Consider the following 100,850-nt stretch of genomic DNA (forward strand, 5'->3'; position numbering starts at 1 on the left):
TCACGATGACTCTTTAATATTATTTCCTGTTTTGTATACATACTTATCATTTTCCGAACGTCTCTGATTGGACGTTCAAGTTGGTAATAAGTGGTATACTTTTAAATTGAAATGTGGGGTAGTTTTATATTAATATATACAATCGGTGCAAAAGCACCGTCTGCTCCAAAAAGGCTCTTGCCAGACATGAACTGGTCAAGTACTTTTTTCTCGAATTCTTGTTGTTCTTTTGTTGTCATAATTCTATCTGAATTAAATTAATAAATAATTCTATTCAGACAGAGTTTATTTTACACCCTCTAATTACCCAATCTATTCTTTTATTTTTTTGAATATTCACCTCGGTCTAATCATTTGAATTTTCTTACATTTAGACTCAATACTCCCCCCTGAAATTTTATTTGTTCTAATCAAGTGTAAGCTCTCCTTAAAACCGAACTGTTTAAAAATATAACAACAAAAACCCGAAAGGCCGCAACCTACCTTTTGGATTTCAATAGCCCATGTCCTCACCCGTGCCCCTGGCCCGATTGATACCCTTTCCAAGTGCCTTGATGATTTTGACGGCCATTTGTACTTTATTGGTCGGGATACTAGGAGCCTTTACCCCCATTGTTTTAAGTAATTTAAAGGCCATGTCCTTTTCCTTGGTGGGAAGTCCCATCACCTTGGCAAAGAACTTCCCCGGTTCTTTTGCATGTGCCTTTCTCCCAATATAGGATTCCACATAGTTCCGCCTGAAGCCCGTTGTCCTGTCAAAGGTCTTCTCTGCTGCTTGGTAAAAACTGTCCCGATCAAACCCTCTCTTGACCGTCTTTCCGTTCAGTTCCACTTCGGATGCCTTGTGCTTTGCCATCGGTGAAAGGGTATAGGTGTTCGTTACGTCCCTTCTGCTTACTATGATATGGATATGGGTCTGTGGTCCTTCCTTTTTCATCCCTGCGGCCACCAATTGCCCGTTCTGTTTGTGTGGGGCCAATCTTTCCTGCTCTTTGATCCTTTTTTCAAGCTCTTTGACGTTCCCGATGGATTCGCCACGCTCCACTTTCCTAATTTCGTTCCTGAGCCTTGCTATTTCCCCTCTGTAAGGTGCATTCTCCTGAACCTGCCTGTCAAAGCCCCGATAGGTGCGTTGATGCTCTATCTTGGCATAGTATTTCAGGTTCTCGGCCTTGACCTCTTGGTTACGATGGAAACTCTTGGCATAGTCCTCCATGAGTTTCCTTGTATATTCCCTTAGGATGTTTGGATCATTTCCAATGGCCTTCAACTCCCTTTGGTTGGGACTGACCACTATGGAGTAGAATTTCGGGTCTTTCTGTCTCAGTTTGGCTGTATTGGCATCTATTTCATCAATGACCTTTTCAGGGCTTACGCTGTCGTTCTCTTGGTCAAAGAATTCCTCCCTTAGTTCGGGCAATCTGTCCTCGTTTTCCTTTTCCAGATAGTCCACATAGTTCCCCACACTGGAGTTGTAGGTACTGCCCATTTTCTGTGCTGAGATTGTAAGATACATGAGTGTTATTTTAATTGGTATTTCAGGCTTTCAAAATCCCCGATGCCCATATTGATTTTCAGATACGGCTTTCCCATCATCGGCTCCACCTTCTCAACGTTATGGAGGATTTCATTGCAGCGTTTTTTATATTCTTTGAATTCTTGTAGTATCCTGTCATGTTCAACTTTCGGAACGGTATTCCTAGGCTCCAAAAAATCCATTCGCTCTTCCTGCAATTGGACTGGTTCAGATTTCGGTTTCCTCCCATCCTTTACATAGGCCTCGTAAAGTATCAACATCATTTCATAGGTGGGCCGGATACTGGTCTTTTCCATGTTCTTGATAATGGCGATGAGCCTATCGAATTTCTTCATCATCTGACGCTCCAACTTTTTGATACTGTCAAGGATGATCTTTGTTCCCTCCCCAAAAGGGTCAAGGCTGTTCTCCTTGAAGTATTGTATCATGCCATCAATCACCTCACTATGTGATTTGTTGAATCTTTTGGAATAATTGCGAAAGCGTATGGCCGTTTCCTTCTTTACGGTAATATTGGAATAACCACCGGTTCCTTTCTTTGTTCTGCCATTTGTAGATTGCTTTTCCATAGGTGCGATTTTGTTTTTTAGTGAAATTGCGTCAATTTTTGCGTCAAAAATTTCCAGTGTTTATTGGGTCTCCGAGGGCATTTACTGTAGATTTCGGAAAAGTCTACTGTAGCCCCTGATTTTGTACAGTATTCCAAAATCTATTCAATTAACTGGTTTTCAACTTGTTGAATACCCGAAAACAACCGTGATGGCGCAATTTGCGCATCACCCTCTTGCTATTCCTTTTTTCACGCAAGCGTGAAAACCGAAATACTTTTCTTTGGAGTAAAGGGCTTCAATAAATTCAGTGGTTTTTGTTCCTTTGAAGCTGTTGACTGAACTTCTCTTCCAGAAATTCATCGGATAGGTTTGGATCGCCCATAAGCCATTTGTCGATGGTATCCTTGTCAAAAAATATTTGCCGGATATGCTTATTGTTGCTCATAGGAATAAGCTTTAACGAGGTAAGCTTGTAAATCTTGCTTTTGGAAAGTCCCGTATAAGCTGCAAGGTCTTCCACATTCATAACCTTTTTTTGATGACCAAGGATAGTTTTGATTTCTTTGAGTATTGTCAACACATTCTGTTGCTCTTCCATAGCTTTTTATTTTTGGAATTAAAGAATATGTAAACGGCCGCTCACTTTTTTTGTACACGACAAACATATATCACCTGATGCAAGTGAAAAATAGGGAAATGAAGATTGCGCTATAATTGTCTTTTGTTTTCGGGTTTGGGCAAATAATCATCAATAATTAAGAAATTCCAAGTGCTTTGGCTATTGCTTTTCGTATATCGTCATAGTCCCCTTCTTTAGTCTTCTGTGACCATTTGGAGTAACTGGATGCAAATGTGTTCTCGTTTATTTCGGAACCATCGAAGGAAAATCTTTTTTGAACAAATCTGGAAAGTGATTCCCTTGATTCCTTTCCCAATCCTTGAATACCACCTTCAATTATATGGTCCAAAAAGGAAAAAAGAAACCTAAGATTACCAGATTGCTTGTTCTTTGGAACTTCCCTAATGACTATCTTTTCTTTAGAAGGAAAAAGGTTGGTTAAAAGCTCTAGATTGTCCATATCGGAGTCATCAAATCCAAAAAATTCCTTGTCTATCTTCTTAAATGATAGCTTTACAAATGAAAACCCTTCTACATTTGCATTTGCCATTTCTTTAGACTTAAACCAGCCAATTACAAACACAAGGGCTATTAACAATAGTAGTAACTGAAAAATATAGTAGGCAGATATCTGTAGCCAAGTATAATTCTTTCCACTAATGAAAAAAAGAAGGGTTAAGGGTATAAAACTTATAATGATAATTAAAGCGGAAAGTCCATTTAGGGAAAGATGCCTAGCTTTGGATTCCATTTTTCTAGACAGCGTTCTTTGTCTGTGAATCCAGCCAGCCAGTATGTTGCCCAATTTTTCCATATCCCAAGATAAGGATAAAACGATTCAGTAAGAAAAATCAACAAAAAGCTGTAAATTGGGGGGTCTTTCAAAGATGGTTTGTTGATAGTTACAAAGTGATAAATGCGGTTGAACATTCAGAGAGTCACATATTACAAGTATTTACGACATAGTGACTTTCGGGAAGGTTGAAATCAGATAAAAGATGAATCAATTCATCGAAATAATCTCATTTAGGTATGTATAGACATAATTTATGCTTAGTTAAACAAGTTTTTCCTCATTAACTGAAACTTTCATAGATGAAAATATTCTCCATTTTTTCACTCATATTTTTATCAGCAACAACATCACTGTCCGCACAGACCTTCGAGATTGGAAAAAAGGATTCCATTGATTCCAAAATATTGGTTGAAACAAGGAATTTTAGAATAGTCCTGCCATCAACCTATGAACAATACTCAAAGATAAAATATCCCGTGCTATACATTTTGGATGGGGATTTCCTGCTTCAATCAACATCTGGAATTGTAGAATACATGTCAAAAACCGGACAGATTCCTGAAATGATTCAAGTTTACATTTCGAATACCGATAGGACGAGAGATTTTACGCCCACCCGTACCAACAAAAACTATGAAGGGGAAAAAGACCCATCATTAGAAAAAAGCGGTGGCGGGAAGAACTTTCTGGATTTTCTCAACAACGAACTGATTCAATACATCGACAAAAATTATCGGACAAATTCATTCAACATACTTATTGGACGGTCTTTCGCAGGACTGATAGGTGGATTCGACTATTTACAGGAAAAAACAGAGTTGGACAGTTATTTATTGATCGACCCTAGTTTTTGGTGGAACGAACAATATACTGTTAAACTAGCCGAGAACGTTTTATACAAAGTGATAGAAAATAAGAGAATGTATATCTCTAGTTCAGATAATTTTGAGTTTTCAAACTATATTGAGAAAATGCGAAATAGTCAAGTTTCCTTTTTTGAGAAAATCAAAAATAAAAACATTGACCACACAAAAATCAAAATAGAAATTTTTGAACAATACACCCACGGAACGGTGACCATACCAAGCCTATACAACGGATTGGCCTTTCTGTTCGAAGATTACTTTTTAACAGGTATGAAATATAGAAGCGCGGACGAAATCATAAGTCATTTTGACCAATTTTCTGAGAATAATGGTTCGGAGTTTACACCGCTTGAAGGCATGATAAACTGGTTGGGATCTGTCCAAAATGAAAAGGACAGCTCAGAGGCTTTAAAACTATATGAATTGAATGTGTATAATTATCCAAAATCAATCAATGCTCTTCTGACTTTGGCCGAACAATATGAAAAGCAGAATATGACGGAGAAAGCATTGGAAAGATATATGGACATCTTAAAAATCGACGGAGTAAATAAAAAAGCCATCGAAAGGATTGAACAACTTAAAAATTGAAAGGTGGCATAACATTGCTATAAAATCATAAACGCCGATCAGCAGACTACGCTTGATATACTAAACGCTAAATTTCAAATAAACGACAACCTGTTTTATTTCCAGTTAAAGTCAAACTAAAGTAAAAAACGTAAAAATAAGCGAATCATGGTTGGTGAGCACAAACTGAACATCATGAAATTGACAATTCTTCAGATTTTAATATTTTTCTCTGTTAACCTTATCGCTGCACAAACCTCGCTCGAGGAAATTGACCTTGAAAATGGAAGATACAAGGTTGGATTTCGGCATTATACAGCCACTGACAGCACACGGACCTACAGCAGAATTTTTGACTACACCAACAAAAAGGTGCCAAGACCAATTCCCGTAAGTATATGGTATCCTTCAAAACAAAACGAGATAAACAGAGAGCCTCTGACAGTTTTAGATTACCTCGAAATTCTAAAAGAAGAAGAGGAGTGGGAACACCTACCCAATGAGCAAATACTGAATTGGTTTTATTATGCCAACACCCCCGCCAACCAAAAACACCTGTTGGAAACCACGACAGCATATGGTGGTGCGAGATTTGCAGAAGAAAAATTTCCGGTAATCATTTATGCACCCAGTTTCCAAGCTTCCTCAATTGAAAACTTTGCGCTCTGTGAATACTTGGCCAGTCATGGTTTTGTGGTGATGTCCAGTCCAAGCAGGGGTACTGAAACCCGTTGGTTCAGCAATAACAATGGGAAAGAAATGGAGACCCAAGCTAGAGATGTGGAGTATTTGATAAAGGAGATAGGTAAGTATCCTATTGCGGGTGATGATATTGCTATTATGGGTTTTAGCTTTGGTGGTCTGTCCAATATCCTGGTGCAGAACCGTAATGATAAGGTAAAGGCCGTTGTCAGTTTGGACGGCACTGAAAGATACCAGTATGGCCTACTTACCCAATCACCGTTTTTCAATGCCTTTAAACTGGATGTACCCTATATTCATATGGCTCAAAAGGACATTCCTGAAAGTGTCCTGAAAGAAGACAAGATTGACACTGCACTGAACACCGAATTCAAATTGTACGATAGTTTAACAAAAAGCAAAGTATATCGGTTAAAGTTCCACAACCTGACCCATATCCATTTTAGCGCGTTGGGCGTTCTTTTTGCCGAGAGGGACAGGAGGCAGGATAAAAGCGACCCAGAAATAATGGAATCTTACAAATGGGTCGCTAGTTACACTCTGCAATTCTTGGAAGCTACTTTAAATGGGGATAAAAATGCCTTAAAGTACATCGAAAACGATCCGCAGGAAAATGGAGCTGCGGATGACTTGATAACACTGCAAATCAAGCGGCCAGAAAAAGAGGGGTACACCTTTCAGGATTTTAATGAGCTGGCCTCAAAAAGGAATTACAAAAGCTTGGTTCAACTCCACGACTCTATCCTAAAAAAGCATCCTTTGTTCAAAATTCCCGAAGGTCATTTGAACACGCTCGGCCTACAACTTGTTTTCAATCCAAAAACATCCGATCAAGGGATAAAGGTTTTTCTATTGGGAACAAAACGCTATCCCAACTCCGCCAATCTTTATGATAGTTTGGCGGAGGGTTATCTATTTATGGGAAATGGCGAAAAGGCAATTGAAAGCTTTGAAAGGTCTTTGGAGTTGAATCCACAAAATCAGAATGCCATCAACCGATTGGAGCAGTTAAAGAAATAATGCCAATTGATTGAAGGGCAAATAATTTTTTGGATCACCACGGCTAATCAAAATCACCACACAGATTGCTAAAATTCAAAATAACCGATTTCTTAACTCTTGTTTTAATTCAATTGTTTAATACTGCGTATATTGAAAACATGATTGAATATGAAATAGTTTTTAAAATCGGGAGTTCGAGGCGTCTTATAATGACCATTATATCACTTTTTCTTTCAACCAACATTTTTTTTGCGCAGGTTGAAGATGAAAAACTTCTTGATATCATCGATTATCTTAAAGAGTTATCCTATCCTGAATTTTCTGGCGTGGTCTTACTTGCAAAGGGCGATAACGTTCTATTTGAAAAAGCTTATGGGTATTCTAGTATTGAATATGAAGTTAAAAACACTGTCAATACATTATTTAATACTGCCTCAATAACAAAAACAATGACAGCTGTGGCGGCCCTTCAATTGGTTGATAAAGGTTTATTGGATTTAGATACTCCAGTAGGTGAGTATTTACCAGATTATCCTAATCATAGAGTTAGAGATTCTGTGACTGCATATCAGCTTTTGACACATACATCAGGGCTGAACAATTTTTTTGTAGATGAGTCCAAAAACATTGGGAAATTGGATATAAAAGAAGTGAAGGACTACCTGCCCTTTTTTGCATCTAAACCTCTATTATTTTCTCCCGGATCAAAATATGCCTACAGCGCAGGTGGGTATATCGTTTTAGGTCTCTTAATAGAAAACCTTAGTGGAAAGGACTACCATGAATATATGGACAACCATGTTTTCAAAACGGCTGGCATGGAAAACACGGTGGCCGTACCTCTTGATTCAATTATGAAGAATAAAGCTAGTGGATACACCAGTCATTTTGGGCAATCTGACAATCTTAGCAAGAACGATACTTTTCTTGAATTTGCCAATCCTGCCGGTTTCTATTATTCGACTACTAAAGACATATTAAGGTTTTTTGAGGCCCTGAAAGACTATCGATTGATTTCTGAGAAATTGACCAAAAAAATGATGTCACCACTGGTAAAGGGATATTACACTAATTATGGGTTTGGGATTTCGGTTGATGAACGATGGGAACAAACCATTGTTGGCCATACTGGGGGTTGGTATGGTGTTCAATGTGAGTTAATGTATTTCAAGAAAGATGGAATTACCGCCATAATACTTTCTAACATCGATACTGCCGAAGGAAAAGGAATGAACAAAATATCGAATTACATTAAACATGTTTTGGCCAATAAAACAATTCCAAAGTCTAAATAAACGATGAGGGTGTTCTTTCTGAACTAAGATTAAAAAATGTATATTATGATAGAAAATAATAATCAATATGAAAGAGAAGAAAAGTAAATTAGGACGTTTTTTATCCAATCCAAATAGAGTCCATTCTTTTTGGATAATTGTTTCAGCCGCAGTTTCTGCAATTGTTGTCATTTTACTACTTCTGAAACCTGAGTAAAGTTCAAATAAACGATGCTTGTTTTTTGTAAACTATCACATTATAAACAATAAAAGCTTATGAATGGTTTTTTGGTGTTTTTGAAATGTTGTACCTATGTTGTACCCGTATAAAAAAGAAAAACCTCCCAATTGCTTGAAAGGTTTATCTTTGTTGAGGTGGTCCCACATGGGCTCGAACCATGGACCCCCTGATTATGAGTCAGGTGCTCTAACCAGCTGAGCTATAGGACCCGCATTTTGCGGATGCAATATTAGTGTTTATTTTTCTTCAGCGCAAGGTTTTAACGCCCCTTCCCTTCTTTTATTTCTTGGCAAAGCTCCACCAGCACGCCATTGGTACCCTTTGGGTGTAAAAATGCCACCAGTTTGTTGTCCGCCCCTTTTTTTGGCGTTTCGTTCAAAACAACAAAGCCTTCGTCTTTTAATCGTTTTATTTCCGAAACAATATTCTCCACCGCAAAAGCAACGTGATGGATGCCCTCCCCCTTCCTTTCCAAAAATTTGGCAATGGGACCATCCGGATTTGTCGGCTCCAACAATTCAATTTTATTGGGGCCCGATTTAAAGAATGAGGTCTTTACCCCTTCCGAGGCCACTTCCTCGACTTTATAGTGCGGCACGCCCAACAGCTTTTCAAACAAAGCATTGGACGCCTCCAAATTTTTTACCGCGATTCCAATGTGTTCAATTTTATCCATAGGAGATGTAATATGCGTTAAATGTTCACCTTTTTTCAAAATTACACACTGTAAATGGTTAATAGTGTGAGGTTAGTCATTAATTCACTTATTTTTGCAGTATGGAGGAAACACAAAGACAGAAAAAAATAGCTGGAATCATTCAAAAAGACCTGGCCGATATCTTACAACGTGCCGCTACCGATGGAGGCCTTAAGGGAACTTTGATCTCTGTGTCCAAAGTTTCCGTAACCGTTGATCTGTCCTTGGCCAAGGTGTATGTGAGCATTTTTCCGAACAAAGGAGCCAAAGAACTGTTGGAAGGCATCAAGGAAAACCAAGTTGCCATTCGGTATGAATTGGCCCAACGCACCAAACACCAATTAAGGCGAGTGCCGGAGCTTAATTTTTATTTGGATGATTCCTTGGAATACATCGAAGGGATTGAAAAATCATTGAAAAGAGAGGAAAACCCTATTGAGAACAGGGACCTGCTCGACAAACGTAAGAAATCCTGATTTTGAACTTTCCGCTTTATATCGCAAAACGTTACTTACGGTCCAAAAGCAGCCAAAATGCGGTAAATATTATCAATTTCATTACTTTTTTGGTGATTGTGATAGGTTCTGCTGCGCTTTTTATCGTACTTTCTGCTTTTGCAGGTCTAAAAACGTTCAGCCTTTCTTTTTCCAATACGTTTGACCCCGATTTGAAGGCTTCGCCCACCATTGGGAAGCATTTTACCATTTCTCCGGATGAAGAATCAGCGCTTGGCAACATAGAGGGGCTGGCCAATTTTTCCAAAGAATTGGAAGAGCGGGCCTACCTTACCTATAAAGAAAAAAGCACCATTGCCTATATAAAAGGGGTGGATGAAAACTACCGGGCTGTTACGGGAGTGGACAGCACGCTAATTTTTGGCAATTGGGGATCTGATCAATACAATGGGGTCATCGGCATCGGCATATACAATTTGCTTGGTGTGCCCATGAACAATAGAACGGCCATGGAGGTTTTGGTGCCCAAACCTGGCGAAGGTTCTTTTTCGCAACAAGGAGGATTTAATCCCAAACCCTATGATGAACTCGCTTTGGTCGTAAGCGGCGTTTATGCGGTTGAAGAAAGTTTGGATAAAAAATACGTGTTTGCCCGGCTTCCTTTGGTACAAGAATTGTTGCAGAAAGATAGTACCGAAGTCTCTGGCATCAATTTTAAGTTGACCGAAAACGCCTCTCCCGATCAGGTTAGCAGCTCCATCGCAAATGTTTTGGGCGATAAAGTGTCGGTTTTGACGCGTCGTGAGCAAAACACCTCGCTCTACCGTATGCTAAACACGGAAAATTTGGCGACCTATTTGATTTTCACCTTGGTGTTGATCATTGCCCTGTTTAATGTGGTTGGGGCCATTATTATGATGATTTTGGACAAGCAGCAGAACTCCAAAACGCTGTACAGTTTGGGCACGACCATCAAAGAATTGCGCCATATTTACTTTATACAAGGTATATTGGTCACTTCTTTTGGTGGGTTGATTGGTGTATTGATCGGTTCCTTGTTGATTGGCTCCCAATTAGCGTTTGGTTGGTTGAAGATAACACCATCACTGGCCTACCCCGTGGAATTCAATGTCATCAATTTGCTGATTGTGATTGGAACGATTGTGGTTTTGGGCTTTATTTCTTCAAAAATTGCAAGTAGCCGTATCTCCCAAAAATTGATTTCCGCCTAAGCGAACTGGTAATCCCCGAATTTTTCCTCTACCTCATCAAAAGCGGCAAAAACATCCGCAGCATCATCGCTGGTGACCATTTTCATACGGTATTCCTTAAAGTGCGGAATGCCCTTAAAGTAATTGGTGTAATGTCTCCGGGTTTCAAAAACGCCCAGTTTTTCACCTTTCCAATCAATGGCCATTTGCAAATGCCTACGGGCGGCCTCCACGCGTTCTTGCATGGTGGGAGGTGCCAAATGCTCCCCTGTTTTAAAATAGTGTTTTACTTCCTTAAAAAACCAAGGGTAACCAATGCTTGCCCTTCCGATCATGGCTCCGTCCAATCCGTATTCGTCACGCATTTTTACAGCAGCTTCGGGCGTGTCCACATCGCCGTTCCCAAATACGGGAATATGCATCCGCTGATTGTTCTTTACCTCGGCAATGGGTTTCCAGTCAGCTTCGCCTTTGTACATCTGTACACGGGTGCGGCCATGTATGGAAATGGCCTCAATCCCAACATCCTGTAATCGCTCTGCCACCTCGACTATCTTAATGGAATTGTTGTCCCAGCCCAAACGCGTTTTAACGGTAACGGGTAATTTGGTGCGTTTTACGATTTCTTCGGTAAGCTTTACCATCAACGGAATATCCCGCAAAATACCTGCCCCTGCATTTTTGCAGACCACCTTTTTAACGGGACAGCCAAAATTGATGTCGATGATATCAGGATTCGATTTCTCCACTATATCCACCGCCTGAAGCATAGAATCCAGTTCGGCACCAAAAATCTGGATGCCCACGGGACGTTCCTTCTCATAAATATCCAGTTTGATGACACTTTTGGCGGCATCCCTAATCAATCCTTCGGAAGAAATAAACTCGGTATACACCACATCGGCGCCCTGCTCCTTGCACAATTTGCGGAAAGGAGGGTCGCTCACATCTTCCATTGGAGCTAGAAGAAGCGGAAAATCAGGGAGTTCTATGTTTCCAATTTTTGGCAAATCCTATAGTTTTTTGGATTGCAAAAGTACAAAATAGGCGACAACCTAAAAGCTAGTTTTGCGATTGAAGTCGATCACGCTCATTTTTATCGATTCCTCGCTCATTGTCTTCCAATCGGAAATTCCCAAAATTATAGGTGAAACCAAAGCGGATAAACTGTGTTTCGGGACGTCTGCGATAAAAGTTATCTTGGTTAAGGTACTGCGAACGGTAGGTGGGCACATATTGCTCCAAGATATCCTCCGCTGCAAGCGATAGGGTTATTTTATTATCAAAAAGGGTTTTTCGGAGCCCGATCGTTAAATTAAACTGCTCGTCGGACACATACGATCCAAAAAGAAATTTGGAAATATAAGTTCCTGCAACCTCTCCAGTAAAGGTTCCGTCACTGGACAAGGTCAAATAATTGCCCACATAGGCATATACCCCGTTCACTTCGTTGGTAAAAGGTACATTGCCGCTTTCCTCGGCCAAAAAAGTCTCTTCTTCGTGAAAAACAGATGTGTAAGCGTACAAGTACCACGGGGGCAAAATGGATTTGCTCAAGGTAAAGTCCAAGCCGTAGGATTTACTCTCCAACACATTCTGTTTAAGCTCCACCAAGGTTTGATTGTCATTGTCCTGAAAGACCAGGTACGCAATGTTGCTGCCGTTGTCCCGATAGTAAACGTCGAAGAAATATTCGCTGTTATGGGTATAATTAAAGTTAAGGTTATTGCTAAAGCTTGGTCGTAACCCTGGATTTCCTTCCTCATAATCATTTTCATTATAGAAAAACCGGAATGGGTTCAAATCATTGTATTTGGGACGATTGATGTTCCTTCCATAATCAAAGGAAAAGCTATGCTTGTCCGATGGTGAATAGAGCAAATAAAACGATGGGAACGGTTCAAAAAAGTCCTGCGTATTGGTCTGGTTCAAGGTCAATGACCTTCCCTCGGCCTCCGTAAGCTCACCACGAACTCCTAACTTCATGGACCATTTCTCCCAATTCTTCACAAAGCTCATATAAGCTGCATACACATTTTCATCATAGGTGTACAAATCCGATAAGGAAGAATCAACCGTATTGCTAGAACCATTAAAGTTGAAAAAGTTCACCTTGTTTTCAGAAGTGATCGACGAGATCTTTGCTCCCGTTTCAAAAGATGCATTGCCAATTGGTGTGGAATAATCCAACTGCCCTGTAAAAATTCCAATTTCTTGATCGGTATCGGAATCAAACCCAAAGTCCCGTAAAAAAGTGCCGTCCGCATCAAAATAATCGGATGCAAGGCGTTGGAACGTCTTGCCGTTAAAATAGGTGTAATGCCCATTGGCTCGTATCTGTGCCCCTTCCTTTTTCAGCTTGTGAACATAGGTGAGGTCAAACGCCAAGTTGGTGTTGTCCATATTGGCGTTGTTCTCGGTGGTAAATGTGGAGTCCAATTGGGCTTGGGCATTCCTCATTTCGTTGCTGAGTAATGTTTGCTGCTCTTGATCTACATTAAAAAGCAGGTTGGAGGTCACATTCAAACTGTTTTTGTCATCAAAATCATAATCCAGAATAAAACTTGCATTTTGCGACTGTGACCTATCCGTTTGATTATAATCCGTATCCCAAACGGAAAAAACATCATTGGTATCATCCATAAAATTGATGCCTTTTTTCGTTTTGTTCACGTCCTTCTTTGGATTGATGGTATAGTTGGCAAACAGGTTGAGTTTGTCCGTTTTATAATAATGACTGGTACCCATACTGAATTTTGGAAAAACAGCTTGGGTAAATGTCCCATTGATGCTTCCCTTATATCCCGGAACAATGTTTTTGCTGGTGACGATGTTCAAAATAGGGCCTCCTTCGGCATCATAACTTGCGGGAGGATTTGCAATCACTTCAACAGATTTAATATTGGTGCCCGAAAGTCCCTGCAACAAATCCCGAACTTCTTGTCCGGACAATTGGACCTTTCGATCATTAAGGTAAACTGTGGCGTTTTGGCCACGAATCAATAAATCATCTTGGTTTACGATTACACCGGGGGTGCTTTTTAGAATATCCCATGAGGTTCCTTGGGAAACCACTGTGTTTGCTACGGAAAAGACCAGTCTGTCTGGTAATCTTTCCAATTTAGGACGTTGAGCCGATACCACTACCTCATCCAGTTCGTTGTTTTCCAAGGGAATAATCAAAGCGCCCAAGGAAACATCCTTGGCAATATCCAAAGGTCTGGGTTCGGAGCCCCTGCCCACATAGCTTGCCTGTAACAAATAGAGGTCCGGTTTCACTTCGGACAGGACAAAAAGGCCTTTTTCGTCGGCAGATGCCCCTTGAACAAAAGTGGAATCGGTAGCCTGAAGCAGCAAAATGTTGGCGTAGGGAATAACCTGATTCTGTTCGTCCACCACCTTGCCAGAAATTGTAAAGGTTTGGCCGTATGCGCCGCATATTGCAAAAAACACCAATAAAAAAGTAGCGGAGAGGTTCTTCATTAGAGGTTAGGGTTGATTGTCAAATCTATGAAATAATTTTTGAGCGGGATGGGCGGTGATTTTCTTATTGAGAAAAAACCATTTGCGGGTATTTAAAACAATTATATTTGCAGTTGATTATGTCCCTTTTTAAGGGTATGTTATAGTTGATATGGAGAAGATCAGGAATTTTTGCATTATTGCACATATAGACCACGGTAAAAGCACTTTGGCAGACCGTTTGTTGGATTTTACCGGTTCGGTTACCGAGCGCGAAAAGCAGGATCAGTTGCTGGACAATATGGACTTGGAGCGTGAACGGGGCATTACCATTAAGAGCCATGCCATTCAAATGGACTACGTTCACAAGGGCGAAAAGTATGTGCTCAACCTGATCGATACTCCCGGACATGTTGATTTTTCATACGAAGTATCGCGTTCCATTGCTGCTTGTGAGGGTGCCCTTTTGGTAGTGGATGCAGCACAGAGCATTCAGGCGCAGACCATATCCAACTTGTATCTGGCATTGGAAAACGATTTGGAAATTATTCCCGTGCTCAACAAAGTGGACCTTCCGAGTGCAAACCCAGAAGAGGTTACCGACGATATTGTGGACCTATTGGGCTGTAAACCGGAAGAGGTAATCCCGGCAAGTGCTAAAACGGGAATTGGTATCGAAGAGATCCTTACTGCGATTATTGAGCGCATACCTCCCCCTAAAGGGAATCCCGATGAGCCTCTCCAAGCCCTTGTTTTTGATTCGGTATATAATCCATTTAGAGGTGTTGAAACCTATTTTAGGGTGGTAAACGGAGAAATCAAAAAAGGGCAAAAAATAAAATTCGTGGCCACCGGAAAGTCTTACTATGCCGATGAAATTGGTACCTTAAAATTGACCCAGTTCCCTAAAAACAAGATTTCTACGGGCGATGTGGGCTATTTGATCACCGGAATAAAAGATGCCCGTGAGGTAAAAGTAGGGGATACCATCACAGATTCTGCAAACCCGACCAAAAACCCCATTGGCGGTTTCGAGGATGTAAAACCTATGGTTTTTGCAGGTATTTACCCTGTTGACACGGAAGATTTTGAGGATTTACGTTCTTCGATGGAAAAATTGCAACTCAACGATGCTTCCTTGGTATTTACACCAGAAAGCAGTGCTGCATTGGGCTTTGGGTTTCGATGTGGTTTTTTGGGAATGTTGCATATGGAAATCATCCAAGAACGTTTGGAGCGTGAGTTTGACATGACCGTGATCACCACGGTGCCCAACGTGAGTTACCACGCATATACTACCAAAGGCGACCCAGACCCTATAATTGTCAATAACCCAACGGATTTACCAGATCCTTCCACTATAGATCGGGTTGAGGAACCTTATATTAAGGCGACGATCATCACAAAAGCAGATTTTGTGGGCAACGTAATGTCGCTCTGTATTGAAAAGCGTGGGCAAATCGTAAACCAGACGTATTTGACCACGGAGCGGGTGGAGCTGGTTTTTGATATGCCTTTGGCGGAAATTGTTTTTGACTTTTACGATCGTTTAAAAACCGTTTCCAAAGGATACGCCTCTTTTGATTATTCCCCAATAGGAATGCGCACCTCAAAACTGGTTCGTGTGGACATCCTTTTAAATGCCCAGCCTGTTGATGCACTTTCTGCCCTGGTACACTTTGACAATGCTTACCATATCGGTAAAAAAATGTGTGAAAAGCTAAAAGAGCTTATCCCAAGACAGCAGTTCGATATTCCGATCCAGGCCGCTATTGGTTCCAAAATTATTTCCAGGGAAACCATAAAAGCGCTTCGGAAAGACGTTACCGCCAAATGTTATGGTGGGGATATTTCACGTAAGCGTAAATTGTTGGAAAAGCAGAAAAAGGGTAAAAAGCGGATGCGCCAAGTGGGGAATGTGGAAATTCCGCAGCAAGCCTTTATGGCCGTGCTCAAGTTGAATGACTAAAAAAGCCAAGAAAATAGTTTTCTCTGCCTTTTGCGGATTATAATGATGCATCTCCAGCTGCACATAATGATTCTGCAAATTGTTTAGGCATTAAATCCTCTCCGCCAAAAAACTTTGCATCCATAGTTTTTATAGACCCGGCAGTTGATACTGTCCAAGTACCATCTCCGTTATCACAAACTTCCACTTTTCCTCCCTCAAGGGTACAGGATTCACATTGATTGGTCGGTCCGTCATCTTTGGAACAGGCGTTCATTAATGTGGCAGCAACAACTACCGTAGGCAAAAGTTTTTTCATCAAAATGATTTATTTGGTTAATAAATACCAAAGTACTTGTACTCCTTCATTTATTTGCTCTTCAATTGACGGATGCGAGAAAAAGCGTGTCCTTCTTAATTATTTAAACGGAAAAAAGTAAGGGATTACAAAAGTGGCGGCAATCCAAATAACGATATTAAGCGGTGTACCTACCTTTAAAAAATCGTTGAACCTGTAGTTTCCCGGCGCATAGACCATGGTATTGGTGGGATAGCTTACGGGCGTCATAAAAGTAAGGGAGCAGGCGAACATCACCGCTACCAAAAAAGGCCGTTCACTCACCTCCATTGCCGAGGCAAGACTGATTACTATCGGGGTCATAAGGGCCGCTGTGGCCTTGCTGGAGAGTACGTTGGTGCTCAAAAAAGTGACCAAGTACAAAATGCTCAGGGTAACTTGGGCATCATAACTTCCCAGGGTCTGCTCTATAAAAAGGGCTATTTTTTCGGCCCCTCCGGTTTTTTCAAGGGCCGTTCCCATGGAAAGCACGCCTGCCATCATAAAAATAACCTTCCATTCCACTGCTTCGTAAGCTTCTTTTGGTTTTAAGGTAGAAGTGGCCACCAATAACAGAGCGCCAACCATACTGCTGATCAAAATAGAGGTGAGGTTAAGTGATGCCGCAAGCACTACTCCCACGGCAATAACAAGGGCAGGAATGGCTTTTTTTAAATTGACTTTCCCGTGCTTGTGCTCGGAAAGGGCCACCACCAAGTTCTGGGCAACCAATGCATCCACATCGGCCTCGGTGCCCAAAATCAGTAACATGTCTCCTTCGGTCAGCTTTACATCGGCGAGCTTTTCATACAAAATCTCCCCACGTTGCCTTATGGCCAAGACCGAGCCATTGTATTGTCTCCTAAAGTTAAGGGAGCGAAGGGAGCCCTCCGTCAGTTTGGAGCCAAAGGGAACAATAACCTCATAAATGTGTTTCTCAAGTTCTGCTTCGTCCAACTTTTTGTCCCCCGTGATCTTATATCCTTTTAGGCTTCGGATGCCGTTGAGTGCTTTCGGGGGAATCATAACTTTCATTACATCCCCTTCCAATATAAATGTTTCAGGGCCAATACTTTGCTTGTGCGACCCCTCCCTCAATATGGTCAATACCTGCACATTGTGATCATTGACCAATTTGGACATGTGCAACGGTTTTTTGCTGTCGGGGCAATCCATTTCCACCAGTAATTCGGTAATGTACTTTTCCGCTTCTTTGGTAAGTGGGTTCTGCTCCTTTTCTGCCTTGGGCAACAGAAGGGGTGCCACAAAAAAGATGTAGACAAAACCAATTACGGCCAAACAAAGTGCCGCCCAACTAAATTCGAACATCCCAAAACCCTCCACTCCATATTCTTCGGCATAACTACTCACTAAAATATTAGTGGAAGTCCCGATCAAGGTACAGGTACCGCCAAAAAGTGCCGAAAACGATATTGGGATCAACAACATGCCCGGGGTTATTTTGGTTTCCCTACAAACGGTAAGGGCAATGGGCAAAAGCAGGGCCACTACTGCGGAATCGTTCACAAAAGCGGAAAACATACCCGCAATAAGGCAAAATGTGATCAGGGCAATACTGTAATGTATTTTGGCCAGCTTTATGATCCTATGGCTAAGACCATCCAAGATTCCTGAATTGAACACCCCTGCACTTACCACGAACATGCACCCAAGTGTTAAGGTGGCCGGGTGGTTAAAGCCCGAAAAACCTTCTTTGGGACTAAGGACGCCCGCCACTATGAACAGGGCCATAATGATAATGGAAGTGGTGTCTATAGAAAAATAGTCCTTTACAAAAAGGACAATCCCTATGCAGATGATTACAATGGTAATGATCAGATCGCTGTCCATGGTGTCCCTAATTTACAATTCTCTTCGTTGTTCGGCCACCCTTTTTCTGTTCCGATTCGGTCAATGATGAGTAAAACCGTGAACTAAACCAATTTCGCCTCTTCTACAGAAAACTATCTTAATCCGTTTTGGGATTTTCTTCCTTTTTTGCCACTTCTATCTCTTTGCCTAAATAAACTAGCTTGTAGCCTTCACCCTTTGGAGTAAAGTCCTTGCTGTTCGCCGGAATGATCTCAATGCTTCCATCGGGCGATTTGGTGAACAATGGAACAATGTCGCGTTCTTCGTAGGTAATATCGATCAACTTGTCGTAGTGCTCCTTATCCTCCAATTCAATTTCGTGGATGACCGGATGTTTTCGTACAGTGTCCATCAGTTGGATAAAATCATCCGTATGGGAAAAGAGCCCTTCCTTTGGGTTGTTCTCTGGATCATTTACCTCTTCGGTATTTACCAAACGGAAGGCTCCGTTTTCACCAAATTGTTTTTGGAATTTGTTGATCGCAAACTTGTTAATATCAGAGTTTCCTGTAAGCGCCATTAAATACCCCATGTCGTTCAACTCAATATTGTCTGCAAGCGTATCGGAAAAAATATTGGCCGAAATAGCCTCCAAACCTAGCTTTTTTGCTTTATCAACATTGTTTTGGTTGTTGTCTATGAGCACTACGTGCCTATTGTTTTTCCTCAAATAATTACCGATGAGTCGGGATAGTTTGGATGCGCCAATAATTAAAATGCCTTCGGATTTTTTTAAGAACACACCAACTAGCTTGGCAAACAAACGTGCCGTGGTAGCATTTAATAGTACCGTGCCCAAAACAATCATAAAAACCAAAGGGGTAATGTATTCGGCCCCCGGCTCTCCCCTTAACATCAATTTAGAGCCAAAAAGCGAAGCAATACCCGCAGCAACGATCCCTCGTGGACCGACCCAGCCAATAAAAAGTTTCTCGTTGAGTTTTAAGTTGGATCCCTGCGAACTTAAAAACACCCCCAAGGGCCGTATTATAAATACGATCACTGCAAAAAGAGCGACCGTGTTCCAGTTGTAGATCAGCTCCATGTCGCTAATATTGATGTTGGCCGCCAATAGGATAAATAGAATCGAAATCAACAACACACTAAGGGATTCCTTAAAATAAAGCAGTTCTTTAAGATTGGGAAGGTTCATATTTCCCATGACCATACCCATGACCACCACGGCCAACAGACCGGATTCGTGGGCAAACAGGTCCGACTCCACATAAACAAGGAGTACGGTAGACAAGGAAACCACGTTCAACAAATAATGTGGAATAAAATTCTTTTTTATGGCAAAAGCCAGGGCGTGGGCGAACGTAAACCCAAAAGTGGTCCCGAACAGAATAATTTTACCAAACTCGATGAGCGCTGTTTGCGTAAACGCCTGTCCTTCACCAACACTGATGAATTCAAAAACCAATACGGCAACCAGTGCTCCGATGGGATCGATCAGGATTCCCTCCCATTTTAGCACGGCCGACACGTCTTTTTTAAGGGGAATGTTTCTTAAAATAGGTGTAATAACCGTAGGTCCGGTAACAATGATCAGCCCAGAGAACAAAAATGAAATTTGCCACGACAGCCCAAAAATATAGTGTGCCGCAACACCGGCCCCAAAAAATGTGACTATGGTTCCAATGGTGATCAATTTGGTGATTACGGGCCCTACGTTGGATATTTCTGCCCGTTTAAGGGTAAGGCCGCCCTCAAAAAGAATAACGCTAATGGCCAAGGACACAAAATAATAAAGCCCTTCTCCCGGGAACAGCCCTTTTTCGCCGTTCCAGATGGGCTCTATTAATTTTGACCCATCTTCTGTGTATAAGGTTGCGATGGGGCCCACCAACAATCCTATCAAAATCAAAGGCAAAATTGCGGGTAATTTAAACCGCCAAGCCACCCATTGGGCAATAATACCTAGAATTATAATTCCGGCGAGTTCGACCATGTTCCAAGTTTTGTGGAAATTTAATGTTTTTCTTTTAGATAATCGTTCTTCTCCGGGGTCACCAACCAGATTGGAGAAGCCTTAAGGGTGGAAACCTTGCCATATTTAACAGTACTCATCCCATTTTTGTTAAAATACGGCCAATATGTCCTTATTTTTTCCGCATTTGGACTGTGCTTTTGTTATTTTGCAGGCCATTTTATTTTCTAAATGACAATTTATCCCATAGAGACCGGTAATTTTAAGTTGGATGGAGGCGCCATGTTCGGCGTGGTTCCCAAGTCTATTTGGAACAGAACCAATCCTGCAGATGGCAATAACATGATCGATCTTGCAGCCCGTTGCCTTTTGATCGAAGATGGGGACAGGCTTATTTTGATTGATAATGGTCTGGGCAACAAACAATCCGAAAGGTTTTTTAGCTATTACTACCTCTGGGGCGATCACTCCTTGGACAAATCCTTAAAAAACCTCGGATTTCATCGTGATGATGTTACCGATGTGTTTTTGACCCATCTGCACTTTGATCATTGTGGAGGCAGTATCCAGTGGAACAAAGACCGCACCGGGTATGAGCCGGCCTTTAAAAATGCCCGTTTTTGGACCAACAAAGACCACTGGGAATGGGCCACCAAACCCAATGCCCGGGAAAAAGCTTCATTTTTAAAAGAGAACCTATTGCCCATGCAGGAAAGCGGACAGCTTCATTTTGTGGACAGAAAAGAAGGTTCCTTTGTGGAAAAGTCCGAACTCGGTTTCGGTATCCACTTCGTGGATGGTCATACCGATAAGCAAATGCTCCCTCACCTAAACTATAAGGGCAAATCCTTGGTTTTTGTGGCCGACCTAATTCCGACCGTGGGCCATATCCCCCTGCCCTATGTGATGGGGTACGATACCCGCCCTTTACTGACCTTAAAAGAAAAATCTGATTTTTTAAATGCTGCCGTGGAAAACGATTGGCTCTTGCTCTTTGAGCACGATGCCCACAACCAAATATGTACTCTTAAACAAACCGAAAAAGGAGCTCGTTTGGATCAGCTGTTTTCCTATGACGAACTATTCAAAATGCAATAACCTTTCACTTTTTACAAATACATTCTATGAATCGCACATATAACAAACTATCATTCTTATCCCTATCTGCCGCCCTATTTTTAATGGGTTGCGGATCTACCGCATTGGTCTCTACCCCTGTGGAGAACATTGATGCCGTTCCCTTAAAAATTTCTGAGCTTACCGAAGCGGAGAAAAAAAATTGGGGCCACCTCGACCTTATTGCGGACACCATTCCCGGCATGAGCGTGGACAAAGCCTATAACGAAATCATAAAGAACAAAAAGGGGAAAACCGTTGTAGTGGCCGTTTTGGATTCGGGCATGGATTTGGAGCACGAAGATCTAAAGAGTGTTCTTTGGACAAACACCGATGAAATCCCCAACAACAACAAGGATGATGATGGCAATGGTTATGTGGACGATATACACGGCTATAACTTTTTAGGAGAGTCCTATAATGAACAATTGGAATACGTCCGCATGCTTCGATTGAACATTGGTGATGCATCCGAAAGAGCGGAGGCCAGGCTTTTATTGGACAAGGAATATCCCGAAGCGGTTCAGAACAAACAACAGTACGAACAAATATTTCAGGTGGTAAAAGGTGCGGACGAACTTGTAAGGAGCGAACTTGGGAAAGAAACCTACACGAAGGAAGACTTGATTTCCATTGAGCCCAAAACCACGCAAATGGAACAGAGTGTTTCGGTGTTGACCCAAATGTTCACCTATGGCGATAGTATTCCTGAAGTATTGGACGAACTCCAAGAAGGCATTAAATACTTTTCCGAACAAGCCAATTACAACCTCAACAAAGATTTCAATGGTAGAACCCCTGTGGGCGATGATCCTTATGATATTACGGACGTTCCCTACGGTAATGGCAACCCAAAAAACATAGTGGATACCGAAAGCCACGGAACCCACGTAGCTGGAATTATCGCTGCCAAGCGTAACAACGGAATTGGTGTCGACGGAGTGGCCCAGAATGTGGAGATTATGAGTATTAGGGCCGTTCCCAATGGTGATGAATACGATAAGGACATTGCCCTCGGCATTCGCTATGCTGTGGACAATGGTGCGTCCATCATCAACTGTAGCTTTGGAAAGTCCTTTTCCCCTAAAGCGGAATGGGTTTACGATGCCATAAAATATGCAGCTTCCAAAGATGTTCTTATTGTTCACGCCGCAGGTAACGACGGTGAAGACTTGGAAAGCCCTGAAAACAGAAATTATCCAAACGATGATATGGATGAAAGTCAGGAGTTTGTGGACAATATGATTACTGTTGGGGCACTTTCCAGCAGCTATGGGTCTGAGATGGTGGCCTCTTTTTCCAATTATGGAAACCAGCGTGTTGATGTATTCGCTCCTGGTGCCGAGATTTACTCTACCATGCCCAATAGTGAATATGAGTTTCAAGGCGGAACTTCAATGGCTGCCCCGGCAGTTGCCGGTGTTGCAGCGCTGATCCGTTCTTTTCACCCAGATTTGTCCGCATCACAGGTAAAAAACATCATCATGCAGTCTGGTCTTAGAACAAAAAGACCGGTTATTGTAGCGGGTGACGAGACCAAAACCACCACTTTCGATAAAATTTCTAAATCCGGCAAAATGGTCAATGCCTATAATGCCTTAATTTTGGCAAACAACATCTCAAAAGGTAAAATGACCTTGGAAAGTAATTCAAAATAATATATGAAGCGTTTACAATCCCTCTTTTTTACAGCCTTTTTCGGGGCCACTCTTTTTTTAAGTGCACAAAATTCGCGCAGTTGGCAACAGCATGTGGATTATACCATGGACGTACAAATGGATGTGAAAACATACCAGTACACCGGTACCCAAAAATTGGTTTACACCAATAACTCTCCGGATGAATTGAGCCGTGTTTTTTATCATTTGTACTACAATGCCTTTCAGCCCGGCAGTGAAATGGATATCAGGCTCCAAAACATCAAAGACCCGGATAAAAGGATGATGGAAGACGGGAAAAGCAGGATCGCATCGCTTTCTGAAGATGAAATGGGGTATTTGCATGCCAAATCCCTAGCACAGGACGGTCAACCCGTTACTTTTACCGAAGAAGGAACCATTCTTGTGGTGGATTTGGCGAAACCTATTCCCCCAGGAGGAAAAACGACCTTGGAAATGTCCTTTGAAGGTCAAGTTCCCCTTCAAATAAGGCGTTCGGGAAGAAACAGTAAAGAAGGTGTTGCGCTTTCCATGAGCCAATGGTACCCCAAACTTTCGGAATACGATTTTGAAGGATGGCACCCAAACCCTTATATAGCCCGTGAATTCCATGGCGTGTGGGGCGATTTTGATGTAAAAATCACTTTGGACAAAGATTACACGGTCGGAGGCTCTGGATATCTTCAAAACCCACAAGAAATTGGACATGGTTATGAAACGCCCGGTACCAAAGTAAAAACCAAAGGCAAAACATTGACCTGGCACTTTAAAGCACCCAAAGTACACGATTTTATGTGGGCGGCCGACCCGGAATATATCCACGATGTTTATAAAATGGAAGACGGCCCAACCCTTCATTTCTTGTACAAAGACAACCCAGAATTCAATGAAAACTGGGAAAAACTTCAGCCTAAAACGGCGGAAGCCATGACGTTTTTTAGTAAAAATATTGGCAAATACCCTTACGAACAATATTCCGTGGTTCAAGGCGGTGATGGTGGAATGGAGTATGCCATGAGCACTTTGATTACCGGCGAACGCGAATTTGGCAGTTTGGTCGGGGTAATGGTGCACGAAATGGCACATTCTTGGTTCCAACATGTACTGGCGACCAACGAATCCAAACACGAGTGGATGGACGAGGGCTTCACTTCCTTTATCAGTAGCCTGTGCATGAACCAAATTATGGAACAGAACAAGCAAAACCCTTTCGAGGGGTCGTATAGGGGCTATTATGCCTTGGTCAACTCCGGTTTGGAAATGCCACAGTCCACCCATGCCGATAGATACACTACGAATTTTGCTTATGGCGTTTCAGCTTACAGCAAAGGATCCATATTCCTTTCTCAACTGGGGTACATAATTGGTCAAGATAAACTAATGGAGACCATTCAAAAATATTTCGAAGACTTTAAGTTTAAGCACCCTGTGCCCAACGACATTAAAAGAACAGCAGAAAAAGTATCGGGAATGGAACTTGATTGGTACTTGACCGATTGGACACAGACAACCAATACCATTGATTACGGTATTAAAAGTGTTGAGGCCGATGGGGACAAGACCAAGGTAACCATGGAGCGCATCGGTGAAATGCCCATGCCTTTGGATATTTTGGTCGTGGGCGCCGATGGAACACAAGAAACTTACTATGTGCCATTGCGCATGACGTATGGGGAAAAAGATAACCCTTACCCCAACCTAAATCGCACTGTTTTGGAGGATTGGCCCTGGGCTTACCCAACTTACGAGTTTACGTTGGATATGCCTTTGGACGATGTTCAGGCCATTATGATAGACCCATCGCAATTGATGGCCGATGTGGATGGGGAAAACAACGTATATCAGGCAGAGGAATAAGCCCCTCTTTCATATTAACCATAATCAAGGGTGGCCGATTGTGCCGCCCTTTTTGGTTCACATCAAAAATCTATTTTCTTTTTATGATTGACCTTAGGGGTGTTCTCCGCCAAATATTCTTGATATATTTAGGTCCTCAATCGCTTTGAAAAACAAGATTATTCCAGATAACCCCAAGTTGAAAGCGTTTGCAAAACAACTACGTAAACACAGCACACTTTCTGAAGTCCTGCTATGGCAAAAAATAAAGCAGCGAGCTTTGGGTGTACAATTCCATCGGCAAGTTCCATTGCTTGAGTATATTGTGGATTTTTATTGCCACGAATTGCTGCTCGCTATTGAAATTGATGGAGTTTCCCATGAATTTAAGTATGATAAGGATGTACAAAGAGGGCAACAACCAGAAAAAGTAGGCGTACATTTGGTTCGCTTACAGGATAGTGAGGTTAAAAACAATATGTTTGGTGTTTTGATGACCTTACAAGAAGTCGTATCTGATATGCAAAGTGAAAAACCTTATTCAAAAAAAGAAAAAACTCCCCTAAGGTCCCCTCAAGGGGACACTTCCTTTCCCAAAAAAGAAAAGCTCACCAACAAAAAAATGTTCGAAGCGCTTTTTACGGAAGGTAAAAATCTGCGTGAATTCCCTTTAAAGTTGATTTACCTCAACACCCATGTTAAAGATGAGGTGCCTGTAAAAGTTGCTGTGGTCGCCCCCAAAAGGCAATTCAAATCCGCAGTGGACCGCAACCGCATCAAGCGGCTTTTAAGGGAGGCTTACCGGCGCAACAAGCCCCTCATTTTTAACAACATTGAGGGAAATTATGCGTTCATATTTTTATACCTTGGCAAGAAGACCCCAAGTTTTAATGAAGTTGATGCAGCCATGAAAAAGCTGTTAGAGGCCTTTATAAAAAAAGAATTCCATGAAAAGATTGATTAAAAAACAGGTTTTGATTCCCGTTTTGGCACTTGCCGTTTTGGTTGGTGCCAGCAGTTTTAAAAGTGACTTTTTTGAGATTGCCAAACAAATAGAAATCTTTACTACGCTCTTTAAGGAACTCAACATGAACTATGTAGATGAGACCAACCCCGCAGAGCTGATGGATTCCGCTATAAAAAACATGTTGAATGAACTGGATCCCTATACCCAGTTTTTGAACGAGCAGGATGTTGAATCCTACAAAATCAACAATTCGGGAGAGTATTCGGGCATTGGTGCCCTTGTTCGATCTTACGAAAACAAATTGGTGGTGGTTGAGCCCTATCAAGGGTATGCCGCCGATAAGGCCGGCCTAAAGGCCGGGGATGAAATTATTAAAATTGGGGAGACCTTGGTTGCCGATTTTGATGATAATGCCGGAGAGCTCCTAAAAGGGGCCAACAACTCTTCGGTTGATGTCACCTTTTTAAGACAAGGGGAAACCAAGACCGCAACCATTACCCGCGAAGGTGTAGAGGTAGATGCCGTTCCCTTTTACGATATGATCGATGACAAAACGGGGTATATCGTATTGTCGCGCTTTAACAGGAAAGCTTCCAAACAAACCCAATTGGCCATACAGGACCTAAAAGGCCGGGGTGCAGAAAAATTGGTGTTGGACCTTAGGGGAAACCCCGGAGGACTATTATCCGAAGCCATCAATGTAACCAACCTTTTTGTGCCCAAGGGAGAGTTGATCGTGACCACGAAATCCAAGGTAAAAAAGTTCAATCAGGAATACAGAACCAAAAACAAGCCAGAAGATGAAGAGATTCCCCTTGTTGTCCTGATAGATGGAAAAAGTGCTTCGGCCAGTGAAATTGTTTCGGGCGGACTTCAGGATTTGGACCGTGCCGTAATTGTTGGGGCCCGAAGTTTTGGAAAAGGTTTGGTGCAACGCCCCTTAAAACTTACTTACGGGACACAATTAAAAGTAACCATATCAAGATATTACACCCCTTCCGGCAGATGTATCCAGTCGTTGGACTATTGGAACCGTGATGCACAGGGCAATGCAGTTCGAAACACCAATTTTAAAGAATTCACCACCAGAAACGGGCGAAAAGTATGGGATGGTGGAGGAGTAATGCCAGACATTACCATTGAATCCTTAAAAACCAACTCCCTTATTGATGCGTTGGAGGAAAACAATATCGTTTTTGATTTTGCCACGGATTATTTCTACGACCACAATTTTGATTCGGTGGATGATTTTAATTTTTCCGATGGTGATTATAATGCATTTAAAACCTATGCCCAAGAAAAGAACTTCTCCTATCAGACCAAAACGGAAAAGCTTTTGGAAGAATCCATTAATGGTGACAACATCTTATTGGGGGGCGATGTCCAAGAAAAGTACAAAGACCTTCTTTTGGCCGTAAATAAAGGTAAAATAACCGCTTTGGACACCTTTAAAAAGGAAATCCAAAAGAAGTTGGAAGATGAGATCATAACCCGATACTTTTACCGGGATGGGCTTTACAAATACTATTTGGATCATGACGATGCCATATTGACCGCAAAAGAATTGTTGTCCAATAATTCCAAATACGCTGCAATTTTAAAGTAGGGTGTTGTTTCTTCGGTTCGTCTATCAATCCATATACCGCATTCATCAAACCAAATACGGCAATTATCAAATGACTTGACATTAATCGTCCGGTATTCACTAATTTTCCTTTGGATAGTTGTTACAGCTCTTTTTAGCAAATAATGCTTATGGCAAAAATTGATCGGGAAGAAATACAGACCATAAGCCAGCTAAGTAATTGGTCAAAAAGCGGGATTTCAAAGGCCTTGCTCCACCATATTCATGCCGATAAGACCGCTTGTAAGCGTTTTTTATCGCGCTGTTCCTGGGTCTGGGCCTTATCGAGGCGCTTATTGTTTTGTTTTTTGGTCTTGTTGCCATTGGCAAAAACGGGCTTGTTCCCATATCCAAAAAAATGGTGGGGCATACGTATTGGTGCAGCATCCTGTTTTTTTCAAGAAGGGGAAGCGGAAAAGTGTGAAAACGCCAAATACGGCGGCCTAAAGATAGATGCAGAAGGAAACAGCATCTTGATAGGTTTATATGACGATACCCTAAAAAAGATAGAATAAATCCTATTTTTGGGCATGCAAAAACTCAAAGTGTGTGAACTTTTTGCCGGAGTTGGCGGTTTTCGGTTGGGATTGGAAAATACAGGACACTATTCCGTTGTGTGGAGCAATCAATGGGAGCCCTCTACCAAAATACAGCATGCTTCTTTGGTTTATGAGGCACGGTTTGGAACAGAAAATCACTCCAACACCAATATTGAAAATGTGGAAACCTCCGAAATTCCCGACCACGACATGCTTGTTGGCGGGTTTCCCTGTCAAGATTATTCCGTGGCCACATCTTTGAAAAACTCCAAGGGCCTTATTGGTAAAAAGGGTGTGCTGTGGTGGTCCATCCATCGAATTCTTTCCGAGAAAACGAACAAACCAAAATATCTTTTTTTGGAAAATGTGGATCGCCTGTTAAAATCCCCTTCTTCCCAAAGAGGCCGGGATTTTGCCGTGATGCTCCGCAGTTTATCGGATTTGGGCTATGCTGTGGAATGGCGCGTAATAAATGCGGCCGAATATGGAATGCCACAGCGCCGAAGGCGCGTTTTTTTTATGGCGTATTTTAAGGGAACCCCTATTTTTAAAAAACTCCTAAAGTCCCGCCCAAAAGACTGGATTTTGAAAGAAGGAACTATTTCTGCTGCTTTTCCGGTCGACCAAACAGCACAAAATTTGGTTTCCTTTGATTTGGAGGAAGATGTAGTGGCTTTGTCCCATAACTTCAACCCAGAAAAAGGCCTTTCCCCATTTTTAAACTCTGGGGTTTGTGTTAATGGAAAAGTATCTACCCTAAAAACGGCTCCTTCTTACGATGGAAAAAGAACGGTACTCTCCGAAATTTTGGAAAAGGGCTCCATTCATCCAGAATATTATATTGATGCTGCCGATTTGCCCAAATGGGAATATTTAAAGGGCGGCAAAAAAGAAATACGCAAGACCAAAGCAGGTTTTGCGTACAATTACAGCGAGGGAAGCATGGTTTTTCCCGATGCGCTGGATCAACCTTCCAGAACCATAATAACCGGCGAGGGCGGTAAATCCCCATCCCGGTTTAAGCACGTGGTCCAAACCTCCAAGGGACTGCGAAGACTTTTACCTGTTGAATTGGAACGGTTGAACATGTTTCCGGATAATCACACCCAAGTAGATGGCATTTCGGATGCCAAACGTGCCTTTTTTATGGGCAACGCTCTTGTGGTGGGCATTGTGGAACAACTCGGTGCTTCACTGTTCCGGAAAATTTCTGAATTTGAAAAGCAAGTTCAAAGCTGATCTATCCAAAGAAAACAATTGGCCCCTTTACTGGATGCTTATTACCAAAAACACACAGTTTTACGCTTTGGTCACCAGCATGTATTCGGATGAGGATGGTGTATATACCTCTTGCAACATCACTTTTGTGAATCGCAAAAAGCAAGGCAAAATAAATGTGAATCAACTAGATGCCAAAACTGAAGGATATCTGTTGTTTTCCACAAAAAACAAATCGGAAAAGCCTGTAAACCTTATTCTTAAGTTGGATTATTTGGAACAGATCGGTGTGGCGAAGAGGTTGGGTTTGAATAAGATGACTGCAAACATTTGTCATTCCCTCAACATTCTCCTATGCGGAATACCGTCTTCCAAATATTCTTCGCCAAAGGCATTAAAACCTAGTTCCGTGTAGAACTTTAATAGATAGGATTGTGCGGAAATTTCGATGGCTTTGTGCGGAAATCTTTGATCAATAGCGGCCAAGGAGGTTTGCATTATCTGCTTGCCCAATCCGAATTTGCGTTGATTTTTGCTCACAACTACCCGGCCTATGCTTACATTATCAAAATAATCCCCAGGTTTAAAAATCCTTGTGTAAGCCACTACTCCATCATTTTTGATACCTATTACATGTAGGGCTTTTTGATCTTTGTTGTCCACATCTTGGTACACACAGTCCTGTTCCACCACAAAAACCTCGCTGCGAAGGCGTAGAATTTGATAGAGTTCTTTGGTGGAGAGCTCTTCAAAGGTTTTTACCAATACTTCCATTAATCCTGAACTATTACATTTTTGGAATCGCACTTATCAAATTCGGGTTGAATATTTACATGGTTGATACCGTGTTTGTGATAGACGTGCTCCTCTATTTTTTCTAAAATCGCATCGAACTCGGAAAGGCGAATATCATTTTTAAAGTCGATGTGGGCCTCCATGTGGACTTCGTCTTCATTGAGCTGCCAAATGTGCACATGGTGTACGTTTTTTACCGGTTCTATGGTACAAATGGATTCTACAATATCTTGTATGACCACTGATTTTGGGGTAAAAAGCATCAATACCTTGGTCGATTCCTTCAAAAGGTCATATCCCATATAAATTAAGTAAACGCCGATAATCATGGTCAATAGGGCATCTACCCAAAAAATCTGAAAATATTTCATCAAAATACCGCCAATCAATACCGCTACGGACGCCATCATATCCGTAAGTAAATGCAAATAGGCGGATTTCATGTTCATGTTGTGCTCGGAATCCTTTTTCAATAACAACACGCTAAAGCCGTTACCCAAAATGGCAATCAAAGCCAGCCAAATTACCAGATTGGATTCAATTACTTGGGGCTCTAACAGTCGTTCTATGGCTTCTTTCATTAAAATAATGGCCACGATCACTAGGGTTGCCGCATTAATGAAGGCCGCCAAAATCTCGGCTCGTTTATACCCAAAGGTTTTGTGGCTGGATGCCTTCCGTTGTCCCAATCTCCTGGCACCATAACTAATCATTAAAGAGAGTACATCGCTAAAGTTGTGAAGTGCATCGGACAAGAGTGCCAAACTACCCGAGAGCAATCCCCCAATGATTTGGGCCAATGTAATGCCTATGTTAAGAACGATGGATATGAGCAAGTTTCCCCCTTTAAGGTCGGGATGCGCATGCGAATGTCCATGATTGTGATGATGGTGGTTACCCATAGGGTTTATCTACAAGGAATTTTTTCGATCCTACGTTCGTGCCTTCCGCCCTGAAACTTTGTGCTTAAAAAGGTTTCTACCATATCCAAAGCTTGGGGAAGCGATATAAATCGCGCTGGCAAGCTCAAAATATTGGCGTCGTTATGTTCTCTGGCCAATTGGGTTATTTCCTTGTTCCAGCAAAGTGCGCCACGAATATTTTTGTGTTTGTTAATGGTCATAGTGGCACCATTGCCACTACCACAAAGCACTATGCCAAAATCTACTTTTCCTTCGGCCACGTCGGTGGCTACGGGATGTGTGAAATCTGGATAATCCACACTATCGGTGCCGTCAGTGCCGTAATTTATAATTTCAATTCCTTTGGATTTCAAAAGACCTATAATAGCAAGTTTATAATCGGTTCCAGCGTGGTCGTTTCCTATGGCAATTTTCATGGTATTTGTATTAAAATGGGTACGTAACAAAGGTACAATATCTTTTAATGTTGTGCTGTTCATAAAATTGAGGAGATATTTTCATTGGGTTCACATACAATCAATTAACAATAACCCCGTTTTGTTAACTATTTGCATAAAACTATTGGTAACGAAATTTTGTTTTTCAATAAAATAGATCAGTAGGAATAATTATTTAATGTTCAGGTAATATTCCATTAAAAATTAATCAACCGTTATAAACCTTTTTTTGTGGGTAATTAACATTAAGGACACATTAACTTTTCAATAAATCGATGTTGATAAGGGTTGTTAAAAGCCGTGGATAAAAAATATAAATGGTTGATTCTTAATTTTCTTGTATTCTGACAAATTGTGAACAACATATTTTGATCGTTCAAAGCAACTTTTTCCCTAATATTTTATTCCACATTTCAACGATCAATCATAATCATCATTTTAATTAAATTTAAAAAAGAAGAAAAAATATAATATTGATAATTGTTGATAAAGTTGACATTGTTTTGGATTACTCTTCCTTTCCTTGTTGCTCAAGGATTATAATTCGTATTTTTCAAAAAAAATAAGGACGTTAATGTCAAAGAAAAAGAAGAGAGCTGGGAGTCAGCGAAAGAATGAAATTACGAAGGGCATTTTTACCGTACTTGAAAAAGAGCCATCAAAAACCTTCAATTACAAGCAAATAGCTTCAAAATTAGGTATTTCCGATACCCAAGATAGAAACCTTTTGATCAAGCGTTTGGGGCAGTTAAAGGCCAGCGAACGAATTGTTGAGCCCGAAAGGGGCAAGTATCAAAAAAAACCATCGCTCCATACGTATTTTACAGGAAGGGTAGATCTTACCACAAGTGGCAATGCCTATATTGTGGTGGATGAGCTGGAGGATGACATCTTTGTTCAGAACAATAATTTGAACAGGGCCTTCCATGGTGATACGGTCGAAGTATTTCTCAAACCAAGGCGTAAGAGCAAGAAAATGGAGGGCGAGGTTTCCAAAGTACTTGAAAGAAAAAAAACATCTTATGTTGGCATTGTGGACAAGCAAGCTCGGTTTGCATTTGTTCGGCCTACGGATTCCAGAATGTACACCGATATTTTTGTGCCCTTGGAAAAGCTTAAAAAAGCGAATAATGGTGATAAGGTATTGGTTAGCCTTGGAGATTGGCCGGGTGATGCCGATTCCCCTTATGGTGAAGTGATCGAGGTACTGGGGAGACCAGGTGAACACCATACCGAAATACACGCCATATTGGCCGAATACGGATTGCCGAATGAGTTCCCCTATGAAGTGGAACAGTTTGCCAAAACCTTGGATACCAGTATAAAGGAATCTGAAATTGCGAAGCGCAGGGATATGCGCGATGTACTCACTTTTACCATAGACCCAAAAGATGCCAAGGATTTTGATGATGCGCTTTCCTTTCAAAAATTGGAAAATGGCAACTATGAAATAGGTATTCATATAGCGGATGTTTCGCATTATGTGCAACCCGATAGCATTCTGGAAGAAGAAGCCTATAATAGGGCCACTTCGGTATATTTGGTGGACCGTGTGGTTCCCATGTTGCCTGAAGTACTATCCAATAAAGCGTGTTCACTGCGCCCAAATGAAGAAAAATATACCTTTTCCGCCGTTTTTGAAATGGATCATAACGGCCGATTGGTAAAGCAGTGGTTCGGTAGGACAGCCATTAATTCCAACGAGCGATTTGCCTACGAAGAGGCACAGCATATTATCGAGACCCAGCAAAACAAGATTCCCAAGGAAATATCCATCAGGGATAAAGCCTATTCCGTTTCGGATGATGTGGTCGAAGCCGTACTCACTTTTGATAGATTGGCCAAGATTATGCGACAGGCCCGTATGGATGCCGGTGCCATCTCATTTGATAAAATTGAGGTGAAGTTCCACCTGTCCGAAAACAACGAACCCGTTGGCGTTTATTTTAAAGAAGCCAAGGAAGCCAATAAGCTGATCGAGGAGTTTATGCTCTTGGCCAATAGAAAAGTGGCAGAGTTTATCGGAAAGCAAAAGAAAACCTTTGTGTACCGAGTGCACGACAAGCCCGATGAGGATAAATTGATGGCCTTGAACGGCGTTATTTCCAGATTTGGACATAGTATCAATCTTAAGGATCCAAAGTCCATCAATCAGTCCCTAAACAAGTTGTTGGAAGATGTAAAGGGCAAAAAAGAGCAGAATTTGGTGGATACCCTGGCCATACGAAGTATGAGCAAGGCGATTTATACCACGGAGAACATTGGTCACTATGGATTGGGATTTGAATATTACACACATTTTACCTCTCCCATACGCCGTTATCCCGATGTGATGGTGCACCGATTGCTGCAGCATTATTTGGATAAGGAAAAAACACCAAAGGCCACCATGTACGAAGAAAAGTGCAAACATTCCTCGGATATGGAGCTATTGGCGGCCAATGCAGAACGGGATTCCATTAAATACATGCAGATAAAATTTATGGAAGACCACAAGGACCAAGAGTTCTTGGGCGTGATTTCCGGGGTTACCGAATGGGGCATTTATGTAGAGATTATCGAGAACAAATGCGAGGGTATGATCCGTATCCGCGATATTAAGGATGATTACTATGTGTTTGATGAACGCCAGTATGCCATTGTAGGGGAAAGAACAAAACGGATGTACCAATTGGGCGATGAAGTTTGTGTAATGGTTAAGAGTACTGATTTGATCAAACGCCATTTGGACTTTTCGTTGATCGGTAAAAAGGAATAATACTATTTTGGAATAAAATTTGTTATCCTATTGAGAACCAAATTTTTATAACATGAAAGTAATTACGATTGTTCTTATGTTCCTATCGCTTCAATTACTTGAGGCCCAGGATGCAACCGTAACCCAAGACCTACAAAAGTTTTCCGAAGTAAAGGGATTTGATGGTATTGCCATCAATCTTATCAAATCCAACGAAAACAAAGCGGTGATCACCGGGGAAAATACCACAAATGTTGCCATTGTCAATAATAATGGGGTATTGAAAATCCGGATGGAAATCGTCAAAATATTCAGTGGCTACAGAACGTATGTAGATTTATATCACTCCGAAAAGTTAGTGGTTATAGATGTTAATGAGGATGCCCGAATATCATCCGATGATATCTATGTACAAGATATTTTGGAACTTAAGGCACAGGAAGGTGGTGAACTGGAGATAAATTGCGAAGTGGACCAGTTGTTGATAAAGGCGGTTTCCGGAGGAAAGATCTTTGCAGGTGGATTTTCCAATACCCAGGATGTGATTATAAATACGGGAGGGGCATATAACGGAAGAACCTTTAAAACAAAATTTACAACCATAAGTGTAAACGCAGGGGGAAATGCCGAAATACATGCAACGGACTACGTTAAGGCCAATGTGAAGGCCGGAGGCGAGGTCTTGGTATATGGAGACCCTAAAACAATGGACGAACACACCCTTTTCGGTGGAAAAATAAAAAGAGCAAACTAAAAAATGATTGACGATATCCAAGCTGCCATCCCTTTGGGATTTTTATTGAGCTTTATGATCGGACCTGTTTTCTTTGTTTTGTTGGAAACAAGTGCTACCAAAGGCTTTAGGGCTGGAGTAAGTTTGGATATTGGAGTGATTTTCGCCGACATAGTTTTTTTGTTGATTGCCTATTTCAGTAGTTTTCAGTTGTTGGAGAACCTGAGCAACGAACCAGGTCTTTTTGTATTCGGAGGAATGATTTTGTTGGTTTACGGGATATTTCTATTTGTGAAGAAGGCAAAGAAAAAATCCAACGTTAAGGCCTCCAAGGGAACTTATCTGGGATTATTGGTAAAAGGCTTTCTTTTAAACTTCATAAACATAGGCGTACTCGCTTTTTGGTTGGGGCTTATTATTGTAGTAGGACCCAGTTTGGAAAACAATCCCAATAGGATGATGGTTTTTTTTAGTACCGTGTTGCTTGTTTACTTTATAACGGATTTAATCAAAATACTTTTAGCGAAACAACTGAAACGCTATTTGACCCAAGAGCGTATTGTGCTCATAAAAAAAGGATTGGGGATTATTTTGATTATCTGTGGCGTTGTGTTGATTACCAAAGGTTTTTTGCCCAAGGATAAGTTTGATATCCAAGATAAAATAGAGAAACTTGAAGATTTGTAAACAAAAAACCCAGCACAAAGTACTGGGTTTTGAGGCATCGAGCGGATTCGAACCGCTGTACAAGCTTTTGCAGAGCTCTGCCTAGCCACTCGGCCACGATGCCAATTGGATCGCAAAGCTAAAAATATTTTGCGAATTTTTATCCTGTAATCTTTTAAATAACTTATCGCTTGGATGTAAGTATCACCGAAACACTCTCTACATCGCCACCAATGGGCGGGTTTATTTTGGAAACTTCGACTTCCACCCCGGTTACTTCTTTAATTTCTCCGAATATACGATCAATAATCCTTTTGGCCACATGTTCCAATAAATTGGAACGTACCGTCATTTCTTCCTTTATGATGTTGTTGAGATGGACATAGTCCACCGTTTCGGTAAGTTGATCGGAAGCCGCGGGTTGGGAAAGGTCGGCCGTGATTTCAAGGTCAACCCTGTAATCGCTGCCAATGAGCATTTCTTCCCTTAAACATCCATGATTGGAATGTATTCTAACGTTTTTTAACCTGATTTTTCCCAAAGCCTTATATTACGAAAGGGCAAAAATAAGGCAAAACGTATAAAATCAATACATACATCGACAGTTACTTATACCCTGAAAGAGATCCATTCCCACGGTAAGCACATGTGTTCCTGTGCTGTATCCCAAAATTTCGTTGGTAATTACCTGATAGGAATACCCAAAATAAAAATTACTCTTTTTAAAACCTGCAATAGGGGCTATGTATAGAGGTTCTCCCAATTGGTCGTTCAAAAAACGATAGGTAAGGCCTACGTAATAGTAATCTTCAAAGTCGCGAAAACGGAACTTGGTGTTCAGATCGGTAACGGAACGGCCATCGCTCTCGAACCATTGAAAGAAAACGGAAGGTTCTATTTCCAATTTACTGTTTTTGCTCTTGGAAAAACTGTAGCCCGCATAAGCATAATAGTTTCTTAGTTTGTTGGGTTCAATACGGATGATATCGGTATTAAAATTGGATAGGTCCTTGTTAAGGACATTACCTGCGTTCAAACTAAAAAAGAACTTGTCGTACCTGTAAAGTACGCCCAGATCAAAGTTATGGTTGGTAGTGGCTTTATCATCCGCTGGCAATTGACCGTTGTTTTCTTCAAACTGTTCTACATCTATCCGAAATTGGTTAAAGTTGTAAGAGATACCGAAGGAAAGGAATATATCGTCATATCTGTCCAATGTTAAATGGTGGGCAAAGGCAACCTTGGCTCCTCTTTGCCTTGTATAACCGTTACTATCGTTATAAAGAAGCATACCTATCCCGGACCTGTTCCCAATTCTGGCGTCAGCGGCCAAGGTCTGGGTATCCGGGGCGTCTTCGATGCCCACCCATTGTGTTAAGCCGTTTAAACGCACTTTTATATGATCTCCTATACCTGCATATGTCGGGGACATTAAAAAGGGATTGTCCGCGATATACTGGGATAATTGTGGTAAGGTCAACTCTTGTCCCTTGGCACAAAGTGCCAAGGAAACAAATAATATAGTTGAGCATACTTTTTTTAGCATGGGGTCTAAGTAATAGGTTATGTTATTCCCTATATAATGTAAAGTGGCCCACAAACTCTCTGAAGTCTTGTTCTCCTTCAAGTTTAACAACATACCAGTAATCTCCGGTCGGCAATGGTTTTCCATCGTAATTACCGTCCCAACCTTTAACGTTTCGGGTCATCTCTTCCACTACTCTACCATAACGATCATAAATCTTAATTAGTACATCTGGGAAACCTTCAATGTTGTCAGGTATCCAAATATCATTACGGCCATCGCCATCCGGGGTAAAGAAGTTGGGGAACTCGATATCTATGAATTCCATAAAAATCTCAGCCGTGGCCTCACAACCGTTTTGATCTACCACGGTAACGGTATAGGTACCGGTCCTGTTGATATAGAACGTATTATCGGTTCCGTTATCAATGCCGTTGAAGTAGAAGGTATAATCCTCCACACCACCTTCTGCAATTGCTGTAATTTGGTTAATGGTGTTGTTCTCCAAGCTTAGGACAAGTGGTTCGAATGTTTCAATGGTAAAGTCATAAGTGGTCATACATCCATTGGCATGTGCAATGGTGATGTAATGGTCGCCCGGTGCCATGTTGGTAAAATCAGCGGATAGTTGCATATCTGCTGGATCTGTCGAATCCAGGGCATACATTAGGTCTCCTGCAATGGATTCATCTTCCAGTAAGATGTCCAAGTAATTATCAGGAATATTTTCGGTACACTCGTAAACGGGCGTTACGGTAGCTGCCAAGTTTACTCCTGGATCAATTTCCACAATTACGTTGGTTTCGCAACCTTGGGCATCCCTTACAAATACTACATGCGTTCCTGCGGGCAGATCTTGGAACAAGACCTGATCTTGAACAAAGTTTCCATCGGCACTGGAATTCAGGCTTGTTTGATACGGGGCAGTACCTCCGGATATTTGAATTTCGAACGAACCATCCCCACTTTCAAAACATACCTCATCCATAACGTTTATGGCTTCGGCCACGACAGGTTCCGGTTGTGTAATCTCAAACTGGAAGGTAATGAAACATCCATTCGCATCCTGAGCGATTACATCATAGATGCCGGGTTCTAGATCAGTAAATGTGTTCGTCGTATCAAACTGATCTAGATTAGGTGAAATGGCGTATTGGATTTCACCTGTTCCCCCCGACACTTCAACAGTAATTGTACCGTCGTTCATTCCCGAACATGTAATATTGGTAAATTCTTCTCTATCTACCTGTAGTGGTGCTGGATCAACTATAGTAATTACAGGAGATACCTCAACACAGTCCTCACTGGTTACCCTTATGTAGTATTCACCAGCTGTCAATTCGTTGAATGTTCCATTGGTTTGCGGGCCATCTACCAAGTTGGTCAAGGCTGCATCGGTGAACAACTCATATCTGTAATTGCCCAAACCACCAGTTGCTTGTGCAATAATGGTAGCGGATGCCTCCCCCATACAGTTGATAATGGCCGCGGACTCGTCGATTTCCAGCATCAATTCCGGAACTTCCTCAACAGTTATTTGGTTTGATATCATGGCATCACAACCATTGGCATCACGCACATAATATTGATAAGTACCTGCACCAACATTGAATGTATGGGTGTCCCCACCGCTCATTGGGTTAAACGTAACACCATCGGTACTATAAAAATAAGGTGCAGTACCTCCTGATGCCGTTAATTCCAGTTGAGCATCATCGTTGCAGGTCATTCCGCTCAATTGTACCAAAGAAGCCATTACTTCGGATGGTTCAGTTATGGTTACTGGATCTGTTGTAAAACTACAGTTCCAACCATCGGTAATGGTGATGCTGTAGGTTCCGGCACCCAGATTATTGAATCTTGGGCTTCCTTGTTCACCAGAAGTAAACACAATGTTTGTTCCGGTTTCATCATAATAGTTCAACAGGTAGTTGTAAGAACCTTCACCTCCAACAACATTGTACGCCCATACGGATGCACTTTCATCCCCAAAGCACAATAGGTCAATTGGAGCAGCATCAATGTCTGCAGTAATTGGATCTACAGGATCTAAGGTTAAAGAAGTATTATCGATAATTTCACAACCTTCACTATCGGTTACCCTTACTTCATAAGAACCAGCGGAAAGACCAGTGAACACATAACTATGTACATCGTTCATAGTGTAGGATTGTGTGGTGGTAATATTGGTCAATACTATATCGTAAGGAGCATAACCACCTGTCGGAGCAATGAGTACTTCACCCATATCATCTGTACAGGTAACGCTGGCCACCTGCTCTGGGACAACCGCCAATTCACTGCTTGGTGATATAATGGTCACCGAACCAGATCTAGCATCACAGAATGGCGCTTCGGTAGCTTCTACTTCAACATAATAGTTACCACCTACCAAATCAGGATGGGTTATTGCCAATGATCCTGTTGACGTGTTTGCATTACCTGATACAATTAGGGTGCCATCATTTCTGAACACTTCATAATTGTAAGCTCCTGTATAGCCCGTTACATCAATTGTCAATTCTCCCGCATCATCAAAACAAACTGCCGGTGATGTGGCGGTGGCCGTTACATCTATAAGGTCATAAGGTTCGACGGTATGGGTGATAAACTCGTAGCATCCAGTACCATTATCCGTTACCTGAATGGTATAGTTTCCATGGTTAGGAAGCGTAAATGTATATCTATCAGTTGAAACTGTTTGTATATCCCCGGTTTCCAAAACCTCAAAGGTCAGATTATAGGGAGATGATTGTCCGCTCGCAATTACCGTGATTTCTTCTCCACTATTTGCACAAGTTATATCAACCACATTGGTTATGTTCAAATCCATTTGAGGTAATGGATCTATTGTTTGAGTAGGCAATGCATAGGTACATCCATTGCTGTCCCTTATAACTATATCATAATCATCGGCCACGGAAGTGTAATAAGTGAAGACATTTCCGCCGGTTGGCATAAAGGCACCACCATTTACACTGTAGAAGTAGTTTGGCGTACCACTAGTTGGGTCAATGGTTACTTCTATTTCGGCCTGTTGCGTTCCATTTGTAGCATTACAGGTTAATTGAGAAACATCGGTAACTCCAGCGCTAAGCTGTGTGGGTTCGTCCACACGGGCATCAATTGTATCCTCACAACCCCTTTCGGAAACCACACGTACTTGGTAATCTCCTGCAGGAAGACCTTGAAACAAGGGCTCTTCCTGTAAGGATCTAATTACAGTACCTGCTTCAATTAATTCATATTGGTATGGCGGATTGTCATCCGTTGTGGGGTCAAGATTGGCGGAGATACTGCCATCACTTCCTCCAAAACAGCTTACATCGACAATGGTTGCAGGTAATAGCTCTGGATCTACCGGGGCATCCAGCTCTTGGGTAACAATGATTTCACAATTGGAGGATGTAGTATTGTTATCCGTGATTGTGAAAGTATATGTTCCTACTTGATCAAGCCCAGTAAACACCCCATTTGGACTGGTGGCTGTACTATTATCGGGGAACAACACTTCATAGGAATAATCTGAGGAACCCCCTGAGACGGTCAGTCTGACCTCACCTCCTGGATTGCTCGGATCACAGGTTATAGGCTTGACCACCGTAGTATTGGTAAGGGTCATTACATCATATAGTTCCATGGGACCAACGGTTTCAGAACAGCCCCATTGATCAATAATCAGAACTTCGTAAGAACCAGCACCCAATCCACGGAAAATGTTACTTGATTGGGGAGACCCAAAGTTGCTTTCATCCTTGATCAATTGATAGCTATAGTTACTACCTTGGCCTCCCGTAACAGGATTAGTGGCAGGTATGCCAACAACTTCTATTTCCCCTTCAAAGGCAGCACAATTGTCGTTATTGATTCTCAAATCTGCCACGATAGGGTCTGGAACGCTCAATACAACATAGGGTAATTGTAAAGCACATCCTTCTTGATCTATGATCCAAACCTCATAAGTACCTGCCGTAAGGTTTTCGAACCTAGGCGTGGAAACATAGTTGGACGAATCGTTTGGATCGGGGTTTGGTGTTGTGTCTACGTAGTAGGAATATCCTCCCCATCCACCAGAAGCTGTTATTTCAATAATACCATCGTTTCCAGGATTACAGGTTATCGGAGTTACAACCCTATTTCCTGTAATTGCCGCATTAGGTCCTGCAATGTTGAAGGCTTCCTCATTGGTACATTCCGGGAATGCACCTTGGGAAATCTCAACGGTATAGCTTCCAGTTGGCAATGAAATAGGGGCAGTTGGCCCTTTAGTGGCTGAAATACCACTATCCACTGGATTTCCACCGTCATCGTAAACAGTCCAATTAAATCCTCCTGTATATGTGGCATCCACAAGTTCAAAGGTTACTTCGCCTGTAGCTGATCCATAACAAATTACATTGTTTACCACATCCACATCAATATCGAATGTGTTGGGGTCGGTAATGGTTTCTGAAGTTGAAACCATACAACCTGTATCCTTATGGCGTACCAAGAAATTGTGGGTACCCGCATCCAAACCACCGAACACATTGGAATCTTTCCAAGTACTACCGTTGTCGTCACTGTATTGAAAACGGGATGAATCGCCTAAAGTCGATGTTACCGTAATGGTAATTTCCCCATCCATGCCTGGAGTACAGCTTAATGGGTTTGTAATGGCAGCTGGGGCATTGGTTATTTGATCATAAGGAGCAATAACCGCTGTTGTTGTCCCCAGACAACCATTGTCATCATATACATTAATGGTATAGTTTCCTCCAGCTGTATCGGTTTCAATGTAAGTAGGATTACTACCGGATTGAACAACGGTTGGCACTTCAACTGCTGCGGTGTTTGGATCATCCTCTTCAATAAACTCATAAGTTACATAGTTGCCGCTACCTCCCGTTATTGTATTTACAGTAATACTGGCGTTGTCTGTGTTGTTACCTACGGCACAGGCAAACTCGACCACATTGGTAGTCAAAGCAATGGGGTCTGGTTCGGTAATGGTTATCGTTTGAGTATCGGTACAATTATTTGACGCGCTAACCTGAATGTCATAGGTAATACCTGTTGCGGAACCTTCAAGGTTGGTAAAAGTAGCCGTGGTAGCCGTTGAGATTGAAGGAGCAATTGGTGTACTGATGGAACCATCGGATGCCGCAATGATCTCAAAGGTATAGGGACCTATCCCATTGTCCACAGCTTGTACGGAAATGGTGCCATCGGCGGCCTCATAACAAGTAACATCTGTATAAGTGTAAGTAAATGATGGATAGGGAGCTTCGGGCACATCTATGGTAACTGTTTTTGGACAGTTTGGCGGTGCTGTGCCCATATCAAAGACGATAACGTCATATCTTCCAGCAGCTCCTGCACCGTCCCAAACAAACTTGTTGGAAGCGTCAAGGGTCAAGGTGCTTTGGGGCATATCGTATGCCGTTCCCGGTCCATTTATGATAAATTCATAATTTCCTGATCCAGAAATCACTTCGATTTCCAATTCTGCATAAGCATTGGTGCCAGACTCGCAATCCAAAGCCACGGTTTGAATTACGTTGAATTCAAGTGGTGGGTGTATATCGAATGTTTCGGAATCAATACAACCGTTTAAGTCTCTTACCTCAACAGTTTGACCCAATCCTGAACTCAATCCGGAAATCAGATACTGGTTGCTTCCATCAAATGTAAAGTTTTGGAACGCTGCTCCGTTTACACTGATTTGGAAAGGCGTCATGGTTACAGATGGATTATCCAAAGTGACCATTACCTCGAACAAGCCTTCATCCACACATTCATTTACAACGGCAATGGATATTTCTGGACTAGGGTCGAGAAGTACGGTTACAGGGTCACTTTGAATACAGTTGTTGGCATCTTTCACATATACAATGTAATCGCCCGCCTCAACATTTACGCTTGTATTGCTGGTCCAGCCACTGTCGGCAGCTGTTGGTACAAACCCCGAAGAAGCCAAAATATATTGGAATTCGTAGGGAGCGGTACCAAATTGAGCATTTGCTGTTATTACCCCAGCATTTGGGTTGCAATTGTCATTGGTTGGGGAATCAGCGATTACCTCAAGCAATGTTGGTGATTGTTGTATTACAAAGGAATCAGATGCCGAAACACAACCATTTTCTTCTTCATAAAGAATATAATATTCTCCAGGACTTAGCCCAGTTGCTGTGCCTGTTTCAGGGCCGCCAACTGCACCAGATATTGTTCCGGTTATTCCAGTTGTGTTATTGGTTATATAGGTAAAGATCTCAAAATTAACATTGGTTCCTCCGTATCCCCAAATCGTAAAATCGACACTACCATCTGTAGCTCCCGTACAGGTAATATCGGTGACTGTGTCAATGGATGACGACAAGGTAGAAGTTGTGGATACAGGAACAGTGGCCTCCTGAATATATTCACATCTGGTATCCTCATCATAGACTATAAAGGTATAAGTAACACCCGGTGTCAAGCCTGTGAACAAGTGTGAATTGTCAGGGGCTGGAGTTGGATCCTCTGGAAACCAAGCAGGGTCGGACGCATTAAATGTAGGAGCTGGATATAGGGCAAAATAAAAAACTCCTGTTCCCAATGTCCCATTCTGAGCGTCTGCCTCCACTAACATTTCACCACTGCCAGGAGCACAACCTGCAGTTGCTTGTGTAGTTATCAACACATCGGGCCCTGTGGTTATGGTCACCGTTGATATATTTTGACATCCATTGGAATCAGTGACTACAACAGTATAATCACCAAAATCCAATCCAGTGAATGTGTGGTCATTGGTTCCTGCAGATGTATCATAGGTTAAGTTTACACTATGATCATTATTAAATACCTCGTATATATAAGTTGGTGTTCCTCCCGAGGCATCTACCGTAATGGTTCCTAATTCTGTACCACTTGCCGCACAGGTTAAATTTGTATGTGTTGTGTTTGGAACGATTGCTGTCGGCTCGGAAATAACTACTGGGAATGGATCTGATACACAACCTTTGTCATCGGTTACAGTTACTTCGTAAGAACCGGCAGGTAATCCTGTGGTTTGTGTTAAATAGTCTGTACCAGTAATTGTTTCGTATACATTTATGGTATAAGGCGGAACCCCCACGGAAGTGTCAATAACAACATCCAAAGCACCGGTGCTTTCCCCATTACACAATATGTCGGTTGGTGTAACACTGCTTATCACGGGTTGTGTGGCAGGCGTTACTATAATACTGTTGGTCGTTGTTGTACAACCAGCAGAATCGGTTACAAGGAAGGTATAGGTTCCATCTGTGTTTGTATTGAACACGTTGCCAGTAAATCCAGATGAATTATAAGTAGTTCCGCCATCGTTGGACCATTGATAGGAGTAAGGAGATGCACCTCCATTTGCAGTTATGGTAATACTTGCATCGTCCAAACAAGTCAAATCGCTATCGAGGAAGGCCGAAGCAGTCAAAGCAGGATTGATAATGGCAGTATCCGTAGCAGAACAACCATAATTATCCCTTACATCAATGGTGTAAGTTCCTGCTGTTAAGTTTTCAAAAGTATAGGTTGTATCAGTTGGGATAGAAGGTGTCATCCAAGCGCCACCATTTATACTAAACTGATAGTTTCCGTTCCCGCTGGTTACATCTACTTGGATGCTCCCATCGTTGTTGCCACTATAACATAAGGTTGGTGTTACATTAAACACAATATCGGCAGGGGGTACTACGGTTATGGTTCCGGTTACATCCTCACACATATTGGCATCCTGTACCCTTACCACATAATCGCCTGCGGCAAGTCCAGGGAACTCATTGGAAGATTGGTAGGTAACAATGGGCGTACCACTTGTATCTTCCAATTGATATTGATAAGCCGGTGTACCTCCCGTAGCAGTGGCGGTAATGGTTGCCCCACCATTGGTACAGGTTAACTCTGTAGTAACGGAAGCAGAAACATCAACCACATCGGGTTGTGTTAAGGTTTGGCTCAACATTTCGGAGCATGCAGGGTCTCTTAAATCTCTTATGTTGATGGTATGTGTTCCTGCTGCTAATCCAGTAATGGTTATTGGACTTGTTGTAGAAGTGGTAAACACACCACTATTGTTAATTTCATATTCAAAACCAATACTTGAATCAAAGTTTTCGGCTTCAAAAGTGATGGTACCATCGGCATCGCCGTTACAAGTAATGTCCGTGTGGGCGGTAATGGCTCCATCAAAAGCATATCCCGGTTCTACATTTACAGAGGTTGTAACTGTACATTCACTTCCGTAATCTACCTCAATAGTATGTGTTCCTGAAGCAACTCCACTGAAAACATTGTTCCCTATTTGTGGTGTTCCGCCATTTAAACTATAGGTATAAGATGCATCCAAAGGTAGCACGGTTACATCAGCAGTACCATCACAATTATAGGTAACGGTTGTACTCAGGGTTGGTTCAACAGGAAGAGGTGCAATTATGATTTCTGGTAAAGTGATGAAACAATCTATTTCATTGGCATCACGCACACGAATACTATAGGAACCATCTTCCAATCCTGCAAAAACGGTGGAAGTGGTCCAAGTTCCGCCATTCAAACTGTATTCAAAGCTCCCTGAGCCTCCAGAGGTAGGTGTAATACTGCCCACGGTGATTTCGCCCAGTTGCGTACAGGTGTATTCTTGTGTGATTTCAGCTTCAGCAACAATTGGGTCGGGCTCTGTAATAGTTACCTGAGTTGTAACAGGACAGTTGTTGGCGTCTGTTACACTTATATCGTATGTTCCGGCCGGTAGGTTTACAAAGGTGTTTGATGTTTGATAGGTTGCCCCATTGTCTATACTGTACATATAGGGAGGTTCTCCACCAGTTACATTTAAAACAATGCTTCCATCGGAACCCCCATTACAATTAACATTAGTAATATTTGGGGTAATGGCCAATGGATCGTCTTGTGTAATAGTGATATCATAAGTGGCCTGGCAATATCCTGAAGCTCCGCCATTATCTCTAACATATACATCGTAATCTCCTGCACTTGTTACCGTAATTGGGTTTGTTGGTGAAAAATCAACTGCAGATGGAGTTGCTCCATCGCCAACCACGGCATACACATAATTTCCATCTCCACCGGCTGCGGTAATGGTTATATCTGTATCCGTTCCACAAGCAGTAATGTTTGGAGCTGAAGCTACAACACTAAGTTCCGGATCTACGGTTATGGAAGCGGTATCGGTACAATCGTTACCGTCCCTAACCTCAATCGTGTAATTTCCTGGTGCAAGCCCGGTAAACACATGGTTTGTTCCAAAGGGACCTCCGTTTAAGCTATACTGATAATTTCCGTCGCCACCATCAGTGACATTGGCAGTCAGAGTCAAACCTGTGGCATCATCATAACAAATATCGTTGGGGACAATTTCTAGAACGGGTGCAACAGCCTCATTAATGGTGAAGATATCCGTGAATTCACAACCGTTCGCATCCGTAACTTTGAAGGTATAGTCGCCCCCAATGGTCAAATTGCCGAACAAGCCGTTGGATTGTGGTGCTGGAGGAGTATAACCGGTGGGGCCGGAAATAATTTCGTAAGTATAGCTTCCCCATCCGCCCGTGGCCGTAATATTCACCGACCCATCTACTATACATGTAGGCTGTTCAATTGTTGGTGTTGCATCAATGGGTGAAGGTGGAGCGTCAATAGTTACGGTTGCCGTATCGGTACAATTGGTTTCATTGTCTGTTACTGCAATGTTGTAAGTGCCGGCCTCCAAATTACTTATTGAAACGGAAGCATTGGTTTGGGCAGTTCCTGTATTGGAATATGCCGAAGGCCCGGTTATGGTGTAATCGTATGAGGTATTAAATCCGGAAACCGTGAAAAGGGCTTCACCATCTTCAGCATCAATACAGCTTATATTGGCCATTACTTGGCCCACAACACCTATTGGCGTTGTTGGGGCAATGGTATAGCTTTCCGTGTAAACACATCCAGTGGCATCGGTAACCCTGAAGGTATAAGTGTCCGGGTCTAGATCATTAAAAGTGGCTGTATCTCCGGAAGTGGTATTTGGCGCTACGGGAGAGGGGGCAATAATTTCGTAAACAAAGGCAGCTGTTCCCCCAGAAACGGTTACTGTTACATCCGAAGTTTGATCGGGACATCCTGGAACCGTGGAATTGAAGACCAAGTCTGTTGGTGGGTCCAATGGGGCTATTGTAATAGCATCGGAAAATATACAACCATTGGCGTCCCTTACAGTTATGGTATAGGTACCATCTGTTAGATTGGAGAAAGTAGGAGAACTGTCAAAAGTCACCCCGTCTATGCTGTATTGGTAGGGTGTGGTACCACCTGTTACATTTTGGGCTTCGATAATGCCGTCTTGCAAACAACTGTACTCTTGTACTATGACGGCATCCAAATCCAGGGCAGCAGTTGGTGCGTCGATGCTGTGATACTCATAATAATCACAAGCGGCACTACCTTTTCGTTGGTTGATGACCACTACGTAATCGCCACTGGACAAACCAGGGAAGTTTCCTGATGAGTTGGTGGCCAAGGCATTGGCAAAGTCGTAGTTTTCTTCGTCAAAGCCAGTTGCATCAAACAAATAGTAAGTAAGTTGGTACCCATTATCGTCTACCAAATTAAAGGAAATTGTACCTGTGGACTCTCCGTAACACGATACATCCGTTACGGATGTTGCATTATACTCTGCAGCGGGCCTAAACTCAATGGTAACGGGATTGGAAATATCGTAGCAGTTGTTCCTGTCCAGGACCACGTAGGTATATGTGCCGGCTCCCGCAGCGCCAACTACGTCAAAAATTTGTTCTGTCTGGAATTCCGAGGCAGGTATATCCGCAACCGAGGGGTATGAAATTTGTGTGACCCCGTTTCTGTCTACAAAGGACCAGATAGCATACACATGAGGAGTTTTGCCTCCTTTGGAATCCATTAAAATGTTTCCCTCCTTACAGGTAATGTGCTGTGAAATCCTTGCGGTCAGTTCCAGGTTTGATTCATCAAGAATGGTGACCTGTTCCGTATAGGCACATCCATCGTCAGTGGAAACAGCAACATCGTAAACCCCACCATTTAGGTTTTCAAAGGTATAATTATTGTCTGTGGTCGGACCATGGGTATCCACCTCTACGCCGCCTTGGGAAATGGTGTAATAGTATTGTGGTTCCACATCCAAAACGGAAATGGAAATTGCACCCAAATCATTACAACTTGTATTTTGGGCGGTAATGTCCACTTGAAAATCCCTTTCGAGAATACCAATATTGTCGAGTACAAATACGCAACCATCGGTTACGCCCTCTTGTCTCATTTCTACCATATAAGCTCCATTTGTGGTAATATCGAAACTTGGGCTTGGTCCGTAGGGAACCAATACATTGCCCGTGGTTTGGTCTACAAGTTGGTACTCGTAGCTCAAAGGCATATTGGTTACCGTAATGTTTCCGGGAGTATCACAGATAATATCCCTGGAAGTGTATTGTGGGTCTAGTGGGTTTTTGTAGATATTGAAATAGAACCGACTAAAACATCCGTTTTGATAGTTGATGACCAATCGGTACTGGCCGGAATCCGAGGCTAAAAAGTCATTGCCCGTATCAACCGTGTTCCAAGTACAACTGGCATTGGTGTTGGCACATCCATCGGTAGCTTCCGTACAGCTAGCTTCATCCAACTTTTCCCAAACGATGCTCTGGGCATCTGGAATATTGATTTGAATGAGTTCGGTGTCATTTAGTCCACACAAGAAAATTTCCGGCAGTTCGCTACCATCGTTGGGACATACTAGAATATCCCCGTCTATGGTATTGGAGGTATCGTTGATCAAAGCCGTAATGGGGTTGCTCTGTGTTTCACCAAAAAGCTCCACAACGATTATTTCGGCAAAATCCTTACAGGGGTCGGCAACTTGCTTATCCACCATGTAAGTTCCGGTTTGATCTACCAATATGGTGCTTGGGTCGTTGTCGGAATCACTGTCCGTGATTACCGTATCGGTACCAATGTCGATAGTGTTGTTCCCATTTTCGTCGCGATACCAGGTATAGTTGTCGAAATTGTCACCTGCATCTAAAAGCACGTTTTCGCCGCAGAGCTGAACGGTTCGAGTAAAGTTACAGGCACTAAGGTCGTCCAAAAGGAAATTGGTAGCCCCGGGATAGGGAAAACCACAGCCGTCAAAATCGTAGACACTGGGGTCGTCGGTTATGGGAGCCGTATTTATTGCGCCACTATAAGTAGAGTAAGCAAGGTTTTCAATGATATCGGTACAGGCGTCGATAAAGTCAAAACAGTTTTCGGCCACTTGTACCCGCATGCGTATGGTCGCTGCCGGATCTCCCTCTTCCACTATACTGTCGGGAATAGTAAAAACAATGGTTCGGGTTGCCGGGTCAAAAGTATAGGTTGTGCCTGTTGGCATGGTTATACTGGACTCGTCGAGGGTTACATTGATGGGCAGTACGTCCCTGATGGTATAGCCCACCGCATCATCGTTGCCCACATTTTCAAACGCAAGCACATAATCCAAATATTGTCCAAGGTTCACTCCTTGTCCGGTAATATCGTTGCCCGCAATATCCTCAACTGTTTTGGCCAAGTTTATCTTGGGTTCTATGATCTCCACATCTATTGAGGCAAAGAAAATGTCATATTTGTCTTGCGTGGACGAAGCCCTAAATGTGGCTCCCGTTTCATCATTGGGAATAACGGAATTGCTCGGGTTGGGAATGGTAAACAGATCCACATCCCATCCTAAAGTGTTTTCACTATTGGGATTTCGGGTGGCAACAATACTTCCTTCGTTGGTAATATTACTGTTGAAAAAGTTATTGGAGGGGTTTACAGTGTTCGACAGTGTTGTAAAAGAACCATTGCTATCCGCCTTGAAGGCGAGTTGATCCCCGGTAATTCTATTGTCGCCCTCCAAGGTCGCCACGCCCAATTTGGCCCGCACAGGAAAAGGAGGGGGCAATGTGGTAAACCCACTAAAGGGAATGTCCACGGTTTCTCCGGACTTAACACCCGCATAACCATCAAAGGTAGTGATGAATTTTCCTGGATAGGTCGGGTTTTCATAGACGACGACCATGGTCCATCCTCCAGAAACACCACCTTGGATTGTGCTACCGGAACTGGCCCTTACGTTGCCCACAAAATAATCACCTTGTGGATTGGTGAGTCCAGTAACAATGGAAGTCACATCCTTATAACAGGCGTAAGGGGCATAGTACCCAAAATCGCCATCATTATAACCATCAAATAGGATTTCGTCCGCGGTCAAATCAACATAGGAACCACCGGGAACCCTAAATTTTACTTGGTTGAAATCACTTCGGTCACTATCTGTATATACGGCGGACCAATACAGCCCGGCATACCTGATTTGTGAACAGCTGGGGTCTGGAACGGCCAATGTTGCACTACTGGAGCTGAATGTTGAAGGATCACCATCAATATCAATGTACTGCATGTTCAGCCTATCGTTGTACTCGGAATCAGACCCGGTAAGGTTATAGGGGTCTTCAGGGCTTTCTGATGAAGTTTCCCTGTTGACGATATTGTTCGCGATAAACGTTATGTCACCTTTGAGCCTGTTTTCATAACGAACATCAAAGGTGTCTTTAATTTGTGAAATACCTGTATACGAAAACAAGAGTATACAGATTAATGTGCCCCACCTGAGTAGTGATTTTTTCATAGTATGGTGGTTTTTAAATGGTTGTGTTTAACTTGATTCGCATAATCCACATATCGTCGTTATACGAAGCGTTTAGTTTGGTATAGTAAGATGTTAAGGCGTTATTCCAAGTTTCGTGCTTTTTCAAATACACGTACCTGTGCTTGTCCTCTGGGTTTATAAAATAACTTGCATGCAATCCTCTGGAATTCAGTTCCTTTACAAACTCTTTGGCGCTTGATGAACTTTCAAAAACATTGGCAATGATGTAAAAGCCCTCTGGCAGTCCGTCAACGGATTGGGATCTGATCACAACATTGCGCTTTCCATTGGAACTGTTGGCCACATTTTTGGACAATAGATTGTTTCCGTATTTGGAGCTGCGTTTGTTGACCTCTCCAGAATACCCCGCTATTTGAGAGTTACCATTGTTCACGTTCATTACCCAGGCATCACCTTGGTATGTGCCGTTCATTTTGCTGTGGTAAGCTTCTAAAACATCTTTTTTATTGCCAAAGTCCCCAATGTAAACGTAGTTGAGACCGTTCTTTGGGTTTTGGAAATAGTCGGCATCAATTCCCTGAGCCCTTAGTTTTTCAATAAAAGCATTTAGGTTGTCGGGATCTCTAAAAACATTGGCAATCAAATAATGACCGCTTTCCACATTGGGTACCGCATGGGACTTGAAACCAGTTTTTTTGCTTTTTGAAGGCCTATAGGTATTATCTTTTTTTGCACTTGAATTTGATGCGTAAGTTGCCCGGGCATTGCCTTTTGTTCCGTTGATCTTGATGACCTTTTTGGTCGAGGTGTTGTTGGATAGTCCGTGGTTGGCCAAAGGTTGTTTTCTTTGGGTCACGATATCGGCGCTGTCCATATTGGCAAAGTATACTTCCTTGGCTTTTTGCTCCAAGGCGGGGTTTTGACCCCGGGTTTCGCGTTGGACCATTTTCATTACGGTCTCAAAACGTCTCTCCAAGTCTTGTTTGCGCGTTGATTCTATGGAATCTTGACGCATCAACAACTCATCCAGTATGGCGTCGTTTTCGGCCAGTTTGTCTTTTAGTTGGGCAATTTCAAGATCCTTATCGGTAATATTAAGACTGTCCTGTGGTACTTCTTCATCATTGGAAACCAACTCTTCCCCCTCTGTTTCGAGCATTACACGATCTTCGGTAAGGTTGGGCGTAAAGGAGTATGCCAATGATATTTCGTGGGTAACACCAAAATTTTCAAATTCGTTGGAGAGGCCTTTTTCTACGGTATAACCCAGAGATATGTTTTTGGTAAGATTAAAACCAAGTCCTGCCGATGCCCCATAAAAGTCGTCGTACCCTGCTTGCACCCAGCCTAATTTAGGCAGGTCAAGAATTAAGCTCCCACCTAATGTGATGTTTTCTTCACCTACTTTGCGCACTCTGGCCAAGGGCATTAAACGGGCACTTTCCATAATACCCCTTCCGCTTTCAAACTGATGGGTATATTGTAGATGCCCAGAATATGTTTTCTCATTGAAATCGGTTACCGACTCACTTGTTTTCAAGTTGTAGTCAAATAGGTTTTCTGCAAAACCACCAATGTCAAAACGGCCCAGGGAAAAATTAAAGCCGGGTTGAAAGCTTACCAGGGAACTGCTCTCCAAAGTATTCAAAAACGGGTCTACCTCTACGGAATTTACCCTGTCCTGATTAAATGAGCTTTGATAGTAGCTAACATTGGCACCAAAGGTGAATGTGCTTTTGGGGCTCAATCGCACACCATAGGCATAATTGGCGTGTACACCAAAGTTGTTAAAAAGGCCTTCGCGGTTGGTAAACAAGCTAAGACCGACACCACTTCTATCGCTCACCCTACCACTATAGCTCAAGAAGTACACTTGATTGTTATCATCAAAAGATACCGATTGGTTTCTGTGAAAAAGGTTGATGTACGATTTGTCCTCCCTAACCGTGGAAAAAGTTGGGTTCAATAAGAACCGGTTGAACTTTAAAAGGTTTTGGGAAGGGACGTTATAGGGCACATAGTTGCCTTCTTCCTGTCCTCTCATTCCAGAGAGGGCAAGTAGCAAGAAGGCAAGTAATAGTAGAGGTTTCTTGGTTTGCATTGCTGCTTATTTAATAACAGTGATAGTTCCTTGTTTCAGGCTTTTGCCACCACGTGTAATCTTGTAATAGAAAATCATGCTTTGTTTGTTGAACGATGTGGTGGATTGTGGCCAATTGTTTTCATAGCCGGATTGGCTAAACACCTGTTCTCCCCGCTTATTAAAAATGGTGACAAGAACGTTGGGGTCTCTGGAATATGAGTTGGGCAATACCCATAAATCGTTAATACCATCGCCATTGGTGGTAATAACATTGGGTATGGCAAACACATCCCTGTAGGTCACAGTAATCACTTTGCTTAGGGTACATGTCCCGAAGGAGGCAATCAACAGGTACTGCCCTTCTTCGGTAAAGTCATGATAACTGCTCGAAGAAATTAGGTTGTTACCGGCATCATACCATTCATAGGAATCTGCACCGCTAGCGGTAAGGGTTTGGGTCTCTCCCTCAACAATGATGAGGTCTTTGGATTTATCGAGCACCAATAGTGATTCATCAAATGCACTAATGGTTACTTCGTTGGATATCAATGCACATTCGTTGGAAGTAATAACAAGTTGGTAAACACCTGTTTCCGTGACGGTCAAACTCTGGGAAGATGAATCAACGGTATTACCATCTTTCTTCCATTTAAAAGATTCATTGGATAGGTCTGCACTGCTCTCAAGTACTATGGCTTCGCCTCCCTCACACAGCACAGTGCCATTGGCCGTTATTTGGAGTGTTTCGTTGGATGCCAGTTTTACCTGCAGGCTGTTGGACGATGCCTCAAAAGCATCAATAGAACCAAACAGTGTGTATTCCCCGTTGTCCTCTTGATCGGATATTGTGATGGTCTTGGACGTCTCTCCTGAAACTTCGGCACCATTCAATTTCCACTGATAATCAAAAGCGTTTTGTAAATCTGAGGTCACGTTGGTAGTGGCACCATTATCACTTACGGCATTAATAGTGGTAAGACTTAAAGTAGCATCGGTATTTTCGCAAGAGGAATATGTTCCGATATAGTCTACCACAAATTCGAATGCATCGGGGGATACAATGGTAATTTTTGCTGAAGCTACCGGGGCAGGGCTACAAGAACCGCCATTTTCCGTAACCTCTACGTAGTATTCCCCTATCTCATCAATGGTCAATGCGTTGCTCGTTGCCTCCGGGATGGCAGTACCGTTCTTGAACCATTGGTATGTTGCACTTGATGCAGTAGTTCCAACGGACAATGTTTTGGTCTGCGAAGGAAGCAGCACAATGTTTTCTTCATTGTTCAGTGTAATATCAAAAGAGCCTGTGCCCGAAACAGTTACAGGCTCGGATAGTTCGGTACAAATCCCATAACCGGATACTTCCACCTCATAGGAACCTTCAAAACCGCTAATTCCTGCATCAACGGTAAATGTGCTGGCATCTACGGTCGGTCCGCCGACAATGCTTCCGTCTTTGTACCAAGTATAGGTAAGCCCTTGTCCACTGATGCTGGACTCCAGTACATGTGTTTCCCCAGGACATATTTGCACATTGCTTTCACCATTTATGGCCAAACCGGAACTTGTTCCTGTAGAAATTTCAATGGTGTTGGATAAGGTGTTGGACGTGCCCGAGCACTCACCATAATCCAGTTCCACATAATATATGCCCGGTTCAGAAACGGTGATGCTTTCTGATTTTTCCGCAAGCAACGTACCACTGCGGTACCAATTGTAAATGTAGTTTGCAGCATCGGGGATATTGTGTGGTTTTAAGGTTACGGAACCACCGCCGCATAATTGAATAAGGCCTCCTGAAGGAATGTTTCCACTTCCATTTTGACTGATCAATAACGGTGAATTGTAGTCGATATAGTACATGGAAAAGGCCTCAGAAGCCGGGCTGGTTTTTGCGGGAGAGGTACTCCGCACTCTCATTTTAAAGTTATCCCCCCTCATATCAGTAGGAAGGGCAAACATGAATTCAAAGTCGAAAATTGTGTTCTTGTCGCCAACTCGGGCCAGTTCAATGGGAGAAGAGAAATATCCCTCGGCATCCGATAGCTCCAGCACAAACTCGTTGTTGCTATCTACCATGGGAGGGTCCCAATTGAAGCTTACATAATATTCATTGAAACCATTGGAAGCGCAAACAGCTGTCCATGCTGTGTTTCCCCCAAGGTTGGGGTTGGTTGCCGGCTCGGGTTTGTAGAGTATCTGAGCTTGCGCACCAAAAGCACCAAGTAGCATAAAAGCCAAGGCCAGAACAAGAATGCTATACGTTGAACTACTTTTTTTCATCACCGTTGGTATTTAAGAGGTTATGGGCCATAAGCCCTGTTAGTTTGTGCCCCTTAATTGGAATTCGTTCAAAAAGACGTTGTTCAGGCGTCTCTTTTTCATATAGTATTCAATAACAAATATGTCTCTAATTTCGATGAATGGAAAGATATTGTTGTAGGCTATACCCAAAGTGTTGTGAAATCGCCTATTTTGTATACACAGATGAACGAATAATAGCTATCAACACGGGATTTTACTACATTTGCGCATCAAATTATTGGTATGGCAGAAGAAGCTCGATCGCTCAATTTTATAGAACACATTGTTGAGGAAGACCTTACAAAGGGTTACAAACAGGAAGACCTGAGGTTTCGTTTTCCTCCCGAACCCAATGGATATTTGCACATTGGGCACGCAAGTTCCATTTGCCTCAATTTTGGCCTGGGATTGCGCTATAATGCACCTGTAAACCTACGTTTCGATGATACCAACCCGGCAAAGGAGGAGAAGGAGTATGTGGAGGCCATTAAAGAGGACGTAAGTTGGCTGGGCTTTGAATGGGCCACGGAATGCTATGCCTCCGATTATTTTCAGCAGTTGTACGATTGGGCCGTAAAGTTGATCAAGGATGGCAAGGCCTACGTTGATAGCCAATCTTCGGAGGAAATTGCCAGCCAAAAAGGGACACCGACCGAACCGGGAAAGGAAAGCCCTTATAGAAATCGTTCTGTTGAAGAGAACTTAAAGCTCTTCAAGGGGATGAAAGAAGGGGAGTTCAAGGACGGCGCGCATGTGCTACGCGCCAAAATCGATATGGCCTCTTCCAATATGTTGATGCGTGATCCCGTAATGTACCGAATCTTGCATAAGGCGCACCACCGAACAAATACCGATTGGTGTATTTACCCGATGTACGACTGGACGCACGGTGAGAGTGATTACATTGAACAGGTATCGCACTCCTTGTGCACACTGGAGTTTTTACCTCACAGAGAGCTTTACGATTGGTTTTTGGACCAAGTGGTATCTTCTGATAGATTGCGACCCAAGCAACGGGAGTTTGCCCGTAGGAACCTGAGCCATACCGTGGTGAGCAAGCGTAAATTACTGCAATTGGTGGAAAAGGGCGTTGTATCAGGTTGGGATGATCCCAGAATGCCCACAATTTCCGGTTTGCGAAGAAGGGGTTTTACTCCGGAGTCCATTATAAATTTTGCGGATACCATTGGCATTGCCAAGCGGGACAATGTTGTCGATGTTGCCCTGCTCGATTTTCATGTAAGGGAGCATCTCAATAAAATAGCTCCTCGTGTAATGGGGGTACTTAACCCATTAAAAGTGGTACTTACCAATTATAGGGAAGGAGAAGAGGAATGGTTGGAGGCGGAAAACAATCCCGAAGACCCATCGGCTGGCAGTAGAAAAGTGCCATTTTCAAGGGAATTGTATATAGAAAAAGAAGACTTTAGGGAAGAAGCAAACCGTAAGTTTTTTAGACTAAAGCTTGGGGGTGAGGTCCGTTTAAAAAATGGATACATCATCAAAGCTGAAAGCTGTACCAAGGATGACGATGGCAACATTATAGAAGTGCAGTGTACTTACGACCCCAAAAGTAAAAGTGGTTCTGGAACCGAGGAGAGTTTGCGAAAAGTTAAAGGAACCTTGCATTGGGTTTCCATACCACATGCCATAACCGCCGAAGTTAGGTTGTACGATCGTTTGTTCTCCGACCCAACACCCGATAGCCATAAGGATAAGGATTTTATGGATTTTGTGAATCCGGATTCCTTAAAGAAGGTAACCGCCTATTTGGAGCCAAGCCTGAAGAATTTAAAAATCGGAGACCAAGTACAATTTCAGCGATTGGGTTATTTCAATGTGGACAAAGATTCCATTCCAGATAATTTGGTCTTTAACAGAACGGCAACCTTAAGGGATACCTGGGCCAAATTGGAGCAAAAAAGCTAGCATAATTTTTCCTTATTTGAATCAACCCGTCCATCGAGGATTCTTATTAAAAACAGCTTCTTCAGGAAAGCTATGTCCGCACTTTTTAATTGTTGAGACCAATTGCTTGGACGGGGCCGTAATCTGCGCATAGAAGGCCTTATTCTCATTTTATCTTCAAAATTTAGCTAACGCGTCAAGGTTTGCAGCGATTGAATCAATTTTTGTTCAGTACCTATATTAATTTTAGGGTAAATCGATTGGGTCAGGAGGTTTTTCACCTTTTAAACGGGACTTGATGATTTTTCACTGATGTTTAATTAAAAAGCTACAATAGTATGTCAAATAACACTGGAAACGTATTAACCGCATTATTAACTGGAGCCGTTGTTGGAGCGGGAATAGGAATCTTGTATGCACCGGACAAAGGAAAAAAGACCAGAAAAAAAATTAAGAAAAGTGCAGTAAAGGCAAAAGACGATATTGCCCAAAGTATAACACATGCCAAAGAGGAGTTCAGCAAGACAGCCGATGCCAAAAAGGAAGAGTTTGAGGAAAAGCTAGAGGACACACTTTCCAACATGAGCTATAAAGCGGATGATATTCTCGTAGCGTTGGAGAATAAATTGGAAGACCTAAAAAAGAAGAACGCCCAATTACAGAAGTAATATATGGCATTCGAGGATATTAAAGAACAGATAGATGATGTAGAGGATGGCGTTAGGTCTTACGTAAAGAACAGTCTGGATTTTTATCGACTCCAAAGTTTTCGGTCCATGATGAAGGGCATTACGATGGCGACCAAACTGCTGTTAATCGGCGGAATAGCCTCTATTGCCCTACTGTTTCTTTCATTGAGTGCTGCGTTTTGGTTAGGCAGTATGCTTGGCAATACAGCAGAGGGCTTTTTGGTAGTGGGTGGATTTTATGTACTGACAGGTATAACTATGTTCCTGTTGAGAAGCAAAATCGAAAAGCCGCTTTTAAAAGAGTTTTCTAAATTTTATTTTGATGAATTATGATTCAGACACAATACACATCATTCAAAGAAATTGATCGCGACCTTAAAATCTTACAGTTACAAAGACAGATTGAGGAGGAAAAAGTAAAGCTTGCGGTTCAAAACACCAAAAAAGAACTTTACCCAACCAATATTCTTGGCGGAATGGCACCCTTACTACAAAAAATTGCGATATCCTTTATTGCAAAAAAACTGCTTAAAAAATTGGATTAGTATATCGCCCTCAAACTTTATATGGAAGAAGAGGTTGAATTCTAAAAAGCATAAATTTTTGACTTTGTCAGGTTAAGCGCAGTCGAAACCCATTGATTATCAACATAATTTAGGTTCATGCCTGCGCTCGAACTGACAGATAGCGAGCTTTTTAGGCTGCCTCTTCTTTTTTATTAAAATAACATTTAAGAGTCAGAAGAAGAATCTTTTTCGATTTGTTTGCGCTTCATGGCCTCGCCAATTTGATTACTTGCCGTAAAGGAAGCCACCATGTTGTTCAGCATATCGCTACCTGCCTGTGGGGAATTCGGCAACAAAATTAAATTGGTATCCGTTTCTTCACCAATGGCCTGTAGGGTATCGTAATGTTGGGTTACCACAATAAGGGCAGATGCCTCCTGCGAATTGATGCCCACTTTGTTCAGAACCTCCACGGATTCTTCGAGTCCACGGGCAATTTCCCTACGTTGATCGGCAATACCTTGTCCCTGTAACCTTTTGCTTTCTGCCTCGGCTTTCGCTTTTTCAACAATAAGAATACGTTGGGCATCACCCTCGAATTGGGCCGCTATTTTTTCACGTTCCGATGCGTTGATGCGGTTCATGGCCGATTTTACCTGGGCATCAGGGTCAATGTCGGTAACCAAGGTCTTAATGATATCAAAACCATAATCGAACATGGCATCTTGCAATTCGGATTTAACGGCGTTTGCGATATCATCTTTTTTTACAAAGACATCATCCAGTTTCATTTTTGGAACTTCGGCACGAACTACATCAAAAACGTAAGATGTAATTTGATCATGTGGATATTCCAATTGGTAAAATGCTTCATAAACCTTATCGCGGATAACCACGTATTGAACGGAAACCTTCAACTTTACAAAAACATCGTCCAATGTTTTGGTCTCGACGATGACATCGAGCTGTTGAATTTTCAAACTTAAACGACCGGCGATACGGTCAATAACAGGAATTTTCAATTGCAGTCCGGAATTTCGTATGCTATGGAATTTTCCAAAACGTTCCACGGCCACGGCCGTTTGTTGTTTTACAATAAAGAAGAACTTGAACAGAATGACAAGCGCTACAAAAGCAATAGGTATAAAAAGATAGTTGCCCATAGTGTTTATGATTTTATGTTAGAAATGGAAATTACGAAACTTGGCCATAGTATTAGTAGCCATTCGTCAATTAATGTTACAGATCCATCAATGCTATAGCTGGGCGATGGCGGTTTTTATACGGTTAATACACTCCTCTTTGCCAATAAGTTCCATGATATCGAACAAATGAGGGCCTTTCATGTCCCCAACGATGATCAAGCGGAGGGGAGGCATCACTTTTCCAAAGGAAAGTTCGTTGTCGGATATCCACTCTTTCACTTTTTCTTCTATGGTTGAAGACTCAAACTTTTGAACGTTGTTCAGGACCAATGCCAGCTGTTCCATGATTTCCGGAGTACCTTCTTTCCATTGCTTTTTGACGGCCTTCTCATTGTATGAAGACGGTGCCTCAAAAAAATAGTCTCCCAGTTCCCAAAAATCCTTTACAAAATTTGCGCGCTCCTTTATCAAGGACACTACTTTTTGAACGTAATCCTGTTCCGACGAAATTTGTTTTTTTGCCAGTTCGGCAGCGAACCATTCGGATAGTTCTTTATCGGACTTTCTTTGTAACCACTGCTGATTATACCAATTGTTTTTTTCTGGGTCGAACCGAGCGCCCGATTTGTTTACACGTTCCAAGGTAAAGGCGCTGACAAGTTCTTCCAAACTAAAAATTTCTTGCTCGGTGCCGGGATTCCAGCCCAACAGGGCCAAGAAGTTGACCACCGCTTCGGGGAAAAAGCCTGCCTCGCGGTATCCTTCTGATTGGTTCCACGTGAGCGGAAAAATGGGGAAGCCCCCTTTTTCGCCATCCCGTTTGCTCAATTTGCCTTTTCCGACTGGTTTCATGATCAAGGGTAGGTGTGCAAATTTTGGGGTTTTCCATCCAAAGGCATCGTACAAAAGTGTATGGAGGGCCAAGGAAGGCAACCATTCTTCTCCACGGATTACATGGCTGATCTGCATTAAATGGTCATCCACAATGTTGGCCAAATGGTAGGTGGGCATACCATCGCTTTTGAACAACACCTTATCATCTAAAATGCTGGTCTCAATTTTAATCTCACCTCGGATGATATCGTTCAAATACAACGCTTCATGCTCTGGAGATTTAAAGCGGATGACATAATCCTCATTGGCCTCCAATTTAGCTTTCACTTCTTCCTCGGATAGCGAAAGTGAGTTTGTCAATTTTAAACGGTTGTGCCAATTGTATATAAATGTCTTCCCTTTCGCTTCATGGTCCCTTCTATGGTGGTCCAAAGTTTCAGCAGTATCAAAAGCGTAATAGGCCTTACCTTTTTCAATAAGTTCCAAAGCGTAGGCTTTGTACAGGCCCTTCCGCTCACTTTGTCGATATGGGCCAAAACCACCTTCTTTGCCCGGACCTTCATCAAAAGGAATTCCACACCAGTTCAAGGCCTCGATAATATATTCCTCCGCGCCCTCAACAAACCGGTTTTGGTCCGTATCTTCAATACGTAGCACAAAATCGCCACCATGTTTTTTGGCAAATAAATAATTGAATAAGGCGGTGCGCAGACCACCAATATGTAATGGCCCGGTAGGGCTGGGCGCAAATCGAACACGTATGTTTTGACTCATAATTGGGTATGATTGTACCACAAAGATACATTCCCGACAATGAATGGGAAAGGGAATTTATTTCGTCTTTTTCTGACTCTGCCGGTCTTGTAATATAAAGGTTTAACAAATTTTTTCTTTTGATTTACCAAGGATCGGGTAATTTGGTTGTAATTAGTGTCGATTTTGAACGCATATCAAGACATTCTCGTTAAGCTGCAAGACTTTATCAAACGGTTTTATACCAAACAATTGATAAAGGGAGTCTTCTTGTTTTTAACTTTAGGAACCCTGTTCTGGATGGCCATTACGTACTTTGAATACCTTTTGTGGCTGAACGGGTCGTGGAGGCTCACTCTGTTCCTTCTTTTTGTCGTAGTGGAATTTTACCTGTTGTACAGATACATTGCGTTGCCTTTGTTATATCTTTTTAGGATTAAAAAGGGTGTTGGCAATAAGGAGGCCTCTTTATTGATTGGCAAACATTTTCCCCATGTGGATGACAAGCTGCTAAACCTGCTCGAATTATCCGAGAACCAACACAAGTCAGATCTTTTGCTGGCGAGCATTGAGCAAAGGGCCAAAAATTTAGGTCCGGTTCCTTTTGCCGAAGCGGTCAGTTTTAAGGACAGTTATAAGTACGCCAAGTATATTTTCATTCCTTTGGCCCTGTTCTGTTTTATCTGGATTACGGGTGATATCGTTTCTTTCTTTAATTCGCACCAAAGGGTAATGCATTACGATATGGCCTACCAAAGGCCGGCACCATTTTCATTCCAACTTATGAATGATAAGTTGGAGGTGTTGGACAATCAAACCTTGACCATACAAGTTAAAACAGTTGGGGAAATACGTCCCGATAATGTTCAAATGGTTGTAAATGGTGAGCAGTTGCTCATGCAGAAAAACGCGGAGTTTTTTGAGTATACATTTCAATCGCCGGTTCCCGAAACAAACTTTTACCTGACGGCGAACGGATGGGATTCCAGAAGTTATTCCATGAAAAGTCACCGTACTCCGGCCTTGGTCGATTTTGCCATGGAATTGGACTATCCCGATTATCTCAACTTGCCTTCCGAACTGATTACGGGCACGGGAAATGCTGAAGTTCCCGAAGGAACCAAAGTCACTTGGAAGATACAGGGAAACTATGTGGATGATATACAAATGATGACAAAGGACACCACTGTTTCCTTTGAAAAATCCAACAACTTATTTTCAAACACAAGGCGTATGTTCAATGATCTGGATTATGAGCTGAGCACATCAAATGAACGGGTCAAGGATTTTGAAATATTGGCTTATCGGTTGAATGTCATCAAAGATGAAAAGGCAACCGTTCAGGTGAATCAAGTGCTGGATTCTTTGCATCCAAATCAATCTTATTATATAGGGCAGGCTGCCGATGATCATGGTTTAAAGGAAATCCGTTTGGTATGTTATCCTTCGGACGATATGAAGAATATCCAGCGGGTTTCGCTCGAATCCCCCAAGACCAATGTCTACCAGTTTTACTATACGTTTCCTTCGGGATTGTCCCTTCAGCCTGGAAAAAAGTATAAGTTATATTTTGAAGTAGTTGATAATGATGGTGTTAGGGGTGGAAAAGTCACAAAAAGCACTGTTTTCAACGCATCTCTTTACGATGTTAATGAATTGAATAACAGAGAGTTGGAATTTCAAAACTCTACTTTAAGCAAAATGGGGGAAGCTTTGCAACATTTAAAGCAACAGGAAGGGAAACTCTCGGAAATAAACAAGCTACAAAAGGAGGAAAAGTCGCTAAGCTTTGAAGAGAAGAGTCAGATAAAGAACTTTTTGCAGCAACAGCAATTGCAAGAAGAACTGATGCAGAAGTTTAGTCAGGATTTAAATAAAAGTATTGATAAGAATTCCGAAAATTCAGAGATGAAGAAGATGCTTCAAGAGCGTTTGGAACGTCAAGAAGCAGAAGCGAAAAAGAATGCTGAATTGCTTGAGGAGCTTAACAAGGTTGCGGATAAAATTGATAAGGAAGACCTTCAAAAGCGATTGGAAGAATTAGGAAAGAACCAGGGGAAGAACACTAGGAACCTTGAACAGATTTTGGAATTGACCAAACGTTATTATGTTACGGAAAAGGCTTCCCAAATTTCAAAGGAGTTGGAGGAGTTGGCCACAAAACAAGAGACGCTGTCCGAGTTGAAATTTGGGAAGGGTTTTAGTGGCAAGGAGCAACAGCAATTGAATGAAGAATTCAACGCGTTGGAAAGGGATATTCGTGAATTGGAAAAAGATAATGAGAAGCTCCAAAAGCCATTGGAACTTGACACTGATAAGAAGAAGACGGATGGGGTAAAGCAGGATCAAAAAGATGCTCTTGAAGAAATTAAAAAACACCAGGGTCTTGAAGAATCTTCCCAAGCCAAGCAAAAGCAAGAAGCAGGCAATAACGCTTCCAAAAAACAAAAGTCAGCTGCACAAAAAATGCGGCAAATAAGCCAATCCATGAAATCCAGTTCCATGGGAGGCGGTTCTTCCGATGCGGAGGACGCCGAAATGTTACGCCAGATTTTGGATAATTTGATCACTTTTTCCTTTAAGCAAGAAAATTTGTTCAATAACATACAGCGAGCGGATGTTGATATGTCCCAGTTTTCCAAAACCGTCAAGGACCAACAAAGCCTTAAAAGATTGTTCGAGCATGTGGACGATAGCCTGTTCGCACTTTCTTTACGAAGAGCGGAACTATCTGAATTTGTGAACGAGCAGATAACCGAAGTATACTATAACATTGATAAATCTTTGGAAAGCATTGCCGACAATCAAATTTACCAGGGAGCATCGTATCAGCAATACGTAATAAATGCTACGAATGCCTTGGCCGATTTCTTGGCCAAAATTTTGGACAACATGCAGCAGAACATGATGCCCGGTCAAGGTAAAGAAGAGGGGCAAGATTTTCAATTGCCCGACATTATCAAAGGACAACAGGGCATCCAAGAGAAAATGAACGGTTCTGGGAAAGAGGGCAAAGAAGCTGAAGGTAAAGGTGAACAGCAAGGTGATAACGAGGGAGGACAACAACAAGGCGATAAGGGCAGTCAAAAACAGGGAAAGGAAGGACAAGATGGTGAGCAAGGAGAAGGAGGCAACAAAGGTTCCAAGCAAGGAAATGGCTCGCCATCCAATGGAAATGGTTTAGGGGAAATGGATCTTGAGGAAGTATACCAGATCTATAAGGAGCAGCAATTTTTACGGCAAAACCTAGAAAGACAATTGGAGGATATGATGCGTGAGTCTGACAAGAATCTGGCAAAAAAATTGATTCAACAAATGGAGGACTTTGAGAATGATTTGTTGGAGAACGGAATCACCCAACGCACCCGAAGTAAGGCCAACAACATTCAACACCAATTGATGAAGTTGGAAAACGCATCCATGGAGCAAGGGGAAAAGAAGGAGCGCGAAAGCAAAACAAATGTGAATCAATTTACCAATCCAGTTACTACCAAGCCTGAACTGCTTCAAGAATACCAGAATAGCATTGAAATATTAAATAGACAAGCGTTACCTTTGCGGCAAAATTTTGAAAAGAAGGTAAAGGTTTATTTCGATAATGATTGAGTTTCATTTTAAAAGTGAGTTTGTAATCCACAACAAATCCGAGTATGCCGATTGGATAAATAGGATTATAGTTTCCGAAGGTTTTGTTGCTGGTCAAATTGATTATATATTTTGCACAGACGATTATCTTTTACAACTCAACAAAGCGTATTTAAACCACGACACTTTTACCGATATTATTACATTCGATTATAAGGATGGGAAAACGCTTTCGGGAGATATTTTTATATCCACCGACAGGGTACGAGAGAATGCCGCAAAGTTTGATGTTGGGTTTTTAAACGAGATTCGCAGGGTTATGAGTCATGGCATTCTTCACTTGGCCGGTTTTGGGGACAAGACCAAAGAGGAGAAGCTGATCATGCGTGAAAAGGAAGAAGAAAAAATAAAAATGTTCCACGTGGAACCATAGGTATGTTTGAAAAGGAATATGATGTTATTGTTGTAGGAGGGGGACATGCTGGGGCAGAGGCTACGGCCGCTGCCGCCAACATGGGCTCAAGCACTTTGTTGGTGACCATGAACCTTCAAACCATTGGTCAGATGTCCTGCAATCCCGCAATGGGAGGAATAGCCAAAGGACAAATTGTACGGGAAATAGATGCTCTTGGAGGGTATAGCGGAATCGTAACCGACAAGTCTGCCATACAGTTTAAGATGCTCAATAAATCCAAAGGGCCAGCTATGTGGAGCCCGCGAGCGCAGAACGACCGTATGCGATTTGCAGAGGAGTGGCGGATGGCTTTGGAGAATACCCCAAATGCAGATTTCTATCAAGAAATGGTCAATGGTTTATTGATCGAGGGAGGCAAGGTTGTGGGGGTAAGAACAAGTCTTGGCTTAGAGATTAGGGCAAAATCCGTAGTGCTTACCAATGGTACTTTTTTGAATGGTCTAATCCATATTGGAGAGAAACAATTAGGAGGGGGTAGAGCTGGGGAAAAAGCTGCAACCGGAATTACAGAACAACTGGTCGAACTCGGTTTTGATAGTGGCAGGATGAAAACCGGAACACCTCCACGAGTGGATGGAAGGTCCTTGGATTATTCTAAAATGATCGTGCAACCGGGAGACGATGTACCTGAGAAATTCTCTTATTTAAACACCCCAATCCTTAAGACGCAACGTGATTGCCACATGACACATACCAGTACATTGGTGCACGACTTGCTTCGGGAGGGTTTTGAAAGATCTCCGATGTTCAATGGTCGGATCAAAAGTGTCGGGCCGCGGTATTGCCCTTCCATTGAGGATAAGATCAATCGTTTTGCGGACAAGGATTCCCACCAAATATTTGTGGAGCCAGAAGGTTGGAATACCGTAGAGGTTTATGTAAATGGCTTCTCAACTTCGTTGCCAGAGGATGTTCAGTACAAAGCGCTCAAATCCGTAAAAGGCTTTGAAAACGTCAAATTTTTTAGGCCAGGCTACGCTATTGAATACGACTATTTTCCCCCAACGCAATTAAGGCATACGCTCGAGACCAAGTTGGTGAAGAATTTATATTTTGCTGGACAGATCAACGGAACCACGGGGTATGAGGAGGCAGCATCCCAAGGTTTAATGGCTGGCATAAATGCGCACCTTAAAATCAATGGGAAGGAGCCGTTTATTCTTAAAAGAGACGAAGCTTATATCGGGGTATTGGTGGATGATCTGATCACCAAAGGCACCGAGGAACCCTATCGAATGTTTACTTCAAGAGCAGAATATCGAACCTTGTTGCGTCAAGACAATGCCGATTTAAGACTTACGCCCAAGGGGTATGAAATCGGTTTGGCCAAAGAAGAACGGCTCAAAAGAATGGAGGAGAAGATGAACAAGTCCGAAAACTTTGTGGATTTCTTTAAAAAGACAAGCTTCACTACGGAAGAAATAAATCCGATTTTAGCGTCTTTGGATTCGGCTTTGGTGAAGCAATCGGATAAACTTTTCAAGGTGTTTTCCAGACCAAAGGTAACTATGGACCACATGCTCCAATTGGATGCTGTTTCCGAATTTGTAAAACAAAATGAATTGGATTCCGAGGTGTTGGAACAAGCCGAAATACAGGTTAAATATTCAGGATACATAGCAAAGGAAAAAACCAATGCGGATAAATTGCAGCGATTGGAAAACGTTCGAATTCCTGACAATTTCGATTATTCCAAATTAAAATCCCTGTCCTACGAAGCACGCGAGAAACTTGAATCGATCCAGCCCGTAACCATTTCCCAGGCTTCACGGATCAGTGGCGTATCACCGGCCGATATTAGTGTGCTGTTGGTATATTTGGGCAGATAACCCACAACACTGTTCCACGTGGAACAGTGTTTTTTGTTTCAAGAAATTCGTAAAGGGTTTATTTTTGTTTTCAGATTGCTATAACGTCAAAGCAAATAACACAAACCTTACCGTCTTTTCTGTTTCTATGAAATGACCCCCAAACAAGGCTGAGTGGAATACCTTTGAGCCTAATGTGGTTTACGCTGAAAATTGTCATCCCTGTGAAAACAGGAATCCAAACAAAAGTGTTTTAATATGGGATTATACATTTTAAAATCAAGAAACCTGTACTCGATGTTCTCGCAACAGTGGACAGGCCTTTTCCAAAAAAAACCCAAACTAATGTTTTTTTACTGTTGATTGGGATTTTAATAATGATCCACAGGTATTGTAAAGTTCGGTTTAAAGGGATGCGGTTTTATACTATCTTCGGAACTTTAAAAGCGAATGCTTGGATATAGATAATTACAATGAAGTTGTTTTTAAAAACTAAGGACTTTTCCGTTTCGGGCGAATCATTTGAATTGCATTGGGACAAGGATCTGGATATGCTGGTGACCCGGCCTCAACCCAAAAACCTAGCTCCGTATTACGAAAGTGAGGACTATATTTCCCACACGGACTCCAAATCTTCGTTCACGGATAGGCTATACCAGTTGGTTAAGGGTAAAAACCTCAATTATAAAGTTCAAGTTGTTGAAAATCAGATATATAAACCTAAAACGCTGCTAGACTTAGGTGCTGGGACTGGCGATTTTTTGATTAGAGCCCAAAAATCAGGGTTTAAGGCCGTTGGAGTTGAGCCAAATGAAAAAGCTAGTCAGTTGGCCAAGGAAAAGGGAATTGAACTTCATCAAAGATTGGAACATCTGTCGGGGCAAAAATTTCAAGTCATTACGCTGTGGCATGTTTTGGAGCACCTGCCCAATTTGGAAGAGCAGATAAAGACATTGGTAGATCTTTTGAAAGATGACGGAGTTTTGGTTATTGCAGTTCCCAATTTTAAATCATTTGATGCCAAACATTACAAATCATACTGGGCAGCTTATGATGTGCCAAGACACCTTTGGCATTTTTCAAAAAAATCCATTTCCAAACTTTTTGCCCCTCACAAACTGGAAGTCATCAAAATGAAACCCATGTGGTTTGATGCTTTTTATGTTTCCATGCTTTCTGAAAAATATCGAGGCAATAGATGGTATTTGGTCAGCGCATTTTTTGTTGGGTTGTGGTCCAATCTTGCCGCCATCTTCACCAAAGAGCATTCTTCGTTGATTTACATCCTTAAAAAGGAGAAATAAGCCATTTTAAAGGCCCCTGCTGCCCAAAACACGAGCTGGATGTGGAATTGTATTCAACAGAAAAGAAGCGCTTAAACCGACTTGTTTCTAAAGGCCGTCAAAATAAAGGACATCAATGGATTGCACGAGTTTCCATAAAAATTTCTTATATAGTGTTTCGAGCCAAACAAGCGATTAAAAAAACTTAATGACCAGCATTCCAAAAGCTTTTCTATTTTTGCGCATCGATAAAAAGTAAATGATGAAAAAATTAGTAGTGCTTGCTATTGCCATTTCAGCCATGGCATGTCAGCAAAACAAAATTGCCTATGTGGACAGTGTAAGGATCATGGACGATTATCAAGAGAAAGTTGATGTCGATGCCAGATTCCAAACAAAGGCCGAGGCATTGACCAAAAAAAGGGACAGTATTTCCCAAGCGTTCCAAATGGAACTGCAACAATTTCAGAGCAAGGCACAGAGCATGTCCCAGAAAAATGCGCAAGAGGAATATTCACAATTGCAGCAAAGAGGTCAGCAAATAGGTCAGCAGTTGCAACAAGAAGAGCAACAGTTGCAACAAAAAAGCCAGGCCGAAATGGACAGCTTGGTGAAAAAGGTAAAAAAAGAGATCAGGGCATACGGCAAGGCCAACGGATACACCTACATTTTGGGTGGTGGCGACGGAGGCTCGGTAATTTACGGCGATCAAGCCAAAGATGTAACGGATGCCATTCTCTCCATTTTGAACGACAAGTACAAGAACTAAACGCAATAAAAATAGGTTAAGAAGACCCACTCATTTGGAGTGGGTTTTTTATTTTATCGGATGGATGTAAAATAAACCCAGAGGATAAAAAACAACTGTAGTGGAATTCGAAACCAAAGGTAAGCTGTTCCCGGGCCGTTCAATTGCCCTGTTTGATAATTGATTTGATGTAATGAGGCCTTTACGTTCGCGGGTAAAATCAAAATAAAAAAAGCAATAAGGAGCCAACCCACTTGAACCTGATACTGGGGAAACAGAAGGGCAACGGCAAAGATGATTTCAATAACACCCGTTACCAATACCAACTCCTTTTTAAACGGTATAAATGAGGGAACAATCTCGGCCATGCCCGTTATAAAAACAAAGTGTCCAATGGCAGTGAACACTAACATAGCGGCCATGGCAATGCTACCGGCAAGTTGATAATCCCATTGTCCGCGTGTAAATTTTAAGATTGATGCAGAAATAACAAAGGTGGCAATAAGCACAAGGAGTGGTTTCATGGTTTTTTTTGTCAAAATTCCATCATTACCGCTTCAATGGCAATGAACCCAGGTTAAGAAATACGCTTTCGGATGCGGCTCAACGCTTGCGGGGTAATACCGATGTAGGAAGCAATATACTTTAAGGGTATTCGACGTATCAACTCTGGGCGTTCTTCAAAAATAGTTAGATACCGTTGTTCTGCGCTCTCCCGTAGCAGGGAAAGTTCTCTTTTCGATTTTTTCAAGAAAAGCTCCTCGCTGGCCCTTCTCCCGATTAAGTTTCCGACTGCGGAAGCAGCATAAACCTCTTGTAGGTCTTTGTGGTTAAGTCGCCACAACACGGTATCCGTAATTGTTTCCACCACATATTCGGATGGTTTTTGGGTTAGGAAAGAGTCATAAGCGCTTACAAATGCATCCTTGAAGACAAAACCAAAAGTGAGTTCCCCATCTTCATTGGGAATATAGAGGCGGACAATTCCTTTTTCAATGAACGACAAGTGGTTTTCCACATCCCCCAATCGAAGCAGTGTGCTTTTTTTTGGGAATTCATGTCGTTCCAATTTGGAAGAAAAAATCTCCCAATCAGTTGGGGAAATCCCAAATTCTGATTCAAAATAGCGCTTGATCTGTTCCAAAAGGGAGTGTTTTTGTTCTACGGTTTTTTCCTTTTTTTAATTTCAAACAGGATTGTAGGAATCACTTTTATTGCATCAAATACACCAAAAACAGGGTTGGAATCAAGTACACCACAATGGTTTGGGCCCCAACATAGTCTTTGGCGACCCGTTGGCCCAACAAAAGCATCAATAAAGTCGCGGCAGAAATAGTGGCTCCGTAGAAAGCAAAAGCACTTTCTCCATCTATGGCAAATTGAAAGATACTTATGCCACAAAGTATACCGGAAAGCAACTCAAGCACCAAAACAATGCTGAGAAGCACGGGGACCGTTCCCTTAAAAATGGATTTGGAGAAATGTTCCGTCAACCAACCCAGATTGCCCTTCCAATCTAAAAGCTTGTCGATTCCACTCTGTAAAAAAGTAATGGTCAAAAATATCAGCAGCAGTACTTCCGTGGCATTGAAGAGTAAATTATCCATGATTAGTTTTATTTAGGCGGCCTTTACATGCAAAAGCCGCGTAAGTTTAATGGAGAGATCTGTGAAAATCAACTTGGAATTTCCGTTGCGTTCCACGTGAAAAATCGCCAGCTCCAACTCCTTTACAATATCCAAAATATTGTTCTCATGAACAAAAGGGGCAAATTTTTCCAGGTCAAAGCCCTCCAAGTGTACTTTGGCGTGTACAAGCTCATTGGCTTTGTAATTGAGCAAAAGTGCCTGGCGCATCGTGGTAAGGCAATAGTTCAGGAATTTTTTTTGGACCTCGCGCCCTGTCTTGGCGACCTCCTCGCTCCATAAAATCAGTTCTTGTACGGCACCTTTGTTGCCCCTGGCCTTAAAAGCGCTCCTAACCCATTGCACAAACCAACGTTCGAACACCAAATCTTCAGAGTCTTTGTTCAAAAGATCAAGTGCCTTGTTAAAATTGCCGTTCGCTTCCAACGCAATGGTAAGCGCTTCGGTCTGTGCCACTCCCCGCTGTATAAGTTCATCGGTAATCACTTGTTCGGCCAAGGGAGGAAAATTTAAAATTTGGCAACGGGAACGAATGGTGTTGATAATTTGCTCTTCATCTTCGGCCAAAAGGAGCAATAGGGTTTTGTTCGGAGGTTCCTCGATCAACTTTAACAACTTGTTGGCGGCAGAGGTGTTCATTTTTTCGGCCATCCAAACAATCAGGATTTTATAGCCTCCTTCATAAGGTTTCAAGGATAGTTTTTTAACCATATCCTGAGCTTCATCCACCCCGATTTGGCCCTGCTTTTTTTCAATGCCGATGTGCCGGTACCAATCGAACAGGTTGCCATAGGGCTGATCTTTTACAAACTGTCGCCATTCCTCCAAATAATGATCGCTCACTGCATGCGACTTCACTTTGTCCGAATTGGAAACGGGAAATGCAAAGTGAAGGTCCGGGTGCGTCAAGGAGTTGCATTTTGTATTGCACACCGTGTTTTCCCCGTCATTTTCCCCACCCATATTGCCACATAGCAAATATTGGGCGTATGCCAGCGCCATGGGCAGCACTCCGGAACCCTCGGGGCCCACAAACAATTGTGCGTGGGCCACGCGACCCGTTTCTGCCGTGGTCACCAAATGGTTTTTGATGTGCTCGAGCCCTAAAACATTTTTAAAAAGCATGTCCCAAAGATACATTTTTAAGCATTGGGGCCGTTATGTGCTTGATTTAAAACAAGGGCGGGGATTGCTGCTCACCGGCAATTTGTGATAAACAAGAACAATGACCCATCACGTATTTGCCACACCCACTAAGGAACATGGAATGTCGTGGCAAAAAAGGCTCCAAGGGCTGTCAACTGATTTCTGGCCTCCTTTTTAAATTTGTGGGCAATTTGGGTCGGGCAGGGAAATGGAACGGGTTTAATCCGTAATGGAATTGTGGCCCGCCCCTTATATGATACAATTATTGTTACAATTGACGTTATAATACCATGGAACTGTTTAAAAGGGATTTTTGTATGAAACAATTGGGTATATTGCTTCTGACATTATGTTTATTGGGATGCTCATCTGATAGTGGCCCCAATGTAAACGATGACGGAAAAGAAGCGTCCGACAACATAACGGAAAACCGGAAATCCGTAGGGGAGTCCGCAAGCGATTTATTGGACGATGTCAATTATGACGAGCTGCACATTGAGATCCAATATGTGCAGGGATTGGAACCAAGCGTATCCACCTTGGACCATTTCGAAAACTTTTTGGTCGAACGGCTCCGCAAATCCGGCGGCATTACCATCGAGCTGGTTGAAATCCCATCCCCGGGACAGGACACATATTCCATAGCCGATGTCCGTAACCTTGAGGATGACATGCGCACCGCCTACAATCAGGGCTCTACGCTCAAAGTGTTCGGATTGTTCCTGGATGGGGCGTATTCGGAAAATTCGGAGAACGGTTCTGTCCTAGGGATAGCCTACCGGAACACCTCCTTCGTAATATTTGCCGAGACCATTAGGGAATTCAGTGGACAGCCTTTGGCCCCGAGTACCACGGTGTTGGAAAGCACCGTACTTGACCATGAGTTTGGCCATTTGTTGGGCTTGGTCAATGCAGGCACCCCATTACAAAGTGCGCATCAGGATACGGAACATGGCAGACATTGTACGGCCGAGGACTGTTTGATGTTCTGGACCGCGGAGACCGGTGAAGGCCTGGTCAACATGATCAGTGGCGGCGATATCCCTGAACTGGACGCTGCTTGCTTGGCGGACTTACAGGCCAATGGAGGCAGGTAAAGTGAATAAAAAAAGCCCCGGTCGGGGGCTTTTTCACTACAGATCGATCTAGTGTTTAAGAGGATGTGGCTCCGATCACTGTTACATTGGCGCTTAACTGTAAAGCGGAGGTAACCTGCAAAGCAGATAGGTCGAGACCAGTGGTCGATTCCACCTCTAATGTAGAGTTAAAGTAAAATTGATTGCCATCCTGTGTGTAGGATACAAAAACCAATTCGTACTCCCCGGCCGAAAGAAAATTAAGACTGAAGGAATTGTTAAGTCCACTGGCCTCGGCACTTGTAATGGCATTGGCAAAGCGCACATTGCTTTCTCCTTGCCCCTGAGTTTCAACTTCTGCATTATAGGTGCCTTTTTCATAGGCATAGACCACAATTTTGTCCGAAGTGTTTTCTGCATCGTTTACGGTCCCTTCGATCTCTCCAGTAGTTTCTTTGTTTACGGCCCGTATTCCTGCGGACAGCTCGGACGTCGTCACAAAATCAAAATCCGTTTCCAACGTACCTTGATTTTCCTTTATGGTCTTTCGCAAATCAAAATCGATAACGACCTCATTGGTGTTCGAGGCAAATACCTCAAAAGTATCCACAATGTCGATGTTGCCCGCAGAGGATGCTATCTTGTCCTTGGAACCATCTGCCATTTCTACGTAACAGCCCGGGGAATTTCCGTCCATATCGGTTTCATAGTCCAGTACCAGTTCAAGATCGGAATAAGCGCCAGCCTCCAATTGCAGGTTGCCCAAGGTTTTCGTCTGACCATTGACAAGGGCGGCCAAATCAAAAGTAGTCTTGTTGAAGCCCTCCAGCGATGTGCCATTGACCCTTACATCGGAGACCGTAACAAAAACGGATTCAATTTCGGCGTTGTCCACTGGGGCGTCTGTGATTTTAAAGGTCGTGTTATACGATTCTTTCTCTACATTGTCATTACCATTGTCATCGCTACAAGAAAAAGCCAACACAGCTATTCCAATGGCAAGTCCTACATTTTTCAAAAAGAGTTGCATAAAATTTGAGGTTTTGGGGTTAATAATCATTTTACCATATAACAATTGAAAATGGTTTGACCCTACTTTTGATTGGAAAGCTTCCAAGGGATGCATGTCAAATACGACTTCACTCTTATAAAACGGAATTGGTTTATGTTTTGATTCTTCCATGGGGTTCCATTGTCCATATCCTTGGCTTTGTAAATTGGCTTTTAAGGCCACACTTGGACCGAAAACCCTTCTATGGTTATCGGCCAAAACGAACAACAAGGGGTCCCGCCAGGAACCCTTTCGCAAGCAGGAGCCAGCGTAACATATCAAATTAAAATGGTTAAAAATTGAGAAACTTTAAAATTATGGGGCCGGTCTGTCCATTGAAAAAGCAGGAAATCTTTACATTTGGGACTCTCAAAAAAGACCACACTACATGAAGACGATAGACGATTTTAATTTCAAGGGAAAAAAAGTATTGATCAGGGTAGATTTCAACGTGCCGTTGGATGGCGATTTCAATGTAACCGACACCAGCCGTATCGATGCTGCCAAACCTACCATTCTTAAAGTTTTGGAAGATGGTGGATCTCCAATTTTGATGAGCCACTTGGGAAGACCCAAAGGAAAAGCAAACCCGGACATGTCACTTTCCCACATCACCGAAACCGTTTCCGATATTATCGGGGTACAGGTAAAATTTGCAGAAGACTGTGTTGGAAAAAAAGCGGATGAAGCCGTTGCTGGATTGCAAAGCGGGGAGGTACTTTTGTTGGAAAACCTTCGTTTTCATGCCGAAGAAGAGGCGGGGGACGAGGCTTTTGCAAAGGAATTGTCCAAACATGGGGATGTCTATGTGAACGATGCTTTCGGAACAGCCCATCGCGCGCATGCATCAACAACCATTGTAGCGAAATTCTTCCCCGGGAACAAATGCTTCGGATATCTGCTGGCGAAGGAAATAAAAGCGATAGATAAAGTGATGGAAACTGGGGAAAGACCGGTTACCGCCATTTTGGGCGGAGCGAAAGTATCCTCCAAGATCACGATTATCGAAAACATATTGGACAAGGTCGACAACCTTATCATAGGCGGCGGTATGACCTACACTTTTGTGAAGGCAAAGGGCGGCAAGGTAGGGGATTCCATCTGCGAAGATGATAAAATGGAATTGGCTTTGGAGATTCTTAAACAAGCCGAGGCCAAAAACGTGAAAGTGTACCTGCCCGTAGACGTTTTGGCTGCCGATGACTTTGACAATGGCGCCAACACCCAATTTGTGGATGTGGACAAAATCCCAGATGGATGGCAAGGATTGGACGCTGGTCCAAAAACCTTGGAGATCTTCAAGCAAGTGATCTTGGCCTCCAAAACAATCTTATGGAACGGACCCGTAGGTGTTTTTGAAATGGAAAACTTTGCCAAGGGAACCATTGCCGTGGGCAACTATATTGATCAGGCCACGCAAAGCGGAGCCTTTTCCCTTGTTGGTGGCGGTGATTCGGTTGCCGCGGTGAAGCAATTCGGTTTCGAGGACAAAGTTAGCTACGTATCCACAGGGGGCGGGGCCATGCTGGAAAGTCTGGAAGGGAAAACGCTACCTGGCATCGCTGCAATATTGGACTAAGTTTCACGTTGTGAGTTATTGGGGGAAACGTTAAAATGAGGGATATTTTTGTTCTTGGGTTTTATTGTTTCACAAAAAAACGCCATTTTCGTTTGCCCCAAAAATCAAACCTTGTCCAAATGAGCCAAAAATTGAAAATAGCTGTTCTGGCGGCCGTACTGTCCGCGGCCCCCTATGTCAGTGCGCAACAAGAAATCGACACTATAAAAACGGAGTTGGATTCCACAGCACTTCAAAAGGATCAAAATCCGGCTGTTCAAGTATCCCACATTAAGATTGATGGCCAACTCATGGCCTTGGAAACCCACGAAGACGGGAAATTTAAGCTGCGCGATTTGGAAGAAGCTTGGCGATATGACAGCCTTTGGTTGAACGAGTTGCACAGCAATGCGGATCTCTTCAGCGATATGTTGTTGGAAATTCAGAAAGGTCCTGAACACGATTCCATTGTTGTGGTGGATTTGCCAACGGATACCTTAAAGGCCCGATTGGCCCGATTGGATGCAAAAACACCGTTCAAGATTACCTATAATCCATCCTTGGAGAGTGTGATCAAATCCTTTTTAACACGAAGAAGGGATTTGATGCAGCGCATGATTACGGCCTCCCAATTTTACTTTCCCCTGTTCGAACAAGAGCTCGACAACCAGAACATCCCCTTGGAAATTAAATATTTGGCAATCGTGGAATCCGCCCTTAATCCAAAGGCAAGATCCAGAGTGGGCGCCAAGGGGCTTTGGCAGTTTATGTACAGTACGGGCAAAATGTACGGACTGGACGTAAGCAGCTATGTGGACGAAAGGCACGACCCTATAAAGGCCACCAAGGCCGCGAGCAAATACCTTTCCAGGCTCTATGGTATTTTTGGGGACTGGGATTTGGCATTGGCAGCATACAACTCGGGCCCGGGAAATGTAAACAAGGCCATACGCCGTTCCGGTGGATATGAGAACTATTGGAACATCAGACGGTTTCTTCCACGTGAAACGGCAGGGTATCTCCCAGCTTTCTTGGCCACCATGTACATTTTTGAATATGCCGAGGAGCATGGGCTGCAATACAAAAAAGCGGAGCGCCCCTATTTTGAAACGGATACCGTTCATGTAAAAAACTTGATCACCTTTGATCAAATCTCCAAGCTGGTGGACATTAGCACGGAGGAACTGGAAATGTTGAATCCTGCATATAAACTCAACATCATACCAAAAGTTGAGGGAAAGGATTATGCGTTGCGCTTGCCAAAATCCAAAATCGGCAAGTTTGTATCCAATGAAAAAGAAATCTATGCCTATGTCAAGAAGGAACTGGACTCCCAGGAAAAGCCATTGCCGAATATGGTTACGGCCAAAGACCAGATTCGTTATCGGGTGAAGAGCGGAGATTATTTGGGCAAGATAGCGGAGCGTTATGGCGTCGGGGTCAGTCAAATTAAAAGATGGAACGGATTGCGAAGCAACAATCTTCGCATTGGCCAACGTTTGACCATTTATCCAAGAAAGCCGTACATCGCCAAAAATGATTCAAAGAGCAATGGCCCGAAGCCTTCGGGAACTGTTGTAAGCGGGTCAAAAATCCATACGGTACGCTCGGGGGATTCCCTTTGGACGATTTCCAAAAAATATCCTGGAGTTTCCATAGAGAATTTGCGAGAATGGAACGGTATTAGTGGGAATAACCTAAAACCGGGCACAAAACTTAAATTGTGTGATTGTTCTTCGTAAATTTAACACAAGATGAAAAAATTAGGAACACTATTGATTGCCACAGCTTTGTTGGCATTGGGATCCTGTAAAGACTCAGGTTCAAAGAAAAAATTTCTTCCACCCTCCACAGGGGGCATCAACTCCTTGATGGTCATTATGGACACCGAGCTTTGGAGAGGGCCCGTAGGAGAAAAAATAAGGGACGAATTTGCCGCGCAGATTATTGGCTTGCCACAGATAGAGCCCAAATTTACCCTTACCCAGGTGCCTCCGAAAGTTTTTAAGGGCACGACCACCCATTCCAGGTCCATCCTATATGTAGAGCAAGATTCAACTTCTTTGGCGCACATAAAGGACAATGCATACGCAAAACCGCAGAAAGTAGCCGTGGTTACCGGACCAACCGAGGAGGTGATGATCCAAAACTTGGATTCCTTGGCCGATAGGGCCATAAAAGCATTCAAGGCAAATGAGATTGCCGAAGCGCAAAGGCGTTTTGAACGCTCCTTGAGCAAGGACAGGGCATTGGAAGAAGCGTTTGGTATTCGTTTAAAGGTGCCATCCTTGTACAAGGTCGGGAAGAGAGAGGACAATTTTGTTTGGATGGACATTCAGATTCCGAAAGGCACCATGAACATCATTGCCTATGAAATGCCCTGGGATTACTTTAGCAACGATTCCACTTTTGTTGAGGACATTGTGAAGATGAGGGATTCCATAGGTAAAAAGTACATTCCCGGGCCTTATGAGAACACCTACATGATCACGGAGAAAGCTTTTGCGCCCTATGTGTTTCCAGCTGAGATTGGAGGCAAAAAGGCCGCTGAGGTAAAAGGAGTCTGGGAAATCCACGGATATCCGATGGCAGGCCCATTTTTAACCTATATCATCAACGATAAGGAAAACAATCGCAAAATGATTATCGAGGGGTTCACCTTTGCCCCTTCAGAAGCCAAAAGGGATTACATGTTTGAGCTGGAGGCGATATTGAAAACAGTGGACTTTGAGCCAACTCCTCCTGCGGCTGACTAGAAAAACATGGTTTTACACAAAGCAAAAAGGCCAGAACTTTTATAGTTCGGGCCTTTTTTGTTCTTTAAAGCTTAGGGGATCAATCAAATGCAAAGCCTGTGGATAACCTGTAAATAAAGGCATAAAGCACTATAAGGAACAGGATAAAACTGAACCAGGCGAATATTTTGAAATATTTTTCAATTAAAAAGTGTCCCAGGTTGCGAAACCCTTCAATATATATCTCTTTAACAAGTAATAGTTTTTTCATAAAGTATGATTTAAGGTTTAAAGACAGGCCAAAGGTTTGATTTAGCGGAAGGGAATCGAAAACAAACGGACAAAAGGTGGTAAAAACAAGTTAAAAGTCTTGGGCCAAAGCCCAGAATCCGCAAGGATAGCATTTTGATCGACAAACTGCATATTGCCACAAACCGACAGACGGACAGAAATATCGACGAACTGCACTTGATAAGGGGAAAGGAAAAAATCAGGGGTTGATCAAAACGTTTTAGGCCCGTTTATCCGGAAACCAGAATAAATTCAGACCTTCGGTTTAAACGGTGTTGGTCCGGGGCACAGGGTGTGCCGTTGGAACAATCGTTCAACAAACGTTCTTCGCCATAACCAATGGCACTAATGATCCTTGAAGGGTCGATTCCTTGGGAAACAAGGTAATCACGGGTAGATTTGGCGCGCTTGTCGGACAGATATTTGTTGTAGGCTTCTGGACCAATGGCATCGGTATGGGATGCGATTTTTAAGGACAGGCTTTCGTTCTCTTTTAATGCGTTGACCAGCTTGTCCAATTCTTGAGCGGAACGCGGGCTGATCTTAAAACTATCAAAATCAAAGTACACATCGCTGGGCTCAAACAGGTCAACAATTGGTTTTTCCCCAACAAGTTGCTTTAGGTATTGGGTTATCGATATGTTTTCGTTTTCCTTGGTTTCCACGGGCAGACTGTCGCTAACGAACCCCTTTTTCTTGGCCACCACGGTATAGTTTGTTGTTGAACCAAGGTTTTTGAACAAATAGTTGCCAGCTGTGTCCGAGACGGCCTCATTTATCAACCTGCCTTCGTTGCTGTACAAGGATATATTGGCTTTGTCCACAGCTTCACCTGTCAACCCGTTTTCAACGGTGCCGACAATGGCATTTAGGTTGAGCGTGTATTTAAAGGAGTAAATATCGTCATCCCCTTTACCCCCTTTGCGATTGGATGCAAAATAGCCCCGCTCTCCCGTGGCATCGACAATATAGGAGAAATCATCTTTGTTACTGTTGATGGGTTTGCCCAGGTTGACCCCTATGCCGAACCCCCCATTTGCCCCATCAGATCTGTAGACATCCAAACCGCCGAAGCCCATGGGCCTGTTGGAAGAAAAATAAAGGGCGTTATCGGCGACATAAGGGAACATTTCCTTGTCTTTGGTGTTGATGGTCCTTCCAAGGTTTTTTGGCTTGGAAAAGCCCCCGTTTTCGATAATATCAACCACATAAATATCTGTTTCACCAAAACCACCTGGCCTATCGGATACAAAATACATTTTTGTGCCATCTGGACTAATGGTCGGGTGGCCCGTAGAATAATCTTCGCCATTAAAGGGAAGCTCTTCTGCCTTGCCCCATGCACCATTGGTAAATCGGGAACGATATATTTTTAGGTGATTTATACCGTTTTTTCCCATTTTTAAACGTTTGCCATAGTTGTTCCTTGTAAAATAAATGGTTTTTTGGTCAGGAGAAAATGCCATGGAGGCCTCATGATATTTGGTGTTTATTTTTTTGGAGAATTTTTGTGGGGAGGTAAGGTCTCCTTCCTTGTTCTTGCTTTTTGCAATGTAAAGGTCGAGGAAAGGTTGATTGGTACGACGGTAACGGCGACTTGTCAAAAACAAGGTGTCCTTTGCAGAGGCATAGACAATATCGGAACCGTTGTGGAACATGGGGGAAAAATCAGAATACCGGGAGTTAATGCCCAGATTCTTGATTGTAACAGTGTAACTGCCTTCCCATGTACGAGGGTCTATTGTATTGAGCTCATTTAAGGGCTCGTCCCTTTTTTGCCGCAAGATCTTTGTCAAGGTTGCGGCCCTGCGATACTTTCCTGCCCCCTTTGAGCTTTGGGCATATTTCAAATAGGTATCCCCATGCATTTCCCCTTGATGTTGCCCGTAAAGCTCGTGGTACCATTCGTAAGCCTTTTCAAGATTTCCCGTGTAGTAATGTGAATCACCTGCCTTTGACAGCAAAGCCGGGGTGTGCCCCGCCTCTGTTTTTTCAAGAACAATGTCGAAAACGCGGGCTGCTCCTGCGTACCACATTTTATCAAAGTAATCGTTGCCTTTGGCAATAAGTTTTTCGGTCTTTGCTTTTTCACCCGGATACCCGACCGGTTTTTTTTGGCCCAGACCACCTTGATGGTTTACTAAAATGGAGCCGCTGCTTTGTGAAGGGGCAAACCTATGGAAAGAGGAGGAGGTCCCATCAATATGGGACAAGGCAAACTCTTGGGAAAATATCCCAAAAGGGCATAGGAAGAATAAAAGTGAGATAAGTCTTTTCATTACCACTCCATCTGCACAAATGAACGATTGGGTTCATTTGGAGGTTAAGCATAGGGGGCTTAACAGTTTATTTTCAACCGCTAAAATAGGATATGGTAAGTGGGGTGGTAATTTTTTGTTGTGAAAGGGGAAATATATGGCGTTGAATGCTGAAAAGATGTTGTCGATGGTTGAAAAACCATTAAAAACACAGTGCATTCCAGACCACAAGAATCAATTTAGGATTTCGACTCGTTTGTTTCACCTTCCAGTTTTTCGTCATCCTTGGTAGCGTTTTTGAATTCTTTGATTCCGCTTCCAAGGCCCTTCATAAGTTCTGGAATCTTTCTACCTCCAAAAAGCAAAACTACCACGGCAACGATCAAAACAATCTGCCAGGGACCTATCATACCAAGAAATATAGTTTGAGCAATCATATCTTCAAATGCTTTAATTAGAAATGTAAAAGTACTAAAAAGATGTTGAAGAGCACATTCGATTAACGAAAATTAGCATTTGAAAATGATTTTTAGGAACTTATCCCCTTCAGCTTTTTAAAAAAGCTTAACACGCATATTAAAATCTAAGCCTATCTTTGTTCACCATGGCAAAGGACAAAAAGAAAAGAAAAGAGATAAAGCGCAAGCTGCTGCACAAGTATCGCTTGGTAATTCTTAACGAAAGCACCTTTGAGGAAAAGATATCCTTTAAGCTCAACAGGCTTAACGTTTTTGTTACCGGAACTTTGTTTATTATCGTTTTGATAGGGGTCACCACCTTGATCATAGCCTTTACCCCGCTAAGGGAATATATTCCGGGCTATTCTTCCACAAAGTTAAAACGACAGGCCACCGAGCTTACCTATAAAACGGACTCATTGGTTACCGTCCTTAATTATACCAACCGGTATTTGGACAATGTGAGAAAGGTGCTACGGGGGGATATCGAGAACAATCAAGTAAATCGCGATTCCTTGTTTGACCAGTATAAATTGGATCCGGCCTCAGTGGACCTTAGCCCGATCAAGCAGGACCTTTTATTGAGGGAAGAAGTGGAACTGGAAGACAAGTACAACCTTTTTGAAAGGGATGTGGAGAACTTGGGAACTCTGTTCTTTTCGCCCGTCAACGGGACTGTTTCACAAGGATTTGACCAGAAATCCAAACACTATGCCGTTGATTTGGTCGCTCCAAGGGAAACACCGGTAAAATCCATTGCAGATGGCACGGTTTTATTTGCCGAATGGACCACGGAAACAGGATATGTAATCATTATCGAGCATCAAGAGGGAATAACCTCCGTATATAAACACAATGGTTCCCTGAGCAAATCCCAAGGCGATTTGGTAAGGGCCGGGGAAGTAATCGCATCCATTGGAAATACGGGAGAGCTCACAACAGGGCCCCACTTGCATTTTGAGCTTTGGAGAAAAGGAAAGCCTGTTGATCCACAAAACTATATTGATTTCAACTAAATGTCCCTAAAAGCGTTTGCAGCAAAAATATTTGCGAATCGGATAGCCAAAAAAACCGATAAATGGGTAAACCGGCCCGTAAAAACCCAACAAAAGGTGTTTAACCAACTGGTCGCCCAAGCCAAGGATACCGTTTTTGGCAAGGACCATCAGTTTAATTCGATCCGTTCCCATCAGGATTTTGTGGAAAGGGTTCCCATTCGGGATTATGAGGAACTAAAAGGATATATCCAACAAATCATTGATGGCAAGAGTGATGTACTCTGGCCGGGAAAACCCATTTATTTTGCCAAAACCTCGGGCACCACTTCGGGAGCGAAGTATATCCCCATTACCAAACCATCCATAAAAAACCAGGTCGAGGCCTCAAGGAATGCCATCCTCAACTACATCCACGAAACCGGAAAGGCCGATTTTGTGGATGGCCGAATGATTTTTTTACAGGGAAGCCCCGTTTTGGAAGAAAAGAACGGCATTAAATTAGGTAGGCTCTCCGGAATATCCGCCCATTACGTGCCCAACTATCTCCAAAAAAACCGATTGCCGAGCTGGGAGACCAATTGCATTGAGGATTGGGAGACCAAGGTGGACAAAATCGTCGAGGAGACCGAAAGGGAGAACATGACCGTTATTGCGGGAATACCCTCTTGGGTGCAGATGTATTTTGAAAGGCTCAACGCCAAGACGGGCAAAAAGGTGGGCGATCTCTTCAAGGAGTTCCAATTGTTCATTTATGGCGGGGTCAACTACGAACCATACCGGGCCAAATTTGAAAGCCTGATTGGGAGAAAAGTGGACAGTATCGAGCTTTTTCCCGCGAGTGAAGGCTTTTTCGCCTATCAGGATTCCCAAGAGCAAAAGGGAATGTTGCTGCTTTTGGATGCAGGAATCTTTTATGAATTTGTAAAGGCGGATGAGTTTTTTGATGAAAACCCCAAACGATTGACCATAGCGGATGTGGAATTGGATGTGGATTATGCGATGGTAATCTCCACCAATGCGGGACTGTGGGGCTATAATCTAGGCGATACCGTTCGGTTTGTGTCCAAAGCCCCATACAAAATCGTGGTGTCGGGGAGAATCAAGCACTTTATTTCCGCTTTCGGGGAACACGTAATTGCAAAAGAAGTTGAAGAGGCACTGCAATTGGCCGTAAAACAAACGGATGCGGTGGTAAACGAATTTACCGTAGCACCCCAGACCAACCCGAAAGCGGGAGAACTTCCCTATCACGAATGGTTTATAGAATTTCAGAGGGAACCATCAGATCGGGCAAGGTTTTCCGAGATCATCGAAGAAAGCATGAAAAAACAGAACAGCTACTATTTTGACCTGATCGAAGGGAACATCCTTCAACCCCTAAAGATCAGCAGCATCAAACCAAATGGGTTTCAAGACTATATGAAATCCATAGGTAAATTGGGCGGACAGAACAAGGTGCAACGCCTTGCCAACGACCGTAAAGTAGCCGATGGATTGCATCCCTTTAAAATTAGTTGACCCATAACTGTTTAATTTTTATGGGAAATCACTTATTTTGCCAGAAGTTATGATGGCAACAGAAGTAAAACAGACAACCAGGGCACAGGAGTCCACCAACGCGATTGAGCGTTTGTACATCACTATGCGCCATTTGCTCAACCGTGGGTTTTACAAACCATCGGGCGTTTCGGGCAACGCACTTCGAAATGCACTTTTGTTGCTCAGGCCCGAAATTTACGGCACCATTGCGGAGGGCAAGGCGGAACTCAACGGACTGATCTATGTCCTGGAACGCTTGCCCGAAGGCATTGAGGAATGCCGTTTCATCAACCTGACCTCCGATGAAGGCTTTGCCAAATCGCACTTAAAACCCATTGTACCGCCCAAAAGGCGAAGAAACTGCTACCGAATAGACGATGAGCAGATGAACATCGAGATCACACGCGGCAGAAGCGATATCTATGATATTTTGACCCACCTTACCTTTTTGTTCGTGGAATCTGATAAGATTTCCAAAAGAGTTTTGGTTGATGATGGCAATGCCACCATCCGTGATTGGGACAAGCTTACCGAGTTTGTGCTGAGCGAGGAAAAGGATAATGATCAACGGGAGGTGGCCCTGATTCATTGCGCCAATATTTTGGGAAGGACCTTTGATGAGGTGGTCGATATCCAAAACAAATTAAAGACCGCGAAGGATCCCGATCGTTTTTTAAATGTGATGTATTGGTTGGGAAAACTCGCCATTGAAGAAGAGACTACGGGCAATAAAAGGACGATTACCTTCAGCCCTTTGTTGCGGGAGCGTTTGGGGCACCACATCCATGGGGAAAAGTGGGCCGATAAAATCAAGCGCACCTTACAAAAGCACAACGTATTGGATAGGCCGCTGCATATCATCAGTGCCAACATGCACAGTGTTATGAACTCGCTTTTTGCCAAAAAGGCATTGGCCCAAGAGTTTCCCGACAACGAATCATTGGACATTTATGAGGCACTGGGCTCCGAGAAGCATAAAAGCCTCAACAAAAAAGTAAAAGATCTTGCCGAAAAGAACGGCATGATCTTTTTGGACGACGAATCGGGAGCAAACATTGACGTTCAAATCTTTGATACGGCCAAGTTCGGAAAGCAGAGTTGCTGCTATAAGTTGCCAGAGGATATTTCGGAGGAAGAAAAACCCGTTATATTTGTGATGGACTATGCCTTTGGGGAACAAGCCTATGAAACCATAGATGAACTTTTAAAGCCCATGGAAGAAGATGATGAAAAGATTTTCCTGAATGTTGATTCGGTTTCCATTATGGGAAAGGCCGGCATTTTGGAAGGCGGTAAAGGCGATTTAATGATTCCCTCGGCACATATTTTTGAAGGAACGGCTGACAATTACCCCTTTAAAAACGAACTTAACGGCTCGGATTTTGAGGGCCATGGCCTAAAAGTAATGGAAGGCACCATGGTTACCGTTTTGGGGACATCCTTGCAGAATAGGGACATCCTCCAATTTTTCCATGAATCCACATGGAACGTGATAGGTTTGGAAATGGAGGGGGTGCACTATCAAAAAGCGATTCAATCGGCATCCCAAATCCGAAAAAGCATAAAAAAGGATGTTAAGGTACGTTACGCCTATTATGCGTCGGACAATCCCTTGGAAACTGGAAGTACCTTGGCTTCTGGTGGACTGGGAACAACAGGGGTTAAGCCCACATATTTAATTACGGACAGGATTTTAAAACAAATATTCAATTCATAGGAAATGGCAGACCAACCAGTAAATCAGAATAATTCAGATGAAATAGATTTGGGACAATTGTTCCAGATGATCGGGAGGGGTTTTCAGAAGTTCTTCAATTTCATCGGTGGCATTTTTAAGGGAATTTTCCACTTGGCAATGCTGTTCCTCATTTTTGTACAGAAGAACATCATCGTCATAGGGGCAGCCCTTATCATTGGAGGTGTCGGAGGATTTATTTTGGACAAAGTGACCCCGGAAAAGTATATTTCCAGAATGGTTGTCGAACCCAATTTTAACAGTGTTCAGCAGCTGTACAACAATATAGCCTTTTATAATGATTTGGCAGAGGCGCAGGATTCCGTGGCCTTGGCCACGGCATTGAACATTACCGAGCACGAAGCGGCCAGTATTAAGGAAATTTTTACCGACTCGTACTCTGATGAGAACCAGAAGATAAAACTCTTTGATGAGTTTATCCGGGAGTTGGACACCACAACGGTCAAAGCCATAGATTTTGAAAATTATCTGGAAAACTTCAATTCGATGGATGCAAGGTTCCATCAAATCTCCGTAATAAGTACGGACAATAAGGTGGCCAAAAAGGCGCAACCGGCCATGATCAATTCGATTGCTGTCAATCAATACTTTAAGCTTCAGAAAAGAATCAACGATGAGAACTTGGACCTTCAGGAAGAAATCTACAAAAACCAGCTTGCCGAGATTGACTCGCTACAGAGCCTGTACAAGACAGTAATGGTCAAGGAGGCGGACAAACCTATGCAGGGGACCAATATTAACCTAGCGGAAAGTTCAGAGTCACAGGGCAGGGAGTTGGAGCTGGTGCAGGAAAAAGATGTACTCAAAGAGCGATTGGTTGCCTTGAACAAAGAACGGGCCAATAAATCCGCGATTATCAATGTAATAAGTGATTTTCCCACAAGAGGGGTGGAACTAAAGGGAATTTGGAACAGTTATAAATTTTTACTTCCATTACTGTTATTGGGCCTGGTATTGGGAGTTTTGGCCTTACTTGAGTTGAACAGGTACCTCAAAACATATAACCAAAAATAGACCAATATTTAGAGCGTTAAGTAGTTTTTAAGGTTGGATAAATAAAAGAAAATGTAATGAAGCGAATCTTGGTAACAGGAGCCGGGGGTCAATTGGGCCTCACATTTCAAGAACTGGCCCATGATTTTCCAGAGGTTTCCTTTGATTTCAAAACATCCAAAAAACTGGACATCACCAAACCAAAAGAACTGGAGAAACTTTTCTCAAAAGAAAACTATGATTTGTGTATCAATTGCGCCGCATATACCCATGTAGAGGATGCAGAGAAGTACTCGAAAAAGGCTTTTGAGGTCAATGCGGAAGGGGTGAAAAATTTGGCCGAGGCTTGTAAAGATCATAGAACTACTTTGATTCATATATCAACTGATTATGTTTTTGATGGGGAGAAAGAAGGCCCATATACTGTTGATGATAAAACCAACCCTATCAACGAATATGGTAGGTCCAAACTAAGGGGGGAGGAGTTTATTCAAGAGATTTTACCGAACCACTATATAATTCGTTCATCTTGGCTGTACAGCAAAAAATACGGTCATAATTTCTATCGTTCAATTTTGCAAAAGGCTCTGGCAGGTGAAGATTTGTACATAACAAATGCCCAAAAAGGATGTCCGACCAACACGGAGGCATTGGCAAAGTTTGTTTTAAATGAAATCGTGTTGGAAAAAAAGGCCTTCGGCATATATCATTTTACGGATGGGAAGCCAATGACGTGGTATGAATTTGCCAAGCAAATACTGGATGAAAACGGGCTAACAGACCAGGTCAAGCTTGTTTTGGCCCCGAATTATCGTACTTTCGCAAAGCGGCCAAGGAATAGTGTTCTTTCATGATTAACAAAGAGTTTTCTTTTTTAGGAAACAGGCACATAGGGTTATAAAGGAGCTTACATGGACAAGGGTATTCCAAAAAATATTTTAATCACTGGTGGAGCCGGGTTTATCGGTTCCCATGTAGTTCGACGGTTCGTGACCAAGTATTATGACCACTACAACATCATTAATCTGGATGCGCTGACCTATGCGGGAAACCTGGAAAATTTAACAGCTATTGAAGAAGCCCCGAACTACTCATTTGTTAAAGGGGACATCGTCCATTCCGATTTTATCAATGAACTTTTCTCTAAACATAAATTTGACGGTGTAATCCATCTGGCCGCAGAATCCCATGTGGACCGTTCCATTTCGGACCCAGTATCTTTTGTGCGGACCAATATTTTGGGTACCGTCAATTTATTGAATGCATCTTTGGAACTGGCCAAGGACAATCCAAACTTCTTGTTTTATCATATCAGTACCGATGAGGTGTATGGCAGCTTGGGCAAAGAGGGATTTTTTACCGAAAGCACAGCGTATGATCCAAACTCACCTTACTCCGCCTCAAAAGCAAGCTCCGACCATTTTGTGCGAGCTTATGGAGCGACCTATAGATTACCGTATGTTATTTCCAATTGTTCAAACAATTACGGTCCCAATCAATTTCCAGAAAAATTGATTCCTTTGTTCATTAACAATATCATACAAAACAAGCCGTTGCCTGTTTATGGTGATGGAAATTATACCCGTGATTGGTTGTACGTAAAAGACCATGCTAGGGCAATTGATCTGGTATTTCACAAAGGGAAAAAGGGAGAGACCTACAATATTGGAGGTTGTAACGAATGGAAGAACATTGATTTGACCAAATTGTTATGCCGATTGATGGACAAAAAACTCAAAAGACAAGAAGGCTCCTCAGAAAAACTGATAACCTTTATAAAGGATCGCCCGGGACATGATTTAAGGTACGCCATTGATGCCACCAAAATAAACCAAGAATTGGGTTGGGAGCCATCCGTAACATTTGAGGAAGGTCTTGAAAAGACCATAGATTGGTATTTTGACAATCAGGAGTGGTTGGACCATGTTACCTCGGGAGACTATTTGGAATATTATAAAAAGCAATATCAAGCATAAAACACAATGAAGGGAATCATCTTGGCAGGAGGAACCGGCAGTAGATTGCACCCACTTACCCTTTCGGTGAGCAAGCAGTTGATGCCCATTTACGACAAGCCAATGATTTATTACCCATTGTCCACCTTAATGTATGCGGGAATCAAGGATATATTGATTATATCCACACCAAAGGACCTCCCGTTGTTCCAGGAACTGTTGGGTGACGGACAAAAGTACGGCTGTTCCTTTTCCTACGCGGTGCAAGAATCTCCCAACGGATTGGCGGAAGCCTTCATTATAGGTGAAGATTTTATTGGAAAAGACAAGGTAGCCCTTATTTTGGGGGACAATATTTTTTACGGCGCAGGCTTGTCCAAACTGTTGCAAGCAAATAATGACCCCGATGGAGGAATCATTTATGCGTACCGGGTCAACGACCCACAGCGATATGGTGTGGTAGCGTTTGATGAAGCAGGAAAAGCCATCAGTATTGAAGAAAAGCCAAAGGAACCCAAATCCAATTATGTAGTGCCGGGGATTTATTTTTATGATAATGATGTAATTTCCATTGCAAAAAACATCAAACCAAGTACACGTGGCGAATTGGAGATTACCGATGTAAACAAAGCATACTTAAAAAGAGGCAAACTCAATGTAAGTATTCTGGATAGAGGAACAGCTTGGTTGGATACTGGCACGTTCCAGGCCCTGATGCAAGCCTCAAAATTTGTTGAGGTGATCGAGGAGCGACAAGGTTTGATAACGGGGTCGATAGAAGCAGCCGCGTATGAAATGGGCTATATTGATCAAGAAGAGTTAAAAAAACTGGCAAAACCATTGATGAAGAGTGGTTACGGCAATAGATTGTTGGGCATATTGAGCAAAGAAATATGATCAAGGCAACGGAGACCAAGTTAAAAGGGTGCTTTATAATTGAACCCACAATTTTTGAAGATGAGCGGGGCTATTTTTTTGAAAGCTACAACCACAAGGATTTTTGTGAAGCGATTGGACGAGAAGTAAACTTTGTGCAGGATAACCAATCCTTTTCCACAAAAGGGGTGTTGAGAGGTTTGCATTTCCAAAAAGGAGAGCAAGCCCAAGCTAAGCTAGTTTCTGTGTTGTCGGGAAGAATTCAGGATGTGGTGGTGGATTTGCGTAAAAAATCCCCTACTTTTGGCGAGCATTTATCAATTGAGTTAAGTGGTGACAATAAAAAACAGTTGTTTATGCCGAGAGGGTTTGCCCATGGGTTTTTAACATTGAGTGAATCAGCAACAGTGTTTTATAAGTGTGATAATTATTATAATAAAGATGCTGAGGGGGGTATTAGGTATGATGATTCCTATTTGGCGATTAATTGGAGAATAAAAGATGAATATATTACTTTATCAACTAAAGATCTATCGATTGCCATGATTAAGGGTTTTCAATAAAGAATTGTTAATAAAGAATTTTTTTTTAACATTAGACGGAACATTTGACCTAACCAATTTTAATCGAAAAATAATGTTTAATAAAACACTAACTAAACCTCTTTAAAAATATAGTAGAATGAAACTTGAAGGAAAATCAATTTTAATAACTGGGGGGACCGGTTCATTGGGTAAGGCTTTAACCAAGCATATTTTTGAAAGATATCCCGATGTTCGAAGACTGATTATATTTTCTCGGGATGAACAAAAGCAATTCCAAATGGCTCAAGAGTATCACCAAGACAAATATCCCCAGATACGTTTTTTTATTGGTGATGTAAGAGACAAAGACAGGTTGATAAGGGCTTTTAAGGGTGTTGACTATGTGATTCACGCAGCGGCAATGAAGCATGTCCATTTGGCTGAATACAATCCCGAAGAGTGCATTAAGACTAATATTGGTGGAGCCCAGAATGTAGTAGATGCTTGTTTTGAAACCAATGTAGAACGAGTTGTTGCCTTATCAACAGATAAAGCATGTGCACCTATAAACCTCTATGGTGCAACTAAATTAACTTCTGACAAACTTTTTATAGCGGCAAACAATATTAAAGGGGACAGCCCAATTCGATTTTCGGTAGTGAGATATGGAAACGTCATGGGTTCAAATGGATCCGTGATACCATTTTTTATCAATAAAAAGAAATCTGAAGGAGTACTTCCTATCACTGATCCCAATATGACCAGATTTAATATCTCATTGCAAGGCGGTGTTGATATGGTAATGCACGCTCTTGAACATGCCTGGGGAGGTGAACTTTTTGTGCCTAAAATTCCTTCATATCGAATAATGGATGTTGCAGAAGCTATTGGTCCCGAATGCGATAAACCTGTGGTTGGAATAAGGCCTGGGGAAAAACTGCATGAAGAAATGATTACAAGCTCTGATTCCTTTTACACATATGATCTTGGCAGATATTATGTTATCTTGCCAGCAACACATGGTTGGAAACGGAATGATTTTATAGAAGCTTTTGATGCGGTGAAAGTACCGAAAGGCTTTAGGTATAATTCTGGGGAAAACACAGAATGGGAAACCGTTGATAGCCTTAGAAAATTAATAGTAGAACATGTAGATTACAATTTTCACATCTGATATGAACAGATTGGCAATTATTCCGGCAAGAGGTGGCAGCAAAAGAATTCCCAAGAAGAACATACTTAATTTTAATGGAAAACCAATCATTGCCTACTCTATTGAAACAGCCATAAAATCAAATCTTTTCGATAAGATTATAGTTTCAACCGATGATAAAGAGATTGCGGAATTGGTACTTGATTGCGGAGCGGAAGTTCCTTTTTATAGAAGTGAGAAAAATTCCGGGGATTTTGCAACCACTTTTGATGTCATTGAAGAAGTGCTAAATCATTACAATGATAAAGGAACGAACTTTGATTATGCATGTTGCATATATCCAACCGCGCCATTTGTCACAAAAGACAAACTTAAACTGGCTTTTGAAAAATTAGTTCAAGAAAATTTGGACCTTGTTTATCCGATTGTTGAATATAGTTTTCCTGTACAAAGAGCAGTAAGGATTACGGAGAAAAAAGTATATATGATTCAACCGGAACATTTGGTTACCAGGTCTCAGGATTTGGAACCAACATATCATGATGCCGGCCAATTCTATTTTTTTAACGTTGAAGCCTTAATGAGGGAAAAAAAACTAGTAACAAAAAATACAGGAGCTATTATTGTTGACGATTTAGAGGCACAAGATATTGACAATCCTTCTGATTGGGAGCTTGCTCAGTTAAAACACAAATTGTTTCATGGCAAAAAATAGAATATTGATAACGGGAGCTTCCGGAATGCTAGGTTCCAATATGGCTCTACACTTCAGCCATTATTTTGAGGTTTTTGCTACAGGAAATTCAGATGTTGAGTTTTTTGATGACGTGCCTTACAAAAAATTCGATTTGAGTGAAGATAATTTTTCCGATCTTATTGAATGGTCCAACCCCGATATAATTGTTCATTGTGCGGCATTTACAAACGGGAATTTTTGTGAGGAGAATCCTTTGGATGCTTATAATGTTAATGGAGTCTCCGTCAAAAAACTTTTGGACAGCACATCTCCCAAAGTTAAAATAATTTATATATCCACTGATGCGGTTTTCTCTTCAGATTTAAATTTGGCTAAAGAGAAGGATAACGTAAATCCACAAAGTATATACGGGAAATCAAAAGAACTGGGTGAATATTATTTGAAAAATTCCAACCGAGATTTCCTAATTATAAGAACAACAATAGTTGGCTTAAACCTTAATAAAGAAAAGACAAGTTTTGCAGAATGGATAATAGGTTCTTCATTAAATCAAGAAGACATTAACCTTTTTGATGATGTAATTTTCACACCCATTTCAATATGGCAATTAATGGAAGAAGTCAAATTTTTGATTGAAGAGAACAAAATAAATTCCGAGATATTACATGTCGCAGGTTCAGAGGCATGCACAAAATATGAATTTGGAATTGCCTTGCTTGATAGTTTGGTGCTATCCCGTTCCAATGTTCGAAGGGGGTCTATAAAGGAATTTAAGAAAAGAGCCAAAAGAAGTTTAGATCAATCATTATCAGTTAAGTATTATGAAAAAAAATTTGACCGAAAGCTGCCGTCGATTAGTGAAGTAATAGAAATGATAAACGATAAATACAAAGGAAATGAGCAATCATCGAAGCATTAAATTAGGACAGGAGATAATTGATGAAAATTCACTTTACTTTATTGCCGATATTGGTGCCAACCATGATGGCAGCTTAAATAAAGCCTTGGATTTGATTCATCTTGCAAAAGAATCGGGCGCTGATGCCGCAAAATTTCAAAATTTCCAGGCCAACAAAATTGTAAGCAAGCAAGGATTTGACATGATGAAGGAAAAACTTTCCCATCAGTCAAAATGGAAGAAGTCTGTTTATCAAGTATATGAAGATGCCAGTATTGCCAAAGAATGGACGGTAAAGCTTAAGAAAGAATGTGTCAAAGTCGGCATAGATTACTTTACGAGCCCTTATGATTTTGAATCCGTGGATTTGGTCGACCCATATGTTGATTTATACAAGATAGGATCTGGGGATATTTCTTGGCTTGAAATCATAGAATATATATTGACAAAACAGAAACCTATTTTGATTGCCAGCGGAGCTTCTGATTTAAACGACGTAAAAAGAGTGATGGACTTGGTTTTGAGCAAAACCAAGGACGCCGTTCTGATGCAGTGCAACACAAATTATACAGGAAGTGATGAAAACTTTAAATATTGTAATTTAAATGTGTTGAAAAAATTCAGGGAGCTATACCCTGAATTGATTTTAGGGCTTTCTGACCACACATCTGGCCACGCGACGGTTTTGGGAAGCATAGCCTTGGGAGCAAGGATTATCGAAAAGCACTTTACCGATGACAACAATCAAGAGGGCCCCGACCATGCCTTTGCGATGACACCGGCCAGTTGGAAAGAAATGGTTGAAAGGTCCAATGAGCTGTTGTTGGCATTGGGTGACGGAATAAAAAGAGTAGAGCCCAATGAAGCTCGGTCAATGATTGTACAAAGAAGATGTTTGAGGGCAAATCGCGATATGAAGGCAGGGGAAATCATAAACAAACAGGACATCATTGCATTAAGACCTATTTCGGAAGGAGGGTTTCATCCATATGAAATAGGGACATTGACAGGTAAAAAGCTAACTAAGGACATTCAGTCTGGCCAACATTTTACCAAAAAAGACATACTATGATAAAGGGTAAATCGGTTGGATTAAGAGCAGTTGAAAGGGAGGACCTACCTTTTTTCAGAGAATGGAGAAACTTGCCCCAATTTAGAAAAAACTTTAGGGAGGTTAGGGAATTGTCCATGATAGACCAAGAAAAATGGTTTGAAAGTCTTGTATCCACAAGACACATTAATTTTATGTTCACGATTGTTGATCTCGACTCTAACGAGCCGATAGGTGCTGCAGGGCTTTTATATATAAATTGGATAATTCGTTCTGCTGATTTTTCTTTTTATATAGGGGAAGATGAAATGTATATTGGCGATAACGGAAAAGGAGAAGAAGCTGCAAAACTTCTAATAAGTTATGGGTTCAAGAACCTGAATTTACATAAAATTTGGATGGAATTATACGAGTTTGATAAAGAAAAAATTGACTTTTTTACACAAAAATTTAATTTCAAACAAGATGGGTTGTTGAGAGACAATTGTTTTGAGAATGGCAGATATTGGAATTCTCTGATTATATCTTTAATTGAAAATAAAAAGTGAGTTATAACTCCATATTGATAGACCAAAGAATAAGATTGAATTATTGACCTAGGACAGAAACATATTTGTAGGGTAATCATTAACCAAACTTTTTGTTGTTTCATATTTTAAGGTAGTTTGTTTAAATATAATGAAACAAAAGATTGCAGTTGCGACATTGAGAGGTTTATCCATGGGGTTCAAATTTCTCTTGCTAATTTATCTTTCCAAGGAGTTGGGGGTGGAAGATTATGGAACCATTAGTCTTTTTTTTACTTCGATAACTTTTTTCTTATTTATTGTAGGATTTGATTTTTATAATTATTCGCATAGGGAGATTTTAGATAGTGAAGACGAACAGGCAACCATAATTATTAATCAATTGTGGTTTCACTTGTTTTGTTATGTTGCTATCATTCCATTGCTGTTTGTTTTATTTTTTAATGAGTTCATTCCTTTTGAGTATGGTGTTCTTTTTTATCTAATATTAATATTAGAGCATTTGTGTCAAGAAGCTTTTAGGCTTTTTAACTTGTTCAATAAATTCCACCATGCGAATTTCACTCTTTTTTTAAGAACAGCGGGTTGGATTGGCCCATTAGTCATTATATACGTGACAGGATATTTGGGAATTTTAACCATCAAAAAAATATTGTTTTTTTCGTTACTAGGTTCCTTTTTAAGTTTCTTATTCTGTGTGATTTATGTAATGATATATAAAAAGCAGTACTTGATTAAAAGCAAATATTTTGTAATTAAATGGAAGTGGTTAAAAAGAGGATTTAGAATTAGCACTCCCTTTTTTATTGGCACTATTGCATATAAAGTGATTGAGTATTCTGACAGATTCTTAATTGATTATTTTTTAGGAAAAGAAAGTGTAGGTGTTTACTCATTTTATGTAAATTTTGCCAATATTATCAATATAGTTGTGACTACCTTGACCTTTACCCTTTTGGTTCCTAACTTACTTAGGGCGATTGCTTCTAAAAACAAAGTTGAAATAGAATCGAAGATCAAGGCCCTGAAAAAGGAATTAATGTACACAACCTTAATTGTAATTGCGCTGGTAAGTTTTAGTATTTTCCCAGTATTGTCGTGGTTGCAAAAAAAAGAGTTCTTAGAAAACTATCCTGTTTTTTTTATTACGGTTTTGAGCAATGGCTTGCTAAACGCGTCCCTTTTTTATCATTATTTGCTTTATGGCTACAAGAAGGATAGAGAAATACTTTACCCAATACTAATTTGTTCTCTTCTTAATGTTTTACTTAATATATTATTTATGAGAACATACGGAATATACGCAGCAGCGTGTTCTACTTTACTTAGTTATGGAATGTTATGGTTTTTAAAGAGAAATAATTGGTTGCACTTAAGAAGTAAACTATGAGTGGTAAAACAAAAAAAATTGCGGTCTTTATTGCTATATCTCCCAGTCATATTAGCAGTTTTCAAAATCTAATTAAGTTTAGTTTGAATGAAAAATACTGCATACTTCTAAATCCAGGTAACTTTAACTATAAAGAAGAACTGTGGGACAACGTCGTTCATGGAGATTTAAATCTTCGATATAGACCTAAATCTTTTGTTGAAAAAGCGTTGTTTCAGATAGAAAAATTAAGAGGATATAAGAGATTTTATAATAAAGCGAAAAATATTATTGGACAATCAAGCGTAAACCTATACTTCTGTCATTTTGAAGATGTAATTACAAACCATTTGACCAACAAGCTTTTACAAAACAATCAAAATGAATTTTATGTGGTAGAAGATGGTATTCTTAATTACTATTACCCTAAAGTCAACTATCGGAGTTTGTTTATTAAAAAAATGCTTTGTTCATTAATTGGATTAAAATTCAAAATATTTTCTGATCATCCCACCCAAATATTTAAAGATTGGGTTGGTGCACAATATGTCAGAATGCCCGAAAAAGCAATATGCCCAGATAAATCTATATTTTTACCTTTTGAGCCTATTGATTATCAGCCCAATTCAGAAAATGTTTTAATTATTGGTCAAGATATTAGACAAGAAATTGATGGTAAAGAAGAGTATTCTATTAAATTAGAAAAACTCTTTAATCATGTATTAGATAAGGTTGCAGATGGAAAAATTTATTATAAACCTCATAGAAACGGAGATGTTAAAACGGCAGAGACCCTTCTAAAAAAAGTGTTTGACCAATATTTGGTTTTTGATGATCCTACTCCTGTTGAGGAGTGCTTGGACCAATTGCTTCCAAAAAATATTTTTTCTTTTGAATCTACGGCAATTCTTAATATAAAACTGGCATTAAAAAGAGATGATGTTAAATTGTATATATTTCCCTATATGGATGATTTTCCTGAAATAGGTGAACTTTATAAAAATCTTGAAATTTCAATTTTGCATGACGTTAGCCTTTAATATTGCAGTCTTTATATGTTTAATGATCTTTTTATACTATACAATAAAGACGAAATGGAAGCTTTTTTTCTTATATGGAATGTTGGTTTTTCAGGCGTTAACTATTATGCCTTCTTTGATTTATATTGAAGAAGGAATATATATAAGCGAGCAGGGCCGGGATAGTTTTTTTGTTGGCGCCACATTCTTTTACTTACTATATTTCGTTGTCACCTTTTTTTTTATAACACTTACTTTCAACAGCTTAAAGTCTTACGATATTTCTGCAATAAAGATTAAACTGGGCAAAAGTAGTATTGATTCCAAAATTGTTCTTTTAATTGTGTTATTGTCCTTGCTGATATTATTGGTTAACGCTACACAGTCTAGACTTCCCATTTTTGATAGTTCGGTGACGCGCTTCACTTATTGGAAAAATTCGCAATACCCATTCTTGAATAAAATTTTTGGAAACGTTTCTGTGTTCATTCCTTTTTGTTTGGGGATTGTTTTTAAAAAGCATAAAAAGACTGCTATTTTTCTGATGATGATGTACTTTGTTTACAATTTTATAATTGGACAAAAATTTTCCCCCATTGTTTCGGGACTCTACGCGTTTATTTTACCTAATGCGCTAACTTATGTACCAAGAAAGGTAAATCTTAGAAAAGTCATAAACATAAAAACCATAATCGCCGTAATCCTAATTTTTGGATCTTCATATTATGTTATTTACAAACGATATGAAAATAACCCTCCATACAGGTATATTGGTATTAGCAATCCAAATGAAGCAATAGTTTACAGGGCATTTGGCCTTCAGGGACATTTATTTTGGGGAGCGGTGGAAACCTATATGGTAAATTCTGGCGAGCACACATATGATTTAAGTGATTTGGAATATGGCATGCATGAATTAATGTATCATTTCATGCCCAACAGGGAATTTCTAGACGAGGCAAAACAAAAAGGAGCTAGCTATACAAATGGATATCCAAGTATATTATTGATGATTTACCCTGCTTGGTTGGCCTTGCTAGTACATATGTTTTTTTCAATGACAGTTTTGGGTTTACTTGGCTGGTTGTTGTACAAGTTCATAACTAAACAAGCATATGTACTATCGGTAATCACGTTTCAGGTTTTTAATTGGGTTATGTACGCCTTTACTATGGGATATTTTTATAAACTAAAAATTCCGATTTTATTTACCGTGTTTTACTTCTTTTTAGCTTTTATCCTATTTCGTTTAAGAAAAAAAGGAAATGTACTACCAACAAATTAATTGTGACATGAATTAGATTAGATGTAAAATCATAACAACTTATATATGTCAAACACCAATCGGTTCGTTAGTTATTCTTTTATACTTCTACTGGCCACTTTGCCTTTCCCGATGATTTTGGCCCCTCTTGCGCTTGCAATTTTTGTTTTGATGGTAATTCTTGATTTAAAAAGAGATGAATCACTTGAGGCGCTAAAGCACAACAGGCTCTTTTATGTGTTTTACGTATACTACTTATTGATTGTAGTTGGATTTTTTTACTCCTATGAGGAGGGCTTAAGTTACAGTAGAATAGCATCCCAACTGCCAATGCTTGTATTGCCCATGGCTATTTCTGTGGCTCGGATATCGAGCAACCAAATAGAATTGGCTAAAAGAATTTTTGTTTGGAGTTGTTTTCTTTTTTGTTTAGGGGCTTTTGTAAGTTTGGGATATAATTTTTATATCAATCACGAACATAGATTGAACTACAATTTTGTCCAAAGATCAATGTACCACTTTCATTATCCATATGATGCTTTGTACATCAATATTGCTTATGTTTTCCTGCTGACAGAAAGAAAACTTAAGCAATATATTGAGATGATTGTATTAGCCTTTTTTATTTTCATTTTTCTTTCGGGGGTAAGAATGGGAGCTTTTAGTTTTTTAATGATAAGCCTCGTTTATTTTGGTAAAAATTGGAGAACAATCATAAAACCAAGTTTTTTTTTGAAAATAGCTGTTTTAATAGTTGTTACAATAGTTGCTCTCAACTCATCTAAGTATGCCAAGGACAAACTATTTGACACCCTGTCCAACTTGGGTTTTGGAACTGAAGAGTATGTTTCTGAAGTTGGAGAGGATTATCATAAAATGTCTCTTCGCACTAAACTTTGGAGTAGTTCAATTTCTTTAATTAAGGAAAAGCCATTAATGGGATATGGACCCAATGCATCCCAATATGTTTTGGAGCAAAAATATATGGAGAATGGTTACATGGACTTGAAAGGGCTTAATTCTCATAATCAATTTTTAACAACAACATTAAATCATGGGATATTGGGATTAATAACCTTATTGTCTATTTTTTTGATAACCTTGAATAAGGGAATTAAACAAAAAAGTATGCAAACCATTCTTTGTGTAGTGGTGTTGTTTTTAGCTTTTATGACCGAATCTGTTTTGATAAGACAAAAAGGGGTATTCCTTTTTGCAATTATTATGAGTTTAATTATGAAAATAAGAAAAAGGAATTATATTAATGGATATACTGGACTAAGCTGACCCCCTTACAGTCCAGATTTAGCGTGCTGTCGTTCTGGCGGATGCTGACCCCCTTAAGAAAACGAAGAGAGCTAGAATTTTAAATTATTCTGGAGCATGTTGACCCCCACTGGCTATTTTCTTTCCGGTTTTGGTTTATTTGGTGGCTATAATTCCCCCTATCTCTAGGACAGTATTTCTTTAAAAATAAGTGTGATGATGATATTGAATGGATATTCCGAGGAAAGTTTACCACCATTCCGCTCTAAAGTTTACCAGTAAATTCCTGACGTAAGTTTACCAGTTTCACCTACTTTTTTCCACCGCGGGAACGGTTATAAAAATCAATTATACAACATTATTTTCTTTTACGTAAAGATTGTCCTTGCAATTCTATTTTATGTGCAGCTGCTGACAGTCTGTCCAGTATAGCCTCTGCGACGGTTGGTTGATCCAAGAACGCATAAAAATGTTCAAAGGGTAATTGAGAGGTGATGATCACCGACCCATCGCCATAACGATCTTCCAAGAGGTCCAATAAGGTTAATTTTGCATCCCCTGATAAGGGTTTGAGCCCAAAATCATCCAGGATGATCAGCTTTTTTGCCGCTAACTGCTTGATGAGTTTTAAATAAGTACCGTCAATTCTGGATTGCGCCAGGGTTTCTAAAAATTTATTCATAGATAAGTAGAGGGTTTTATATCCCCTAAGACAGGCAGAGCGCCCCAGCGCACAGGCCAGGAAGGATTTACCGGTTCCGGTTTGACCGTGAATCAGTATATTCTGTCCTTTCTCCAGATAGTGTCCTTCGGCTAATTGTAGTAGCGTTTCTTTTGTAAGCCCTCTTTCCGGGCCGCAGATGATCTCTTCCATGTTGGCACGATAGCGAAGCTTTCCAGCTTTGAGCAATCGTTGGGTCTGCTTGTCACTCCTATACTCTTGCTCTGCTTGGCACATCAGGGCCAGAATGGTGTGGGCATCCTCCTGCTGATGGGTAGGCAGGCTTAGTAGGGTTTCATACCGCTTGGCCATTCCGGTAAGCCTTAGGCCGTGTAATTGTTGTAAGGTTGTTGCAGTGTTCATTTTTCAAGGTTTATTAATCATTGATTTTTCATTTTGTTTACAAAGGCCTCCGGTCCCCGAAGATTCTCATGGTGGGGTATGGGAGATTTTTCCGGCGGACTTTCCTCTACCTGATCCATCTTGTTTTCTAATATGGTGGCCACTACTTTGTAGTTGTACCGGTTCCCGGTAAGTGCCCTTTTACAGGCTGTTTCCACACGCCCCCCTCCATACTCTTTGATCAGTCGCATAATCCCCAGAAAGGGGCCATAGGCCTGATGTACGGAGACCTTACTTTTCATAAGCTTCTCAAAGAATTCTTTGGTATGGGGGCCATTGTCCGCAGCTTGTTTTAAGTAATGGTCCGGGGTCCATCCCCGTTGTACGGCCATCCTTCGATGATGTTCGGGCATATGTTCCAAAAGCGTGGTTATCCCATGTTTTTTATAGTTCCGCTGATGAACGGCAATGCGCTCGAGCTGATAATAAATTTCAACACCTTCCGTATCATAAATAATATTTACTTCCTTGCCCACATAATGGTAAGGAACGCTATAGAAGTGCCAGTCCTCTCCCATCACCACGTGATAGTTCTTTTGAACCTTGGCCCTGGTGAGATGATTGAACCGGTAAGGATGCTCGGGAAGGTTTTGCAATAGCGGAAGTTCCTGGCTGGTAAAGAGCTCCCTTCGGCTAAAGGATTTCTTCTGGAAGTTCATATCATGATGGGCCTCCAAAGCCTTTCCCATTGCTTGGTTTAGCTCCCGGATACTATAGAATGTTTCGTTCCGGATTGCAGCATATACTCGGCGATAGACGATTTTGACCTGGTTCTCTACAGATGGCTTGTCCTTAGGGGCCCTTACCCTAGTGTTCAATAGTCCGATATGGTTGTGCAGGGCCCACTGCTCCAGTGCCTGGGGAAAGGTAGGTTCATACCTGCAGCTGCGCACCACCCATTGCTTCATATTGTCGGATCTGGCATTGAGCGGCACCCCGCCAAAATAGTTCAAGATGTCGTTCAGGGCCGGAATCACTTGGGCAAGGGAAGCATCGGG

Annotated in this window: 76 protein-coding genes and 2 tRNA genes; 46 read left to right on the top strand and 32 right to left on the bottom strand. The window is 41.8% G+C overall.

Annotation, left to right across the window (positions count from 1 at the left end; genetic code table 11):
• Positions 1-493: 493 nt before the first annotated feature.
• The 4 genes from mobB to AC13CC_RS04355 all read right to left on the bottom strand — a co-directional run bounded on the left by mobB (position 494) and on the right by AC13CC_RS04355 (position 3,257).
• On the bottom strand, positions 494-1,516 hold the full coding sequence (mobB, locus tag AC13CC_RS04340; RefSeq protein ID WP_482876893.1) for a MobB family relaxase: 1,023 nt from the start codon (positions 1,514-1,516) through the stop codon (positions 494-496).
• Between the two features lie 5 nt (positions 1,517-1,521).
• Entirely contained in the window at positions 1,522-2,106 is a 585-nt protein-coding gene (locus tag AC13CC_RS04345) for a BfmA/BtgA family mobilization protein (protein WP_482876895.1), read from the bottom strand.
• Positions 2,107-2,392: 286 nt separating this feature from the next.
• Entirely contained in the window at positions 2,393-2,686 is a 294-nt protein-coding gene (locus AC13CC_RS04350) for a helix-turn-helix domain-containing protein (protein ID WP_293166176.1), read from the bottom strand.
• Positions 2,687-2,843: 157 nt separating this feature from the next.
• A complete protein-coding gene (locus AC13CC_RS04355; RefSeq protein WP_482876897.1) occupies positions 2,844-3,257 on the bottom strand; it encodes a hypothetical protein in 414 nt (137 codons plus the stop codon).
• A gap of 545 nt (positions 3,258-3,802) precedes the next feature.
• Here AC13CC_RS04355 and AC13CC_RS04360 point away from each other — a divergent pair.
• The 3 genes from AC13CC_RS04360 (at position 3,803) to AC13CC_RS04370 (ending at position 7,938) form a co-directional block, all read left to right on the top strand.
• On the top strand, positions 3,803-4,960 hold the full coding sequence (locus tag AC13CC_RS04360) for an alpha/beta hydrolase-fold protein (protein ID WP_482876899.1): 1,158 nt from the start codon (positions 3,803-3,805) through the stop codon (positions 4,958-4,960).
• Positions 4,961-5,134: 174 nt separating this feature from the next.
• On the top strand, positions 5,135-6,661 hold the full coding sequence (locus tag AC13CC_RS04365; RefSeq protein ID WP_482876901.1) for a dienelactone hydrolase family protein: 1,527 nt from the start codon (positions 5,135-5,137) through the stop codon (positions 6,659-6,661).
• Positions 6,662-6,726: 65 nt separating this feature from the next.
• Positions 6,727-7,938: a serine hydrolase domain-containing protein gene (locus tag AC13CC_RS04370; protein ID WP_482876902.1), complete on the top strand. Its 1,212-nt coding sequence runs from the start codon at positions 6,727-6,729 to the stop codon at positions 7,936-7,938.
• 355 nt (positions 7,939-8,293) lie between these two features.
• Here the strand turns inward: AC13CC_RS04370 and AC13CC_RS04375 are convergent.
• Together AC13CC_RS04375 and mce are read right to left on the bottom strand one after the other, a co-directional pair.
• Positions 8,294-8,367: transfer RNA gene (locus AC13CC_RS04375), tRNA-Ile, on the bottom strand.
• Between the two features lie 50 nt (positions 8,368-8,417).
• Positions 8,418-8,834 (bottom strand): methylmalonyl-CoA epimerase, encoded by a 417-nt coding sequence (gene mce / locus AC13CC_RS04380; RefSeq protein WP_482876904.1) that lies wholly within the window; start codon positions 8,832-8,834, stop codon positions 8,418-8,420.
• Positions 8,835-8,935: 101 nt separating this feature from the next.
• On the opposite strand from mce, the gene rbfA reads away from it, so the two are divergent.
• On the top strand, positions 8,936-9,331 hold the full coding sequence (rbfA, locus tag AC13CC_RS04385) for a 30S ribosome-binding factor RbfA (RefSeq protein WP_119607165.1): 396 nt from the start codon (positions 8,936-8,938) through the stop codon (positions 9,329-9,331).
• Positions 9,332-9,333: 2 nt separating this feature from the next.
• Entirely contained in the window at positions 9,334-10,542 is a 1,209-nt protein-coding gene (locus tag AC13CC_RS04390) for an ABC transporter permease (RefSeq protein ID WP_482876906.1), read from the top strand.
• Here AC13CC_RS04390 and dusB read toward each other — a convergent pair.
• Positions 10,539-11,531, bottom strand: a complete 993-nt coding sequence (gene dusB, locus AC13CC_RS04395; RefSeq protein ID WP_482876908.1) for a tRNA dihydrouridine synthase DusB — start codon at positions 11,529-11,531, stop codon at positions 10,539-10,541. The two genes, AC13CC_RS04390 and dusB, sit on opposite strands and share 4 nt — an antisense overlap.
• A 52-nt stretch (positions 11,532-11,583) precedes the next feature.
• Positions 11,584-14,004 carry an outer membrane beta-barrel protein gene (locus AC13CC_RS04400; RefSeq protein WP_482876909.1) on the bottom strand — a complete coding sequence of 807 codons (2,421 nt, stop codon included), beginning with the start codon at positions 14,002-14,004 and terminating at the stop codon, positions 11,584-11,586.
• 151 nt (positions 14,005-14,155) lie between these two features.
• On the opposite strand from AC13CC_RS04400, the gene lepA reads away from it, so the two are divergent.
• Positions 14,156-15,952 (top strand): translation elongation factor 4, encoded by a 1,797-nt coding sequence (gene lepA, locus AC13CC_RS04405; RefSeq protein ID WP_482876910.1) that lies wholly within the window; start codon positions 14,156-14,158, stop codon positions 15,950-15,952.
• A 37-nt stretch (positions 15,953-15,989) separates the two neighbouring features.
• Here lepA and AC13CC_RS04410 read toward each other — a convergent pair whose 3' ends face one another.
• The 3 genes from AC13CC_RS04410 to AC13CC_RS04420 all read right to left on the bottom strand — a co-directional run bounded on the left by AC13CC_RS04410 (position 15,990) and on the right by AC13CC_RS04420 (position 20,091).
• Positions 15,990-16,250 (bottom strand): hypothetical protein, encoded by a 261-nt coding sequence (locus tag AC13CC_RS04410; protein WP_482876911.1) that lies wholly within the window; start codon positions 16,248-16,250, stop codon positions 15,990-15,992.
• Between the two features lie 99 nt (positions 16,251-16,349).
• Entirely contained in the window at positions 16,350-18,119 is a 1,770-nt protein-coding gene (locus AC13CC_RS04415; RefSeq protein ID WP_482876913.1) for an SLC13 family permease, read from the bottom strand.
• A gap of 118 nt (positions 18,120-18,237) precedes the next feature.
• Positions 18,238-20,091 (bottom strand): cation:proton antiporter, encoded by a 1,854-nt coding sequence (locus AC13CC_RS04420; RefSeq protein WP_482876914.1) that lies wholly within the window; start codon positions 20,089-20,091, stop codon positions 18,238-18,240.
• Positions 20,092-20,301: 210 nt separating this feature from the next.
• On the opposite strand from AC13CC_RS04420, the gene AC13CC_RS04425 reads away from it, so the two are divergent.
• From AC13CC_RS04425 to dcm, 7 genes are all read left to right on the top strand, one after another.
• Positions 20,302-21,168 carry an MBL fold metallo-hydrolase gene (locus AC13CC_RS04425; protein ID WP_482876915.1) on the top strand — a complete coding sequence of 289 codons (867 nt, stop codon included), beginning with the start codon at positions 20,302-20,304 and terminating at the stop codon, positions 21,166-21,168.
• 26 nt (positions 21,169-21,194) lie between these two features.
• Entirely contained in the window at positions 21,195-22,844 is a 1,650-nt protein-coding gene (locus AC13CC_RS04430; RefSeq protein ID WP_482876917.1) for a S8 family peptidase, read from the top strand.
• Between the two features lie 3 nt (positions 22,845-22,847).
• Positions 22,848-24,701, top strand: a complete 1,854-nt coding sequence (locus AC13CC_RS04435; protein ID WP_482876918.1) for a M1 family metallopeptidase — start codon at positions 22,848-22,850, stop codon at positions 24,699-24,701.
• A 145-nt stretch (positions 24,702-24,846) separates the two neighbouring features.
• Complete coding sequence (gene rnpA / locus AC13CC_RS04440; protein WP_482876919.1) at positions 24,847-25,644, top strand: ribonuclease P protein component; 798 nt, start codon at positions 24,847-24,849, stop codon at positions 25,642-25,644.
• A complete protein-coding gene (locus AC13CC_RS04445) occupies positions 25,628-27,253 on the top strand; it encodes a S41 family peptidase (protein WP_482876920.1) in 1,626 nt (541 codons plus the stop codon). Before rnpA ends, AC13CC_RS04445 begins: the two co-directional genes overlap by 17 nt.
• A gap of 149 nt (positions 27,254-27,402) precedes the next feature.
• A complete protein-coding gene (locus tag AC13CC_RS04450) occupies positions 27,403-27,786 on the top strand; it encodes a hypothetical protein (RefSeq protein WP_482876922.1) in 384 nt (127 codons plus the stop codon).
• 15 nt (positions 27,787-27,801) lie between these two features.
• Positions 27,802-29,049: a DNA (cytosine-5-)-methyltransferase gene (gene dcm, locus AC13CC_RS04455; RefSeq protein WP_482876923.1), complete on the top strand. Its 1,248-nt coding sequence runs from the start codon at positions 27,802-27,804 to the stop codon at positions 29,047-29,049.
• 312 nt (positions 29,050-29,361) lie between these two features.
• On the opposite strand, the gene AC13CC_RS04460 is transcribed toward dcm, so the two are convergent.
• Genes AC13CC_RS04460 through rpiB form a run of 3 tightly spaced genes read right to left on the bottom strand, consistent with a single transcriptional unit; the run spans position 29,362 to position 31,162 of the window.
• Entirely contained in the window at positions 29,362-29,802 is a 441-nt protein-coding gene (locus AC13CC_RS04460; RefSeq protein ID WP_482876924.1) for a GNAT family N-acetyltransferase, read from the bottom strand.
• Positions 29,802-30,725, bottom strand: coding sequence for a cation diffusion facilitator family transporter (locus tag AC13CC_RS04465; RefSeq protein ID WP_482876926.1), 924 nt, complete (start codon positions 30,723-30,725; stop codon positions 29,802-29,804). The genes AC13CC_RS04460 and AC13CC_RS04465 overlap by 1 nt, the downstream gene beginning before the upstream one ends.
• Positions 30,726-30,730: 5 nt before the next feature.
• Positions 30,731-31,162, bottom strand: coding sequence for a ribose 5-phosphate isomerase B (gene rpiB / locus AC13CC_RS04470; RefSeq protein ID WP_326276603.1), 432 nt, complete (start codon positions 31,160-31,162; stop codon positions 30,731-30,733).
• Positions 31,163-31,757: 595 nt separating this feature from the next.
• Here rpiB and rnr point away from each other — a divergent pair.
• Genes rnr through AC13CC_RS04485 form a run of 3 tightly spaced genes read left to right on the top strand, consistent with a single transcriptional unit; the run spans position 31,758 to position 35,340 of the window.
• Positions 31,758-33,941, top strand: coding sequence for a ribonuclease R (gene rnr, locus AC13CC_RS04475; RefSeq protein ID WP_482876928.1), 2,184 nt, complete (start codon positions 31,758-31,760; stop codon positions 33,939-33,941).
• A 52-nt stretch (positions 33,942-33,993) separates the two neighbouring features.
• Complete coding sequence (locus AC13CC_RS04480; protein WP_326276605.1) at positions 33,994-34,674, top strand: head GIN domain-containing protein; 681 nt, start codon at positions 33,994-33,996, stop codon at positions 34,672-34,674.
• A gap of 3 nt (positions 34,675-34,677) precedes the next feature.
• Positions 34,678-35,340 (top strand): LysE family translocator, encoded by a 663-nt coding sequence (locus AC13CC_RS04485; RefSeq protein WP_482876930.1) that lies wholly within the window; start codon positions 34,678-34,680, stop codon positions 35,338-35,340.
• Positions 35,341-35,372: 32 nt separating this feature from the next.
• Here the strand turns inward: AC13CC_RS04485 and AC13CC_RS04490 are convergent.
• From AC13CC_RS04490 to AC13CC_RS04515, 6 genes are all read right to left on the bottom strand, one after another.
• Positions 35,373-35,443: transfer RNA gene (locus tag AC13CC_RS04490), tRNA-Cys, on the bottom strand.
• Positions 35,444-35,503: 60 nt separating this feature from the next.
• Complete coding sequence (folB, locus tag AC13CC_RS04495) at positions 35,504-35,860, bottom strand: dihydroneopterin aldolase (RefSeq protein WP_482876932.1); 357 nt, start codon at positions 35,858-35,860, stop codon at positions 35,504-35,506.
• A gap of 45 nt (positions 35,861-35,905) precedes the next feature.
• Positions 35,906-36,865 carry a PorP/SprF family type IX secretion system membrane protein gene (locus AC13CC_RS04500; RefSeq protein ID WP_482876933.1) on the bottom strand — a complete coding sequence of 320 codons (960 nt, stop codon included), beginning with the start codon at positions 36,863-36,865 and terminating at the stop codon, positions 35,906-35,908.
• A 22-nt stretch (positions 36,866-36,887) separates the two neighbouring features.
• On the bottom strand, positions 36,888-50,522 hold the full coding sequence (locus tag AC13CC_RS04505; protein ID WP_482876935.1) for a T9SS type B sorting domain-containing protein: 13,635 nt from the start codon (positions 50,520-50,522) through the stop codon (positions 36,888-36,890).
• Positions 50,523-50,535: 13 nt separating this feature from the next.
• On the bottom strand, positions 50,536-52,605 hold the full coding sequence (locus AC13CC_RS04510) for a PorP/SprF family type IX secretion system membrane protein (protein ID WP_482876937.1): 2,070 nt from the start codon (positions 52,603-52,605) through the stop codon (positions 50,536-50,538).
• 6 nt (positions 52,606-52,611) lie between these two features.
• Positions 52,612-54,870 carry a T9SS type B sorting domain-containing protein gene (locus tag AC13CC_RS04515; RefSeq protein ID WP_482876939.1) on the bottom strand — a complete coding sequence of 753 codons (2,259 nt, stop codon included), beginning with the start codon at positions 54,868-54,870 and terminating at the stop codon, positions 52,612-52,614.
• A 264-nt stretch (positions 54,871-55,134) separates the two neighbouring features.
• Here AC13CC_RS04515 and AC13CC_RS04520 point away from each other — a divergent pair, with 264 nt between their 5' ends.
• From AC13CC_RS04520 to AC13CC_RS04535, 4 genes are all read left to right on the top strand, one after another.
• Positions 55,135-56,820, top strand: coding sequence for a glutamine--tRNA ligase/YqeY domain fusion protein (locus AC13CC_RS04520; RefSeq protein ID WP_482876941.1), 1,686 nt, complete (start codon positions 55,135-55,137; stop codon positions 56,818-56,820).
• A gap of 317 nt (positions 56,821-57,137) precedes the next feature.
• A complete protein-coding gene (locus AC13CC_RS04525; protein ID WP_293166241.1) occupies positions 57,138-57,467 on the top strand; it encodes a YtxH domain-containing protein in 330 nt (109 codons plus the stop codon).
• A 3-nt stretch (positions 57,468-57,470) separates the two neighbouring features.
• Positions 57,471-57,821 carry a hypothetical protein gene (locus AC13CC_RS04530; protein WP_482876943.1) on the top strand — a complete coding sequence of 117 codons (351 nt, stop codon included), beginning with the start codon at positions 57,471-57,473 and terminating at the stop codon, positions 57,819-57,821.
• A complete protein-coding gene (locus AC13CC_RS04535; RefSeq protein WP_482876944.1) occupies positions 57,818-58,033 on the top strand; it encodes a DUF6327 family protein in 216 nt (71 codons plus the stop codon). The genes AC13CC_RS04530 and AC13CC_RS04535 overlap by 4 nt, the downstream gene beginning before the upstream one ends.
• A gap of 185 nt (positions 58,034-58,218) precedes the next feature.
• Here the strand turns inward: AC13CC_RS04535 and AC13CC_RS04540 are convergent, their stop codons facing one another.
• Positions 58,219-59,157, bottom strand: coding sequence for an SPFH domain-containing protein (locus AC13CC_RS04540; RefSeq protein ID WP_482876945.1), 939 nt, complete (start codon positions 59,155-59,157; stop codon positions 58,219-58,221).
• A 93-nt stretch (positions 59,158-59,250) separates the two neighbouring features.
• Complete coding sequence (gltX, locus tag AC13CC_RS04545; RefSeq protein ID WP_482876947.1) at positions 59,251-60,747, bottom strand: glutamate--tRNA ligase; 1,497 nt, start codon at positions 60,745-60,747, stop codon at positions 59,251-59,253.
• A 279-nt stretch (positions 60,748-61,026) separates the two neighbouring features.
• Between gltX and AC13CC_RS04550 the strand changes: the two genes are divergently transcribed.
• The 5 genes from AC13CC_RS04550 to AC13CC_RS04570 all read left to right on the top strand — a co-directional run bounded on the left by AC13CC_RS04550 (position 61,027) and on the right by AC13CC_RS04570 (position 68,646).
• Positions 61,027-64,332 (top strand): hypothetical protein, encoded by a 3,306-nt coding sequence (locus tag AC13CC_RS04550; RefSeq protein WP_482876949.1) that lies wholly within the window; start codon positions 61,027-61,029, stop codon positions 64,330-64,332.
• On the top strand, positions 64,325-64,744 hold the full coding sequence (ybeY, locus tag AC13CC_RS04555) for an rRNA maturation RNase YbeY (RefSeq protein ID WP_482876951.1): 420 nt from the start codon (positions 64,325-64,327) through the stop codon (positions 64,742-64,744). The genes AC13CC_RS04550 and ybeY overlap by 8 nt, the downstream gene beginning before the upstream one ends.
• A gap of 2 nt (positions 64,745-64,746) precedes the next feature.
• Positions 64,747-66,615 (top strand): tRNA uridine-5-carboxymethylaminomethyl(34) synthesis enzyme MnmG, encoded by a 1,869-nt coding sequence (gene mnmG / locus AC13CC_RS04560; protein ID WP_482876952.1) that lies wholly within the window; start codon positions 64,747-64,749, stop codon positions 66,613-66,615.
• 452 nt (positions 66,616-67,067) lie between these two features.
• Positions 67,068-67,898: a class I SAM-dependent methyltransferase gene (locus AC13CC_RS04565; protein ID WP_482876954.1), complete on the top strand. Its 831-nt coding sequence runs from the start codon at positions 67,068-67,070 to the stop codon at positions 67,896-67,898.
• A gap of 241 nt (positions 67,899-68,139) precedes the next feature.
• The gene (locus tag AC13CC_RS04570) at positions 68,140-68,646 is read left to right on the top strand and encodes an OmpH/Skp family outer membrane protein (RefSeq protein ID WP_482876955.1); all 507 of its coding nucleotides are present in this window, start codon (positions 68,140-68,142) and stop codon (positions 68,644-68,646) included.
• 53 nt (positions 68,647-68,699) lie between these two features.
• Here the strand turns inward: AC13CC_RS04570 and AC13CC_RS04575 are convergent, their stop codons facing one another.
• From AC13CC_RS04575 to AC13CC_RS04590, 4 genes are all read right to left on the bottom strand, one after another.
• Positions 68,700-69,149, bottom strand: a complete 450-nt coding sequence (locus AC13CC_RS04575) for a DoxX family protein (RefSeq protein WP_482876956.1) — start codon at positions 69,147-69,149, stop codon at positions 68,700-68,702.
• A 53-nt stretch (positions 69,150-69,202) separates the two neighbouring features.
• Positions 69,203-69,769 carry a Crp/Fnr family transcriptional regulator gene (locus AC13CC_RS04580; protein ID WP_482876958.1) on the bottom strand — a complete coding sequence of 189 codons (567 nt, stop codon included), beginning with the start codon at positions 69,767-69,769 and terminating at the stop codon, positions 69,203-69,205.
• A 67-nt stretch (positions 69,770-69,836) separates the two neighbouring features.
• On the bottom strand, positions 69,837-70,232 hold the full coding sequence (locus tag AC13CC_RS04585; RefSeq protein ID WP_482876959.1) for a DoxX family protein: 396 nt from the start codon (positions 70,230-70,232) through the stop codon (positions 69,837-69,839).
• Between the two features lie 12 nt (positions 70,233-70,244).
• Complete coding sequence (locus AC13CC_RS04590) at positions 70,245-71,396, bottom strand: DNA polymerase III subunit (protein ID WP_482876998.1); 1,152 nt, start codon at positions 71,394-71,396, stop codon at positions 70,245-70,247.
• 338 nt (positions 71,397-71,734) lie between these two features.
• On the opposite strand from AC13CC_RS04590, the gene AC13CC_RS04595 reads away from it, so the two are divergent.
• Positions 71,735-72,514 (top strand): membrane metalloprotease, encoded by a 780-nt coding sequence (locus AC13CC_RS04595; protein WP_482876960.1) that lies wholly within the window; start codon positions 71,735-71,737, stop codon positions 72,512-72,514.
• Positions 72,515-72,569: 55 nt separating this feature from the next.
• On the opposite strand, the gene AC13CC_RS04600 is transcribed toward AC13CC_RS04595, so the two are convergent.
• The gene (locus tag AC13CC_RS04600; protein ID WP_482876961.1) at positions 72,570-73,523 is read right to left on the bottom strand and encodes a DUF4382 domain-containing protein; all 954 of its coding nucleotides are present in this window, start codon (positions 73,521-73,523) and stop codon (positions 72,570-72,572) included.
• A gap of 409 nt (positions 73,524-73,932) precedes the next feature.
• On the opposite strand from AC13CC_RS04600, the gene AC13CC_RS04605 reads away from it, so the two are divergent.
• The 3 genes from AC13CC_RS04605 (at position 73,933) to AC13CC_RS04615 (ending at position 77,858) form a co-directional block, all read left to right on the top strand.
• Positions 73,933-75,123, top strand: coding sequence for a phosphoglycerate kinase (locus AC13CC_RS04605; RefSeq protein ID WP_326276630.1), 1,191 nt, complete (start codon positions 73,933-73,935; stop codon positions 75,121-75,123).
• Between the two features lie 119 nt (positions 75,124-75,242).
• Positions 75,243-76,844: a lytic transglycosylase domain-containing protein gene (locus AC13CC_RS04610; RefSeq protein ID WP_482876962.1), complete on the top strand. Its 1,602-nt coding sequence runs from the start codon at positions 75,243-75,245 to the stop codon at positions 76,842-76,844.
• Between the two features lie 12 nt (positions 76,845-76,856).
• Positions 76,857-77,858 (top strand): DUF4837 family protein, encoded by a 1,002-nt coding sequence (locus AC13CC_RS04615; protein WP_326276633.1) that lies wholly within the window; start codon positions 76,857-76,859, stop codon positions 77,856-77,858.
• 79 nt (positions 77,859-77,937) lie between these two features.
• Here the strand turns inward: AC13CC_RS04615 and AC13CC_RS04620 are convergent, their stop codons facing one another.
• From AC13CC_RS04620 to tatA, 3 genes are all read right to left on the bottom strand, one after another.
• Positions 77,938-78,108, bottom strand: a complete 171-nt coding sequence (locus AC13CC_RS04620; protein WP_482876963.1) for a DUF6747 family protein — start codon at positions 78,106-78,108, stop codon at positions 77,938-77,940.
• Positions 78,109-78,358: 250 nt separating this feature from the next.
• A complete protein-coding gene (locus AC13CC_RS04625) occupies positions 78,359-80,407 on the bottom strand; it encodes an OmpA family protein (RefSeq protein WP_482876964.1) in 2,049 nt (682 codons plus the stop codon).
• 218 nt (positions 80,408-80,625) lie between these two features.
• Complete coding sequence (gene tatA, locus AC13CC_RS04630; protein WP_482876966.1) at positions 80,626-80,823, bottom strand: twin-arginine translocase TatA/TatE family subunit; 198 nt, start codon at positions 80,821-80,823, stop codon at positions 80,626-80,628.
• 167 nt (positions 80,824-80,990) lie between these two features.
• On the opposite strand from tatA, the gene AC13CC_RS04635 reads away from it, so the two are divergent.
• The 17 genes from AC13CC_RS04635 to AC13CC_RS04715 all read left to right on the top strand — a co-directional run bounded on the left by AC13CC_RS04635 (position 80,991) and on the right by AC13CC_RS04715 (position 98,750).
• Positions 80,991-81,860: a M23 family metallopeptidase gene (locus AC13CC_RS04635; RefSeq protein WP_326276637.1), complete on the top strand. Its 870-nt coding sequence runs from the start codon at positions 80,991-80,993 to the stop codon at positions 81,858-81,860.
• Positions 81,861-83,360 carry a GH3 auxin-responsive promoter family protein gene (locus AC13CC_RS04640; RefSeq protein ID WP_482876967.1) on the top strand — a complete coding sequence of 500 codons (1,500 nt, stop codon included), beginning with the start codon at positions 81,861-81,863 and terminating at the stop codon, positions 83,358-83,360. It begins immediately after the preceding gene.
• Between the two features lie 49 nt (positions 83,361-83,409).
• Positions 83,410-85,098: a DUF6909 family protein gene (locus tag AC13CC_RS04645; protein WP_482876969.1), complete on the top strand. Its 1,689-nt coding sequence runs from the start codon at positions 83,410-83,412 to the stop codon at positions 85,096-85,098.
• 3 nt (positions 85,099-85,101) lie between these two features.
• The gene (locus AC13CC_RS04650) at positions 85,102-86,151 is read left to right on the top strand and encodes a hypothetical protein (protein ID WP_482876971.1); all 1,050 of its coding nucleotides are present in this window, start codon (positions 85,102-85,104) and stop codon (positions 86,149-86,151) included.
• Between the two features lie 56 nt (positions 86,152-86,207).
• Positions 86,208-86,984, top strand: a complete 777-nt coding sequence (rfbD, locus tag AC13CC_RS04655; RefSeq protein WP_482876973.1) for a dTDP-4-dehydrorhamnose reductase — start codon at positions 86,208-86,210, stop codon at positions 86,982-86,984.
• A 57-nt stretch (positions 86,985-87,041) separates the two neighbouring features.
• Complete coding sequence (gene rfbB / locus AC13CC_RS04660) at positions 87,042-88,106, top strand: dTDP-glucose 4,6-dehydratase (protein ID WP_482876975.1); 1,065 nt, start codon at positions 87,042-87,044, stop codon at positions 88,104-88,106.
• Between the two features lie 6 nt (positions 88,107-88,112).
• Entirely contained in the window at positions 88,113-88,982 is an 870-nt protein-coding gene (gene rfbA / locus AC13CC_RS04665; RefSeq protein WP_482876977.1) for a glucose-1-phosphate thymidylyltransferase RfbA, read from the top strand.
• On the top strand, positions 88,982-89,524 hold the full coding sequence (rfbC, locus tag AC13CC_RS04670; protein WP_482877000.1) for a dTDP-4-dehydrorhamnose 3,5-epimerase: 543 nt from the start codon (positions 88,982-88,984) through the stop codon (positions 89,522-89,524). Before rfbA ends, rfbC begins: the two co-directional genes overlap by 1 nt.
• A gap of 118 nt (positions 89,525-89,642) precedes the next feature.
• On the top strand, positions 89,643-90,659 hold the full coding sequence (gene pseB / locus AC13CC_RS04675; protein WP_482876978.1) for a UDP-N-acetylglucosamine 4,6-dehydratase (inverting): 1,017 nt from the start codon (positions 89,643-89,645) through the stop codon (positions 90,657-90,659).
• 1 nt (position 90,660) lies between these two features.
• Complete coding sequence (gene pseF / locus AC13CC_RS04680; protein WP_482876979.1) at positions 90,661-91,353, top strand: pseudaminic acid cytidylyltransferase; 693 nt, start codon at positions 90,661-90,663, stop codon at positions 91,351-91,353.
• The gene (locus AC13CC_RS04685; RefSeq protein ID WP_482876981.1) at positions 91,340-92,254 is read left to right on the top strand and encodes an SDR family oxidoreductase; all 915 of its coding nucleotides are present in this window, start codon (positions 91,340-91,342) and stop codon (positions 92,252-92,254) included. Before pseF ends, AC13CC_RS04685 begins: the two co-directional genes overlap by 14 nt.
• Positions 92,232-93,305, top strand: coding sequence for an N-acetylneuraminate synthase family protein (locus tag AC13CC_RS04690; RefSeq protein WP_482876983.1), 1,074 nt, complete (start codon positions 92,232-92,234; stop codon positions 93,303-93,305). Before AC13CC_RS04685 ends, AC13CC_RS04690 begins: the two co-directional genes overlap by 23 nt.
• Positions 93,302-93,832, top strand: coding sequence for a GNAT family N-acetyltransferase (locus tag AC13CC_RS04695; RefSeq protein ID WP_482876984.1), 531 nt, complete (start codon positions 93,302-93,304; stop codon positions 93,830-93,832). The genes AC13CC_RS04690 and AC13CC_RS04695 overlap by 4 nt, the downstream gene beginning before the upstream one ends.
• A gap of 130 nt (positions 93,833-93,962) precedes the next feature.
• Complete coding sequence (locus tag AC13CC_RS04700) at positions 93,963-95,201, top strand: oligosaccharide flippase family protein (RefSeq protein WP_482876986.1); 1,239 nt, start codon at positions 93,963-93,965, stop codon at positions 95,199-95,201.
• Positions 95,198-96,220 carry a polysialyltransferase family glycosyltransferase gene (locus tag AC13CC_RS04705; protein ID WP_482876988.1) on the top strand — a complete coding sequence of 341 codons (1,023 nt, stop codon included), beginning with the start codon at positions 95,198-95,200 and terminating at the stop codon, positions 96,218-96,220. The genes AC13CC_RS04700 and AC13CC_RS04705 overlap by 4 nt, the downstream gene beginning before the upstream one ends.
• The gene (locus AC13CC_RS04710; protein WP_482876990.1) at positions 96,204-97,484 is read left to right on the top strand and encodes a DUF6418 domain-containing protein; all 1,281 of its coding nucleotides are present in this window, start codon (positions 96,204-96,206) and stop codon (positions 97,482-97,484) included. The genes AC13CC_RS04705 and AC13CC_RS04710 overlap by 17 nt, the downstream gene beginning before the upstream one ends.
• Before the next feature lie 45 nt (positions 97,485-97,529).
• Positions 97,530-98,750, top strand: coding sequence for an O-antigen ligase family protein (locus AC13CC_RS04715; RefSeq protein ID WP_482876992.1), 1,221 nt, complete (start codon positions 97,530-97,532; stop codon positions 98,748-98,750).
• Positions 98,751-99,087: 337 nt separating this feature from the next.
• Here the strand turns inward: AC13CC_RS04715 and istB are convergent, their stop codons facing one another.
• Together istB and AC13CC_RS04725 are read right to left on the bottom strand one after the other, a co-directional pair.
• The gene (gene istB / locus AC13CC_RS04720; RefSeq protein ID WP_482876994.1) at positions 99,088-99,813 is read right to left on the bottom strand and encodes an IS21-like element helper ATPase IstB; all 726 of its coding nucleotides are present in this window, start codon (positions 99,811-99,813) and stop codon (positions 99,088-99,090) included.
• A gap of 17 nt (positions 99,814-99,830) precedes the next feature.
• A partial coding sequence (locus AC13CC_RS04725; protein ID WP_482878241.1) for a Mu transposase domain-containing protein occupies positions 99,831-100,850 on the bottom strand: 1,020 nt, incomplete at its 5' end.

This window comes from Flagellimonas sp. L-11 (assembly GCF_056857735.1).

Excerpts from the sequence above, each read along its gene's own strand:
- gltX (WP_482876947.1), bottom strand. The coding sequence starts at position 60,747 with ATGAGTCAAAACATACGTGTTCGATTTGCGCCCAGCCCTACCGGGCCA.
- AC13CC_RS04695 (WP_482876984.1), top strand. The coding sequence starts at position 93,302 with ATGATAAAGGGTAAATCGGTTGGATTAAGAGCAGTTGAAAGGGAGGAC.
- AC13CC_RS04415 (WP_482876913.1), bottom strand. The coding sequence starts at position 18,119 with ATGGACAGCGATCTGATCATTACCATTGTAATCATCTGCATAGGGATT.
- AC13CC_RS04435 (WP_482876918.1), top strand. The coding sequence starts at position 22,848 with ATGAAGCGTTTACAATCCCTCTTTTTTACAGCCTTTTTCGGGGCCACT.
- AC13CC_RS04450 (WP_482876922.1), top strand. The coding sequence starts at position 27,403 with ATGGCAAAAATTGATCGGGAAGAAATACAGACCATAAGCCAGCTAAGT.
- AC13CC_RS04605 (WP_326276630.1), top strand. The coding sequence starts at position 73,933 with ATGAAGACGATAGACGATTTTAATTTCAAGGGAAAAAAAGTATTGATC.
- AC13CC_RS04625 (WP_482876964.1), bottom strand. The coding sequence starts at position 80,407 with ATGAAAAGACTTATCTCACTTTTATTCTTCCTATGCCCTTTTGGGATA.
- AC13CC_RS04525 (WP_293166241.1), top strand. The coding sequence starts at position 57,138 with ATGTCAAATAACACTGGAAACGTATTAACCGCATTATTAACTGGAGCC.
- AC13CC_RS04365 (WP_482876901.1), top strand. The coding sequence starts at position 5,135 with ATGAAATTGACAATTCTTCAGATTTTAATATTTTTCTCTGTTAACCTT.
- AC13CC_RS04705 (WP_482876988.1), top strand. The coding sequence starts at position 95,198 with ATGAGTGGTAAAACAAAAAAAATTGCGGTCTTTATTGCTATATCTCCC.
- AC13CC_RS04410 (WP_482876911.1), bottom strand. The coding sequence starts at position 16,250 with ATGAAAAAACTTTTGCCTACGGTAGTTGTTGCTGCCACATTAATGAAC.
- AC13CC_RS04595 (WP_482876960.1), top strand. The coding sequence starts at position 71,735 with ATGAAACAATTGGGTATATTGCTTCTGACATTATGTTTATTGGGATGC.
- AC13CC_RS04350 (WP_293166176.1), bottom strand. The coding sequence starts at position 2,686 with ATGGAAGAGCAACAGAATGTGTTGACAATACTCAAAGAAATCAAAACT.
- ybeY (WP_482876951.1), top strand. The coding sequence starts at position 64,325 with ATGATTGAGTTTCATTTTAAAAGTGAGTTTGTAATCCACAACAAATCC.
- AC13CC_RS04535 (WP_482876944.1), top strand. The coding sequence starts at position 57,818 with ATGATTCAGACACAATACACATCATTCAAAGAAATTGATCGCGACCTT.
- AC13CC_RS04640 (WP_482876967.1), top strand. The coding sequence starts at position 81,861 with ATGTCCCTAAAAGCGTTTGCAGCAAAAATATTTGCGAATCGGATAGCC.
- AC13CC_RS04515 (WP_482876939.1), bottom strand. The coding sequence starts at position 54,870 with ATGAAAAAAAGTAGTTCAACGTATAGCATTCTTGTTCTGGCCTTGGCT.
- AC13CC_RS04355 (WP_482876897.1), bottom strand. The coding sequence starts at position 3,257 with ATGGCAAATGCAAATGTAGAAGGGTTTTCATTTGTAAAGCTATCATTT.
- rnr (WP_482876928.1), top strand. The coding sequence starts at position 31,758 with ATGTCAAAGAAAAAGAAGAGAGCTGGGAGTCAGCGAAAGAATGAAATT.
- AC13CC_RS04465 (WP_482876926.1), bottom strand. The coding sequence starts at position 30,725 with ATGGGTAACCACCATCATCACAATCATGGACATTCGCATGCGCATCCC.
- AC13CC_RS04485 (WP_482876930.1), top strand. The coding sequence starts at position 34,678 with ATGATTGACGATATCCAAGCTGCCATCCCTTTGGGATTTTTATTGAGC.
- AC13CC_RS04700 (WP_482876986.1), top strand. The coding sequence starts at position 93,963 with ATGAAACAAAAGATTGCAGTTGCGACATTGAGAGGTTTATCCATGGGG.
- AC13CC_RS04575 (WP_482876956.1), bottom strand. The coding sequence starts at position 69,149 with ATGAAACCACTCCTTGTGCTTATTGCCACCTTTGTTATTTCTGCATCA.
- AC13CC_RS04425 (WP_482876915.1), top strand. The coding sequence starts at position 20,302 with ATGACAATTTATCCCATAGAGACCGGTAATTTTAAGTTGGATGGAGGC.
- AC13CC_RS04445 (WP_482876920.1), top strand. The coding sequence starts at position 25,628 with ATGAAAAGATTGATTAAAAAACAGGTTTTGATTCCCGTTTTGGCACTT.
- AC13CC_RS04360 (WP_482876899.1), top strand. The coding sequence starts at position 3,803 with ATGAAAATATTCTCCATTTTTTCACTCATATTTTTATCAGCAACAACA.
- AC13CC_RS04500 (WP_482876933.1), bottom strand. The coding sequence starts at position 36,865 with ATGCTAAAAAAAGTATGCTCAACTATATTATTTGTTTCCTTGGCACTT.
- mobB (WP_482876893.1), bottom strand. The coding sequence starts at position 1,516 with ATGTATCTTACAATCTCAGCACAGAAAATGGGCAGTACCTACAACTCC.
- AC13CC_RS04540 (WP_482876945.1), bottom strand. The coding sequence starts at position 59,157 with ATGGGCAACTATCTTTTTATACCTATTGCTTTTGTAGCGCTTGTCATT.
- AC13CC_RS04530 (WP_482876943.1), top strand. The coding sequence starts at position 57,471 with ATGGCATTCGAGGATATTAAAGAACAGATAGATGATGTAGAGGATGGC.
- tatA (WP_482876966.1), bottom strand. The coding sequence starts at position 80,823 with ATGATTGCTCAAACTATATTTCTTGGTATGATAGGTCCCTGGCAGATT.
- AC13CC_RS04400 (WP_482876909.1), bottom strand. The coding sequence starts at position 14,004 with ATGAAGAACCTCTCCGCTACTTTTTTATTGGTGTTTTTTGCAATATGC.
- AC13CC_RS04510 (WP_482876937.1), bottom strand. The coding sequence starts at position 52,605 with ATGCAAACCAAGAAACCTCTACTATTACTTGCCTTCTTGCTACTTGCC.
- AC13CC_RS04715 (WP_482876992.1), top strand. The coding sequence starts at position 97,530 with ATGTCAAACACCAATCGGTTCGTTAGTTATTCTTTTATACTTCTACTG.
- AC13CC_RS04430 (WP_482876917.1), top strand. The coding sequence starts at position 21,195 with ATGAATCGCACATATAACAAACTATCATTCTTATCCCTATCTGCCGCC.
- AC13CC_RS04620 (WP_482876963.1), bottom strand. The coding sequence starts at position 78,108 with ATGAAAAAACTATTACTTGTTAAAGAGATATATATTGAAGGGTTTCGC.
- AC13CC_RS04635 (WP_326276637.1), top strand. The coding sequence starts at position 80,991 with ATGGCAAAGGACAAAAAGAAAAGAAAAGAGATAAAGCGCAAGCTGCTG.
- mnmG (WP_482876952.1), top strand. The coding sequence starts at position 64,747 with ATGTTTGAAAAGGAATATGATGTTATTGTTGTAGGAGGGGGACATGCT.
- AC13CC_RS04645 (WP_482876969.1), top strand. The coding sequence starts at position 83,410 with ATGATGGCAACAGAAGTAAAACAGACAACCAGGGCACAGGAGTCCACC.
- AC13CC_RS04420 (WP_482876914.1), bottom strand. The coding sequence starts at position 20,091 with ATGGTCGAACTCGCCGGAATTATAATTCTAGGTATTATTGCCCAATGG.
- AC13CC_RS04345 (WP_482876895.1), bottom strand. The coding sequence starts at position 2,106 with ATGGAAAAGCAATCTACAAATGGCAGAACAAAGAAAGGAACCGGTGGT.
- dcm (WP_482876923.1), top strand. The coding sequence starts at position 27,802 with ATGCAAAAACTCAAAGTGTGTGAACTTTTTGCCGGAGTTGGCGGTTTT.
- pseF (WP_482876979.1), top strand. The coding sequence starts at position 90,661 with ATGAACAGATTGGCAATTATTCCGGCAAGAGGTGGCAGCAAAAGAATT.
- pseB (WP_482876978.1), top strand. The coding sequence starts at position 89,643 with ATGAAACTTGAAGGAAAATCAATTTTAATAACTGGGGGGACCGGTTCA.
- AC13CC_RS04550 (WP_482876949.1), top strand. The coding sequence starts at position 61,027 with ATGGCCATTACGTACTTTGAATACCTTTTGTGGCTGAACGGGTCGTGG.
- AC13CC_RS04600 (WP_482876961.1), bottom strand. The coding sequence starts at position 73,523 with ATGCAACTCTTTTTGAAAAATGTAGGACTTGCCATTGGAATAGCTGTG.
- rfbB (WP_482876975.1), top strand. The coding sequence starts at position 87,042 with ATGGACAAGGGTATTCCAAAAAATATTTTAATCACTGGTGGAGCCGGG.
- AC13CC_RS04585 (WP_482876959.1), bottom strand. The coding sequence starts at position 70,232 with ATGGATAATTTACTCTTCAATGCCACGGAAGTACTGCTGCTGATATTT.
- AC13CC_RS04460 (WP_482876924.1), bottom strand. The coding sequence starts at position 29,802 with ATGGAAGTATTGGTAAAAACCTTTGAAGAGCTCTCCACCAAAGAACTC.
- AC13CC_RS04610 (WP_482876962.1), top strand. The coding sequence starts at position 75,243 with ATGAGCCAAAAATTGAAAATAGCTGTTCTGGCGGCCGTACTGTCCGCG.
- AC13CC_RS04650 (WP_482876971.1), top strand. The coding sequence starts at position 85,102 with ATGGCAGACCAACCAGTAAATCAGAATAATTCAGATGAAATAGATTTG.
- AC13CC_RS04565 (WP_482876954.1), top strand. The coding sequence starts at position 67,068 with ATGAAGTTGTTTTTAAAAACTAAGGACTTTTCCGTTTCGGGCGAATCA.
- rbfA (WP_119607165.1), top strand. The coding sequence starts at position 8,936 with ATGGAGGAAACACAAAGACAGAAAAAAATAGCTGGAATCATTCAAAAA.
- istB (WP_482876994.1), bottom strand. The coding sequence starts at position 99,813 with ATGAACACTGCAACAACCTTACAACAATTACACGGCCTAAGGCTTACC.
- AC13CC_RS04570 (WP_482876955.1), top strand. The coding sequence starts at position 68,140 with ATGAAAAAATTAGTAGTGCTTGCTATTGCCATTTCAGCCATGGCATGT.
- AC13CC_RS04505 (WP_482876935.1), bottom strand. The coding sequence starts at position 50,522 with ATGAAAAAATCACTACTCAGGTGGGGCACATTAATCTGTATACTCTTG.
- AC13CC_RS04590 (WP_482876998.1), bottom strand. The coding sequence starts at position 71,396 with ATGCTTTTTAAAAATGTTTTAGGGCTCGAGCACATCAAAAACCATTTG.
- AC13CC_RS04710 (WP_482876990.1), top strand. The coding sequence starts at position 96,204 with ATGACGTTAGCCTTTAATATTGCAGTCTTTATATGTTTAATGATCTTT.
- rpiB (WP_326276603.1), bottom strand. The coding sequence starts at position 31,162 with ATGAAAATTGCCATAGGAAACGACCACGCTGGAACCGATTATAAACTT.
- AC13CC_RS04615 (WP_326276633.1), top strand. The coding sequence starts at position 76,857 with ATGAAAAAATTAGGAACACTATTGATTGCCACAGCTTTGTTGGCATTG.
- rfbD (WP_482876973.1), top strand. The coding sequence starts at position 86,208 with ATGAAGCGAATCTTGGTAACAGGAGCCGGGGGTCAATTGGGCCTCACA.
- lepA (WP_482876910.1), top strand. The coding sequence starts at position 14,156 with ATGGAGAAGATCAGGAATTTTTGCATTATTGCACATATAGACCACGGT.
- mce (WP_482876904.1), bottom strand. The coding sequence starts at position 8,834 with ATGGATAAAATTGAACACATTGGAATCGCGGTAAAAAATTTGGAGGCG.
- AC13CC_RS04690 (WP_482876983.1), top strand. The coding sequence starts at position 92,232 with ATGAGCAATCATCGAAGCATTAAATTAGGACAGGAGATAATTGATGAA.
- AC13CC_RS04520 (WP_482876941.1), top strand. The coding sequence starts at position 55,135 with ATGGCAGAAGAAGCTCGATCGCTCAATTTTATAGAACACATTGTTGAG.
- AC13CC_RS04685 (WP_482876981.1), top strand. The coding sequence starts at position 91,340 with ATGGCAAAAAATAGAATATTGATAACGGGAGCTTCCGGAATGCTAGGT.
- rfbA (WP_482876977.1), top strand. The coding sequence starts at position 88,113 with ATGAAGGGAATCATCTTGGCAGGAGGAACCGGCAGTAGATTGCACCCA.
- AC13CC_RS04480 (WP_326276605.1), top strand. The coding sequence starts at position 33,994 with ATGAAAGTAATTACGATTGTTCTTATGTTCCTATCGCTTCAATTACTT.